102 protein-coding genes and 3 pseudogenes (2 of these 105 running past the window's edge) are annotated in these 114,130 nt (G+C 59.0%); 63 read left to right on the top strand and 42 right to left on the bottom strand.

Annotated features, from left to right (window positions below):
- The 6 genes from ptsP to ACM6IN_RS19995 form a co-directional block, all read right to left on the bottom strand.
- Positions 1–1,999, bottom strand: partial view of a phosphoenolpyruvate--protein phosphotransferase gene (gene ptsP, locus ACM6IN_RS20020; protein ID WP_414916585.1) — the 5' portion only. The gene continues 515 nt to the left of window position 1, outside the view; only the first 1,999 of its 2,514 coding nucleotides appear in the window; it begins with the start codon at positions 1,997–1,999; its stop codon lies off the left edge, out of view.
- 135 nt (positions 2,000–2,134) lie between these two features.
- On the bottom strand, positions 2,135–3,157 hold the full coding sequence (locus tag ACM6IN_RS20015) for an SIS domain-containing protein (RefSeq protein WP_414916584.1): 1,023 nt from the start codon (positions 3,155–3,157) through the stop codon (positions 2,135–2,137).
- Positions 3,138–4,244, bottom strand: coding sequence for an N-acetylglucosamine-6-phosphate deacetylase (gene nagA, locus ACM6IN_RS20010; RefSeq protein WP_007909012.1), 1,107 nt, complete (start codon positions 4,242–4,244; stop codon positions 3,138–3,140). The genes ACM6IN_RS20015 and nagA overlap by 20 nt, the downstream gene beginning before the upstream one ends.
- A gap of 40 nt (positions 4,245–4,284) precedes the next feature.
- Positions 4,285–5,016, bottom strand: coding sequence for a GntR family transcriptional regulator (locus tag ACM6IN_RS20005; protein WP_093436861.1), 732 nt, complete (start codon positions 5,014–5,016; stop codon positions 4,285–4,287).
- A gap of 283 nt (positions 5,017–5,299) precedes the next feature.
- Complete coding sequence (locus ACM6IN_RS20000) at positions 5,300–5,815, bottom strand: L,D-transpeptidase family protein (RefSeq protein ID WP_414916583.1); 516 nt, start codon at positions 5,813–5,815, stop codon at positions 5,300–5,302.
- Between the two features lie 113 nt (positions 5,816–5,928).
- Positions 5,929–6,480 (bottom strand): NUDIX hydrolase, encoded by a 552-nt coding sequence (locus ACM6IN_RS19995; protein ID WP_007909002.1) that lies wholly within the window; start codon positions 6,478–6,480, stop codon positions 5,929–5,931.
- A 147-nt stretch (positions 6,481–6,627) separates the two neighbouring features.
- On the opposite strand from ACM6IN_RS19995, the gene ACM6IN_RS19990 reads away from it, so the two are divergent.
- The 5 genes from ACM6IN_RS19990 (at position 6,628) to purT (ending at position 10,120) form a co-directional block, all read left to right on the top strand.
- The gene (locus ACM6IN_RS19990; RefSeq protein ID WP_007909000.1) at positions 6,628–7,227 is read left to right on the top strand and encodes a CoA pyrophosphatase; all 600 of its coding nucleotides are present in this window, start codon (positions 6,628–6,630) and stop codon (positions 7,225–7,227) included.
- 45 nt (positions 7,228–7,272) lie between these two features.
- Entirely contained in the window at positions 7,273–7,797 is a 525-nt protein-coding gene (locus ACM6IN_RS19985; RefSeq protein ID WP_007954617.1) for a gamma carbonic anhydrase family protein, read from the top strand.
- Complete coding sequence (locus ACM6IN_RS19980) at positions 7,794–8,003, top strand: DUF1289 domain-containing protein (protein WP_007908996.1); 210 nt, start codon at positions 7,794–7,796, stop codon at positions 8,001–8,003. The genes ACM6IN_RS19985 and ACM6IN_RS19980 overlap by 4 nt, the downstream gene beginning before the upstream one ends.
- Before the next feature lie 367 nt (positions 8,004–8,370).
- Positions 8,371–8,838 (top strand): VUT family protein, encoded by a 468-nt coding sequence (locus ACM6IN_RS19975; RefSeq protein WP_007908993.1) that lies wholly within the window; start codon positions 8,371–8,373, stop codon positions 8,836–8,838.
- Positions 8,839–8,938: 100 nt separating this feature from the next.
- Positions 8,939–10,120 carry a formate-dependent phosphoribosylglycinamide formyltransferase gene (gene purT, locus ACM6IN_RS19970; RefSeq protein ID WP_007908992.1) on the top strand — a complete coding sequence of 394 codons (1,182 nt, stop codon included), beginning with the start codon at positions 8,939–8,941 and terminating at the stop codon, positions 10,118–10,120.
- A gap of 88 nt (positions 10,121–10,208) precedes the next feature.
- On the opposite strand, the gene ACM6IN_RS19965 is transcribed toward purT, so the two are convergent.
- From ACM6IN_RS19965 to ACM6IN_RS19955, 3 genes are all read right to left on the bottom strand, one after another.
- On the bottom strand, positions 10,209–11,525 hold the full coding sequence (locus ACM6IN_RS19965; protein ID WP_007908991.1) for an MFS transporter: 1,317 nt from the start codon (positions 11,523–11,525) through the stop codon (positions 10,209–10,211).
- Positions 11,526–11,793: 268 nt separating this feature from the next.
- On the bottom strand, positions 11,794–13,035 hold the full coding sequence (locus ACM6IN_RS19960; protein WP_414916582.1) for a transporter associated domain-containing protein: 1,242 nt from the start codon (positions 13,033–13,035) through the stop codon (positions 11,794–11,796).
- A gap of 12 nt (positions 13,036–13,047) precedes the next feature.
- On the bottom strand, positions 13,048–13,860 hold the full coding sequence (locus ACM6IN_RS19955; protein WP_007908989.1) for an inner membrane protein YpjD: 813 nt from the start codon (positions 13,858–13,860) through the stop codon (positions 13,048–13,050).
- A gap of 210 nt (positions 13,861–14,070) precedes the next feature.
- Here ACM6IN_RS19955 and ffh point away from each other — a divergent pair, with 210 nt between their 5' ends.
- The 6 genes from ffh (at position 14,071) to ACM6IN_RS19925 (ending at position 18,262) form a co-directional block, all read left to right on the top strand.
- Positions 14,071–15,447, top strand: a complete 1,377-nt coding sequence (gene ffh, locus ACM6IN_RS19950; protein WP_007908988.1) for a signal recognition particle protein — start codon at positions 14,071–14,073, stop codon at positions 15,445–15,447.
- A gap of 311 nt (positions 15,448–15,758) precedes the next feature.
- Positions 15,759–16,010 (top strand): 30S ribosomal protein S16, encoded by a 252-nt coding sequence (gene rpsP / locus ACM6IN_RS19945; RefSeq protein ID WP_003185073.1) that lies wholly within the window; start codon positions 15,759–15,761, stop codon positions 16,008–16,010.
- A gap of 5 nt (positions 16,011–16,015) precedes the next feature.
- On the top strand, positions 16,016–16,552 hold the full coding sequence (rimM, locus tag ACM6IN_RS19940; protein ID WP_007908985.1) for a ribosome maturation factor RimM: 537 nt from the start codon (positions 16,016–16,018) through the stop codon (positions 16,550–16,552).
- Between the two features lie 2 nt (positions 16,553–16,554).
- On the top strand, positions 16,555–17,307 hold the full coding sequence (gene trmD, locus ACM6IN_RS19935; protein ID WP_007908983.1) for a tRNA (guanosine(37)-N1)-methyltransferase TrmD: 753 nt from the start codon (positions 16,555–16,557) through the stop codon (positions 17,305–17,307).
- Between the two features lie 45 nt (positions 17,308–17,352).
- Positions 17,353–17,703, top strand: coding sequence for a 50S ribosomal protein L19 (rplS, locus tag ACM6IN_RS19930; RefSeq protein ID WP_003175895.1), 351 nt, complete (start codon positions 17,353–17,355; stop codon positions 17,701–17,703).
- A 145-nt stretch (positions 17,704–17,848) separates the two neighbouring features.
- Positions 17,849–18,262, top strand: a complete 414-nt coding sequence (locus tag ACM6IN_RS19925) for an acyl-CoA thioesterase (RefSeq protein WP_007908981.1) — start codon at positions 17,849–17,851, stop codon at positions 18,260–18,262.
- 118 nt (positions 18,263–18,380) lie between these two features.
- Here the strand turns inward: ACM6IN_RS19925 and ACM6IN_RS19920 are convergent, their stop codons facing one another.
- Positions 18,381–20,189: a cation:proton antiporter gene (locus ACM6IN_RS19920; RefSeq protein WP_095112567.1), complete on the bottom strand. Its 1,809-nt coding sequence runs from the start codon at positions 20,187–20,189 to the stop codon at positions 18,381–18,383.
- Between the two features lie 108 nt (positions 20,190–20,297).
- On the opposite strand from ACM6IN_RS19920, the gene xerD reads away from it, so the two are divergent.
- The 7 genes from xerD to ACM6IN_RS19885 all read left to right on the top strand — a co-directional run bounded on the left by xerD (position 20,298) and on the right by ACM6IN_RS19885 (position 27,544).
- Positions 20,298–21,194 carry a site-specific tyrosine recombinase XerD gene (xerD, locus tag ACM6IN_RS19915; RefSeq protein WP_007908976.1) on the top strand — a complete coding sequence of 299 codons (897 nt, stop codon included), beginning with the start codon at positions 20,298–20,300 and terminating at the stop codon, positions 21,192–21,194.
- A gap of 241 nt (positions 21,195–21,435) precedes the next feature.
- A complete protein-coding gene (dsbC, locus tag ACM6IN_RS19910; protein WP_007908974.1) occupies positions 21,436–22,167 on the top strand; it encodes a bifunctional protein-disulfide isomerase/oxidoreductase DsbC in 732 nt (243 codons plus the stop codon).
- Between the two features lie 130 nt (positions 22,168–22,297).
- Positions 22,298–23,602 (top strand): homoserine dehydrogenase, encoded by a 1,305-nt coding sequence (locus ACM6IN_RS19905; RefSeq protein WP_007908972.1) that lies wholly within the window; start codon positions 22,298–22,300, stop codon positions 23,600–23,602.
- A 66-nt stretch (positions 23,603–23,668) separates the two neighbouring features.
- Positions 23,669–25,078 carry a threonine synthase gene (gene thrC, locus ACM6IN_RS19900; RefSeq protein ID WP_007908970.1) on the top strand — a complete coding sequence of 470 codons (1,410 nt, stop codon included), beginning with the start codon at positions 23,669–23,671 and terminating at the stop codon, positions 25,076–25,078.
- Between the two features lie 120 nt (positions 25,079–25,198).
- On the top strand, positions 25,199–26,572 hold the full coding sequence (locus ACM6IN_RS19895) for a transporter substrate-binding domain-containing protein (protein WP_095112563.1): 1,374 nt from the start codon (positions 25,199–25,201) through the stop codon (positions 26,570–26,572).
- Between the two features lie 116 nt (positions 26,573–26,688).
- A complete protein-coding gene (locus ACM6IN_RS19890) occupies positions 26,689–27,096 on the top strand; it encodes a response regulator (RefSeq protein WP_414916581.1) in 408 nt (135 codons plus the stop codon).
- Between the two features lie 166 nt (positions 27,097–27,262).
- Positions 27,263–27,544: a DUF3509 domain-containing protein gene (locus tag ACM6IN_RS19885; RefSeq protein WP_414916580.1), complete on the top strand. Its 282-nt coding sequence runs from the start codon at positions 27,263–27,265 to the stop codon at positions 27,542–27,544.
- A gap of 176 nt (positions 27,545–27,720) precedes the next feature.
- On the opposite strand, the gene ACM6IN_RS19880 is transcribed toward ACM6IN_RS19885, so the two are convergent.
- Positions 27,721–28,545, bottom strand: coding sequence for a TIGR02285 family protein (locus ACM6IN_RS19880; protein WP_414916579.1), 825 nt, complete (start codon positions 28,543–28,545; stop codon positions 27,721–27,723).
- 82 nt (positions 28,546–28,627) lie between these two features.
- On the bottom strand, positions 28,628–29,827 hold the full coding sequence (locus ACM6IN_RS19875) for a CaiB/BaiF CoA transferase family protein (RefSeq protein WP_007908962.1): 1,200 nt from the start codon (positions 29,825–29,827) through the stop codon (positions 28,628–28,630).
- 147 nt (positions 29,828–29,974) lie between these two features.
- Here ACM6IN_RS19875 and ACM6IN_RS19870 point away from each other — a divergent pair, with 147 nt between their 5' ends.
- The 3 genes from ACM6IN_RS19870 (at position 29,975) to ACM6IN_RS19860 (ending at position 33,659) form a co-directional block, all read left to right on the top strand.
- Positions 29,975–30,517, top strand: coding sequence for a YaeQ family protein (locus tag ACM6IN_RS19870; protein WP_007908961.1), 543 nt, complete (start codon positions 29,975–29,977; stop codon positions 30,515–30,517).
- A gap of 55 nt (positions 30,518–30,572) precedes the next feature.
- A complete protein-coding gene (gene recJ / locus ACM6IN_RS19865; RefSeq protein ID WP_007908960.1) occupies positions 30,573–32,282 on the top strand; it encodes a single-stranded-DNA-specific exonuclease RecJ in 1,710 nt (569 codons plus the stop codon).
- Between the two features lie 270 nt (positions 32,283–32,552).
- Complete coding sequence (locus ACM6IN_RS19860; protein WP_414916578.1) at positions 32,553–33,659, top strand: NADH:flavin oxidoreductase/NADH oxidase; 1,107 nt, start codon at positions 32,553–32,555, stop codon at positions 33,657–33,659.
- A gap of 202 nt (positions 33,660–33,861) precedes the next feature.
- Here ACM6IN_RS19860 and ACM6IN_RS19855 read toward each other — a convergent pair whose 3' ends face one another.
- Positions 33,862–35,490, bottom strand: coding sequence for a glucan biosynthesis protein D (locus ACM6IN_RS19855; protein ID WP_414916577.1), 1,629 nt, complete (start codon positions 35,488–35,490; stop codon positions 33,862–33,864).
- A 392-nt stretch (positions 35,491–35,882) separates the two neighbouring features.
- On the opposite strand from ACM6IN_RS19855, the gene ACM6IN_RS19850 reads away from it, so the two are divergent.
- Complete coding sequence (locus ACM6IN_RS19850; protein ID WP_007908956.1) at positions 35,883–36,068, top strand: hypothetical protein; 186 nt, start codon at positions 35,883–35,885, stop codon at positions 36,066–36,068.
- Here ACM6IN_RS19850 and ACM6IN_RS19845 read toward each other — a convergent pair.
- Both ACM6IN_RS19845 and ACM6IN_RS19840 read right to left on the bottom strand, forming a co-directional pair.
- Positions 36,065–36,271, bottom strand: a complete 207-nt coding sequence (locus tag ACM6IN_RS19845; protein ID WP_414916576.1) for a hypothetical protein — start codon at positions 36,269–36,271, stop codon at positions 36,065–36,067. The genes ACM6IN_RS19850 and ACM6IN_RS19845 overlap by 4 nt on opposite strands.
- An 84-nt stretch (positions 36,272–36,355) precedes the next feature.
- A pseudogene (locus tag ACM6IN_RS19840) lies at positions 36,356–36,867 on the bottom strand (Bro-N domain-containing protein).
- A gap of 347 nt (positions 36,868–37,214) precedes the next feature.
- Here ACM6IN_RS19840 and ACM6IN_RS19835 point away from each other — a divergent pair.
- Together ACM6IN_RS19835 and ACM6IN_RS19830 are read left to right on the top strand one after the other, a co-directional pair.
- Positions 37,215–37,796: a ComF family protein gene (locus ACM6IN_RS19835; RefSeq protein ID WP_007908952.1), complete on the top strand. Its 582-nt coding sequence runs from the start codon at positions 37,215–37,217 to the stop codon at positions 37,794–37,796.
- A gap of 5 nt (positions 37,797–37,801) precedes the next feature.
- Positions 37,802–38,359, top strand: a complete 558-nt coding sequence (locus ACM6IN_RS19830) for a hypothetical protein (protein WP_007908951.1) — start codon at positions 37,802–37,804, stop codon at positions 38,357–38,359.
- Between the two features lie 58 nt (positions 38,360–38,417).
- Here the strand turns inward: ACM6IN_RS19830 and ACM6IN_RS19825 are convergent, their stop codons facing one another.
- The 8 genes from ACM6IN_RS19825 to ACM6IN_RS19790 all read right to left on the bottom strand — a co-directional run bounded on the left by ACM6IN_RS19825 (position 38,418) and on the right by ACM6IN_RS19790 (position 48,398).
- Complete coding sequence (locus ACM6IN_RS19825) at positions 38,418–39,902, bottom strand: APC family permease (RefSeq protein WP_077571272.1); 1,485 nt, start codon at positions 39,900–39,902, stop codon at positions 38,418–38,420.
- Between the two features lie 226 nt (positions 39,903–40,128).
- Positions 40,129–41,553: a gamma-aminobutyraldehyde dehydrogenase gene (locus ACM6IN_RS19820; RefSeq protein WP_150706043.1), complete on the bottom strand. Its 1,425-nt coding sequence runs from the start codon at positions 41,551–41,553 to the stop codon at positions 40,129–40,131.
- Positions 41,554–41,604: 51 nt separating this feature from the next.
- Positions 41,605–42,414 carry an ABC transporter permease gene (locus tag ACM6IN_RS19815; protein WP_007908948.1) on the bottom strand — a complete coding sequence of 270 codons (810 nt, stop codon included), beginning with the start codon at positions 42,412–42,414 and terminating at the stop codon, positions 41,605–41,607.
- Positions 42,404–43,324: an ABC transporter permease gene (locus ACM6IN_RS19810; protein WP_007908947.1), complete on the bottom strand. Its 921-nt coding sequence runs from the start codon at positions 43,322–43,324 to the stop codon at positions 42,404–42,406. Before ACM6IN_RS19810 ends, ACM6IN_RS19815 begins: the two co-directional genes overlap by 11 nt.
- 16 nt (positions 43,325–43,340) lie before the next feature.
- Positions 43,341–44,378, bottom strand: a complete 1,038-nt coding sequence (locus ACM6IN_RS19805) for an ABC transporter ATP-binding protein (protein ID WP_414916575.1) — start codon at positions 44,376–44,378, stop codon at positions 43,341–43,343.
- 281 nt (positions 44,379–44,659) lie between these two features.
- A complete protein-coding gene (ydcS, locus tag ACM6IN_RS19800) occupies positions 44,660–45,811 on the bottom strand; it encodes a putative ABC transporter substrate-binding protein YdcS (RefSeq protein ID WP_414916574.1) in 1,152 nt (383 codons plus the stop codon).
- A gap of 83 nt (positions 45,812–45,894) precedes the next feature.
- Positions 45,895–47,352, bottom strand: a complete 1,458-nt coding sequence (locus ACM6IN_RS19795) for a gamma-aminobutyraldehyde dehydrogenase (protein ID WP_414916573.1) — start codon at positions 47,350–47,352, stop codon at positions 45,895–45,897.
- Positions 47,353–47,483: 131 nt separating this feature from the next.
- Positions 47,484–48,398, bottom strand: a complete 915-nt coding sequence (locus ACM6IN_RS19790) for a LysR family transcriptional regulator (RefSeq protein ID WP_007949637.1) — start codon at positions 48,396–48,398, stop codon at positions 47,484–47,486.
- Between the two features lie 176 nt (positions 48,399–48,574).
- On the opposite strand from ACM6IN_RS19790, the gene ACM6IN_RS19785 reads away from it, so the two are divergent.
- The 15 genes from ACM6IN_RS19785 (at position 48,575) to ACM6IN_RS19715 (ending at position 65,485) form a co-directional block, all read left to right on the top strand.
- Entirely contained in the window at positions 48,575–49,297 is a 723-nt protein-coding gene (locus tag ACM6IN_RS19785) for a tellurite resistance TerB family protein (protein WP_414916572.1), read from the top strand.
- Positions 49,298–49,664: 367 nt separating this feature from the next.
- Positions 49,665–51,287 carry a methyl-accepting chemotaxis protein gene (locus ACM6IN_RS19780; RefSeq protein ID WP_007908936.1) on the top strand — a complete coding sequence of 541 codons (1,623 nt, stop codon included), beginning with the start codon at positions 49,665–49,667 and terminating at the stop codon, positions 51,285–51,287.
- Positions 51,287–51,823, top strand: a complete 537-nt coding sequence (locus tag ACM6IN_RS19775) for a chemotaxis protein CheW (RefSeq protein WP_414916571.1) — start codon at positions 51,287–51,289, stop codon at positions 51,821–51,823. Before ACM6IN_RS19780 ends, ACM6IN_RS19775 begins: the two co-directional genes overlap by 1 nt.
- Positions 51,820–53,091, top strand: coding sequence for a CheR family methyltransferase (locus ACM6IN_RS19770; protein ID WP_414916570.1), 1,272 nt, complete (start codon positions 51,820–51,822; stop codon positions 53,089–53,091). The genes ACM6IN_RS19775 and ACM6IN_RS19770 overlap by 4 nt, the downstream gene beginning before the upstream one ends.
- Positions 53,088–53,771 (top strand): chemotaxis protein CheW, encoded by a 684-nt coding sequence (locus ACM6IN_RS19765; protein WP_007908926.1) that lies wholly within the window; start codon positions 53,088–53,090, stop codon positions 53,769–53,771. Before ACM6IN_RS19770 ends, ACM6IN_RS19765 begins: the two co-directional genes overlap by 4 nt.
- Entirely contained in the window at positions 53,768–56,053 is a 2,286-nt protein-coding gene (locus ACM6IN_RS19760) for a hybrid sensor histidine kinase/response regulator (protein ID WP_414916569.1), read from the top strand. Before ACM6IN_RS19765 ends, ACM6IN_RS19760 begins: the two co-directional genes overlap by 4 nt.
- Positions 56,050–57,060 carry a chemotaxis response regulator protein-glutamate methylesterase gene (locus tag ACM6IN_RS19755; protein ID WP_414916568.1) on the top strand — a complete coding sequence of 337 codons (1,011 nt, stop codon included), beginning with the start codon at positions 56,050–56,052 and terminating at the stop codon, positions 57,058–57,060. The genes ACM6IN_RS19760 and ACM6IN_RS19755 overlap by 4 nt, the downstream gene beginning before the upstream one ends.
- 48 nt (positions 57,061–57,108) lie before the next feature.
- A complete protein-coding gene (locus tag ACM6IN_RS19750; protein ID WP_007908918.1) occupies positions 57,109–58,110 on the top strand; it encodes a response regulator in 1,002 nt (333 codons plus the stop codon).
- Positions 58,111–58,548: 438 nt separating this feature from the next.
- Positions 58,549–59,644, top strand: a protein-coding gene (prfB, locus tag ACM6IN_RS19745; protein ID WP_102358477.1) for a peptide chain release factor 2 whose coding sequence is annotated in 2 segments (ribosomal slippage) — positions 58,549–58,620 and positions 58,622–59,644 — 1,095 coding nt in all. Because the reading frame shifts where the segments join, the coding sequence is not laid out codon by codon here.
- Between the two features lie 114 nt (positions 59,645–59,758).
- A complete protein-coding gene (lysS, locus tag ACM6IN_RS19740) occupies positions 59,759–61,261 on the top strand; it encodes a lysine--tRNA ligase (RefSeq protein ID WP_007908910.1) in 1,503 nt (500 codons plus the stop codon).
- Between the two features lie 105 nt (positions 61,262–61,366).
- The gene (locus ACM6IN_RS19735; RefSeq protein ID WP_007908909.1) at positions 61,367–62,080 is read left to right on the top strand and encodes a TetR/AcrR family transcriptional regulator; all 714 of its coding nucleotides are present in this window, start codon (positions 61,367–61,369) and stop codon (positions 62,078–62,080) included.
- 151 nt (positions 62,081–62,231) lie between these two features.
- Complete coding sequence (locus ACM6IN_RS19730) at positions 62,232–62,786, top strand: hypothetical protein (RefSeq protein ID WP_414916567.1); 555 nt, start codon at positions 62,232–62,234, stop codon at positions 62,784–62,786.
- 51 nt (positions 62,787–62,837) lie between these two features.
- Positions 62,838–64,088: a flavohemoglobin expression-modulating QEGLA motif protein gene (locus tag ACM6IN_RS19725; RefSeq protein ID WP_176091693.1), complete on the top strand. Its 1,251-nt coding sequence runs from the start codon at positions 62,838–62,840 to the stop codon at positions 64,086–64,088.
- Between the two features lie 165 nt (positions 64,089–64,253).
- Complete coding sequence (locus ACM6IN_RS19720; RefSeq protein ID WP_414916566.1) at positions 64,254–65,159, top strand: alpha/beta hydrolase; 906 nt, start codon at positions 64,254–64,256, stop codon at positions 65,157–65,159.
- On the top strand, positions 65,156–65,485 hold the full coding sequence (locus ACM6IN_RS19715) for a hypothetical protein (protein WP_007908903.1): 330 nt from the start codon (positions 65,156–65,158) through the stop codon (positions 65,483–65,485). The genes ACM6IN_RS19720 and ACM6IN_RS19715 overlap by 4 nt, the downstream gene beginning before the upstream one ends.
- A gap of 459 nt (positions 65,486–65,944) precedes the next feature.
- Here the strand turns inward: ACM6IN_RS19715 and ACM6IN_RS19710 are convergent, their stop codons facing one another.
- From ACM6IN_RS19710 to ACM6IN_RS19700, 3 genes are all read right to left on the bottom strand, one after another.
- Positions 65,945–66,733 (bottom strand): OmpA family protein, encoded by a 789-nt coding sequence (locus tag ACM6IN_RS19710; RefSeq protein ID WP_007908901.1) that lies wholly within the window; start codon positions 66,731–66,733, stop codon positions 65,945–65,947.
- A 54-nt stretch (positions 66,734–66,787) separates the two neighbouring features.
- Positions 66,788–67,192 (bottom strand): DUF4398 domain-containing protein, encoded by a 405-nt coding sequence (locus tag ACM6IN_RS19705; RefSeq protein WP_007908899.1) that lies wholly within the window; start codon positions 67,190–67,192, stop codon positions 66,788–66,790.
- 306 nt (positions 67,193–67,498) lie between these two features.
- Positions 67,499–67,843, bottom strand: coding sequence for a pilin assembly protein (locus ACM6IN_RS19700; protein ID WP_095112540.1), 345 nt, complete (start codon positions 67,841–67,843; stop codon positions 67,499–67,501).
- A gap of 213 nt (positions 67,844–68,056) precedes the next feature.
- Between ACM6IN_RS19700 and ppc the strand changes: the two genes are divergently transcribed.
- From ppc to ACM6IN_RS19665, 7 genes are all read left to right on the top strand, one after another.
- A complete protein-coding gene (gene ppc, locus ACM6IN_RS19695; protein ID WP_414916565.1) occupies positions 68,057–70,687 on the top strand; it encodes a phosphoenolpyruvate carboxylase in 2,631 nt (876 codons plus the stop codon).
- A gap of 300 nt (positions 70,688–70,987) precedes the next feature.
- The gene (adk, locus tag ACM6IN_RS19690; RefSeq protein WP_007908894.1) at positions 70,988–71,638 is read left to right on the top strand and encodes an adenylate kinase; all 651 of its coding nucleotides are present in this window, start codon (positions 70,988–70,990) and stop codon (positions 71,636–71,638) included.
- Positions 71,639–71,731: 93 nt separating this feature from the next.
- The gene (tsaB, locus tag ACM6IN_RS19685) at positions 71,732–72,406 is read left to right on the top strand and encodes a tRNA (adenosine(37)-N6)-threonylcarbamoyltransferase complex dimerization subunit type 1 TsaB (protein ID WP_095112537.1); all 675 of its coding nucleotides are present in this window, start codon (positions 71,732–71,734) and stop codon (positions 72,404–72,406) included.
- 222 nt (positions 72,407–72,628) lie between these two features.
- The gene (locus ACM6IN_RS19680) at positions 72,629–72,937 is read left to right on the top strand and encodes a hypothetical protein (protein WP_007908889.1); all 309 of its coding nucleotides are present in this window, start codon (positions 72,629–72,631) and stop codon (positions 72,935–72,937) included.
- Positions 72,937–73,797 (top strand): DUF72 domain-containing protein, encoded by an 861-nt coding sequence (locus tag ACM6IN_RS19675; protein ID WP_007908887.1) that lies wholly within the window; start codon positions 72,937–72,939, stop codon positions 73,795–73,797. The genes ACM6IN_RS19680 and ACM6IN_RS19675 overlap by 1 nt, the downstream gene beginning before the upstream one ends.
- 32 nt (positions 73,798–73,829) lie before the next feature.
- Entirely contained in the window at positions 73,830–74,651 is an 822-nt protein-coding gene (locus ACM6IN_RS19670; RefSeq protein ID WP_414916564.1) for an isocitrate lyase/PEP mutase family protein, read from the top strand.
- A 2-nt stretch (positions 74,652–74,653) separates the two neighbouring features.
- Positions 74,654–75,346: an extensin family protein gene (locus tag ACM6IN_RS19665; protein ID WP_414916563.1), complete on the top strand. Its 693-nt coding sequence runs from the start codon at positions 74,654–74,656 to the stop codon at positions 75,344–75,346.
- A 3-nt stretch (positions 75,347–75,349) separates the two neighbouring features.
- On the opposite strand, the gene ACM6IN_RS19660 is transcribed toward ACM6IN_RS19665, so the two are convergent.
- Complete coding sequence (locus tag ACM6IN_RS19660) at positions 75,350–75,970, bottom strand: hypothetical protein (protein ID WP_007908883.1); 621 nt, start codon at positions 75,968–75,970, stop codon at positions 75,350–75,352.
- Positions 75,971–76,062: 92 nt separating this feature from the next.
- Here ACM6IN_RS19660 and ACM6IN_RS19655 point away from each other — a divergent pair, with 92 nt between their 5' ends.
- Positions 76,063–76,845: a class I SAM-dependent methyltransferase gene (locus tag ACM6IN_RS19655; protein WP_414916562.1), complete on the top strand. Its 783-nt coding sequence runs from the start codon at positions 76,063–76,065 to the stop codon at positions 76,843–76,845.
- Between the two features lie 132 nt (positions 76,846–76,977).
- On the opposite strand, the gene ACM6IN_RS19650 is transcribed toward ACM6IN_RS19655, so the two are convergent.
- Positions 76,978–77,613 carry a TetR/AcrR family transcriptional regulator gene (locus ACM6IN_RS19650; protein WP_414916561.1) on the bottom strand — a complete coding sequence of 212 codons (636 nt, stop codon included), beginning with the start codon at positions 77,611–77,613 and terminating at the stop codon, positions 76,978–76,980.
- 94 nt (positions 77,614–77,707) lie between these two features.
- Between ACM6IN_RS19650 and ACM6IN_RS19645 the strand changes: the two genes are divergently transcribed.
- The 3 genes from ACM6IN_RS19645 to ACM6IN_RS19635 all read left to right on the top strand — a co-directional run bounded on the left by ACM6IN_RS19645 (position 77,708) and on the right by ACM6IN_RS19635 (position 84,007).
- Positions 77,708–78,808 carry an efflux RND transporter periplasmic adaptor subunit gene (locus ACM6IN_RS19645; RefSeq protein ID WP_414916560.1) on the top strand — a complete coding sequence of 367 codons (1,101 nt, stop codon included), beginning with the start codon at positions 77,708–77,710 and terminating at the stop codon, positions 78,806–78,808.
- A gap of 6 nt (positions 78,809–78,814) precedes the next feature.
- Entirely contained in the window at positions 78,815–81,886 is a 3,072-nt protein-coding gene (locus ACM6IN_RS19640; protein WP_414916559.1) for an efflux RND transporter permease subunit, read from the top strand.
- Positions 81,887–82,615: 729 nt separating this feature from the next.
- Positions 82,616–84,007 (top strand): Fic family protein, encoded by a 1,392-nt coding sequence (locus ACM6IN_RS19635; protein WP_414916558.1) that lies wholly within the window; start codon positions 82,616–82,618, stop codon positions 84,005–84,007.
- Here the strand turns inward: ACM6IN_RS19635 and ACM6IN_RS19630 are convergent.
- The 3 genes from ACM6IN_RS19630 to plsB form a co-directional block, all read right to left on the bottom strand.
- The gene (locus tag ACM6IN_RS19630; RefSeq protein WP_007908873.1) at positions 84,004–84,693 is read right to left on the bottom strand and encodes a DUF4197 domain-containing protein; all 690 of its coding nucleotides are present in this window, start codon (positions 84,691–84,693) and stop codon (positions 84,004–84,006) included. The genes ACM6IN_RS19635 and ACM6IN_RS19630 overlap by 4 nt on opposite strands.
- Positions 84,694–84,733: 40 nt before the next feature.
- Positions 84,734–85,132, bottom strand: a complete 399-nt coding sequence (locus ACM6IN_RS19625) for a YbaY family lipoprotein (protein ID WP_095112527.1) — start codon at positions 85,130–85,132, stop codon at positions 84,734–84,736.
- A gap of 133 nt (positions 85,133–85,265) precedes the next feature.
- Positions 85,266–87,767 carry a glycerol-3-phosphate 1-O-acyltransferase PlsB gene (plsB, locus tag ACM6IN_RS19620; protein ID WP_007908871.1) on the bottom strand — a complete coding sequence of 834 codons (2,502 nt, stop codon included), beginning with the start codon at positions 87,765–87,767 and terminating at the stop codon, positions 85,266–85,268.
- Between the two features lie 237 nt (positions 87,768–88,004).
- On the opposite strand from plsB, the gene ACM6IN_RS19615 reads away from it, so the two are divergent.
- Positions 88,005–88,214, top strand: coding sequence for a cold-shock protein (locus ACM6IN_RS19615; RefSeq protein ID WP_007908870.1), 210 nt, complete (start codon positions 88,005–88,007; stop codon positions 88,212–88,214).
- Positions 88,215–88,325: 111 nt separating this feature from the next.
- Here the strand turns inward: ACM6IN_RS19615 and ACM6IN_RS19610 are convergent, their stop codons facing one another.
- The 4 genes from ACM6IN_RS19610 to ACM6IN_RS19595 form a co-directional block, all read right to left on the bottom strand.
- On the bottom strand, positions 88,326–88,703 hold the full coding sequence (locus tag ACM6IN_RS19610; RefSeq protein WP_007908869.1) for a hypothetical protein: 378 nt from the start codon (positions 88,701–88,703) through the stop codon (positions 88,326–88,328).
- A gap of 75 nt (positions 88,704–88,778) precedes the next feature.
- Positions 88,779–89,588 carry a putative RNA methyltransferase gene (locus ACM6IN_RS19605; protein WP_095119303.1) on the bottom strand — a complete coding sequence of 270 codons (810 nt, stop codon included), beginning with the start codon at positions 89,586–89,588 and terminating at the stop codon, positions 88,779–88,781.
- Positions 89,588–90,739, bottom strand: a complete 1,152-nt coding sequence (gene dapE / locus ACM6IN_RS19600; RefSeq protein ID WP_414916557.1) for a succinyl-diaminopimelate desuccinylase — start codon at positions 90,737–90,739, stop codon at positions 89,588–89,590. Before dapE ends, ACM6IN_RS19605 begins: the two co-directional genes overlap by 1 nt.
- Before the next feature lie 237 nt (positions 90,740–90,976).
- Positions 90,977–93,568: a glycosyltransferase gene (locus tag ACM6IN_RS19595; RefSeq protein WP_414916556.1), complete on the bottom strand. Its 2,592-nt coding sequence runs from the start codon at positions 93,566–93,568 to the stop codon at positions 90,977–90,979.
- A 214-nt stretch (positions 93,569–93,782) separates the two neighbouring features.
- Between ACM6IN_RS19595 and tcdA the strand changes: the two genes are divergently transcribed.
- Positions 93,783–94,601, top strand: a complete 819-nt coding sequence (gene tcdA / locus ACM6IN_RS19590) for a tRNA cyclic N6-threonylcarbamoyladenosine(37) synthase TcdA (protein WP_414916555.1) — start codon at positions 93,783–93,785, stop codon at positions 94,599–94,601.
- A 115-nt stretch (positions 94,602–94,716) separates the two neighbouring features.
- Here the strand turns inward: tcdA and ACM6IN_RS19585 are convergent, their stop codons facing one another.
- From ACM6IN_RS19585 to ACM6IN_RS19570, 4 genes are all read right to left on the bottom strand, one after another.
- Positions 94,717–95,121 carry a SufE family protein gene (locus tag ACM6IN_RS19585; RefSeq protein WP_123374592.1) on the bottom strand — a complete coding sequence of 135 codons (405 nt, stop codon included), beginning with the start codon at positions 95,119–95,121 and terminating at the stop codon, positions 94,717–94,719.
- Positions 95,118–96,323: an aminotransferase class V-fold PLP-dependent enzyme gene (locus ACM6IN_RS19580; RefSeq protein ID WP_042704889.1), complete on the bottom strand. Its 1,206-nt coding sequence runs from the start codon at positions 96,321–96,323 to the stop codon at positions 95,118–95,120. Before ACM6IN_RS19580 ends, ACM6IN_RS19585 begins: the two co-directional genes overlap by 4 nt.
- Before the next feature lie 133 nt (positions 96,324–96,456).
- Complete coding sequence (gene dapD, locus ACM6IN_RS19575; RefSeq protein ID WP_414916554.1) at positions 96,457–97,491, bottom strand: 2,3,4,5-tetrahydropyridine-2,6-dicarboxylate N-succinyltransferase; 1,035 nt, start codon at positions 97,489–97,491, stop codon at positions 96,457–96,459.
- A gap of 33 nt (positions 97,492–97,524) precedes the next feature.
- Positions 97,525–97,887: an ArsC family reductase gene (locus ACM6IN_RS19570; RefSeq protein WP_003222107.1), complete on the bottom strand. Its 363-nt coding sequence runs from the start codon at positions 97,885–97,887 to the stop codon at positions 97,525–97,527.
- Between the two features lie 291 nt (positions 97,888–98,178).
- Between ACM6IN_RS19570 and ACM6IN_RS19565 the strand changes: the two are divergent.
- The 11 genes and pseudogenes from ACM6IN_RS19565 to ACM6IN_RS19515 all read left to right on the top strand — a co-directional run.
- Positions 98,179–98,958, top strand: a pseudogene (locus ACM6IN_RS19565) (cation:proton antiporter); the annotation flags it as partial.
- Positions 98,959–99,473: 515 nt separating this feature from the next.
- A complete protein-coding gene (locus tag ACM6IN_RS19560) occupies positions 99,474–99,767 on the top strand; it encodes a hypothetical protein (protein ID WP_414916553.1) in 294 nt (97 codons plus the stop codon).
- Positions 99,768–99,821: 54 nt separating this feature from the next.
- Positions 99,822–100,853 carry an ABC-three component system protein gene (locus ACM6IN_RS19555; protein ID WP_414916552.1) on the top strand — a complete coding sequence of 344 codons (1,032 nt, stop codon included), beginning with the start codon at positions 99,822–99,824 and terminating at the stop codon, positions 100,851–100,853.
- A gap of 42 nt (positions 100,854–100,895) precedes the next feature.
- Positions 100,896–101,327, top strand: coding sequence for an ABC-three component system middle component 2 (locus ACM6IN_RS19550; RefSeq protein WP_414916551.1), 432 nt, complete (start codon positions 100,896–100,898; stop codon positions 101,325–101,327).
- The gene (locus ACM6IN_RS19545) at positions 101,327–103,144 is read left to right on the top strand and encodes an AAA family ATPase (protein ID WP_414916550.1); all 1,818 of its coding nucleotides are present in this window, start codon (positions 101,327–101,329) and stop codon (positions 103,142–103,144) included. The genes ACM6IN_RS19550 and ACM6IN_RS19545 overlap by 1 nt, the downstream gene beginning before the upstream one ends.
- A 128-nt stretch (positions 103,145–103,272) precedes the next feature.
- Positions 103,273–104,142 (top strand): hypothetical protein, encoded by an 870-nt coding sequence (locus ACM6IN_RS19540; RefSeq protein WP_414916549.1) that lies wholly within the window; start codon positions 103,273–103,275, stop codon positions 104,140–104,142.
- A gap of 301 nt (positions 104,143–104,443) precedes the next feature.
- The gene (locus ACM6IN_RS19535) at positions 104,444–106,792 is read left to right on the top strand and encodes a hypothetical protein (RefSeq protein WP_414916548.1); all 2,349 of its coding nucleotides are present in this window, start codon (positions 104,444–104,446) and stop codon (positions 106,790–106,792) included.
- Between the two features lie 235 nt (positions 106,793–107,027).
- Entirely contained in the window at positions 107,028–107,633 is a 606-nt protein-coding gene (locus tag ACM6IN_RS19530; protein ID WP_186691122.1) for a GIY-YIG nuclease family protein, read from the top strand.
- Positions 107,634–107,685: 52 nt separating this feature from the next.
- Positions 107,686–108,156: a hypothetical protein gene (locus tag ACM6IN_RS19525; protein ID WP_348751344.1), complete on the top strand. Its 471-nt coding sequence runs from the start codon at positions 107,686–107,688 to the stop codon at positions 108,154–108,156.
- Between the two features lie 138 nt (positions 108,157–108,294).
- Positions 108,295–108,618, top strand: coding sequence for a nucleotide-binding domain-containing protein (locus ACM6IN_RS19520; protein ID WP_414916613.1), 324 nt, complete (start codon positions 108,295–108,297; stop codon positions 108,616–108,618).
- Positions 108,619–108,810: 192 nt separating this feature from the next.
- Positions 108,811–109,996: pseudogene (locus ACM6IN_RS19515) on the top strand (cation:proton antiporter); the annotation flags it as partial.
- Here ACM6IN_RS19515 and ACM6IN_RS19510 read toward each other — a convergent pair.
- The 3 genes from ACM6IN_RS19510 to ACM6IN_RS19500 form a co-directional block, all read right to left on the bottom strand.
- Complete coding sequence (locus ACM6IN_RS19510) at positions 109,989–110,681, bottom strand: M12 family metallopeptidase (protein WP_414916547.1); 693 nt, start codon at positions 110,679–110,681, stop codon at positions 109,989–109,991. The pseudogene ACM6IN_RS19515 and the gene ACM6IN_RS19510 sit on opposite strands and share 8 nt — an antisense overlap.
- A gap of 203 nt (positions 110,682–110,884) precedes the next feature.
- A complete protein-coding gene (dapC, locus tag ACM6IN_RS19505) occupies positions 110,885–112,084 on the bottom strand; it encodes a succinyldiaminopimelate transaminase (protein WP_007908859.1) in 1,200 nt (399 codons plus the stop codon).
- Positions 112,085–112,127: 43 nt separating this feature from the next.
- A protein-coding gene (locus tag ACM6IN_RS19500) for a [protein-PII] uridylyltransferase (protein WP_007908858.1) crosses the window boundary here: on the bottom strand, positions 112,128–114,130 show its 3' portion. It continues 700 nt past the right edge of the window; 2,003 of the gene's 2,703 nt are visible here — the last part of the coding sequence; its start codon lies beyond the right edge, outside the window; the stop codon is at positions 112,128–112,130.

Genomic DNA, 114,130 nt, shown 5'->3' with positions numbered 1-114,130 from the left:
CCACTTCGGTGACCATCGGCAACAGGATCCGGCAGCGGCGCAGCGGGCTGACTTGCAGCAGCGCGCGCAGTTGCTGATCGAGGATCTCCGGGCGGGCCTGAGCCAGACGAATGCCGCGCAGACCGAGCACCGGGTTGGCTTCGATGGGCAGCGGCAGGTAGTCGAGTTGTTTGTCGCCGCCGACGTCGATGGTGCGGATGATCACCGAGTGTTCGCCCATCGCGTCCAGTACGCCTTGATAGGCCGCACGCTGTTCTTCGACATCCGGAGCGGTCTGACGATCAACGAAGAGGAACTCGGTGCGCAGCAAACCGACGCCATCGGCACCATTGGCAAAGGCGTCTGCGGCTTCAGCGCTGGAGGCGACGTTGGCGACGACTTCGATAGTCACGCCATTGCGGGTTTCTGCAGGCAGGTGAGCCTTGGCTTGCTGTGCGTCGCGGCGTTGCTGACGATCAATTTGCGCCTGCTGAACTTCAGCCAGACGTTCGGCATTCGGCGTCAGTTCGAGGCGTCCACCGTCGGCATCGAGCACCACCGCTTGGCCTTGCGGCTGATCAAGCAAGGCCGAACCCAACGCCACCATGCACGGCAGACCTTTGCCACGCGCGAGAATCGCCACGTGCGAGGTCGCACCACCCTCGGCCATGCATAACCCGGCAACGCCTTGCGCGCTGAGTTGCAGCAGATCCGAGGGTGTCAGTTCGTGAGCGGCAACAATGGCGCCGGCCGGCACGTCGTAATGCCATGCTTCGCCGAGCAATGCCCGCAACACGCGTTGCTTGAGGTCGCGCAGATCGTTGGCGCGCTCAGCCAGCAGCGCGCTGCCGGTGTGTTGCAGGACTTCGCACTGCACATCGATCGACTGGCTCCACGCGTGAGTCGCCGCAGTGCCTTGTTCGATGGCTTGCTGCGCGGCGTCGAGCAGCGCTGGATCTTCCAGCAGTGCGAGATGCGCGGCGAAGATCGCTTCTTCATCGGCGTTCTTGTGTGTTTTCGCTTGGGCGAGGGTGCCGTCGATTTCTCTCCTTACTTGAGTCAGCGCCGTCTCAAGAATCTGCAGTTGTTGCAGCGGATCATGATGACCGGCATCCGCCGGCAAACTGATCGCGTTCAAGCGAAAGAGCGGCCCGCCGACCAGTCCGGGCGCGGCGCACACACCGTGCAGCACACCTGCTTCGGCGGGGCGTTTAAGAGGCGCAATACTGACCGGCGCGGCAGCGTGATGTTCATCCGGCAGGGCTGTCGCCAACGCGGTGAGCAACGCTTGCAACGCCGCTTCAGCGTCCGGACCCTGACAGCTGACCTGCACTTCGTCCTGCTCGCCAACCGCCAGCCCCATCAAACCGATCAGGCTGTTGCACGGCGCCGATTTACCGGCGAAGTGCAGTTGCGACTGGCTTTTGAAAGCTTGCGCAGTTTGCCGAATCAACGCCGCCGGGCGGGCATGCAAACCACCGCGATGAGCCACCAGCACATGACCATGAATCTCAGGTCCGCCGACCTCCGCGACATTCGCCGCCACGCTGTTACGCGCAACAATGTGCAATAGCGGCTCGCCAACCTTCACCGCTTTCAGCGTAATCGGCCGCACTTGAAAATCCTGGTTGTTGGTCAGGATCAACAGGCTGACCAGGCTTTTGCATTGCTGGCCAACCTTGTCCAGGTCATAGCGCAACAACGGCTGACCCTTGCTGACGCGGGTGCCATCCTTGACCAGCATCGAGAAGCCTTCGCCGTTCAACTCAACGGTGTCGAGCCCAAGGTGCAGGAGGATTTCCGCACCGTTGTCGGCGCGCACGGTGAGCGCGTGACCGGTGCGAGCGACGTGAATGATCACCCCGGCGCACGGCGAATACAGCGTGTCGTTGATCGGGTCGATGGCAATGCCGTCGCCCATCGCGCCGCTGGCGAACACCGCGTCCGGGACTTTGGCGAGCGTGAGCACCGGGCCGCTGAGCGGGGCGCTGAGGGTCAGCTCTTTATTGTTGTTGTGCATGGCTCGGTCTCATCGGTTAAATCTCGGTTCGATGTCCCTGTAGGAGCTGCCGAAGGCTGCGATCTTTTGATCTTGTTTTTTTGGATCAAAATCAAAAGATCGCAGCCTTCGGCAGCTCCTACAGGCTTGCTTCAATTAGTGCGTGCGGGTCACTTTGCTCAGGTGGCGCGGCTGATCCGGGTCCATGCCACGGGCCACGGCCAGACCTGCGGCCATCACGTAGAAACTCTGGATCGCCAGAATCGGATCAAGGGCCGGGTGTTCGGCGCGGGTCAGGGTCAGATCGCGTTCGCTCACATCGTCCGGCGCGGCCAGCAACACGCGGGCGCCGCGTTGGCGCATCTCTGCGGCGAGGCTCAGCAGGCCGGCCTGTTCGGCGCCGCGTGGAGCGAAAACCAGCAATGGATAGTGTTCGTCGATCAGCGCCATCGGGCCGTGACGGACTTCGGCGCTGCTGAACGCTTCGGCTTGAATTGCCGAGGTTTCCTTGAATTTCAGCGCTGCCTCTTGAGCGATGGCGAAACCGGCACCACGGCCGATGACCATCAAGCGCTCGCAATCGCGCAGGGCTTCGATAGCCACACTCCAGTCCTGTTTCGCCGCTTCGCGCAGACCTTCAGGCAGGGCGTTGCCGGCCTCCAGCAATTCGCTGTCCTCTTTCCAGTGCGCGATCAAGCGGGCGCTGGCGCTGAGGGTGGCGATAAAACTCTTGGTCGCGGCGACGCTGCTTTCAGTCCCGGCGAGCAGCGGCAGGCTGAATTCACACGCCGCTTCCAGTGGCGAATCGGCGGCGTTGACCATCGACACGCTCAGCGCGCCACGCTTGCGCAACAGACGCAGACTGTTGACCAGGTCCGGGCTCTGTCCCGATTGCGAAAAGGCGAACGCGACCTGACCGCTGACCTTCAACGGCGCCTGCTGCATGGTCACCACCGACATCGGCAACGACGCCACCGGCACACCCAGTTGCTGCATGGTCAGGTAGGCGAAGTAGCTCGCCGCGTGGTCGGAACTGCCGCGAGCGACAGTCATTGCCACTTGCGGCGGCTGCCGGCGCAGGCGCCCGGCGATCTCGATCATCTGCGGGTCGAGCTGTTGCAGTTGGGCTTGCACGGCCTCGAACGAGGACAGCGCCTCCTCAAGCATTTTTGAAGTCAATGTCTTCTCCTTCGACCATGACGGCGGTCAGTGTGAGTGAGCGATCGAGCCGCACGCAGTCGGCCCAGGCACCTGGTGCAAGGCGCCCGCGTTCAGTAATGCCGAGGTAGTCGGCGGGGAATTGCGAAAGACGTTGTGAGGCTTCGGCGATCGGCAAACCGATCTTCACCAGATTGCGCAGGGCCTGATCCATGGTCAGGGTGCTGCCAGCCAAAGTGCCGTCCGGCAGGCGCACGCCGCCCAGGCATTTGGTCACGGTGTGGCTGCCGAGTTTGTATTCACCGTCGGGCATGCCGGCGGCAGCGGTCGAATCGGTGACGCAATACAGGCACGGGATCGAACGCAGGGCCACGCGAATGGCACCGGGATGCACGTGCAGCAGATCCGGAATCAACTCGGCGAATTTGGCGTGGGCCAATGCGGCGCCGACGATGCCCGGCTCGCGGTGATGCAGCGGGCTCATGGCGTTATAGAGATGGGTGAAACTGGTCGCGCCGGCATCCAGAGCGGCGACGCCTTCCTCGTAACTGCCGAGGGTGTGGCCGATCTGCATGCGCACGCCACGGCTGCTCAGCTCACGGATCAAACCGTCATGACCGGCGATTTCCGGGGCGATGGTGATCACCCGGATCGGCGCCAGTGCCAGGTACTCTTCGACTTCGGCCATCAACGCGGTGTGGGCGAAGTTCGGTTGCGCACCGAGTTTTCCCGGGTTGATGTACGGGCCTTCGAGGTGGACGCCGAGGACGCGGGCGGCACCTTTCGGACGCTGTTCGCAGAACTCTCCGACTTCTTTTAGAACGCTGGAAATCTCGGCACTCGGCGCCGTCATGGTGGTGGCCAGCAGCGAAGTGGTGCCAAACCGCACGTGGGTTCTGGTGATGGTTTCGAAAGCGCTGGCGCCTTCCATGATGTCTTTGCCGCCGCCGCCATGGACGTGCAGGTCGATGAAACCGGGCAGCAGATACGGCAGGTCATTAGTTGCCGGATCGCAAGGCACGCCTTCGATCGACACGACTTTGCCGTGTTCGTGGATCAGCCGGCCGCGAACCCAGCCGCTGGCGGTGAGGATATTGTCTTCGGACATTTTGGTTCTCGCTTTGGGCCGCTCTCAGCGGCGCAGCTCTTTATCTACGAAGCTCTGCAACAAAGTCGTAGTAGTCGTTGCGGCAATAGGTGTCGGTGACTTCGATCGGCGTGTTGTCTTCCAGATAACCGACCCGGGTCATCAGCAGCATCGCGGTGCCGGGAGCGATGCCGACCAGCGCGGCGAATTCGTCCGAGGCGTTGATCGCCTGAATGTGCTGCAAGGCGCGGACGATCGGTTTGCCGATGCCGTCGAGGTATTCATAGAGCGAATCGCCGACCAGTTGCGGCTTGGGCATGATCGAGGCGGGCAGGGTGCTCATTTCGATCGCCATGACCGTGTCATCGGCTTTGCGCAGACGCTTCATGCGCGCAACCTTGTCGTTCGGCGACAGGCTGAGGCGGATCAATTCTTCATGAGTCGGCAGGGTGATTTCGCGTTCCAGCCATTGCGAGCTGGGCACGAAGCCCTTGAGGCGCAGCATCTCGCTGAAACCGGAGAGGCGCGATAGCGGTTGTTCGAGGCGTGGGGTGATGAACGTGCCGGAACCTTGCAGGCGACGGATCAGGCCTTGATCGAGGAGGACTTCCAATGCCTTGCGTGCAGTCACCCGGGAAATGCCCAGTTGCTCGCTGAGGTTGCGTTCCGAGGGCATCGCCTGCTCGGACTTCCACTGCCCGGCATGAATCGCTGCTTCCAGATTGCGTGCCAGTTGCAGGTACAGCGGCGTCGGCTGGGAGTCGTCCGGGCGTAAGGTATGGAGGTCGTTCATGTAGGGCATTTCCGTCGCGAGTATAGGATTGTTGTGGCTCGCTTGTGGGGCGGAAATTAATACCACTTGAATACCATGTCAACGCAGTGAAATGGCATCTGGCCCAATGGATTGGCAGCTTTCAGGGGTTATGGTTTGAAGTGGTATTAGTGGTGGCCTGTAAAAAACAAAAGATCGCAGCCTGCGGCAGCTCCTACAGTTGAGAGTGGTATCACCTCTGTAGGCGCTGCCGCAGGCTGCGATCTTTTGATTTATTTTTTTGCAGGTGACCAGTGGTCAGGGATCAAGGGCGGATTTCGACCATCGTGCCATCCGGCACCAGGTTCCACACTTCGCGCATATCAACGTTGCGCATGGCGACGCAGCCGTCAGTCCAGTCGAGGGTGTGGAACAGGTCTTCCGGGGTTTCTTCCGAATCCGGCGTGCCGTGGATCATGATCATCCCGCCGGGCTCGACACCTTCGCGACGGGCGCGGGCCGAATCGCTGATGTTCGGGTAGGAAATGTGCATCGACAGGTTGAATTTGTCGCTGGTCTTGCGCCAGTCGATCCAATAGAAACCTTCTGGCGTGCGCTTGTCACCCTCTATCAGTTTCGGGCCTTTCTTCGCGCCTTTGCCCAGCGAAATGCGATAGGTCTTCAGCGGCTTGCCGTCAGCGATCAACTGCAGTTGATGAGCCGCTTTGAGCACCAGGACTTTCTCGATGAGCGGGGTATTCGAAGGCGTCACGGTGGTCACGAATGACGCTTGGGAGACGGTAACGAACGACAGGCAATACAGGGCAAGCAACCAGCGCATTGAAACGATTCCCCAGGGAGTGACGCAGATAACCAACATTTTATATGTATGTGTACATGTAGGAGCTGCCGAAGGCTGCGATCTTTTTGTCGGCCATCACGCCAATGTCTTGATTAAATAATGACCGGCTGCGCCAACGGAGGAATCGATTCCGACCGAACCGGATACGCCTCGATACGCCGATCAGCGAAGAAGCATTCTAAGGTACGCCCCACTGTGCGGAAAGCCAGCTCGTCCCAGGGAATGTCGGCTTCGTCGAATAGTTGCACTTCGAGGCTCTCGGGGCCGGCGGCGAAGTCCAGATCGACCAGCTCGGCGCGGAAGAACACATGCACCTGACTGATGTGCGGCACATCGATCAATGTGTAGATGCTCAGGTTGCGCACGCGGGCGCAGGCTTCCTCGGCAGTTTCGCGTACGGCGGCCTGTTCGATGGTCTCGCCGTTCTCCATGAAACCGGCGGGCAAGGTCCAGTAACCGAGGCGCGGCTCGATGGCGCGGCGGCAGAGCAACACTTTTGTACCCCAGGTCGGTACGCAACCGGCGACGATATTGGGGTTCTGATAGTGAATGGTCTGACAGCTGTCACAGACAAATCGCAGCCGCGAATCGCCTTCGGGAATGCGTTGGGTGACCGGGTTACCGCAGTGGCTGCAAAATTTCATGCTGGGCTTCCTGAATGCTGCGCCTATCTTGGCGTGCAGCGGTGTCGGTCGGCAAGTTGTCGTTTCGCGACACGACGGGTTTCGGGGGCTTGGGCGCTCGCAACGATTGGTGCATGATGCAAAGTAAGGCACAGATCGAGAACACTCATGCTGGACGAGCTACTGCATAGGGTAAGCAACCACACACCGCGCACGCTGGAGACTGACACACGTTTCCCCGAGGCCGCCGTTCTGGTGCCGATCACCCGCAGTGACCAACCGGAACTGGTACTGACCCTGCGCGCCAGCGGGCTTTCGACCCACGGTGGCGAAGTCGCCTTCCCGGGTGGTCGCCGCGATCCGGAGGACCCGGATCTGATCTTCACCGCGCTGCGTGAAGCTGAAGAGGAGATCGGTCTGCCGCCCGGCCTGGTCGAAATCATCGGCCCGCTCAGCCCGCTGATCTCCTTGCACGGCATCAAGGTCACGCCTTATGTCGGCGTCATCCCCGATTTTGTCGAGTATCTGGCCAACGATGCCGAGATTGCTGCGGTGTTCACTGTGCCGCTGGAATTCTTCCGCGAAGACCCCCGTGAACACACGCACCGCATCGACTATCAGGGCCGCAGTTGGTACGTGCCGAGTTATCGATTTGGTGAATACAAGATCTGGGGGCTGACGGCGATCATGATCGTCGAGTTGATCAATCTGCTCTATGACGCCAAGATCAGTCTGCACCAACCCCCTAAAAGCTTTATTAACACCTGAGCCATCGTTCGAATGGCCATCACCGTGGGCGCTGAGGAAGACAAGATGAAATACCGTTTGGGCGACGCCCGTGTCGAGACCCACCCACAGAGCTGGGTCGCGCCCAATGCCGTGCTGGTGGGCAAGGTCAAACTGGAAGAGGGCGCCAACGTCTGGTTCAACGCCGTGCTGCGCGGCGACAACGAACTGATCCTGATCGGCAAGAACAGCAATGTGCAGGACGGCACGGTGATGCATACCGATATGGGCTATCCGCTGACCATTGGCACCGGCGTGACCATCGGCCACAACGCCATGCTCCACGGCTGCACGGTGGGCGATTACAGCCTGATCGGCATCAACGCGGTGATTCTCAACGGCGCGAAGATCGGCAAGAACTGCATCATTGGCGCCAACTCGCTGATTGGCGAAGGCAAAGAGATTCCCGACGGTTCGCTGGTGATGGGCTCGCCGGGCAAGGTTGTGCGCGAGCTGACCGAGCCGCAGAAGAAAATGCTCGAAGCCAGTGCCGCCCACTATGTGCATAACTCGCAGCGTTATGCCCGCGATCTGGTTGAGCAGGAAGAATGAACACGCCAGAAAGACCAGTAGCCTCGCCATGCGTGAATATTTGTGCGCTGGATGAGGCTGACATCTGCACTGGCTGCCAGCGTACGGTCGAGGAGATCACCCGCTGGGGCCGCATGACCAATGACGAACGCCGGGTGGTGCTGGGGTTGTGTCATGAGCGGGCGAAGGCGAGTGGGTTGGTGTGGATGATCCCTTCGAAGTCGTGATCGGCTTGGGACGGCCCTCACCCTAGCCCTCCCGAAACGTCGGACCGCCCAGAGGGAGAGGGGACTGACCGAGTTGATGGTTCGAGTTACATCGACCTGAGCTACCGAGTCGAACTCAGGTTTTGAAAAGCCTCCGATCGGCTCCCTTTCCCTTCGTCTGAAGGGGGAGGGAATGACCGGGTTGATTGTTCGGTCCATACCGGCCTGCGTTCTTGAGTCGAACTCGGGATTCGATTCAACGAAGATCTGCTCCCTTTCCCCCTCGCCCCCTTGGGGGCGGTCCGACGTTTCGGGAGGGCTGGGGTGAGGGGGTAGCTCTTGATTTGCCGGTCAAGTAACCTGTGCGCCAATCTGACAGGTCGCCTCCATGATTTTCCTCATCGCCTACATCAGCAGCGTTGTGCTGATCAACTTCGCCTTCTCCACCGCGCCGCACCTGGACATCATCTGGTCGGCCTGGGGCGGTCTGGTCTTCATACTGCGCGACATGGTGCAAACCCGCTTCGGCCACGGCGCAGTCGTGGCGATGCTGGCGGCGTTGGTGCTCTCCTACGTCACCTCCGATCCCTCCATCGCCTTGGCCAGCGCCACGGCGTTCGCGGTATCGGAAATCATCGACTGGCTGGTGTTCAGCATCACCAAACGCCCATTGCGCGACCGCTTGTGGATCAGTTCGGCACTGAGCATTCCTCTCGATACCTTCATCTTCTTCGGCATGATCGACCTGCTGACGCCGCCGGTGATCATCACTGCTCTGCTGTCGAAATTCGCCGGCGTTACTGCCGTCTGGCTGATCATGGCCTGGCGTGAGCGCAAACAGGCTGTCGCCGGCTGAAGCCAAACCCTCAGGTTCATGTAAAATGCCGCGCTTTCTCCCCATGGAAAGCGCGTCTGGCGCTGCTTTCCTCGATGATCCGCTTCTTTGAGGACCTGAGATGACCCGTATCGGAACTCCGTTGTCGCCAACCGCGACCCGCGTATTGCTGTGTGGCTGTGGTGAGTTGGGCAAGGAAGTGGTGATCGAGCTGCAACGCCTGGGCGTTGAAGTAATCGCCGTTGACCGCTACGCCAACGCGCCGGCCATGCAAGTTGCGCATCGCAGCCACGTGATCAACATGCTCGACGGCGCCGCCCTGCGTGCCGTGATCGAAGCCGAGAAGCCGCACTTCATCGTGCCGGAAATCGAGGCCATCGCCACCGCCACCCTGGTCGAGCTGGAAGCCGAAGGCTTCACCGTGATCCCGACTGCGCGCGCTGCGCAATTAACCATGAACCGCGAAGGCATCCGTCGTCTGGCCGCTGAAGAGCTGGATCTGCCGACCTCGCCGTACCACTTTGCCGACACCTTCGAGGACTACAGCAAAGCCGTTGAGGACCTCGGTTTCCCATGCGTCGTCAAACCGGTGATGAGCTCGTCGGGCAAAGGCCAGAGCCTGTTGCGCAGCACTGATGATGTGCAGAAAGCCTGGGATTATGCGCAAGAAGGCGGTCGCGCTGGCAAAGGTCGGGTGATCATCGAAGGTTTCATCGATTTCGATTACGAAATCACCTTGCTGACTGTGCGCCACATTGGCGGCACCACGTTCTGCGCGCCAGTCGGTCACCGTCAGGAGAAGGGCGATTATCAGGAATCCTGGCAGCCTCAGGCCATGAGCCCGATTGCTCTGGCTGAATCCGAGCGCGTTGCCAAAGCGGTGACTGAAGCGCTGGGCGGTCGTGGTCTGTTCGGCGTTGAGCTGTTCATCAAAGGTGATCAGGTGTGGTTCAGCGAAGTCTCGCCGCGTCCGCATGACACCGGTCTGGTGACATTGATTTCGCAGGATCTGTCGCAGTTCGCCCTGCACGCTCGCGCGATTCTGGGCTTGCCGGTACCGCTGATTCGTCAGTTCGGGCCTTCGGCTTCGGCGGTGATTCTGGTGGAAGGGCAGTCGACGCAGACCGCATTCGCCAACCTCGGCGCGGCGTTGAGCGAGCCGGACACGGCATTGCGTCTGTTTGGTAAGCCAGAAGTGAATGGCCAGCGCCGCATGGGCGTGGCGCTGGCGCGGGATGAGTCGATCGAGGCTGCTCGTGCCAAGGCGACCCGTGCTGCTCAGGCTGTTGTTGTAGAGCTGTAAACCGGGTCGCGTCCATCGCGAGCAGGCTCACTCCTACAGTTGGAATGCGTTCCCCTGTAGGAGTGAGCCTGCTCGCGATAGCGATCTGTCAGGCAACCTGATTCAGATCGTTATTGCGCGTTTCCTTCAGGCACAGCACCGCAATCAAACTCAGCACCGCCGCTGCCGACACATACCCGCCGACATAACTCAAACCACCCATCGCTACCAGCTTCTGTGCGAAGAACGGTGCCGCCGAGGCCCCGACAATGCCGCCCAGGTTATACGCTGCCGAAGCGCCGGTATAACGCACATGAGTCGGGAACAACTCAGGCAATAGCGCACCCATCGGTGCAAATGTCACGCCCATCAAAAACAGCTCGATGCACAGAAACAGCGCCACACCCCAGGTCGAACCCTGAGTCAGTAACGGCTCCATCAGAAATCCAGACAGAATCGCCAGCACGCCACCAATGATCAGCACCGGTTTGCGCCCGTAACGGTCGCTGGCCCAAGCCGACAACGGCGTCGCGGCCGCCATGAACAACACGGCAAAGCATAGCAGTCCCAAGAATGTCTCGCGGCTATAACCCAGTGTGGAAACCCCATAGCTAAGGGAGAACACCGTCGAGATATAGAACAGGGCATAACAGACCACCATCGCCGCCGCGCCCAGCAGTGTCGGCGCCCAGTACTGGCTGAACAGCTCGACCAGCGGCACCTTCACCCGTTCCTGACGGGCGATGGCGTTGGCGAACACCGGTGTTTCATGCAGTTTCAATCGCACATAAAGACCGACCATCACCAGCGCTGCGCTGAGCAGAAACGGAATCCGCCAGCCCCAACTGCGGAACTGCTCGTCATCGAGAGTCATGGCCAGGGTTAGAAACAAGCCGTTGGCCGCGAGAAAACCAATCGAAGGGCCAAGCTGCGGAAACATACCGAACCACGCGCGTTTGCCTTTCGGCGCGTTTTCCGTGGCGAGCAGGGCGGCACCGCCCCATTCGCCACCCAATCCCAGCCCCTGCCCGAAGCGCAGCACGCACAGCAGAATCGGTGCCCACGCGCCAATCGTGGCGTAACCCGGCAGCACGCCGATCAGCGTCGTACACACGCCCATCAACAGCAAGGATGCGACCAGTGTCGACTTGCGCCCGATACGGTCGCCGAAGTGGCCGAACAGCGCGGAGCCCAGCGGTCGGGCCAGAAATGCGATGCCGAAAGTAAGAAACGCCGAGAGCATCTGCGCCGTGCCGGACGTCTGCGGAAAGAATACCGGCCCGATCACCAGCGCGGCGGCGGTGGCGTAAACGTAGAAATCGTAGAACTCGATCGCGGTGCCGATAAAACTCGCCGTCGCCACGCGGGTGGCGGAGTTGGTCGGTTGGGCAGGCGCGGTGTCGCTGAAAGCGGTACTGGTCGTCATGCGGTGATCCCTGACAGTCATGAGCTCCGTTGGAGCGAATTATTATGGTCGAGCACCCAGGGATGTGGGATGAGGCGCGGTCGCTGTTTCAGGTAGGAACAGTCGCCGGATTGCATATGAAATGGCCGAAACCTGTCGGGTGCGGGGTAAGCACGCGGTTTGGCGGGGCTTGGGTAAGCTGATTTGATTATAGGAAGGGGGCTAACGATCAAACAAGAGCAAAAGATCGCAGGGTAGGAGCTGCCGAAGGCTGTGATCTTTTGATCTCTTACCTGGCCGGCACCAAAGCAGGCACAGACGAGGTATGCCAGATCAGCACTTTGCTCACCCGGTTCTCCTCAGTCTCAAGAATCTCCAGTCGATAACGCCCGATCTTCAAACAAACCGCACTCGCCGGAATCGTTTCCAGCGCCTCAGTCACCAACCCGTTCAGCGTCTTCGGCCCATCACTCGGCAAATGCCAACCCAGACATTTGTTCAATTCGCGAATCGAAGCTGTGCCATCAATCACCATCCGCCCGTCAGCCTGCGGATGGATGTGCGGGTTATCCAGGCTGTGCTCGCTCTCAAATTCGCCGACGATTTCTTCGAGAATGTCTTCCAGTGTCACGATGCCGAGCACTTCACCGTACTCATCCACCACCATGCCCAAGCGCCGTTGCTGCTTGTGGAAGTTCAGCAACTGCAGTTGCAACGGTGTGCTTTCCGGCACGAAGTACGGTTCGTAACTGGCGGCCAGCAGCGCTTCGCGGGTCAGATCAGCGTTGTTCAGCAGATGGCGGATCTGCCGGGTGTTGAGCACCGCTTCAACCTGATTGATGTCGCTGTGAAACACCGGCAGGCGGGTGCGCTTGTTGTGGCGCAGTTGTTCGATGATTTCTTCGATCGAATCGTCGAGGTTGATGCCGTCGACGTCACTGCGTGGCACCAGAATGTCGTTGACCGTGATGTTGTCCAACGCATGAATACCGGAAACCGGGTGAGCGTGAACGGGATGCTCGGGATCATCGTGACGATCAGAAGGCAGATCGTCTTCGCTCTGCTGCACCACTTGGGTTTTGCGCGCAAACGGGCGCATGAGCAATCCGCTGACGCGGCTGAACAGCCAGGCAACCGGATAAATAATCTTCAGCGGCACCGCCAACAAGGTATTGCCAAATGCCAGCACCGCATCCGGATACCGTTGGGCGACGCTGCGCGGGAAATAATCGGCGAACACCAGCAGTATTGCGCCAACACCCAGGCAGGCTGCCCATGGGCCGTTTTCTTCGCAGAGGAAAATTGCCAGCAACGTCGCAATCACCACGGCAAGTGCGCGGCACAGGGTGTTGCAGAGAATCAGGCTGTCGAGCGGGAAGCTCAGCTTCGCCAGCGGTTTATCGCTGGCGCGCGAGGCGGTGCGTTGCGCGAGCAGTTGCTGTTGCGCGATTTCGACGGCAGTAAACAGCCCTGACCATAAAATCAGCAGGACAAATACCGCGAGCATCGGCCCTATGGGCAAACCGTCCATTTATGCCGCCCGTCAGATGTGCAGGATGTATTCACGAACCAGTTTGCTGCCGAAATACGCCAACATCAGCAGGCAGAAACCGGCGAGGGTCCAGCGAATCGCCTTGTGACCGCGCCAGCCGAGACGGTTGCGGCCCCACAGCAGCACGCTGAACACGATCCAGGCCAGGCACGCCAGCAGGGTCTTGTGCACCAGATGCTGGGCGAACAGGTTCTCGACGAACAGCCAGCCGGAGATCAGCGACAGCGACAGCAGCGTCCAGCCGGCCCAGAGGAAACCGAACAACAGGCTTTCCATGGTTTGCAGCGGCGGGAAGTTCTTGATCAGTCCGGACGGGTGCTTGTGCTTGAGCTGGTGATCTTGCACCAGTAGCAGCAAGGCCTGGAACACCGCGATGGTGAACATGCCGTACGCAAGGATCGACAACAGAATGTGCGCGAGGATGCCCGGCTCTTCATCGATGATCTGCACCGTACCGGTCGGCGCGAATTGCGCCAGCAGTACGGTGATGGCGCCGAGCGGGAACAGCAGCACCAGCAGGTTTTCCACGGGGATCCGCGAGCAGGCGATCAGCGTCAGCGCGATGACCGCCGCGGCAATCAGGCTGGAGGCGCTGAAAAAATCCAGGCCCAGACCAATCGGGGTCAGCAAATGCGTGAGCAGGCTGGCGGCGTGGGCCACCACGGCGAAGGCGCCGAGGCTAACCAACAGGCGCTTGTTCGCCTTGGCGCCAGTGGCCAAGCGGGTGCTCTGATAAAGGGTCGCAGCGGCATATAGAAGGGCGGCGGCGAGGGTGGTCAGCAAACTGGGTGACAAGGGGAGCATAAATCCTGTTAGGCAAGCCCGAAAGGGGCTGAGTTTGGCATAGAACCGCCATCGCACGAAAGACTCAGGAAGCTGACAGCGAGGTGTCCGCCAGCCGCAGTCTTCGCTATAATCCGCGACCTGCCCACGCCGCAGGCTCGCCGAGCACATGTTGATTCCGGTCTGGGCCGCCATTATCCCGGTCTACAAAGGGCCTGAAAGGATCGCGCAATGTTTGAAAACTTAACCGACCGTCTCTCGCAGACGCTGCGCCATGTCACCGGCAAGGCGAAGCTGACCGAGGACAATATCAAAGACACCCTGCGTGAAGTGCGCATGGCGTTGCTCGAAGCCGACGTCGCCCTGCCGGTGGTCAAGGACTTCGTCAATTCGGTCAAGGAGCGCGCTGTCGGCACCGAGGTGTCGCGCAGCCTGACGCCGGGCCAGGCGTTCGTGAAGATCGTCCAGGCCGAACTCGAAAGCCTGATGGGCGCGGCCAACGAAGATTTGAACCTGAGCGCTGTGCCGCCAGCCGTCATTCTGATGGCCGGTCTGCAAGGTGCGGGTAAAACCACCACCGCTGGCAAACTGGCGCGCTTCCTTAAAGAGCGCAAGAAGAAGTCGGTCATGGTCGTGTCGGCGGACGTTTACCGTCCTGCGGCTATTAAACAGCTGGAAACCCTGGCCAACGACATCGGCGTGACGTTCTTCCCGTCCGACCTGAGCCAGAAGCCGGTCGACATCGCCACCGCCGCTATTAAAGAAGCAAAACTGAAATTCATCGACGTGGTCATCGTCGATACCGCCGGTCGTCTGCACATCGACGAAGAGATGATGGGCGAGATCAAGGCGCTGCACGCCGCGATCAACCCGGTCGAAACCCTGTTCGTGGTCGACGCCATGACCGGTCAGGACGCGGCCAACACGGCCAAGGCCTTCGGTGATGCCCTGCCGCTGACCGGTGTGATTCTGACCAAGGTCGACGGCGACGCCCGTGGCGGTGCCGCACTATCGGTGCGCGCCATCACCGGCAAGCCGATCAAGTTCATCGGTATGGGCGAGAAGAGCGAAGCGCTCGATCCGTTCCACCCTGAGCGTATCGCTTCGCGGATTCTCGGCATGGGCGACGTGCTCAGCCTGATCGAACAGGCTGAAGCGACCCTCGATAAAGACAAGGCCGACAAACTGGCCAAGAAGCTGAAGAAGGGCAAGGGCTTCGACCTCGAAGACTTCCGCGATCAGCTGCAACAGATGAAGAACATGGGCGGCCTCGGCGGGCTCATGGACAAACTGCCGAGCATCGGCGGCGTCAACCTGTCGCAAATGGGCAATGCCCAGAACGCCGCAGAGAAGCAATTCAAACAGATGGAAGCCATCATCAACTCCATGACCCCGGCCGAGCGCCGTGACCCTGAGCTGATCAGCGGTTCGCGCAAGCGCCGGATCGCCATGGGTTCCGGCACTCAGGTGCAGGACATCGGTCGCTTGATCAAGCAGCACAAGCAGATGCAGAAGATGATGAAGAAATTCTCCGCCAAGGGCGGAATGGCGAAAATGATGCGCGGCATGGGCGGAATGTTGCCCGGCGGCGGCATGCCGAAAATGTAAGGTGTCCCGTCTCACCCATTCTGCTCGCCAAAAATGAGCGAAACGGGTGAGACAGGACACCAAGACTTCGCCGGTCGTCGCACCGGCGCAGACCCTGCAAGGACGCAGGATCAACAGCAAACCCGCACTCGGCGGGAGCTGACTGGCCGTTTTCATCGACGGCTCTATATGCAGATCTGCACGGCATGCCATAGGCGCCGGAAAAAGTCATTTGCAAAAGTCCGGATATTCCTTAGAATATGCGGCCTTTCGGGCACCCATGCCCGCTGTGCATTTAGATTTGCAGCACCGACTACAGGAACGATGTTCACATGCTAACAATCCGTCTTGCCCTTGGCGGCTCCAAAAAGCGCCCGTTTTACCACCTGACCGTAACCGACTCGCGTAACCCGCGTGACGGCTCCCACAAAGAACAGGTTGGCTTCTTCAACCCTGTTGCCCGTGGTCAGGAAATCCGTCTGTCCGTGAACCAAGAGCGCGTAGCCTACTGGCTGAGCGTTGGTGCACAGCCTTCTGAGCGTGTTGCTCAGTTGCTGAAGGAATCTGCAAAGGCTGCGGCCTGAGCAATATGAACGCGACGCCTGCTGTTGCCGATGATTTGATCGTTATTGGCAAAATTTATTCTGTTCATGGCGTTCGCGGCGAAGTGAAGGTTTATTCCTTTACTGATCCGACTGAAAACCTGTTGCAGTACAAAACCTGGACGCTCAAGCGTGAAGGCAATGTCAAACAGGTCGAGCTGGTCAGTGGACGCGGGAGCGATAAGTTCCTGGTCGCAAAGCTCAAGGGTCTTGATGATCGTGAAGAAGCTCGTCTTCTGGCCGGTTATGAGATCTGCGTGCCGCGCAACCTGTTCCCTGAATTGACCGACGGCGAGTACTACTGGTACCAGCTGGAAGGTCTGAAGGTTATCGATCAACTGGGGCAAATGCTCGGGAAAGTCGATCATCTTCTGGAAACCGGCGCCAATGATGTAATGGTAGTCAAGCCTTGCGCTGGCAGCCTGGATGATCGCGAACGCTTGTTGCCCTATACGGCGCAATGTGTGTTGGCCGTTGACCTGGCCGCGGGCGAGATGAAGGTGGATTGGGACGCGGACTTCTAAGCGTGGCTAACTTGCGCGTAGAAGTGATCAGTTTGTTTCCCGAGATGTTTTCCGCCATCGGCGACTACGGCATCACCAGTCGAGCGGTCAAACAGGGGCTCTTGCAGCTGACCTGTTGGAACCCGCGGGATTACACGACGGATCGGCATCACACTGTGGACGATCGCCCGTTTGGCGGTGGTCCGGGCATGGTGATGAAGATCAAGCCCCTGGAAGATGCTCTGGTTCAGGCCAAGGCAGCAGCCGGGGAGGCGGCGAAGGTGATTTACCTGTCCCCCCAAGGCCGTCAACTGAATCAGTCGGCGGTACGCGAGCTGGCACAATCGGATGCATTGATCCTGATTGCCGGCCGTTATGAAGGCATTGACGAGCGCTTTATTGAGGCTCATGTCGATGAAGAGTGGTCGATTGGCGACTATGTACTGTCTGGCGGCGAGCTGCCGGCGATGGTCCTGATCGATGCGGTTACACGACTGCTGCCTGGAGCTTTAGGGCATGCGGATTCCGCTGAGGAAGATTCCTTTACGGATGGTCTGCTGGATTGCCCGCACTACACCCGACCTGAGGTGTATGCGGATCAGCGTGTTCCCGACGTGTTGCTGAGTGGCAATCACGCGCATATCCGGCGTTGGCGTTTACAGCAGTCCCTTGGTAGGACCTTTGAACGACGCGCCGATCTTCTGGAAAGCCGCTCGCTTTCTGGAGAAGAGAAGAAGCTGCTCGAGGAATACATCCGCGAGCGGGACGATAGTTAACAACGTATCGATGGTAGATCGAACGATTTACCTTAGGAGCACAGCATGACCAACAAAATCATCCTTGCACTCGAAGCAGAGCAGATGACCAAAGAAATCCCTACCTTCGCCCCAGGCGACACTATTGTCGTTCAGGTGAAAGTGAAGGAAGGCGATCGTTCCCGTCTGCAAGCGTTCGAAGGCGTTGTAATCGCCAAGCGTAACCGCGGCGTGAACAGTGCGTTCACCGTTCGTAAAATCTCCAACGGTGTTGGCGTAGAACGTACTTTCCAGACCTACTCCCCGCAGATCGACAGCATGGCTGTTAAACGTCGCGGTGACGTACGTAAAGCCAAGCTGTACTACCTGCGCGACCTGTCGGGTAAAGCAGCTCGCATCAAGGAAAAACTGGCTTAAGTCCAGCTTCCGATGCAGAAAAAAGCAGCCTACGGGCTGCTTTTTTGTTGCCTGCAATAAAACTGCCCCCATCCTGTAGGAGCTGCCGAAGGCTGCGATCTTTTGATCTTGCTTGTATTCGGAAGCCAGATATCGAGTCTATTTCATGACCACCCGCGACCAGGAAATCCAGCGCCGCACCGAACTCTCGGTGACTCGCGTAACCAAGGCTGTCTTCCCGCCGACCACCAACCACCACAACACCCTGTTCGGCGGCACTGCGCTGGCGTGGATGGATGAGGTGTCGTTCATTACCGCCACACGCTTTTGCAGATTGCCACTGGTGACCGTGTCCACCGACCGTATCGACTTCAACCACGCGATCCCGGCCGGCTCCATCGTTGAACTGGTCGGGAAGGTAATCAAGGTCGGCAATACCAGCCTCAAGGTCGAGGTAGAAGTCTTTGTTGAGAGCATGAGCTGTGATGGCCGCGAGAAGGCGATTCATGGGCAGTTCAGCTTTGTTGCCATTGATGATGACAAGCGGCCGGTGCCGGTGCTGCCGGGTTTTGCGGCCTGATCTGATATCGAGTCGCGCCATTCGCGAGCAGGCTCGCTCCCACAGGTTCTTTGCCGGACACAAATGTTATGTTCACCCCGATCACTGTGGGAGCGAGCCTGCTCGCGAAGGCGTCAGCTCAGGCGCCGCTGGCCTCAGGCTGAATCAACGCCAGAAGCGTCCATCCCGCCCCAGGCTTTACCGCCGTCTCCGGCGTCACCACATGCACCCAGCCGCTGTCATCACGCATGAACAACAACGTGGCGCGATTGCCATGCAGTGCGCGGTAATCCTCCCATCCGAAACCATCTGTCAGCGTCGTGCTGTACAGCTCAGCCCCCTGACCCATCTGACTGGCCAGCTTCGCGTAAGTAAACGCCTCGCTGCCCAACTGATTGCCTCGATGTTCCAGACTCGCCCGATGTTTATCGCTGCGCCGACTCTCATGACCGCTGGCCAGACCGAACAAACGCTGATGCCCAAAGTCATGACGGAACCGCATCGCCGCCAGAGTATTGAGTTCGCCTGACGGCGACAGCGCCAGCAGATGCCCCAGCCCGACCAGATCCAGATGCGCATCGGCATGTTGCGAGGCCGGATTGCCAAAGTACGTCGGCAACCCTTCCATGCGCGCCGCACGAATATTCTCCCAGCTCGAATCGGTCAGCAGCACGCGGCTGCCCAGTTGCTGCAGCGATTTGCCCAACTCCCGCGCCGGGCCGTTCGCGCCGACAATCAGGAAGCCGCTCGGCGCGGGTTCCGCGACTTTCAGCAAGCGTGCCAGCGGTCGTGCAGTCGCGCTCTGCAGCACAACGGTGCCGATAATCACCGCAAACGTCAGCGGCACCAGCAGTAACGCGCCCTCGTGACCGGCCTCATGCAGACGAATCGCAAAAATCGCCGAAACCGCCGCCGCAACGATCCCGCGTGGCGCAATCCAGCACAATAGCGCTCGCTCTCGCCAGCTCAGGCTGGACCCGGCAGTGCTCAGCAGCACGTTCAGCGGCCGGGCGATTAACTGAATCACCAACAGCAGAATCAGCACCAGCGGCCCCAGTCCGATCAGGGCATACAGATCCAGGCGCGCCGCCAACAGAATGAACAACCCGGAAATCAGCAGCACGCTGAGGTTTTCCTTGAAGTGCAGGATGTGCCGTACATCCACGCCCTTCATGTTCGCCAGCCACATGCCCATCAATGTCACCGCCAACAGTCCCGACTCGTGCATCACGGTGTTCGAAGCAATGAAAATCCCCAGCACCGCTGCCAGCGAAGCGAGGTTATGCAGATACTCCGGCAGCCATTGCCGGCGAATCACCGTACCGAGCAGCCAGCCACCGACAACGCCGAACACCGCGCCGCAGAGAATCACGCCGCCAAAGGTGAACAGACTCTGCTTGAGGCCATGCCCTTCAGCGCTGGCAATGATGAAGCTGTAGACCACCACAGCGAGGAGGGCGCCGATCGGGTCGATGACGATGCCTTCCCAGCGCAGAATGTTGGCGATCGAGGCTTTCGGTCGCACCACGCGCAGCATCGGCACAATCACGGTCGGGCCGGTGACCAGCGTCAGGCTGCCGAACAGGATGGCCAGCATCCAGTCGAAGCCGAGCAGGAAGTGTGTAGCGACGGCGATGACGATCCAGGTCGAAATCGCACCGATGGTCACCAGGCGATGAACCACACTGCCGATCTCTTTCCACTCCGACAGGTGCAGGGTCAGGCTACCTTCGAACAGAATCAGCGCCACCGCCAGCGACACCAACGGCATCAGCAGCGGCCCGAACATTTCCTGCGGATCGAGCCAGCCGAGCACCGGGCCGACCAGAATGCCGGTCAGCAACAGAAACAGAATCGCCGGCAGCTTCAGGCGCCAAGCCAGCCATTGGCAACCCAGCGCCGCTGCGCCGATCCCGCCAAACGCCAAGAGAATTTGCTGCTCGTTCATTGATGCTCCCTGTTCCTTGAATTAGCCGGCTATGAAAGACTAGCGCCCATTCCTACAGTTCACTCTACATTTGCGCACAGTCCATGAGGCTGTGTGTCTTGAGCGCCCATGCCTGCCATCGACCATCCGCTGATTGACCAATTCCTCGACGCTCTATGGCTGGAGAAAGGCCTGTCCGATAATACCCGCGGCGCTTATCGCAGCGACCTGGCGCTGTTCAATGGCTGGTTGCAGGAGAAAAATCTGCAGCTGATCAACGCCGGTCGCGAGCTGATCCTCGATCATTTGGCCTGGCGATTGGAGCAGAACTACAAGCCGCGCTCCACAGCCAGATTCCTCTCCGGGGTGCGTGGCTTTTATCGCTATCTGCTGCGGGAAAAGCTGATCAGCGTCGACCCGACGTTGCGCGTCGACATGCCGCAACTCGGTAGGCCGTTGCCTAAGTCGCTGTCGGAAGCCGACGTCGAAGCCCTGCTCAAAGCACCGGATCTGAGCGAAGCGATCGGCCAGCGTGACCGCGCCATGCTTGAAGTGCTGTACGCATGCGGTTTGCGGGTGACGGAACTGGTCAGTCTGACGCTGGAGCAGGTCAATTTGCGCCAGGGCGTGTTGCGAGTGATGGGCAAGGGCAGCAAGGAGCGGCTGGTGCCGATGGGCGAGGAGGCGATTGTCTGGATCGAGCGTTATATGCGTGATGGCCGTGGCGAACTGCTTGGCGGCCGGCCAAGTGATGTGCTGTTCCCCAGTCAGCGCGGCGAGCAGATGACCCGCCAGACCTTCTGGCACAGGATCAAGCATCAGGCCAAGGTCGCGGGCATCGGCAAGTCGTTGTCGCCGCACACCTTGCGTCACGCGTTTGCCACGCACCTGCTCAACCACGGCGCGGATTTGCGCGTGGTGCAGATGCTGCTCGGCCACAGCGACCTGTCCACCACGCAGATCTACACCCACGTCGCCCGCGCTCGATTGCAGGATCTGCACGCCAAACACCATCCAAGAGGTTAACTCCATACCTTCCCCTGTAGGAGTTGCCGAAGGCTGCGATCTTTTGATCTTAAAAACAAAATCAAAAGATCGCAGCCTTCGGCAGCTCCTACATAAAGCGGTGTGATCTATGGCGACAGGCGCATTCGGCCACCGTGGCCTTATGTGTTAGGCTTTGCCGGTTTGCACGATGGACGGTTATGACCCGGTGTTCCGGCACGGGCGTTCTGATCGTTCCATTTGTCCGCCTTCAGGAGTTCTCATGCGTCTGACCCAGATTTTCGCCGCCGCAGCCATTGCGTTGGTCAGCACCTTTGCCGTCGCCGATGACGCGGCCGACAAAGCCATTCGTCAAAGCCTGGAAAAACTCGAACTCGAGGTTCCGGTAGAAAGCATCAGCGCCAGCCCGTTGCCGGGCATGTACGAAGTCAAGCTCAAGGGCAGCCGCGTGCTCTACGCCAGCGCCGACGGCCAGTACATCGTTCAGGGTTACCTGTTCCAGCTCAAGGACGGCAAACCGGTCAACCTGACCGAGAAGACCGAACGCCTGGGCATCTCCAAACTGATCAATGCCATCCCAGTGGCCGAAACCGTGGTTTATCCGGCCGTGGGCGAAACCAAATCGCACATCACCGTGTTCACCGACACCACCTGCCCGTACTGCCACAAACTGCACGCCGAAGTGCCTGAGCTGAACAAGCGCGGCATTGAAGTGCGCTACGTCGCGTTCCCGCGCCAGGGTCTGAACTCGCCGGGCGATGAGCAGCTGCAAGCCGTGTGGTGCTCGAAAGACAAGAAAGCCGCGATGGACAAAATGGTCGATGGCAAGGAAATCAAGGCCGCCAAGTGCGATAACCCGGTTTCCAAACAGTTCGCCCTCGGTCAGTCGATCGGCGTGAACGGCACACCGGCCATCGTTTTGGCTGACGGACAAGTGATTCCGGGCTACCAGCCTGCGCCACAAGTCGCCAAACTGGCGCTGGGCGCGAAGTAATTCGTATCGTCACGGTCAGCCGTGACGATCATGGTCCGGCAGCAGCATCGCCGGGCCATTAATAGAGAGCCGCGAGCACGCGGTTGTTTTCCGGCCGACCCCGCGTCGGCCGTTTTATGGGGAGTTCACAGTGAATCCGGTCAAAGTAGGCATCTGTGGGTTAGGGACCGTCGGTGGCGGTACCTTCAACGTACTTCAGCGCAACGCCGAGGAAATCGCTCGTCGTGCCGGGCGTGGAATCGAAGTGGCACAAATTGCCATGCGCACGCCAAAGCCTCAGTTCCAGACGACCGGTATTGCGATTACCAACGATGTCTTCGAAGTGGCCACGAACCCTGAGATCGACATCGTCATAGAGCTGATGGGCGGCTACACCGTTGCCCGCGAGCTGGTACTCAAGGCCATCGAGAATGGCAAGCATGTGGTCACCGCGAACAAGGCTCTGATTGCCGTTCACGGTAATGAAATTTTCGCCAAGGCACGCGAGAAAGGCGTGATCGTGGCGTTCGAAGCGGCCGTGGCCGGTGGCATTCCGGTGATCAAGGCGATCCGTGAAGGCCTGTCCGCCAACCGCATCAACTGGGTCGCCGGGATCATCAACGGCACCGGTAACTTTATCCTCACCGAAATGCGCGAGAAGGGCCGTACCTTCGAAGACGTGTTGGCCGAAGCTCAGGCACTGGGTTACGCCGAAGCCGATCCGACTTTCGACGTTGAGGGCATCGACGCCGCGCACAAGCTGACGATCCTGGCCTCCATCGCGTTCGGCATTCCGCTGCAGTTCGACAAGGCTTACACCGAAGGCATCACCAAGTTGACCACCGCTGACGTGAATTACGCCGAAGCGCTGGGCTATCGGATCAAGCACCTCGGTGTGGCGCGCAGCACCGCCGCCGGTATCGAGTTGCGCGTACACCCGACGCTGATCCCGGCCGATCGTCTGATCGCCAACGTCAACGGCGTGATGAACGCGGTGATGGTCAACGGTGACGCCGCCGGTTCGACGCTGTTCTACGGTGCTGGCGCCGGCATGGAGCCAACCGCTTCGTCGGTGATCGCCGACCTGGTCGATGTGGTTCGCGCCATGACCTCCGACCCGGAAAACCGTGTACCGCACCTGGCCTTCCAGCCGGATTCGCTGTCGGCCCATCCGATCCTGCCGATCGAAGCCTGCGAAAGCGCTTACTACCTGCGCATTCAGGCCAAGGACCATCCGGGCGTTCTCGCTCAGGTGGCGAGCATCCTCTCGGAGCGCGGCATCAACATCGAGTCGATCATGCAGAAGGAAGTCGAGGAACACGACGGTCTGGTACCGATGATCCTGCTGACCCACCGTGTGGTCGAGCAGCGCATCAACGACGCCATCGCCGCCCTCGAAGCGCTGGCCGGCGTCAACGGTCCGGTTGTGCGGATCCGCGTCGAGCACCTGAACTAAGTTGTTGTCCTGCACCGGCCCCGTGAACGGGGCCGTTGTTGTGAACACTCTCCATTGGAGTCAGTCATGCGTTACATCAGTACCCGCGGCCAGGCACCGGCCCTGAATTTCGAAGACGTCCTGCTGGCCGGTCTCGCCACCGATGGCGGTCTGTACGTTCCGGAAAACCTGCCACGTTTCACCCAGGAAGAGATCGCTTCCTGGGCTGGCCTGCCGTATCACGAACTGGCCTTCCGGGTGATGCGCCCGTTCGTCACCGGCAGCATTCCGGACGCCGATTTCAAAAAGATTCTCGAAGAAACCTACGGCGTGTTCTCGCACAACGCCGTGGCGCCGCTGCGTCAGCTGAATGGCAATGAATGGGTGCTGGAGCTGTTCCATGGCCCAACCCTGGCGTTCAAGGACTTCGCTCTGCAACTGCTCGGTCGCTTGCTCGACTACGTGCTGGAAAAACGCGGCGAGCGCGTCGTCATCGTTGGCGCCACCTCCGGTGATACCGGTTCGGCCGCCATCGAAGGCTGCAAGCACTGCGAAAACGTCGACATCTTCATCCTGCACCCGCACAACCGCGTGTCCGAAGTGCAGCGTCGTCAGATGACCACGATCTTCGGCGAGAACATCCACAACATCGCCATCGAAGGCAACTTCGATGACTGCCAGGAAATGGTCAAGGCGAGCTTCGCCGACCAGAGCTTCCTCAAAGGCACGCGTCTGGTGGCGGTGAACTCGATCAACTGGGCGCGGATCATGGCCCAGATCGTCTACTACTTCCACGCCGCCCTGCAGTTGGGCGGTCCGGCGCGTTCGGTGTCGTTCTCGGTGCCGACCGGCAACTTCGGCGATATCTTCGCCGGTTACCTGGCACGCAACATGGGCCTGCCGATCAACCAGTTGATCGTCGCCACCAATCGCAACGACATTCTGCACCGCTTCATGAGCGGCAATCAGTACGTCAAGGACACCCTGCACGCCACGCTGTCGCCGTCGATGGACATCATGGTTTCGTCGAACTTCGAACGCCTGCTGTTCGACCTGCACGGTCGCAACGGCGCAGCAATCGCCGGTCTGATGGATTCGTTCAAGCAGGGCGGCGGTTTCAGCGTCGAGCAAGAGCGCTGGACTGAAGCGCGCAAACTGTTCGACTCGCTGGCCGTAGACGATGCGCAGACTTGCGAGACCATCGCCGAAGTCTACGAGCAGACCGGCGAAGTGCTGGATCCGCACACCGCCATTGGCGTCAAAGCTGCGCGCGAATGTCGTCGCAGCCTGGACATTCCAATGGTCATCCTCGGTACCGCGCACCCGGTAAAATTCCCGGATGCGGTGGAGAAAGCCGGTGTAGGAAAAGCGCTCGAGCTACCTGCACATCTTTCTGATTTGTTTGAGCGAAACGAGCGCTGCACCGTTTTGCCAAACGAGCTGAAAGCCGTGCAAGCCTTTGTCAGCCAGCATGGCAACCGCGGCAAGCCGCTTTGAGCCATTAAAAGCTGTCACATTTTGAAGCCCGTCTCCTGACGGGCTTTTTTGTTTCTGCTGCCACACTGCTCGGGTTTTCACCCATGAAGGACGGGTGAGTCGATCACGAAGGAAGTGGCAATGCTGTTTTATAGAGGTTTGAAACCGGCACTGGGTGTATTGTTTTTGTTCGGATTGTTGGCGTTGATGCGCTGCAGCATGGCGGCGCAATTGGCGCTGCACGCTGATGCCGTGACGTCCAGAGTCCAGCCCATCGAACTGGCTCCACACGAGCGTCAATGGATTCGCGACAACCCCAAGGTGACGGTGACGTCGGTGCAGTACCCGTTGTATCTGTTTCAGGATGAGCACGGGCAGTGGAGCGGCTTGAACAACGACGTGCTCAAGCGCATAACGGCGATGACCGGGCTGCAGTTTGAGCATCAGGAGTCGTTCTCAACGGATCACATGCTCGAGCGCCTGGAGAGCGCAGCGGCCGATATCAGTACAACCTTGGCCATGAGCGAGGAGCGCAAGGCATTCCTCGATTACAGCCACGCGTTCGGTGGCGCTGGCTGGGTGTTTGTCGGCCGCGCCGACGCACCTCGGCTGGATGCTTTCGAGCAGTTGAGTAAACGGGTGCTGGTGCTGCCGGCCCGGCATGCGCTGGAGGACATGATCAGGCGTGACTTTCCTTCGATCGAGATTCGCTCGGTCAAGACCTACGCCGAAGCACGGGCACTGGTCGAAAGTGGCGATGCCTACGCCACTATCGAAAACGAAATCGGCGCACAGCTTTACCCGCTGGGTTTGCTCAAGGTCGGCGGTCTGGTCGAAGGCAAATGGGAAGCGGATAACCTGGCCGTACGCAAAGGCATGCCAGTGCTTCTGAGTATTCTCAACAAGGCCCTTGAAGCGTTTCCCGCAGCGGAACTGCGGGCGATCCGCCTGAAATGGCTGGAAGGTATTGCACCGGCGCCCGTGCCTTCAGTCTGGCAGCAAATGCTTGAATGGGGTTGCTGGGGCATGGTCGGGCTTGGCGTGTTCGGCCTGCTGTCGCTGATATGGAATCGGCGTCTGGCCGCCGTGATCAAACTGCGGCGCGCGGCGGAAAAGGATCTCGGCGATCAACTGGCATTTCAGCATGCGTTGATCGACTCCATGCCGGATCCGGTGTTTGTCCGTGATCTTCAAGGGCGACTGATCATGTGCAATCGTAGCTATGAGGAGGCCCTGTCGGTTCGATTGGATCAGGTGCTGGGGCGCTTGCTGATCGAGGTCAACGCGCTGCCCGAAGCGACGGCGCTGATGTTGCACGATGAATTCATGGTGCAGTTGCGCACGCGCAAATCGCGTTTCAGCAAACGGCGATTGCAGTTCAAGAGTGGCCCCCGTGAGGTCTATCAGTGGACGGTGCCGTTTTACAGCGCCGACGGCAAACTGCGGGGGCTTTTGGGCGGTTGGACAGACATCACTCAGCGCCGTACAGAGAGCGGGTGTCGATGTCTGCAATGAAGATGGGAAATGTCCTATAAGACGCGACTACTTTTCCGATGGGAGGCTTAGGACGGCTGCCCTAGAGTGACAACAACTGCGGTGAGAGTCCGCGATTGTCGCTCCAGAGGTCGCTTATGCGCTCGCTTAAAGTCCTGATACTTGAACCCAATCCGTTCCAGCTGATGGCATTGCATCAAATGCTCAATGCCATTGGCATCTACGACGTACTGACGGCGCCGTCGCTGGCTTCGGCGCTGTCTTCGCTGGACCATCGCGGTGCGGTCGACATCGCTATTTGCGATCCGCAACTCAAGGGCGGCGATGGCCTGGCACTGATCCATCATCTGGCGGTTCAGCATGAGGCGCGTGCGCTGATCCTGCTGGGAACGGTGGCTTCGAGCTTGCTGAACGATCTCGAACCCTTGCTGTGCGAACACCGCTTGCGGCTGTTGGGGCGCCTGCAAACGCCGGTGTCGGCGGTGTTGATGCGCGGTTTGCTCGACAGTTACCTGATCGCTGCTTCGCCACCCGTGCGGGGTTGACCGGGACGGTTATTTTTCTGTCATCTTCGCCGTGCATGCTCTGACAGACCGGTGACACTCCAGAAACGGGGTAGTCGGTATGCAGAACTTTCTTCTCGGGCCGGTGGTCATTTATTGTGAACACGCCCCAGGCACACAGTTTTCGGACTATTGAGTGGAGATCGAGATGGAAAGTATCAGTCTATTGCTCGGTGAGGCTCTGAGCCCGTATCAGGTTTCGTTGTCTCCAAACGGTTCCCATGGCGAATGCCTGGTGACCTTGAAGAACAGCAGCGGCGCCATTGTGGTGGAACGCGAATTCAATCAGGCACAACTGAGCGACAAGCGCCAACTGACCGATGTCGTTGACGGTTTGCACCGCGACGTTCTGATTGCTGAAGGACGGCTGGAACCGTGTGTGATCGCGGCATTGCGCAACGCAGCACTGGACAAATGTGCGGCGTTGTAAAGATGAAATATTTTTTGTGGGAACCTTCCTGCATCCCTGTCAGTCAGACCCCATAACAGCAGGATCAAGCATTGTGCTCCGGTGCTTGTCGCTTGCTGCTACGGGTCTTTATGTAGGCCACGTTTAACCCCGAGTCGTCTCCCCACTTCTCGGGGTTTCTTTTGTCCGGCGTTTGCCTATTGCGCTGCCTGGTGCTCGAAAAATGTGCGGGCTTCTTCGAGATAATCCTCACGTCGGTCGGTGTCCAGCCAGGCGGCATAGAGCTGATTGAGATGGTCATGGGGCAGGGTGCGCAGCAGTTGGTTGATCTCGCTGATGGCCTGGCGTCCCTGGGTGGTGTCGGAACACGCCACGTAGCCTGAGAGATATTTTCCCGTGCCGCGAATCGGATAAAACTCCAGCTCATCCTCGGCGATCTGCGCCTGCCTGGCCTGATAGCGGATTTCCGGCCAGTAACCCAGCACCACCTGCAACCGGCCCAGACGCTGCATCGACAGCAGATTGGTCAGCGCATCGTTACCGTAATGGGGCGTCAGTGCGCCGCTGGGGGCCTGATGCAGAATGTTGTCGATAAATTCGCCATAACTGCGCTCAGCGACCACGCCGACTTTTCTGTCGGTGGCGGTCAGCAACGCCGACAGGTCGACTTCGCCGTTCACCAGATAAGGTTCAAGGACCGAGCGATCTTGCTGGCGCACCACCAGGCCGTTGCTCACGGCGCGAATCGCCGGGATCGAATACGCCACCCACTGTGCGCGCTCTTTGTTCCACAGCAGCGCGGGGTCACAGGCAAACGGGTTTTCATGAAGCATCTGCAGACCACGGGCGCGATTGACCCGCATCAGCGTGTGTTCGTACTGCGGCATGCCGGCGATCAGCAACGGCATCAGTTGATCGATCACACCCTGGCCCTTTTTCGGGCCTTCGAAAATGGTCAGTGGCGGCAGGTCACGCAGCAACCAGATCAGCGTCGGTTTCGCCTGCGCGCCAGTCGACAGCATGAGCAAAAACAACAGGCCGAACAGCCGCCACGTCCACCAGTGATGGGCGCGGTTGGTGTGCGATGTATGCCGGTGTTTCAGCTTAAATGGCTCCGTCTTCGCGCAACTTGGCGATCTGTCTCTCGTCGTAGCCAAGGTCGTGAAGTACCTGCGCATTGTGTTCACCCAGTTGCGGTCCGACCCATTCTGAACTACCCGGTGTCTCAGAGAGTTTCGGCACAATGCCCGGCATCTTGAAGTCTTTGCCGTCAGGCAGCTTGGCGTGCAGGAACATCTCTCGGGCCAGGTACTGTGGATCGTTGAACATGTCCTCGGCACTGAAGATCCGGCTGGCCGGCACCTCGGCCTGATTGAGCAGGTCGAGCACGCTTTGCAGCGGCAGCGAATTGACCCAGCGATCAATCACGCCATACAGCTCGTCGCGGCGATTATCGCGGCCGTCATTGCTGGCCAGTGTCGGATCGTTGGCCAGATCTTCGCGGCCGATGATCAGCATGAAGCGTTTGAAGATTGCATCGCCATTGGCGCCGATTTGCACGTGTTTGCCGTCGGCGCTGGTGTGAATAGAAGAGGGTGTAATGCCCGGCATGATGTTGCCGGTGCGCTCGCGGATAAAGCCGAACACGTCGAACTCCGGCACCATGCTTTCCATCATCGCAAAAATGGCTTCATACAACGCCACATCGACAACCTGACCGGTGCCACCGTTGACTTCGCGATGACGCAGCGCCATCAGTGCGCCGATCACACCCCACAGTGCGGCAATCGAATCGCCGATGGAAATCCCGGTACGCACCGGTGGCCGGTCCTCGAAACCGGTGATGTAACGCAAACCGCCCATGGACTCGCCGACCGCGCCGAAGCCCGGTTGATCTTTCATCGGCCCGGTCTGACCGAAACCGGACAGCCGGACCATCACCAGTTTCGGGTTCAAGGCATGCAGGGTTTCCCAGCTCAGGCCAAGCTTTTCCAGTACGCCGGGGCGGAAGTTCTCGATGAGAATGTCGGCTTCACTGAGGAGTTTTTTCAGGATCGCCAGACCTTCAGGGTGTTTGAGGTTCAGCGTCAGTGATTTCTTGTTGCGCGCCTGGACGAACCACCACAGCGACGTGCCTTCGTACAGTTTTCGCCATTTGCGCAAGGGATCACCGCCGTCGGGCGATTCGATCTTGATCACTTCGGCACCGAACTCGCCGCAAATGCGCGAGGCAAAAGGCCCGGCAATCAATGTACCCAATTCAATGACTTTCAGACCCGAGAGCGGTTTGCTGGTGAACGGCATGCGAAATCCTGTAGGACAAAGGCTGAGCAGATACAGCGTTTTAACATAGCCGGCTGTCAGACGCCGCAGCTTGATCGCCATCAATTCGATGATTGCCTACCGCATCGGTTAGACTTGCCGACTTTCCTCGTATCAAGAAGCCCGTTCATGGCCCAGCCGTCCACTACCTATAAATTTGAACTGAACCTCACCGACCTCGACCGCAGTGTCTACGAGAGCGTCAAGCAGACCATCGCCCGTCACCCTTCGGAAACCGAAGAGCGCATGACCGTGCGACTGCTGGCCTACGCTCTCTGGTACAACGAGCAGTTGTCGTTCGGCCGTGGTCTGTCAGACGTGGATGAACCTGCGCTGTGGGAAAAGAGCCTGGATGATCGTGTTCTGCACTGGATCGAAGTCGGCCAGCCAGACGCCGACCGTCTGACCTGGTGCTCGCGTCGCACCGAGCGCACCAGCCTGCTGGCCTACGGCAGCCTGCGTGTCTGGGAAACCAAGGTGATCCCGGCGATCAAGAACCTGAAAAACGTCAACATCGCTGCTGTCCCGCAAGAAGTGCTGGAAACCCTGGCCAAGGACATGCCCCGCGTTATCAAGTGGGACGTGATGATCAGCGAAGGGACGATCTTCGTCACCGACGACCGTGGTCAGCACGAAGTCCAGTTGCAATGGCTGCAAGGTGAGCGCGGCTGATCCCGCGTCACCACCGGAATAATCCCACGTAATCAAGAGAAGTCTCCGTCACCCCATGCGTATCGAACCTCGTCAACTGCCTGCCACTCTGCCTTTTCTCGGTGATCTGCCGCCGCTGTTGACCCGCTTGTACGCGGCGCGGGGCGTGCAGTCCGAGGCAGAGCTGGACAAGAGCCTGGCGCGGTTGATCCCGTTCCAGCAACTCAAAGGCATAGACGCAGCGGTAGACCTGCTGGTGACGGCGCTGGAACAACGTCAGCGCATCCTCATCGTCGGCGACTTCGATGCGGACGGCGCGACGGCCAGCACTGTCGGCATGCTCGGTTTGCGCTTGCTCGGTGCGGCGCACGTCGATTATCTGGTGCCGAACCGTTTCGAGTATGGCTACGGCCTGACCCCGGAAATCGTCGAAGTTGCGCTGACCCGCGAGCCGCAATTGCTGATCACCGTCGACAACGGCATCTCCAGCGTCGAAGGCGTGGCAGCAGCCAAGCGTGCGGGTCTGAAGGTCTTGATCACCGACCACCACTTGCCCGGTGATGAGCTGCCGCAGGCCGATGCGCTGGTCAATCCGAACCAGCCCGGTTGCGAATTTCCGAGCAAGGCACTGGCCGGCGTCGGGGTGATTTTTTACGTGTTGATGGCGTTGCGCGCGCGTTTGCGCAGCCTCGGCTGGTACGAGAACAAGCCGCAGCCGAACATCGGTGAACTGCTTGATCTGGTAGCGCTGGGCAGCGTTGCCGACGTGGTGCCGCTGGATGCCAACAACCGGATTCTGGTGCATCAAGGGTTGGAACGAATTCGCGCCGGACGCGCACGGCCGGGGATCAAAGCGATCCTTGAAGTGGCCAAGCGTGACGCTGCACGCATTACTTCCACGGATCTCGGCTTCATCGTCGGCCCGCGCCTCAACGCCGCCGGGCGTCTGGATGATATGAGTCTGGGCATCGAATGCCTGCTCACCGCCGACGCCAACCTGGCCCGGGAAATGGCCGCACAACTGGACGGCATGAATCAGGATCGCAAATCTATCGAGCAGGGCATGCAGCGTGAAGCGCTGGCGCAGCTCAAGGACTTGCCGGTGGAGTCGATGCCGTTTGGCCTGTGCCTGTTCGATCCGGAATGGCACCAGGGCGTGATCGGGATTCTCGCGTCGCGGATGAAAGAGCGTTACTTCCGTCCGACCATTGCTTTTGCTGATGCCGGTGATGGTTTGCTAAAAGGTTCGGGCCGTTCGGTGCAGGGCTTCCACATTCGTGATGCCTTGAGTGTGGTGGCGGCGCAGCATCCGAACCTGATCGCCAAGTACGGCGGCCACGCAATGGCCGCCGGTCTGACCTTGCCGCAGGAGAATTTTCCGCTTTTTGCCGAGGCCTTTGACGCTGAAGTGCGTAGGCAACTTCGCGAGGAAGACCTGACCGGGCGCATGCTGTCGGACGGCACACTGGCGGTGGAAGAATTCCACCTCGAACTGGCTCGCGCCTTGCGCCATGCCGGGCCTTGGGGGCAGCACTTCCCGGAGCCGTTGTTTCATGGCGTGTTCCAGTTGGTCGAGCAGCGCGTGGTCGGTGAACGTCATCTGAAAGTGGTGCTGAAGAGTGAATGTGGCTCGGTGAAGCTGGATGGCATCGCGTTTGGTATCGACCGGGATATCTGGCCGAATCCGACGATTCAGTGGGTTGAGCTGGCTTACAAGCTTGACGTTAATGAGTTTCGGGGTAATGAGACTGTTCAGTTGATGATTGCCCACATCGAACCGCGCTGAGAATCAAAAGATCGCAGCCTGCGGCAGCTCCTACATGGGAATGCGGTTTCCTGTAGGAGCTGCCGAAGGTTCGGGCCGCGATCGGACGATCTTTTCTTGAATTTCCCGCGATCCCCCGTTGTCGACTAGGCTCTAAGCACTGCTTGATTGGCCTTGTGACGTCTTGTCGAATTTTTTGCCCGCGGGGGCGGGTGCTGTGCCTTTTTCCTGTCACTCGTCGACTATTCAAACAGAACCCTGGAGCCTGCCCACTGATTTGAGAGGTGCCCCATGAGTCTGCTGCTTGAACCCTTCACCCTGCGCCAACTGACCCTGCCCAACCGCATCGCGGTGTCACCGATGTGCCAATACTCAAGTGTCGACGGCCTCGCTAACGACTGGCATCTGGTACACCTCGGCAGTCGCGCGGTAGGTGGCGCGGGTCTGGTATTTACCGAAGCCACGGCGGTCACGGCCGACGGGCGGATCACCGCCGAAGACCTTGGCCTGTGGAACGACGAACAGGTCGAGCCGCTGCAACGCATCACCCGCTTCATCACTGCCCAAGGTGCGGTCGCCGGGATTCAACTGGCCCACGCCGGGCGCAAGGCGAGCACCCATCGGCCGTGGATCGGCAAGCATGGCAGCGTCAAACCGGAAGATGGCGGCTGGACGCCAGTCGGGCCGTCGCCGATTGCTTTCGATCCGCAGCACACGCAACCGAAACAGCTGGATGAGGGGCAGATTGCCGACGTCATTCAGGCGTTTGTCGATGCTGCCAAACGTGCTTTGACGGCTGGTTTCAGTGTGGTTGAGGTGCATGCGGCGCATGGTTATCTGCTGCATCAGTTTCTCTCGCCGCTGAGCAATCAGCGTCGTGATCAATACGGTGGTTCGTTTGAGAACCGTATTCGTCTGGTGCTGCAAGTCACTGAAGCGGTGAGAGCGGTCTGGCCTGAGGAATTGCCGGTGTTTGTCCGCGTGTCGGCGACTGACTGGGTGGAAGACGGCTGGAATCCGGACGAAACCGTGGAGCTGGCGCGACGCCTGCACACCCTTGGCGCGGATCTGATCGACGTGTCGTCGGGCGGGACAGCAGCCAACGCTGAAATTCCGGTGGGGCCGGGTTATCAGACGCGTTTCGCCGAGCGTGTGCGCAAGGAGTCAGGCATCGCCACCGGCACTGTGGGAATGATTACCGAGCCGGCGCAGGCTGAGCACATTCTGCGCACCTGTCAGGCCGACATCATCTTCCTCGCCCGCGAGCTGCTGCGTGATCCGTACTGGCCGCTGCACGCGGACGATGATCTGGGTGGGCGCAAAGCGGTGTGGCCGGCGCAGTACCAGCGTGCGACTCATCGGGATCAGCCGATTCATGAGTCTGATCTGCGCGATTGAGTTGGTAGCGGTAAAGCAAAAAGCCCCGGTCAGTGATGGCCGGGGCTTTGTTTTGTCTGATGATCTTTTGTTGAAATACTGCCGTCATCGCTGGCAAGCCAGCTCCCACAGGTCTGGCGTCGTACACAAAAATTGTGATCAACACCAAACACTGTGGGAGCTGGCTTGCCAGCGATGAGGCCCGTGCAGGCGCCTCAAATCATCAAGGGTACTTACGCTTGTCCGGCGCCGGCGGGAAGTACTGGTACAGCCAGGTCTCGCTCAACGTGCGGTCATTGGTGCGAATGAACAAGCGCAGCTCCACCGGCTCCACGCTGTCATTGGTCGGGTACCAGTCGAACAGAATCCGGTAACCCTTAATGTCATCCAGCACCAGCACGCTGAAGTCCTGCACCTTGCCGTTCGAGCAGGTCACCACCGGCTCGATCCCGGTGCCCTGCGGCAGACGATCCAGACCACCACCGGTGAAGTCCACGGCAAAGCGACGGGCCCAAACCGGCGGATAATGCTCGCCCGGTGCCCAGCCCTCAACGAAACCGCCCATGCCGGAACGGGTCGCGTGCACCCGTGCCAACGGCGTACCCACTGGCGGTAGCGCGCTCCAGTACAGCTTGTAGCCGTAGTTCAACGAATCCCCGGCAGCCACCGGTTTTTTCGGTGTCCAGAACGCCACGATGTTATCGAGGGTCTCGCCGGTGGTAGGGATTTCCAGCAGATCGATCGAGCCTTCGCCCCACGCGGTGGTCGGTTCTACCCACAGGCTCGGGCGCTTGCTGTACCAGTCGACGGTGTCCTGATAGTTGGCGAACTCATGGTCAGTCTGCACCAGCCCGAAACCCTTCGGATCCTTGTCCGCAAACGCGTTGAACTGCAGGGTCGCCGGGTTGTTCAGCGGACGGCAGATCCACTCGCCGTTGCCGCGCCACATCGCCAGACGATCCGAGTCGTGGATCTGCGGGTGGATGGTGTCGCACATGCGGCGCTCGTGGGTGCCGCAACTGAACATACTGGTCATCGGCGAGATGCCCAATTGCTCGATCGCCGTGCGCGCATTGATGTGCGCATCGACTTCCATTACCACGCGCTCGGCCTGGCAATCGATGTCGAAACGATAAGCGCCAGTGGCACTTGGCGAGTCGAGCAGGGCATACACCACAAATCGGGTGGCGTTCTTGTCCGGGGTCTCGAACCAGAACTTGGTGAAGTCAGGGAATTCTTCGCGTTTTTTCGCGTACGTGTCGATCGCCAGGCCGCGCGCCGAGAGGCCATATTGGCCAGTGGCGTCTACCGCACGGAAATAGCTGGCACCGAGGAACGACAACACATCGTGACGATCCAGCTCTGGCGCTTTGAACAGCTTGAAGCCGGCAAAACCGAGGTCACCCTTGAGCTGCTGGGTGTCGACTGACGTGTTTTCATAGTTGAACAGTGCCGGGCGGAAATGCACCTCGCGGGCAGTGCGCGTCTTGGCGTCGACGCTGTACATGCGCACCGGCTGACGGAACCCCATGCCGACATGGAAGAACTGCACGTCCAGTTGGCCCTTGTTTTCCTTCCACAGCGAATGCTCGCCGTCGTAGCGGATCGCGTTGAAGTTCTGCGGGGTCATGGTCGCCAGGGTTGGCGGCAGCACCTGTTTGGTGTCCTGATAGGCGCTGCCAGCCAGTTGCTTGGCCTGGCGCTTCAGCGCTTCGAAGTCGAAGGCCTGCGCCTCGCCATCGGCGGCGCCGCCATTGGCCGCCCACGCACGGCTGGCCAGCAGGCCAGTGGCCGAAAGACCGGTGTAAGCCGCAATGGCCATGGACGCTTTGAGCAAATTCCTGCGATGCATAAATACAACCTGTCGTGTGCAATCCCGCGCCGTTCCTGGCACGTGCTGGATCAGAAATAACGGTTCGGACAAGCCTTCGGCCAAACGCAACGGACTATTAACAGATGCCCGCTAGCTTAAACGGTTCGCTCGCAATGCAAAATTCGTTGATTCACCGCGCCAGTGTGTCAATGAAACAAGACATGTCGGTTAAAAATCTGACAGGGCGTTCTGATTTACACGGCATATCTGCTTTTTTCGACTAATTACTCTAAAAACCGCTTTTCAGCGCCGATTTAATTTCTATTCTATGGGCATGACCGGTGCTGACCGGTAGGGCACACGGCGCTGCTGTAAGGGGCAGGGCGATGTGGTGGTTTAGCAATTCTTTGAAGTATTGAAGGACATCGTCCATGGCAAAAATACAAGGTATCACCGACATGCTGGGCATCTTTCCCTGCCTCGGCAGCGGCCGCAAAAGGCGTCGGCTCAGCTCTGACGAAGTGAAGCTGGTTGAGCGATATCGGGAGCTTTCGGAGAACGACCGGATTGCGATGCGGTACTTGGTGGATGCGATGCGGAGTGTTTCGCGGTTTTAACGCTGGGGTGGGCACCGGGAAAGCCATTCGGCTTTTACGCTGGCCAGGTCAATCAAATTGCCTGCGTCGGCATCGTCGATGCCGACGGCAATGGCTTTCTGAAGCTCGGCACTGTCGTTTAGTTTCAGGTAAGAGATCGCAAAGCTTTCATCGCAGGGAATGACTTCCTCAATCTGAGGAAATTTGAGAACAGTTCTACTCATCTGAATTCAACTCGCTAGAGGGGACACGCTAAACCTGTGGCGAGGGAGCTAGCTTCCTCGCCACAGGTTTTTTGTTTATGAGCCTTAGCTGCAAGTGCCCAGAACCGGATACGGCGTTGGCCGTGCATTAACTCCGGCACATCCCGCCATTTGACCCACGCCTGCTGTTGCCAGTGCAGCAACGGCACGGTAACGCCTGCCCAATGCATCGAACTCACGCTGGGGTGGTTTTTCACAGAGCTTGAATGGGTTTCGCGCAGCATCGGGATGACTTCATGGCTCAGCCATTGGCGCAGGTGTCGGTTTTCCGGGACGAAGTGATGGACGAGCAGGGCGAACAGGCCGGATTCGCTGACCATCGCGCAATCGATGATTTCGCCGTCCCGACGCAGAAGGACATGGCGACGCTGGTCGGGATCGAGTTTCAGAGTAAGGCGTTCGTTCAGCGGATAGCCCATCAAGCGACCGAGATCCTGAACACAGAACCAGGTTTCGTGATCTTGCATGAAGGCGTGGAGGAAACGGTTGTGGCGGGTGAAGACGACGGGGGTGAAGAAAGCGGAGCTTTCAGAAAGAATTTGTACGTGGTTAGGCATTTTTCGACTCCAATATTGAGAATAGAGCCGCCACTCAAATGAGTGCGGTCACGCCGTTTTGATATTTACTCCGGCTCCGACACCGGGCCGCTGATTTCTCTGCCGAGAGAAAGCCTATCGGCTAGCCACCTACTACGCCAAGTCGGCTCTATCGATACCTTCTGTAGGAAAGAGGATTTATCTCTGAGGGTCGTATCTGTAGGAAATGCCTGTTTTTGCATAGGTGCCAGCGAGCCCGCCCCTAACCAGTGTTTTTTCCGTTATTTGTTTGAATCTTGCGCATCGCTGCAGATGCTCGGCCCTTGGTTTCAGGGCTCAAAGGATTGTAAGGAATAACGGAGAATTCAATGAAGGTGTCTCTCAAGCAGATCAACGGCCCTTGGGATCAGGGCTGGGTGCTGGACAAACACATGGTAAGTAGTACCTTTCTTGGCAACGATGATCGCGGACACCCATGCTTCGATAATCAGCGCACTGAGATTGGCGAGGCGACCTACCGGCTCAAATACCAGAAGGACTGGACTCAGGTCAGCCCACTTGCTCAGGCAGTAGCGACAAATGTCTTCCCAAAACTGGATCAGGTCGGGTTTGTAGTGCCTATGCCTGCTTCAAATATTCGTCAGCGACAACCGGTAACTGAGGTTGCCCAGGCGTTGGGACGAATTATCGGTCGGCCGGTTTTCTCGGATTTGCTTCGAAAAGCGACCACGGGAAAGTCGCTCAAGGATTTGCATTCGAAAGCAGACAAGGTTGCTGCGATTGGAGACAGTTTCAGCGTCAATGATGAAATCACCACTGATGGGCGCTGGAATGTTTTGGTTGTAGATGATTTGTTTGATAGCGGGGCGTCCATGGACGCGGCCTGCGCTGTTTTGCGTAAATATCCGAAGGTAGGGAAAATTTACGTCGCAGCGCTAACTTGGAAGTGAATTCAATGACGACTGTATTTATTGCCGGCTCTATCAACATCAAGAACCTTGATCCGAAGGTTAAAGAGCGCATCAATAATATCGTAGCGTCAGATTTTGAGGTGGTGGTGGGTGATGCTGGGGGCGCCGATACCTCCATTCAGGAGTACCTGCTGAGTCTCGAACGATCCAGAACCACGGTGTTCTGCAGCGGTTCGGCGCCGAGGAACAACCTAGGGCACTGGCCCGCCAGAACAGTCGACTCCAAGCATTCCAAAGGGTCGAGAGCTTTCTTCACCGAGAAAGACGTCGTCATGGCCGAAGCGGCTGACTACGGCTTGATGATCTGGGATGCAAAGAGCACCGGTACGCTCAGCAACGTCATTGAATTGTTGTCGAGAAAGAAGAAGTCGCTTGTTTTCGTCAACAAGGAAAAGCAATTCAAAGTAGTCGGAGACGTTAGTCAGCTCGAAGAGTTGATTGCATTCATGTCCGATCACGCCAAGCAAAAAGCCAATGAAAAAATCAAACTGTTCGACCGTATTTCCCTGTTGAAGCACGATCAGGCAGAGCTTTCTTTTTGATGATGTTTCACGGCTTGCCTGAACCCCGGCACCTTGTCGGTGCCGGGATCACAGGCTCTTAGCGACTCACCTTCCAAGCATCCCCTGCCGGCGCCTTGCCATGGTCATACGGCTTGCCAATCCACATGTAAACCAAGCCCAACCCAATCACGATCGCGGTGCTCAACACCATCGCATAGTTCACATACCACGCTGCATCCGGCGTACGTGGCCAGGCCATGTTGATGATTGCGCCAACGCCGTACACCAGCGCGCCGATGTTCACCGGCCAGCCCCACGCGCCGAGGGTGAATTTGCCGCTCGGTTTCCAGCCTTTGCTGCGGGCGTACAGTGCGGCCAGCACGATCATCTGGAATGCGAGGTAGATGCCGATCGCGGCGAAGCTGACGATGGTGGCCACGGCGTCTTGCAGGAAGAAGCCGAGGGCGATGATCAGCGCGGGCAGGACGCCGGACACGAACAGTGCGGCAACCGGTACTTGGGTGGTAGGAGAAATCTTTTTCAGCAGTCGGCTGCCGATGACCATTTCATCGCGAGCGTAGGAGTACAGCAGACGGCTTGCCGCTGCTTGTAGGCTGATGACGCAGGAGATGAAGGAAATCATTACCACGCCCATCACCACTTTCGAACCGACCGGGCCGAAGGCGTTGTTGAGGATGGTGGTGACCGGGTCTTTGTCGGTGCCGTTGATCACCGCTTGCATGTCCGGCACAGCGAGGATCAGCGCCAGGCAGGCGAACATCGCCGCGATGCCGCCGATGTAGATGGTCATGCGCATGGCCACCGGGATTTTTGCGCTCGGGTTCGGGGTTTCTTCGGCGACGTCGCCGCAGGCCTCGAAGCCGTAGTAGAGGAACATCCCCGCCAACGACGCGGTGAGGAACGCCGGCAGGTATGAGCCGTCGACGCTGATGTCGAAGGTGTTGAACAGCACGCTCAGCGGTTGATGGCGTTCGAATACCAGCAAGTAAACACCGACGATCACTGCGCCAACCAGTTCGCAGAGGAAGCCGAACATAGCGATACGCGCCAGCACTTTGGTGCCGCTGAGGTTGACCAGTGTGGCGAACAGGGTCAGCACCAGGGCTATGACGATGTTGGTGTTGTTGCTTGGCTCGAAACCGAGCATGGCGGCCAGGTATGGGCCAGCGCCGACGGCAACTGCAGCAATGGTGACGCAGAGGGCGATGGAGTAGATCCAGCCGACCATCCATGCCCATTTTTTACCGACCAACCGGCGTGCCCAAGGGTAAACACCTCCGGAAATCGGGAACTGCGAAACCACTTCGCCGAAGATCAGGCACACCAGCAATTGGCCGCAACCGACCAGCAAGTAGGCCCAGAACATCGGTGGGCCGCCAGCGGCGAGGCACAGGCCGAAGAGGGTATAAACCCCTACGACCGGTGACAGATAAGTGAAGCCCAACGCGAAGTTTTCCCACAGGCTCATGCTGCGGTTGAAGTTCGAGGTGTAGCCCAGTTTGCGCAGTTGTTCGGCATCGCTGTCGGCAACGGCTGCGGCGAGATCGGGTGAGGAACTCATGTGTGTTTTGCTCCGTGAAATCGGCAGATTTCGGATGGCCAAGGCCGTGGCGGGGCTTTGTGGGCGCCGCCCGGTTCGGTAGTTATTGTTTTGGTTTCGGTGAAGCCTGGTGGTGGATCGCCGACATCGTCCGTGTGTCGCGGAAAAGATCGCAGCCTGCGGCAGCTCCTACAGAAGAGCGGCGTCCATCATGTAGGAGCTGCCGCAGGCTGCGATCTTTTCGCTGTTAATGCTTGAACATCACATGCCGAACCGTGGTGTAGTCCTCCAGCCCATACATGGACATGTCTTTCCCGTAGCCGGACAATTTCTGACCGCCATGGGGCATTTCGCTGACGAGCATGAAGTGCGTGTTCACCCACGTGCAGCCGTACTGCAAACGCGCCGACATGCGATGCGCGCGTCCGACATCTGCCGTCCACACGGAGGAGGCGAGGCCGTAATCCGAGTCGTTGGCCCATTCCAGCGCCTGCGCTTCATCGGTGAACTTGGTCACCGAAACCACCGGCCCAAACACTTCGCGACGGACAATCTCGTCGTCCTGCTGCGCATCGGCCAAAACGGTTGGTTCAAAGAAGAACCCGTTACCGTCGACAGCCTTGCCACCAGTGATCAAACGAATGTGCGACTGCGCCACGGCACGCTCGACAAACCCGGCAACACGGTCGCGATGTTGTGCAGTGATCAACGGCCCCAGTTCGGTCGACGGATCATCCTGCAAGCCGTACTTGATGCTGCTGACCGCCGCGCCAAGCTTCTCGACGAACTTGTCGTAGATGCCCTGCTGCGCGTAGATCCGGCACGCGGCGGTGCAGTCCTGCCCGGCGTTGTAAAAACCAAAGGTACGAATGCCTTCCACCGCCGCATCGATATCGGCGTCATCGAAGATGATTACCGGCGCCTTACCGCCCAGTTCCATATGCATGCGTTTGACGCTGTCGGCAGTGCTGGAAATGATGTTGGCGCCCGTGGCGATCGAACCGGTCAGGGAAACCATGCGCACTTTCGGATGGGTAACCAGCGGGCTGCCCACGGTAGGACCGCGACCAAACACCAGATTGAGTACACCAGCCGGGAAGATTTCTGACGCCAGTTCGGCCAGACGCAACGCGGTCAGCGGGGTTTGTTCCGACGGTTTGAGCACTACGGTATTACCCGCGGCCAGCGCCGGGGCGATTTTCCAGGCGACCATCATCAGCGGATAGTTCCACGGCGCGATGGAGGCAATCACGCCGACCGGATCGCGGCGGATCATTGAGGTGTGGCCGGGCAGGTATTCGCCAGCGGCCGAACCGCTCATGCAACGGCTGGCGCCGGCGAAGAAACGGAACACGTCGGCAATCGCCGGAATCTCGTCGTTGAGCGCGGCGCTGTAGGGTTTGCCGCAATTATCGGATTCCAGTTTGGCCAGTTCTTCGCCGTGGGCTTCGATGGCGTCGGCGAGTTTGAGCAGCAGCAGCGAACGGTCTTTCGGCGCGGTTTGCGACCAGTCGGCGAAAGCGTTGTCGGCGGCGCGCACGGCGGCATCGACCTGGGCTTCGCTGGCTTCGTTGATTTCTACCAGGACTTCGCCGAGCGAGGGATTGAGCACCGGTTGCGCCGGGCCTTCGCCGTTGACCAGTTGGCCGTTGATCAAGAGTTTGGTTTGCATGTCTGTTGTCCTCACTAATACTTTTATTGTTCTGCCGAAACCGTTATTCGGTTATTTGCCGCCGCTGCCGGCGACGCTCTCGCCACCACGCGTCAGGTAATACGCGCCGAGGATTGGCAGCATCGTCACCATCATCACCAGCATGGCGACGACGTTGGTCACCGGCACATCTCGTGGCCGGCTCAGTTGGTTAAGTAGCCACAGCGGCAACGTGCGTTCATGCCCGGCGGTGAACGTGGTAACGATGATTTCGTCGAACGACAGCGCAAACGCCAACATGCCGCCGGCCAGCAACGCCGAGCCGAGGTTGGGCAGGATGATGTAGCGAAAGGTCTGCCAGCCATCGGCGCCGAGATCCATCGAGGCCTCGATCAAACTGTGCGAAGTACGGCGCAGGCGGGCGATAACATTGTTGTAGACGATCACCACACAGAAGGTCGCGTGGCCAACGATGATGGTGAACATCCCCGGCTCGATCCCCAGCGTCTTGAACGTCGCCAACAGTGCGATCCCGGTGATGATCCCCGGCAGCGCAATCGGCAAAATCAGCATCAGCGAGATGCCTTGTTTGCCGAAGAAATCCCGGCGGTACAACGCTGCTGAAGCCAAGGTGCCGAGGACCATCGCAATCAACGTGGCGATGGCTGCGATCTGCAACGAAAGCTTGATCGCCTCCAGAACATCCGGCCGCGAAAACGCCACGCTGAACCAGTGCAGCGTGAAGCCCTTCGGCGGAAAGCTGAACGCGGCTTCTTCAGTGTTGAAGGCGTAAAGGAAGATGATCAGGATCGGGAAGTGCAGAAACACCAGCCCGCCCCAGGCTGCGATTCGTAGCCCGATTGAAGCCCTTTCAGAGCGCATCGAAGGCCCCCAGTCGTTTGACGATGGACAGGTAAACCGCGATCAACACAATCGGCACCAACGTAAACGCGGCGGCCATCGGCATATTGCCGATCGCACCTTGCTGCGCGTACACCATGCTGCCGACGAAGTAACCTGGCGGCCCGACCAGTTGCGGCACGATGAAGTCGCCCAAGGTCAGCGAAAACGTGAAGATCGAACCGGCGGCGATGCCCGGAATCGACAGCGGCAAGATCACCTGCATAAAGGTCTGACGCGGCTTGGCCCCAAGGTCAGCGGAGGCCTGCAACAGCGACGGCGGCAGACGTTCCAGCGACGCCTGAATCGGTAGAATCATGAACGGCAGCCAGATATAAACGAACACCATGAACCGCCCCAGGTGCGAGGTCGACAAGGTGCTGCCGCCCACTCCGGGAATCCCCAGAATGAACTGCAACACCGGCTCCAATCCAAGGTGCTGCACGAACCACTGCGCCACGCCGCCCTTGGCCAGCAGCAACGTCCACGCATACGCCTTGACGATGTAACTGGCCCACATCGGCATCATCACTGCGATGTAGAAAAACGCCTTGGTTTTGCCCGTGGTGTAGCGCGCCATGTAGTAGGCAATCGGGAACGCAACGATGGCGCTGGCGATCGACACGACGATGGCCATGCTCAGCGTGCGCAGGATGATGTCGAAGTTCGACGGCTGAAACAGCGCGGCAAAATTCGCCAGGGTCAGGTCCGGCGTGACCGCCATGGTGAAGTCGTCGAAGGTGTAGAAACCCTGCCACAACAGCACCAGCAGCGAGCCGAGGTAGATCGCGCCAAACCACAGCAGCGGCGGCACCAGCAGCATCGACAGATACAGGTTCGGCTTGCGGTAGAGCAGGTTGGAAAACCGGCGCAACGGCGGCGATGCAGTCATCGCGAGCATGCTCATGTCACACCCCGCTCGCCACGTTATCGTGCAGCGGGATCATCGCTTCCCGCGCCCAACGCGCGCTCAGACGCTGGCCGGTCTGGTGCTGTGCGCTGCTGTCGATCCATTGATTGTTGGCGTGGCTGATGCTCAGGGTCTGACCGTTTTCCAGCTTCAATTCATAACGCGTGGCGCTGCCCTGATACTGGATGTCGTGGAGCAGACCGCTGACTTCGATTTCGTGACTGGCCAGCGGGCCTTCGGCAAAACGCACATGTTCCGGACGGATCGAAAACGGCTGCGGATGGCCGCTGATTTCACGCGCCAGATCGCCGCGAATCACGTTCGAGGTGCCGACGAATTCGGCGACAAACGTGGTGGTCGGTTTCATGTACAGATTGCGCGGCGTGTCGACCTGCTCGATGCGGCCTTTGTTGAACACGGCGACGCGATCGGACATCGACAGCGCTTCGGTTTGATCGTGAGTGACGAAGATGAAGGTGATGCCGAGCTGGCGTTGCAGCTTCTTCAATTCACTTTGCATTTGTTCGCGCAGTTTCAGATCGAGTGCACCCAACGGCTCATCGAGCAGCAGCACACGCGGACGATTGACCAGAGCGCGGGCGAGGGCCACGCGCTGGCGCTGACCGCCGGACAATTGCACCGGTTTGCGTGCGCCATAACCGCCGAGGGCGACCATGTCCAAGGCTTCTTCGGCGCGTTTGTGGCGCTCGGTTTTACCGACGCCTTTGACCTTCAAACCGTAGGCGACGTTGTCGAGGACGTTCATGTGCGGGAACAGCGCGTAGTCCTGAAACACCGTGTTGACGTCACGTTGATACGGCGGCAAACCGGCCGCTTCGGCGCCGTGGATGCGGATCGAGCCGGCGCTCGGTTGCTCGAACCCAGCGATCAGGCGCAGGCAGGTGGTTTTGCCCGAGCCGGAAGGGCCGAGCATGGAAAAGAACTCGCCGTCCTCGATATCGATGGAAACCCGGTCAACGGCCTTCACTTCGCCGAACTGCCGGGAAACGTTGGTGAACTGGACTGCAAGCGTCATGGTGCGGTGCTCCGGTAAAACGGGCTTTCAAAAAAGTCGTGTGTGCGTCGAAAAGATCGCAGCCTGCGGCAGCTCCTACAGTAGGTGTGCAGGGCGCTGAAATTGCTTTTAGCTCCCTCTCCCTCCGGGAGAGGGCGGGGGGTGAGGGTGGCTTTATTGGCCGTTGCCCTTCAATCAAGAGCAAAGGCAAAAGCTACCCCCTCACCCCAGCCCTCCCGAAACGTCGGACCGCCCCCAGGGGGGCGAGGGGGAAAGGGAGCTAGACCGAGGTGCTCCCGGGCTTAGCGGCCACCCATGATCGCGATGTAGTCCTGGGTCCAGCGGCTATACGGCACAAACTTGCCACCCTCAGCCTGCGGGGTTTTCCAGAAGGCGATCTTGTCGAACTGGTCGAAACCGTTGGTCTTGCAACCTTCAGCGCCGAGCAATTCGCTCTCCTTGCATGCCGCTGGCACCGCCGGCAACGAACCAAACCACGCCGCCACATCGCCCTGGATTTTCGGTTTCAGCGACCAGTCCATCCATTTGTACGCGCAGTTCGGGTGCTTGGCCTCGGCGTGCAGCATCGTGGTATCAGCCCAACCCGTGGCGCCTTCTTTCGGAATGGTCGAAGCGATCGGCTGCTTCTCGTTCATCAAACCGTTGACCTGATACGGCCAGGCACTCGACGCCACCACGCCTTCGTTTTTGAAGTCGCTCATCTGCACTGTGGTGTCATGCCAGTAGCGGTGGATCAGCGGCTGCTGCGCGCGTAACAGATCGAGCACGGCTTTGTATTGATCTTCGGTGAGCTGGTACGGATCCTTGATGCCCAATTCAGGCTTGGTCGATTTCAGATACAACGCCGCATCGGCGATGTAGATCGGCCCGTCATAGGCCTGCACGCGGCCCTTGTTCGGCTTGCCGTCGGGCAGATCCTGCGCGGCAAACACCACGTTCCAACTGGTCGGCGCGGTCTTGAATACGTTGGTGTTGTACATCAGCACGTTCGGGCCCCACTGGTACGGGGTGCCGTAAGTCTGCTGGTTGACCACGTACCACGGCGCGTCTTTCAGGCGCGGGTCGAGGGTGTTCCAGTTCGCGATCAACGCAGTGTTGATCGGTTGCACACGCTTGCCGACGATCAACCGCAGCGACGCATCGCCCGACGCGGTGACCAGGTCATAACCGCCCTTGGCCATCAGGCTGACCATTTCGTCGGAGGTTGCAGCGGTCTTCACATTGACCTTGCAGCCGGTTTCTTTTTCGAAACCGGTGACCCAGTCGTAAGCCTTGTCGCTCTCGCCACGTTCGATGTAACCCGGCCACGCAACGATATCCAGCTGACCTTCGCCAGCACCGACAGCCTTTAACGGCTCGGCCGCTTGCAGGCTGGCGCTGGCCAGCAGGGCCGTGGTGATTGCACTGAGCAGTGCGGTCTTGTGCACGAACATGGTTGAACCCTCTTCTTCAAATTATGGTCGGGGCAGTTGTGAACGCGGTGAAGCATGCCGTTAACGGCTTGTTATTAGCGTAGTCAGAGATGCTGGCCGTGGCGGGCCATGATGTGCCGCACCACGCTGTAGTCCTGCAGCGAATCACTGGATAAGTCTTTGCCGTAACCGGAGCGTTTCAGCCCGCCGTGGGGCATTTCGCTGACCAGCATGAAATGGCTGTTGATCCACGTGCAGCCGTACTGCAGGCGCGCGGCGACTTGCATCGCCTTGTCCAGGTTCTGTGTCCAGACCGACGAGGCGAGACCGTATTCGGAGTCGTTGGCCCAGTCGACGGCCTGAGCGAGTTCGTCGAAACGGGTCACGGTGACGACCGGGCCGAACACTTCGCGCTGAACGATTTCGTCGCTTTGTTTGCAACCGGCGAGCAACGTCGGTTGATAGTAGAAACCGGCGCCGGAATGCACCGCCGCACCGGTCACGCGTTCGATGTGCGGCTGACCGAGGGCGCGCTCGACGAAACTGGCGACGCGGTCGCGTTGGCGGGTGCTGATCAGCGGCCCGATTTCGTTGTCGGCGTCACGTTTGCCGGCGAAGCGCAGGCTGCTGACGGCGGCGCCGAGTTCGGCGACCAATTTGTCGTGAATCCCGGCCTGCGCGTAGATCCGGCAGGCGGCGGTGCAGTCCTGGCCAGCGTTGTAGTAACCGTAGGTGCGCACGCCTTCGACCACGGCCTGAATGTCAGCGTCGTTGCAGACGATCACCGGGGCTTTGCCACCGAGTTCGAGGTGCGTGCGTTTCAGGGTTTTCGCGGCGGCCTGGAGGATTTTCTGCCCGGTGACGATATCGCCGGTCAGCGAGACCATGCGCACTTTGGCGTGACCGACCAAATGGCTGCCGACGCCTTCGCCACCCCCGCAGATAATGTTGATTACCCCGCGCGGGAGGATTTCGGCCAGCGCTGGCGCCAGCGCGAGGATCGACAGCGGCGTGTGCTCGGAGGGTTTGAACACCAGCGTGTTGCCGGCGGCGAGGGCCGGGGCGATTTTCCACGCGGCCATCATGATCGGGTAATTCCACGGCGCAATCGAGGCGACCACGCCAATCGGATCGCGACGAACCATGCTGGTGTAACCCGGCAGGTATTCACCGCTGAGCTGACCGGTCTGGCAGCGCACGGCACCGGCGAAGAAGCGGAATACATCGACGGTCGCGGTCAGATCGTCCTGACGCGCCAGGTGCAGCGGCTTGCCGCAGTTCAGCGATTCGAGGCGGGCGAGGTGATCGGCGTGTTTTTCCACGGCGTTGGCAATCTCGAGCAACAGGTTGGAACGTTGCTGCGGTGTGGTGCGCGACCATTCGGCAAAGGCGCGGTGGGCGGCGAGGATGGCGGCTTCGACTTGCTCGGTGCTGGCCTCGGCGATGTGCGTGAGGATCTCACCGGTGGCCGGGTTAAGAATCGGCTCGACAAAACCTTCCCCAGCGACCAATTCGCCGTCGATCAACAACGCGGTACACATCGGGGTCTGCGCGCCAGCCATCTTCCGCGATCTCTTTTCTTGTGTGGCCATTGTTGCTCCCTGATATCGGGAGCCGACCGTCTTATAGATGCAGCAAGACTAGTGCGCGGCTCCGAGGTCGACAAATTCTAAATACTGAAGGCTGCGTTCGATTAAATAGATGGCTTGCGTCCGCCGTGGGGTTGTTCACGGGCTACGGTCAGGAATGGGTCGACCAATGCCGGGCGCGCGGTGCCACGACGCCAGGCCAGACCAACGTCGAGGGTCTGGTTGAGGTCGGCGATCGGACGCGCTTCGATGATGTCGCCCTCCAGTGACCACGGGCGATAAGTCATGTCCGGTTGAATCGACACGCCCAAACCGGCGGCGACCAAACTTCGTACAGCCTCGGTGGACGCGGTTCGCAGAGTGATCTTCGGTTGCAGCCCGGAACCGCGCCAGAAACGCTGGGCATTGCGATCCATCTCATCGACGTTCAGTTGAATCAGAGGTTCGCGGGCAACGTCGGCGAGGTTGATGCTGTCGTGCTCCAGCAGTGGATGCTGGGCCGGGAGCCACAAACGGTGCGGTGAGTGGGTCAGTACTTCAGTTTGCAAAGCGTGACGATCTTCGAGGTTGGAGAGGATCAGCACGCCGACATCAATCTCGCCGCTGACCAGCAAATGCTCGATGTAAGGGCGTTCGTCTTCCATCACACGGATCTCGACATTGGGATACGCGCGCTGAAAACGGGTGAGCAGATCCGCGAGGTAGTAACCGGCCACCAGACTGGTCACGCCGACGATCAGCTGCCCGGCGACCTGATCGGTACTCTGTTGCAGGCTGCGCTTGGCATTGTCGACGGTCGCGAGAATCAGGTGCGCCTGACGCAGGAATTGATGCCCTTGGTGTGTCAGGGTCATGCCCTTGGCGTGGCGGCTGAACAGGCTGACGCCGATTTCCTCTTCCAGTTGCTGGATCGCCAGGGTCAGGGTCGACTGGGAAATGAACGCGGTTTGCGCGGCGGCGGAGATCGAGCCGGTCTCGGCCACAGCGATGAAATGACGAATCTGACGCAAGGTCATCATGACGGGAATACCCGGTGGGCGGTTTTTATAGATGGATCTGAGTGTATATCTATTTTCAAGAAGGCCTGCGGGCGGTGAGCAACATCTGGAAGCACACTCGAAGGCCGGTCACGGGCACTTTCGAACTAGGCTGGAGGCCTTATAGATCCGGATAACCCCTGTTTTGGAGGCGGAACATGAACACCCGTGGATTGCTCGATCAACTACTCAAATCTGGCCAGGATCTGTTGCAAAACAAGGCCGGTGGCGCTCAGAACAAACCGGCGGCCGGTGGCTTGGGCGGTTTGCTCGGCGGTTCTTCAGGCACTGGCGGCCTCGGCAGTCTTTTGTCCGGCGCAGGTGGTGGCGCGTTAGCTGCTGGCGCGATGGGCTTGTTGCTCGGTAACAAGAAAGTGCGCAAGGTCGGCGGTAAAGTCGCGATCTACGGCGGGCTGGCCGCGCTGGGCGTACTGGCCTACAAGGCCTACAGCAACTACAACGCGCAAAAAGGCACGGCCCCACAAAGTGAACCGCAAACCCTTGATCGCCTCCCACCCGCGCAAGCCGAGCAACACAGCCAAGCCATTCTCAAGGCGCTGGTCGCTGCCGCGAAGGCCGACGGCCACATCGATGACCGCGAGCGTCAACTGATCGAAGGCGAATTCACCAAACTCGACAACGATCAGGAGCTACAGAACTGGCTCCACGCCGAACTCAACAAACCCCTCGACCCCACCGACGTCGCACGGGCCGCGAGCACGCCGGAGATGGCGGCAGAAATGTACATCGCCAGTGTAATGCTGGTGGATGAGGAGAACTTCATGGAGAAGTCATATCTGGATGAACTGGCGCGCCAGTTGAAGCTGGAGCCAGGTTTGAAGGTGGAGCTGGAGAAGCAGGTGCGGCTGGCCTCTGTGTAGAGACGGCGTGCTTTAACAATCGCAACCCCCTGTGGGAGCGAGCCTGCTCGCGAAAGCGCCGGGTCAGACGACATCGATGTTGACCGTTCCGGCCTCTTCGCGAGCAAGCTCGCTCCCACAGGTTATTCCGGCGTGCACGGAGCCTGCTCGCGATGATGTTTCAGCCTCACTGCATACGCCATGGCCGATCTATCGCCTCCTTTTGCCATTACCCCACTGGCACGCCCACCCGCAATTGTCGGACAGTCCCAGCCCAGAGCCCTCCCGCGACCAAGGCGGACAGGCCCGAGGGTTACAAAGCGTCTTATAAATGAAACACCGCCCTCGGCTATACTCCCCGCATTTCGACTAGGCACGAGGAATCACTGTGAAGAACTGGACGTTGCGCCAACGCATTTTGGCGAGCTTTGCGGTGATTATCGCCATCATGTTGCTGATGGTCGTCGTTTCGTATTCACGGCTGTTGAAGATCGAGGTCAGTGAAAACAGCGTGCGTGATGACGCGATTCCCGGCGTTTATTACAGCTCGATGATTCGAGGTGCGTGGGTCGATAGTTATCTGCAGACTCAGGAACTGCTCGGGCTCAAGGAAGGTCAGGGGATTTCCAGCGAGGACGCGGCTGACTACAAGGCGTTCGAGGCGCGTCTGCAGGAGCAGATGGCCAACTATCGCAAAACCATGGCGACCGACGAGGATCGTCTCGAGTTCGCCGCGTTCGAGAAGTATCACGACGCCTACATCCAGATTCAGGATGCCGTGCTGGATCTGCACAAACGCAACCTAGAAGCGGACGCGGTCAGGATGTTCCACGACAAGCTCACGCCTGCCTGGTATTCCGGGCGCATGAAGCTCAACGACATCATCGGCGAAAACAAGACAGTCGCCGATCAGGCCATGAACAATATCGACGATGCCGTGGCCGCAGCCAAAGTCAGCATGTTCATTTCCCTGTTGGTCGCTGTCCTCGCCGCTGGCCTATGCGGTCTGTTGCTGATGCGCGCAATCATGGCGCCGATGAACCGCATTGTGCAGATCCTCGAAACCATGCGCACCGGTGACCTCAGTTCGCGTCTGAACCTCGATCGCAAGGACGAATTCGGCGCCGTCGAAACCGGCTTCAACGACATGATGACCGAGCTGACCGCGCTGGTGTCGCAAGCCCAGCGCTCGTCGGTGCAGGTGACCACCTCGGTGACCGAGATCGCCGCCACCTCGAAGCAACAACAAGCCACCGCCACCGAAACCGCCGCGACCACCACCGAGATTGGCGCGACGTCCCGTGAAATTGCGGCAACTTCGCGCGATCTGGTGCGCACCATGACCGAAGTCTCCACTGCCGCCGATCAGGCCTCAGTGCTGGCCGGCTCCGGCCAGCAAGGTCTGGCGCGCATGGAAGACACCATGCACTCGGTGATGGGCGCGGCCGATCTGGTCAACGCCAAACTGGCGATCCTCAACGAGAAGGCCGGCAACATCAATCAGGTGGTGGTGACCATCGTCAAAGTCGCCGATCAGACTAACCTTTTGTCGCTCAACGCAGCGATTGAAGCCGAGAAGGCCGGCGAGTACGGACGCGGTTTTGCCGTGGTCGCCACGGAAGTGCGGCGTCTGGCGGATCAGACCGCCGTGGCCACTTACGACATCGAGCAAATGGTTCGCGAGATCCAGTCGGCGGTGTCGGCGGGTGTGATGGGCATGGACAAGTTCTCCGAAGAAGTACGCCGTGGCATGTCCGAAGTGCAGCAGGTTGGCGAGCAGCTGTCGCAGATCATCCATCAGGTGCAGGCGCTGGCGCCGCGGGTGTTGATGGTCAACGAGGGCATGCAGGCGCAGGCCACCGGTGCCGAGCAGATCAACCACGCGCTGGTGCAACTGGGTGATGCCAGCAGCCAGACCGTCGAGTCGTTGCGTCAGGCCAGTTTCGCCATCGACGAACTGAGCCAGGTGGCCGTCGGGCTGCGCAGCGGCGTTTCGCGATTCAAAGTCTGATGAGTGAAATCATCGCCAAACGCAGCGCCGCGCAGGTGGCGAAGCCGGCGTTGTTCCTGCTGTTTCGCATCGGTAGCGAACGTTACGCCCTGCGCGCTACTGAAGTCGCCGAAGTGTTGCCGCGCCTGCCGTTGAAGCCGATCGCGCGGGCGCCGCAATGGGTTGCCGGTGTTTTCGCTTATCGCGGTGCGGTAGTCCCGGTAATCGACCTCAGCGCATTGACCTTTGGCCATCCCGCTCAGGCGCGTACCAGCACGCGTCTGGTGCTGGTCAATTACCAGCCTGATCAGTCGCAACCGGCGCAATGGCTTGGGCTGATTCTGGAACAGGCCACCGACACCCTGCGTTGCCATCCGCAAGAGTTTCAGCCTTACGGCCTCGACAACCGCGGGGCGCCTTACCTCGGCCCGGTGCGTGAAGATGCGCAGGGATTGGTGCAATGGGTACGGGTCAATGATTTGCTCGATGACGCCGTGCGTACTTTGCTGTTCCCCGATCCGCCGCTGAGTCCGGCGCAGCTTGAGGCGCAGGCATGAGCAGTGATCAGCGTTTTTTCGACTTTCTCAAGGAACGCATCGGCCTCGATGTGACGTCGGTCGGCCCGGCGATCATTGAGCGCGCTGTGCGTCAGCGCACCACGCTCTCGCAAGCGGCGCATGCCAATGAGTATTGGCAGTTGCTGCAAGGCTCGCGGGATGAACAACAAGCGTTGATCGAAGCGGTGATCGTTCCCGAGACATGGTTTTTCCGCTACCCGGAATCTTTCGCGACGCTGGGCAAACTCGCCCGCAAACGCCTTGGCGAACTGAACAATATGCGTGCCTTGCGCATCCTCAGCCTGCCGTGTTCCACCGGCGAAGAACCGTATTCGATTGCCATGGCCTTGCTCGATGCCGGGCTCAAGCCTCATCAGTTCAAGGTCGACGGCATGGACGTCAGTCCGCTGTCGGTGGAGAAGGCGCGGCGTGCGCTGTATGGCAAAAACTCGTTTCGCGGCCAGGATCTGGACTTTCGCGAACGGCATTTCACCCCTGAGCAGGACGGCCATCGGGTCAACGAGAACGTGCGTGAGCAAGTGCGCTTGCAGGTCGGCAATGTGCTCGATCCGACGCTGCTGGCCAGTGAGCCGGCGTTCGATTTCGTGTTCTGCCGCAACCTGCTGATCTATTTCGATCAGCCGACGCAAAAACTGGTGTTCGAGGTGCTCAAGCGCCTGACGCACTTCGATGGCGTGCTGTTTATCGGCCCGGCCGAGGGCAGTCTGCTCGGGCGGTTGGGCATGCGTTCGATCGGCATCCCGCAATCCTTTGCCTTCAGTCGCCACAGTGAGCCGCATCCCGAACCGCTGCCGACAGCCAAACCGATCGCGGTGCCGATCAGCCAACCGCAGCGCAGCACGCCGCCAGCGCCGGTGCGCAATCGACCGTTTGCCGCCGTAACACCACTGCCAATCGCCAGCAAAAGCGCGAACCCGGACGCGGCGACGTTGCTGGCCAACATCGCTGCACTGGCTAACGAAGGCAAAAGCGCCGAAGCCCGGGCGGCGTGCGAACAGTATTTGCGCAGCCACGAACCACTGGCCCAAGTGTTTTACTGGCTCGGTCTGCTCAGCGATGTCGCCGGTCTGACCCTCGAAGCCCAGGGCTTCTATCGCAAGGCGTTGTACCTCGAACCGCAACACCCCGAAGCGTTGATGCACCTGGCTGCGCTGCTACAGGCCCAAGGCGACACGGCGGGTGCCAGACGATTGCAGGAGCGCGCCGCCCGCAGCGGGCGCACCGCCGACAGTGAGCGTAAACGATGATCCCGTCCGACACCTTGAACGTCACCCACGAAGACGCCCGGGCCATCGACGATTGCTGGAACCGCATCGGCATTCATGGCGACAAGTCCTGTCCGCTGCTTGAAGACCACATTCATTGCCGCAATTGCTCGGTGTATTCCGCCGCTGCCACGCGCTTGCTCGACCGTTATGCGTTGCAGCAGGACGAGCGCGACCCGGTGGCGACTGCCGTAGAAAGCGATGTGAAAACCCGCTCGTTGCTGATGTTCCGTCTCGGCGAAGAATGGCTGGGACTGGCGACGCGCAGCCTTGTTGAAGTGGCGCCGTTGCAGGCGATTCACTCGTTGCCGCACCAGCGCTCGCGCGCCTTGCTCGGTGTGGCCAATGTACGCGGCGCGCTGGTGGCGTGCCTGTCGCTGGTTGAGTTGCTTGATCTGGATGGCAACTCGGCGCCAGCCACAGGCGCGAGAATCATGCCGCGCATGTTGATCATTGCCGCCCATGGCGGACCGGTGGTGGTGCCGGTGGATGAGGTCGACGGCATTCATGCCATCGATGAACGCATTCTCGATGCGGCTTCGCAATCCGGCGCGCAAGCCAGTGCCAAATACACCCGTGGTGTTCTGCAATATCGGGGTCGCAGCCTGCGTTGGCTGGATGAAGAACAGCTGTTGTCCGCCGTGACCCGGAGCCTGACATGACCCCCGAGCAAATGCGCGACGCCTCGCTGCTGGAGTTGTTCAGCCTCGAAGCCGAAGCCCAGACCCAAGTGCTCAGTGCCGGATTGCTGGCGCTGGAACGTAACCCGAGCCAGGCCGATCAACTGGAATCGTGCATGCGCGCGGCGCACTCGCTCAAAGGTGCGGCGCGGATTGTCGGCATCGACAGCGGTGTCAGCGTTGCGCATGTCATGGAGGATTGCCTGGTCAGTGCGCAGGAAGGTCGGTTATTGCTGCGCCCCGAGCACATTGATGCGCTGTTGCAGGGCACCGATTTGCTGATGCGCATTGCCACGCCAGCGAATGCTCCGCAACCGGCTGACATCGAAGCGTATGTGGCGTTGATGGCGCAGTTGCCGGATCCATCGTCCGCGACTGCTGTCGCAGCGCCAGTCATGGCCGAATTGCAACTGCAAGCTCCGCGAGTTGAGCCGACGCCGCCAGCGCCCGTCATCGACGTTGCGAGTGAGACGCCAGAGCCAGCGCCACGCAAAAACAAACGCACTACCGAAGGTGGCGAACGCGTCTTGCGCGTTACCGCCGAGCGCCTGAACAGCCTGCTCGATCTGTCGAGCAAATCGCTGGTGGAAACCCAACGCCTGAAACCGCACCTGGCGACCATGCAACGCCTCAAGCGCATGCAGAACAACGGCCTGCGCGCGTTGGAAAACCTCAACGTGCACCTCAAGGAACACGCGCTGAGCCTTGAAGCGCTGGAAGCCCTGGAAGACGCGCGCCGTTTGCTCGCCGAATCCCAGCAACTGCTGAGCGAGAAAAACGCCGAACTCGACGAATTCGCCTGGCAGGCCAGCCAACGCGCGCAAGTGCTTTACGACACCGCGTTGGCCTGCCGCATGCGGCCATTTGCCGATGTGCTTACCGGCCAGGTGCGCATGGTCCGCGATCTGGGCCGCAGCCTCGGCAAACAGGTACGCCTGGAGATCGAAGGCGAGAAAACCCAGGTCGACCGCGACGTGCTGGAGAAACTCGAAGCACCGCTGACTCATTTGTTGCGCAACGCCGTCGATCACGGCATCGAAACCCCGGAGCAACGGCTGCTCAAGGGCAAGCCTGAAGAGGGCCTGATCCGCCTGCGCGCCTCGCATCAGGCCGGTCTGCTAGTGCTGGAATTGAGCGATGACGGCAACGGCGTCGACCTGGAAAAAGTCCGCCGCAGCATTGTCGAGCGGCAGTTATCCCCAGCGGAAACGGCGGCGCAGTTGAGCGAGGAAGAACTGCTGACCTTCCTCTTTCTGCCCGGTTTCAGCCTGCGCGACACAGTCACCGAAGTGTCCGGGCGGGGCGTCGGCCTCGATGCCGTTCAACATATGGTTCGCCAGTTGCGCGGCGCCGTAGAGTTGGAGCAGACCGCAGGCGAGGGCAGTCGCTTTCACCTCGAAGTGCCGTTGACCTTGTCGGTGGTGCGCAGTCTGGTGGTGGAGGTCGGTGAAGAGGCGTACGCCTTCCCACTGGCGCATATCGAACGCATGTGCGACCTGGCCCCGGAAGACATCGTGCAGGTCGAGGGCCGTCAGCATTTCTGGCACGAGGGCCAGCACGTCGGCCTGGTCGCGGCCAGCCAGTTGCTCAACCGCCCGGCCAGCCAGAGCAGTGGCGAAACCCTCAAAGTCGTGGTGATCCGCGAGCGCGATGCAATTTATGGCGTTGCCGTAGAGCGTTTCATTGGCGAGCGCACGCTGGTGGTCTTGCCACTCGACGAGCGGCTGGGCAAAGTGCAGGACATCTCCGCCGGCGCCCTGCTCGACGATGGCTCGGTAGTGCTGATCGTCGACGTCGAAGACATGTTGCGTTCGGTGGACAAACTGCTCAATACCGGGCGCCTTGAGCGCATCGCCCGTCATGGCAATCAGGCCGCCGAGGCGGCGCGCAAGCGCGTGCTGGTGGTCGACGATTCGCTGACCGTGCGCGAGCTGCAACGCAAACTGCTGCTCAATCGCGGCTACGACGTTGCGGTGGCGGTGGACGGCATGGACGGTTGGAACGCACTGCGTTCGGAGGACTTCGATTTGCTGATCACCGACATCGACATGCCGCGCATGGACGGCATCGAACTGGTAACTCTGCTGCGCCGCGACAATCGCCTGCAATCGCTGCCGGTGATGGTCGTGTCGTACAAGGATCGCGAAGAGGATCGCCGCCGTGGCCTCGATGCCGGCGCTGACTATTATTTAGCCAAAGCCAGTTTTCATGACGACGCCCTGCTCGACGCAGTGGTCGAGCTTATTGGAGGAGCGCGGGCATGAAGATCGCAATCGTCAACGACATGCCCATGGCGGTGGAGGCCCTGCGCCGGGCGCTGGCCTTCGAGCCGGCGCATCAAGTGGTCTGGGTCGCCCGCAACGGCGCCGAGGCGGTGCAACTGTGCGCCGAAAACACCCCGGATCTGATCCTTATGGACCTGATCATGCCGGTGATGGACGGCGTCGAAGCCACCCGCCGGATCATGGCCGAAACCCCGTGTGCCATTGTCATCGTGACCGTTGACCGCCAGCAGAACGTGCATCGGGTCTTTGAAGCCATGGGCCACGGCGCGCTGGATGTGGTCGATACTCCGGCACTCGGCGCCGGCGACGCTCGGGAAGCCGCCGCGCCGTTGCTGCGCAAGATCCTCAATATTGGCTGGCTGATCGGCAAGAAGCCCACGCGTTCGCGGCCGGCGCCACCGGCCCAGCGCAGTTCCGCTTCGTGCCAGCGGCTGGTGGCGATTGGCTCGTCGGCTGGTGGGCCGGCGGCGCTGGAAGTCCTGCTCAAAGGCTTGCCGAAGGATTTTTCGGCAGCCATTGTGCTGGTGCAGCACGTCGATCAGGTGTTCGCCGCCGGCATGGCCGAATGGCTGGCCAGCGCCAGCGGCCTCGATGTGCGTCTGGCCCGCGAGGGCGAACCGCCGCAAGCCGGCGCGGTGCTGCTGGCCGGCACCAATCACCATATTCGCTTACTGAAAAACGGCACGCTGGCCTACACCGCCGAGCCGGTCAACGAAATCTATCGGCCCTCGATCGATGTGTTTTTCGAGAGTGTCGCCAGCTATTGGAATGGCGACGCCGTCGGGGTTTTATTGACCGGGATGGGGCGCGACGGGGCGCAAGGGCTTAAGCTCATGCGTCAGCAGGGTTACCTGACCATCGCGCAGGATCAGCAAAGCAGTGCGGTGTACGGCATGCCCAAAGCCGCTGCGGCGATTGATGCCGCGGTTGAAATCCGTGCACTGGAAAAGATAGCGCCACGATTGCTGGAGGTTTTCCCCAAATGAACAGGTTTATCGGCAATCCTGGCCCCCGCAGTACACAGGTGACCGCCCATGAATGACTTACAGATCGACGACATTAAAACCGACGAAAACGCCGCCATGGTGTTGTTGGTGGACGATCAGGCGATGATCGGCGAAGCGGTGCGCCGTGGGCTGTCGAATCAAGAAAACATCGACTTTCACTTCTGCTCCGACCCGCAGCAGGCCATCGCGCAGGCCGTGCGGATCAAGCCGACGGTGATTCTGCAGGATCTGGTGATGCCCGGCCTCGATGGCCTGAGCCTGGTGCGTGAATACCGCAATCACCCGGCGACCAAGGACATTCCGATCATCGTCCTGTCGACCAAGGAAGACCCGCTGATCAAGAGCGCGGCGTTCTCCGCCGGCGCCAACGATTATCTGGTGAAACTGCCGGACACCATCGAACTGGTGGCGCGCATCCGCTATCACTCGCGCTCGTACATGACGTTGTTGCAGCGCGACGCGGCGTATCGCGCGCTGCGGGTCAGCCAGCAGCAATTGCTCGACACCAATCTGGTGCTGCAACGGCTGATGAACTCCGATGGCCTGACCGGGCTGTCCAACCGTCGGCACTTCGACGAATACCTGGAACTGGAATGGCGCCGCTCGTTGCGCGATCAGAGCCAGCTGTCGTTGTTGATGATCGATGTCGATTACTTCAAGTCCTACAACGACAGCTTTGGCCATGTTGAAGGCGACGAAGCGCTGCGCAAGGTCGCCACGGCGATCCGTGACGCCAGCGCGCGACCGTCGGATCTGCCGGCGCGTTATGGCGGTGAGGAGTTTGTGCTGGTGTTGCCGAACACCTCGCCGGGCGGTGCGCGGCTGGTGGCGGAGAAACTGCGGCAGACCGTGGCATCCTTGAAAATTCCGCACAACACCCCGGCGGAAGGGGCGAGCCTGACCATCAGTATTGGTCTGGCGACGATGGTGCCGCAGGCGGGTAGTGATTGTCGCTTGCTGATTTCGGCGGCGGATCGTGGGTTGTACCTGGCCAAGAACAATGGGCGTAATCAGGTCGGGATCGAATAAACGCTTACCCTCACCCCAGCCCTCTCCCAAAGGGGGGGCCGACCGAGGTGTCTGGCGCTGTACATCGACCTGATCGACCGATTTGATTATGGATCTTCAAGCTCAACATTTCCGGATTCAGCTAAGCCCTTTCACGTCGGCGTACCTCCCGAACATCCCCCAATCGGTCCCCTCTCCCTCCGGGAGAGGGCTAGGGTGAGGGCAGGCCCATACGCCAATTTCTGCTTGAAATCCTTGGCGATCATGGAATCGGCAAAGCCCTTTCAGTTCGGCGTATCTCTCAAATATCCCCCAATCGGTCCCCTCTACCTCTGGGAGAGGGTTAGGGTGAGGGCAAAGGTTTTAATGATCCCCACACCCGCCAGACGGGCTGCCGTGACAGCCTGATTACGTTATACTCGCCGGCTTTCAAAAGTTCGCCAACGAGTGCTGCCCGTCATGGAAATCAATCCGATCCTGAACACCATCAAGGACCTGTCCGAGCGCTCCGAAACTATTCGGGGGTATCTTTGACTACGATCAAAAGCATGAGCGTCTGACTGAAGTCAATCGCGAGCTTGAAGATCCGAGTGTCTGGAACAAACCTGAATACGCCCAGGAGCTGGGCCGCGAGCGTTCGGCGCTGGCGCAGATCGTCGATACCCTCGATGAACTGAACGCCGGCCTGGCCGATTGCCGCGATCTGCTGGACATGGCCGTCGAAGAAAACGACGAAGGCGCAGTGGGCGATGTCGTCGCCGAGCTGGCCCGTCTCGAGGAAAATCTGGCCAAGCTGGAATTCCGCCGCATGTTCAGCCATGAAATGGACCCGAACAACGCCTACCTGGATATCCAGGCCGGTTCCGGCGGCACCGAAGCCCAGGACTGGGCCAACATCCTCCTGCGCATGTACCTGCGCTGGGCGGATAAACGCGGTTTCGACGCGACCATCATGGAACTGTCGGCCGGTGAAGTCGCCGGTATCAAAGGTGCGACCGTGCACATCAAGGGCGAATACGCCTTTGGCTGGCTGCGTACCGAAATCGGCGTGCACCGTCTGGTGCGCAAGAGCCCGTTCGACTCCGGCAACCGTCGCCACACCTCGTTCTCCGCGGTGTTCGTCTCGCCAGAGATCGACGACAAGGTCGAAATCGAAATCAACCCGGCAGACCTGCGAATCGACACCTATCGTTCTTCGGGTGCCGGTGGTCAGCACGTAAACACCACCGACTCGGCCGTACGTATCACTCACGTACCGACCAACACCGTGGTCAGCTGCCAGAACGAACGTTCCCAGCACGCCAACAAGGACACCGCCATGAAAATGCTGCGGGCCAAGTTGTACGAGCAGGAAATGCAGAAACGCAACGCCGCATCGCAAGCGCTGGAAGACACCAAATCCGACATCGGCTGGGGTCACCAGATTCGCTCGTACGTGCTCGATGCGTCGCGGATCAAGGATCTGCGCACCAACATCGAACGCAGCGACTGCGACAAGGTACTCGACGGCGACATCGACGAATACCTGTATGCCAGCCTGAAATCGGGCCTGTAAAAGACGCAATACAGCATCGGCTGCTTCAACCCGATCCCTGTAGGAGCCAGCCCAGCTGGCGATCTCCGGGCCGCCAGGCCCGGGGGCAACGAACCTGATGGAATATCTAAAGACATGAGCGACCAACAACTCGACCCGCAAGCCCTGCAACAGGAAGAAAACTCCCTGATCGCCCTGCGCAAGGAAAAGCTGGCTGCCGAGCGCGCCAAGGGCAATGCCTTCCCGAACGACTTCCGCCGCGAAAACTACTGCGAAGATCTGCAGAAGAAATACGCGGACAAGACCAAGGAAGAGCTGGCAGAGGCTGCAATCCCGGTCAAGGTTGCCGGTCGCATCATGCTCAACCGTGGTTCGTTTATGGTGATCCAGGACATGACCGGTCGCATCCAGGTCTACGTCAACCGTAAAACCCTGTCGGAAGACACCCTGGCCGCGGTGAAAACCTGGGACATGGGCGACATCATTGCTGCCGAAGGTACCTTGGCGCGTTCCGGCAAGGGCGACCTGTACGTCGAAATGACCAGCGTGCGTCTGCTGACCAAATCGCTGCGTCCGCTGCCGGACAAGCACCACGGCCTGACCGATACCGAACAGCGCTACCGTCAGCGTTACGTTGACCTGATCGTCAACGAAGACGTGCGTCAGACCTTCCGCGTCCGTTCGCAAGTGATCGCGCACATCCGCAGCTTCCTGATGAAGCGCGACTTCCTCGAAGTCGAAACGCCGATGCTGCAGACCATTCCGGGCGGCGCCGCAGCCAAGCCGTTCGAAACCCACCACAACGCGCTGGACATGGAAATGTTCCTGCGTATCGCCCCTGAGCTGTATCTGAAGCGTCTGGTGGTCGGTGGTTTTGAAAAGGTTTTCGAGATCAATCGCAACTTCCGTAACGAAGGCGTCTCGACTCGGCACAACCCTGAATTCACCATGTTGGAGTTCTACCAGGCTTACGCCGACTACGAAGACAACATGGACCTGACCGAAGAACTGTTCCGTGAGCTGGCGCAGCTGGTGCTGGGCAGCACCGACGTGCCGTACGGCGACAAGGTGTTCCACTTCGGCGAGCCGTTCGTGCGTCTGTCGGTGTTCGACTCGATCCTCAAGTACAACCCTGAGCTGACTGCCGATGATCTGAACGACATCGACAAGGCCCGCGCCATCGCCAAGAAGGCCGGTGCCAAGGTGCTGGGCTTCGAAGGTCTGGGCAAGCTGCAGGTGATGATTTTCGAAGAGCTGGTCGAGCACAAACTGGAACAGCCGCACTTCATCACTCAGTACCCGTTCGAAGTCTCGCCGCTGGCTCGTCGCAACGATGACAACCCGAACGTCACCGACCGTTTCGAGCTGTTCATCGGTGGCCGTGAAATCGCCAACGCCTACTCCGAGTTGAACGACGCGGAAGACCAGGCCGAGCGCTTCATGGCGCAGGTGGCCGACAAGGACGCCGGCGACGACGAAGCCATGCACTACGACGCCGATTTCGTTCGCGCGCTGGAGTACGGCATGCCGCCAACGGCCGGTGAAGGCATCGGCATCGATCGTCTGGTGATGTTGCTGACCAACTCGCCGTCGATCCGCGATGTGATCCTGTTCCCGCACATGCGACCGCAAGCGTAAACGTTTCAGTTAAAAAGCCGCCTAAAACAGGCGGCTTTTTATTGCCTGTCTGGTACAAATGTATCAATTGGTTAATTTTGCAATAGCAGAGGAAGTTCTGTCGTGATGGGTGCAATAGCTCAAGAGGGTGCAGCGGGTATCGCCACTGCGGTCGCTGAAAGTGTTCAGTACCAGGGTCGCAAGGCCAGCCGACAGGGCAGTGAGCAGCGTCGCCAGGACATTCTCGACGCCGCGATGCGCATTGTCGTGCGCGACGGCGTGCGCGCCGTGCGCCATCGTGCAGTGGCCGCCGAGGCCGGTGTGCCGCTGTCGGCGACCACGTATTACTTCAAGGACATCGATGACCTGCTCACCGATACCTTCGCCCAATACGTTGAACGCAGCGCGGCGTACATGGCCAAGTTGTGGGTCAACAATGAAGGTCTGTTGCGTGACATGGTCGTCAGTGGCGACGGCAGCCCGGAGTCGCGCTCGCAACTGGCGGACGATATTGCGCGGCTGATGGCCGACTATGTGCACCGGCAGTTGATTAACCGGCGTGAGCATTTGATGGCCGAACAGGCATTCCGTCAGGAGGCGTTGCTTAACCCGCGCCTGGCGATTCTGGTGCGTTCACATCAGCAGATTCTGTTGCAGGGTACCTGCCAGTTGTTCCAGGTGTTGGGCTCGCGTGAACCGCAGCAAGATGCCAAGGTGTTGACGGCGATTATCGGACGGATGGAATATCAGGGCCTGCTCAACGACGCCGAGCCTTTGGCCGAAGAGGACATGCTCGGCATTCTGACGCGGTATATGCACCTGGTGCTCGCGTCGGTGTAACGCAATCGTTGCCGCCTGACGCCGATCCCAATGTAGGAGCTGCCGAAGGCTGCGATCTTTTGATCTTGCTTTTAGAGACCAAGATCAAAAGATCGCAGCCTTCGGCAGCTCCTACAGGGGAAAGGTGTTTCAGATTCATAGGGAGTATTGAATGAAAGCCTGGCGTGGCGTGCTGATCGCCTTGTCGTTCCTGCTGCTCAGTGGCTGTCTGGTGACCTTCAAGGAGCCGCTGACCGCCAGTGACCCGGCGCCCACAGGCCTGCTCGGCAAATGGTCGAGCACCAATGCCTGGGGCGAGCCGATGAACCTTGAGCTGACGCGCCTGGGCAACGATCGCTATCAGGCCGTCACGTACTTCAAGGCCAAACCCCACGAGCGTGAAGCCTATCCCTTCACCGTGTCGCGCCACGGCAGCCGCTGGTATCTGTCGGCGAAAGTGCCGGCGCGCTTCGGCGGCCACTTCACCATCGCCGGCTTCGAGCTCACCGACAAACACGAACTGGTGGTCTACAACCTCGATCTCGACCAGATCAATCAAGCGATCAACCAGAAAGCCCTCGACGGTCAGGTTTTCCAGACTGACGATGGCGACGGCGTACAGGTCGACAGCAACCTCGACAAGGTTTTTGCATACCTCGATGATCCGGCCAATTCCGATGTTTTCGTGGAAGCCGTGCGCTACCAGCGTCAGGCCCGCGCCAAATAATTCAGTTTTCTACAGGAGTTTCGGGTGGACGATTACCAGCAGACGATACGCATGTTGTCCGACCGCATTGTGCTGGCGCAGACGCCGATCCGTGTGCTCGACGCGGTCAAGTGGGACGAGAACATCCGCAAGGGTTTCCTCAAGGCCAAAGGCAAGGAAATGCCCGCCGTCGATCGCGACTACTACCTCAATCGGCCGCTGAGTTTCGATTCGAGCAAGGTCAAGCTGGAGTTCCAGAACATTGAGCGCGACATCACCCGCCAGCTCGGCCAGTTCAACCCGGTCGGGCAGATCATGCGCCGTATGTGCAAGGAATACCGCATGGTGGTGCGCATGCTTGAAGCGCGTGGCACCGAGGATTTCGGCCTGATTTCGCAGGAACTGTACGGCGCCGCCTCCGATGCATTCCACGCCGGTGACCCAACGCTGGCCGACCTCGGCCTGATGATGTCCGACTACCTGAACAACATTGATGGCCGTGGCGACCTCAAGGACGAGCCGAAAATTCTCACCGCCAAAGACGCGGTGCACTTGCTGCAGACCCGTCTGAACAAAGTGTTCGGCGAGGCCGAGGAAACCATCCGCGTGTTCGAGTCCGACGGCATCGTTGCCGACGCGGCGGCCGGCGCCGACTACATCAAGATCCGCACCGACGCGATGTTCAACGATCGCGACGTACGCGCGCTGGAAGTCCACGAAGGCCTGGTGCACGTCGGCACCACGCTTAACGGGCTGAACCAGCCGATCTGCACCTTCCTGTCCAAAGGCCCACCGTCGTCGACGGTGACCCAGGAAGGCCTGGCGATCCTGATGGAAATCATCACGTTCGCCTCCTACCCGAGTCGCCTGCGCAAACTGACCAACCGCACCCGCGCCATTCACATGGTCGAGGAGGGCGCCGACTTCCTGCAGATCTTCGAGTTCTTCCGCGAGCAGGGCTTTGAGATGGCGGAAAGTTACGGCAACGCCAGTCGGGTTTTCCGTGGCTCGACGCCGACGGGGCTGCCATTCACCAAAGACTTGTCCTACCTCAAGGGCTTTATCATGGTTTACAACTACATTCAGTTGGCCGTGCGTAAGGGCAAGCTTGAGCAGATTCCGTTGTTGTTCTGCGGCAAGACCACACTGGAAGACATGCGGACCTTGCGCCAGCTGGTGGATGAAGGATTGGTGGTGCCGCCGAAATACCTGCCGGATCAGTTCCGCGATTTGAATGCGTTGTCGGCGTGGATGTGTTTCTCCAACTTCCTCAATCACTTGAGCCTGGACCGGATCGAAGCGGATTACTCCAATATCCTTTGAACAACCAATATCCCCTGTGGGAGCTGGCTTGCCAGCGATTGCATTCTCTCAGTCAATATTGATGTTGGCTGACCCACCGCCATCGCTGGCAAGCCAGCTCCCACAGGGTTATTTGTTTTTCTCTGAATCGTTTGTTTGCCAATTTCTTTTGCGAGGTTTCACCGGATGAGAATCCTCGGCATCTTCTGCCTGCTCCTGACCCTCGGCGGTTGCAGTTCGCTGTTGTTCTACCCCGAGCCGGGCCAGATCTTTACACCGGAAAAAGCCAAGCTCGAATACCGGACGGTAACTTTGGTTACCGCTGATGGCTTGAAGCTCAACGCCTGGTGGCTACCGGCGAAACCCGGTGTCGAAGTCAAAGGCACCGTTCTGCACCTGCACGGCAACGGCGGTAACCTGCCGATGCACCTCGGTGGCAGCTGGTGGCTGCCGAAAAACGGCTATCAAGTGCTGTTGGTCGACTATCGCGGTTATGGCCTGTCCGAGGGCGAGCCGAGTTTGCCGGCGATCTATCAGGACATCGACGCCGCGTTCGCCTGGCTCGACAAGGCGCCCGAGGTCAAAGGCAAGCCGCTGATTCTGCTCGGTCAGAGCCTCGGCGGTTCGATGGCCGTGCATTGGCTGGTGCAGCATCCCGAACGGCAGAAACAACTCAAGGCTTTGGTGCTCGACGGCGTGCCCGCGAGCTATCGCAGTGTCGGCCAATATGCTCTCAGCACTTCGTGGCTGACCTGGCCATTTCAGGTACCACTGTCGTGGCTGGTGCCGGATGGCGACAGCGCGATCAACTCGATGCCGCTACTCAACGGCGTGCCGAAGCTGATCTTCCACAGCATCGACGATCCGCTGGTCCCGCTTTCCAACGGCATCCGTCTGTATCAAGCTGCGCCGCCACCGCGTGTGCTGCAACTGACCCGTGGCGGTCATGTGCAGACCTTCGGCGACCCGGTGTGGCGTCAGGTCATGCTGCGCTACCTCGACGATCCCGAGCATTTCAACGGCCTGCGCCGTCTCGGCGAAATCCCCAATTACCCGACACCCCCGAATTCTGAAGATGAGAGTCCGCAATGACTGAAGAACGCAACGCCATCCCGCTGATCATCACCGGTATCTGCAGCATCCTCGGCACCGTCGGGGCGCTGTGGTACTACGGCTACCTGCACTTCGCCAAACCCGAGGATGCGTTGCTGCTCAATGAATTCACCATGCTCAAGACCGTGCCGGGCGAAGACTACAAGGTCTCGCTCGACCCGGCGGCGCAAGTGGCGCAGTGCATTGATGGCGTGTTGGTGTTGTTCGATACCGAGCAGAAAGGTTTGACCGGTGTGCTGATTAACGCCCAGAAGAAAGCCGTGCGTTGCATGGGTGAGGAGACTCCGCAGAAGCTGGAACAGTGATTCTGCAGGTTCAGCCCTCACCCTAACCCTCTCCCAGAGGGAGAGGGGACTGACCGAGGTGTTCTTTCGCTATACGCCGACCTGATCCACCGAGTCGAACGCAAATGTGGAAAACACCACAAATCGGCCCCCTCTCCTTCGGGAGAGGGCTGGGGTGAGGGGCTGCGATATCAGCCAGCACAAAAAGCCCCGCCTGATCCATCGTGTCGAACACAAATTCTGAAAGCACCACAAATCGGCTCCCTCTCCCTCGGGAGAAGGCTGGGGTGAGGGGGTGCGATTTCAGCCCGCACAAAAAAGCCCCGCCTGATCCATCGTGTCGAACACAAATTCTGAAAGCACCACAAATCGGCTCCCTCTCCCTCGGGAGAGGGCTGGGGTGAGGGGGCGCGATTTCAGCCCGCACAAAAAAGCCCCGCCTGATCACTCAGGCGGGGCTTTTGCGTTACAGCAGGGCGCTTAGTTCGAGCTGACCGCCGAACGTGGCATCACTGGCTGGTTGTCGTTGGAAATGGTCACTTCCACGCGACGGTTCATTGCACGACCGGAAGCGCTGCCGTTTTCGGCAACCGGGTATTCCTTGCCGTAGCCTTGGGTGACGATACGCGCTGGATCAACGCCCATTTTCACCAGTGCGGTGCGCACGGAGTTGGCGCGACGCTCGGACAGCGACTGGTTGTGGCTGGCTGTACCGGTGCTGTCGGTGTAACCCTCGACGATCACTTTGCGATCCGGGTTTTCCTGGAGGAATTGCGCCAGTTTGTTGATGTTCACCAGGCCGCTGGATTTAAGGTCGGCACGGTCGGTGGCGAACAGCACGTCACCGAAAGTCACCAGCGTACCGCGATCGGTCTGCTTGGCGTTCAGGCTGTCCTGCAGCTGTTTGATCTGCTGATCGCGAGCATCCAGACGCGCTTGAGCACGTTGGGCAGCTGCGTTCTTCAGATTGTTTTCAGCGGTGCGCAGGGCGATGGTCTGCTTGGCCACTTCCACACGCTGGTTGGTCAGGTAAGCCAGTTGGTCAACTTTGGCCGCGTCTTGTTTGTCCAGGTAAGCCTTGTCGGCCTTGTCCAGGTAATCGCTGGCGTCTTTGGTTTCCAGCGCCGCGACTTTGCTTGCCTGCGGGTTGGCTTGCAGGCCGGCGTAGTTGGTGCGCGCGTTTTCCAGATTCGGGTTAGGCGGAGTGGAGCAGGCAGCCAGAGCAACGCTTGCGGCCAGAAGAGCGGGGATCATCAGTTGCTTACGCATAATTTTCGTCCTTTCTATCGATAAGAGATTCAGCTTTGCGGTCGGGATGCGCGCTTACTGCACGGTGCGCTGACTTTCCTGACGCAGTTCCTGAACACCTTTCTGGGAATCCTTCACAGCCTGTTCGGCTTTTGCGGCCTGAGCCTTGCGTTCGGCGACGCGAGCGTCCCACTCGGCTTGCTCGGACAGGGTGCGAGCCTCGTCATACTTCTTGTCGTGCATGGCGATTTCGGCTTGTTTCAGTTTGTCCTGCGCCTGCTTCATCTCAACCGCAGCGAACTCGGTACCGCCGGCGCTGACAGCGCTGTTCACGGCCGATTGGGTCACGGCGTATTGCTCGCTCGGTGGGTTACCGGCGCAACCGGCCAGCACGAAGCTGGTGCCGATGGCCAGAGCCGCCAGTTTCAGACCGCGCAGGTGGGTAAACGAGGTTTGGTTTTTCATGGTCTTCAACTCCATTAGGCATCTCCTGAATACATCTGAATCCATCCTGGTCGAGGAGCCGCAAGCGACGTGTGAAAGCGCGTTTTTGAAACGCTCGTTCCAGGCGTGGTTACAGGTTCCGACCGGCGGGATTTTTCAAAAGTTCAGAAAAGATGGCCTATCGCCAAAATAATTTTTGACTGAATGGACAAGGCTCTAAAGCGGGAACTTTGGCAGGATGAAGCGGTACGCGCGGGGAAAGAAAGACGTAGTGCTGGAGGAAAAATACATTCCCTGTGGGAGCTGGCAAGCCAGCTCCCACAGGGTTAACGCAATGCCGGATCAGTGTTTTTGCTTGCCTGCTGCGGCCGAGAGGTCATGCAAATGCCGGCGCGAAAGCGCCAGAAACCGCGGCGTAGGCCCGACATCCTCATACAACGGATCACCTTCCTCATCCGTCGCCACCACCGTCGAACCCTTCACATACGGCAGGCTCGCCTCAAACTCTTCAAGCGCCGCGCCGATCAGTTCGCCGAGCAATTCTTCGACATGCCGTTTGGGGTACATCTCGGTAATCGCTGCCAGACGCGCAGCGGCTTCGACGTCCAGATGAATCGAGTAGCCAGTGTCGGTCAGGCGACCCTTGGCGTTTTCTTCCCAATGCTGGGCGAGTTCACGAATTTTCATGATGACCTCATTTCGCACCTGCTCATGGCAGGTCTGGGTGAGTGTCCGCCGGGGCCGGCGGCAAGCCGTTGTACGGCTTACTGTTGAGACTAGCTTTCGCCCGCAAGGTTTAACGTCCCTTGGTCGGATGCTTGTAAGAAGCGTCGTAGAGCGGCACTCTCTAGGTCATGCACTCGTTTCTAAGCCGTCCGGATTACTGCTGGGGAATTGCTGATGACCGATATTGATGCACGCTTGCGCGAAGACGTTCACCTGCTCGGAGAGCTGTTGGGCAACACCATTCGAGACCAGTACGGCGAGGCCTTTCTCGACAAGATCGAGCAGATTCGCAAAGGCGCCAAGGCCGATCGGCGTGGCTCGATGGACGCTGAACTGAGCGCCAGCCTCAATCAATTGAGCGAAGACGAGTTGCTCCCGGTAGCCCGGGCGTTCAACCAGTTTCTCAATCTGGCGAACATCGCCGAGCAGTATCAGTTGATCCATCGGCGCGAAGAGTCGCAGCCGGCGCCGTTCGAATCCCGCGTATTGCCGGAATTGCTCGCGCGTTTGCGCAGCGAAGGCCACAGCGCCGAGTCGCTGGCCCGGCAATTGGCGCGCCTGGAAATTGAATTGGTCTTGACCGCGCACCCGACCGAAGTGGCACGCCGCACGCTGATCCAGAAGTACGACGCGATCGCCGGGCAACTCGCCGCGCAGGATCATCGCGACCTGACCACAGCCGAACGCGAACAGATTCAAAATACCCTGCAACGGCTGATCGCCGAAGCCTGGCACACCGAAGAAATCCGCCGCACACGACCGACACCGGTTGATGAAGCCAAATGGGGTTTCGCGGTGATCGAGCACTCGCTGTGGCAAGCGATCCCCAACCATATGCGCAAGGCCGACAAGGCGTTGTACGAAGCGACCGGCCTGCGTCTACCCTTGGAAGCGGCGCCGATTCGCTTCGCTTCCTGGATGGGCGGCGACCGAGACGGCAACCCCAACGTCACCGCTGCGGTGACCCGCGAAGTGTTGCTGCTGGCGCGCTGGATGGCCGCCGATTTGTACCTGCGCGATGTCGATCATCTGGCGGCCGAACTGTCGATGCAGCAGGCCAGCGATGCCCTCAAAGCCAAGGCCGGCGACAGTGCCGAACCGTATCGCGCGGTGCTCAAACAACTGCGCGAACGCCTGCGCGCCACGCGCAACTGGGCACACGCCGCGCTGACTGCGCCAACCCCGGCGCCGGCCGATGTGCTGCACAACAACCGCGATCTGCTTGATCCGCTGGAGCTGTGTTTCAACTCGCTGCACGAATGCGGTATGGGCGTGATTGCAGACGGCCCGTTGCTCGATTGCTTGCGTCGTGCGGTGACCTTCGGCTTGTTCCTCGTGCGCCTCGATGTGCGGCAGGATTCCTCGCGGCACAGTTCGGCGATGACTGAAATCACTGATTACCTCGGTCTCGGTCGCTATGAAGACTGGGACGAAGAGCAGCGCATCACCTTCCTGACCCGCGAATTGAGCAATCGTCGGCCATTGCTGCCGGCGCATTTCAAGCCTTCTGCTGATACCGCCGAAGTGCTCAACACCTGCAAGGAGATCGCCGCCGCGCCGGGTGCGTCGCTGGGTTCCTACGTGATTTCCATGGCCGGCGCCGCTTCCGATGTGCTCGCCGTGCAACTGCTGCTCAAAGAGTCCGGCGTGTTGCGGCCGATGCGCGTGGTGCCGCTGTTCGAAACCCTCGCCGACCTCGACAACGCCGGGCCGGTGATGGAGCGGCTGTTGCTGCTGCCGGGTTACCGCGCGCGGCTGCAAGGCCCGCAGGAAGTGATGATCGGTTACTCCGACTCGGCCAAGGACGCCGGCACCACGGCGGCGGCCTGGGCGCAATATCGCGCGCAGGAGCGCCTGGTGGAAATCTGCCGCGAGCAGCAAGTCGAGCTGCTGCTGTTTCACGGTCGCGGCGGCACTGTGGGCCGTGGCGGTGGCCCGGCCCACGCGGCGATTCTGTCGCAGCCACCGGGTTCGGTGGCGGGGCGGTTCCGCACCACCGAGCAGGGGGAAATGATTCGATTCAAATTCGGCCTGCCGGACATCGCCGAGCAAAACCTCAATCTGTATCTGGCGGCGGTGCTTGAAGCGACCTTGCTGCCACCGCCGCCACCGACGCCAGAGTGGCGTCATCTGATGGATGAATTGGCGGCTGACGGTGTCAGTGCTTATCGCCAGGTCGTGCGGGAAAATCCGCAGTTCGTCGAGTATTTCCGCCAGTCCACACCCGAGCAGGAACTGGGTCGTTTGCCGCTCGGCAGTCGCCCGGCCAAACGCCGGGCCGGCGGTATCGAAAGCCTGCGGGCAATCCCGTGGATCTTCGGCTGGACGCAAACGCGGTTGATGCTGCCAGCGTGGCTCGGTTGGGAATCGGCACTGAGCAAGGCGCTGGAGCGCGGCGAGGGCGAGTTGCTTGGGCAAATGCGCGAGCAGTGGCCGTTCTTCCGCACGCGCATCGACATGCTGGAGATGGTCCTGGCCAAGGCTGACGCGGATATCGCGCTGTCCTACGATGAACGTCTGGTCGAGCCGGATCTGTTGCCGTTGGGCGCGCAGTTACGCGACCTATTGTCGCAGGCGTGCGCGGTGGTGCTTGGCCTGACTGGCCAGTCGCAGCTGCTGGCACATAGCCCTGACACCCTCGAATTCATCCGGCTGCGCAACACCTACCTCGACCCGCTGCATCTATTGCAGGCCGAATTGCTGGCCCGTTCGCGACAGCAGGATGTCGAGCAGGGCAGCCCGGTGGAACAGGCGTTGCTGGTGTCTGTGGCGGGGATTGCCGCCGGTTTGCGAAATACCGGCTAACGTTTTTGTCGTGGCGCGCGGCACCGCACACAAATGCCGGGTGCCGCTTTGCCTGACGGATGAAAATGCCGCCAGGCGACAGTTATTGATGGGGTTGCGACTTGGGTTACCGCGTCGCAAGGTCGCGGGGGGCGTCGGTTTCTCCGACTTTTGGCGTCTTGTGTGGGCGCAGCCTGCTGTGTATCTTGATCAGCCTTTGGCCGTTTGTGCGGCCACGACCCGTATTTTCAGGATTCGTCCCAAGAGGCGAATCCTTTGTTTTGTAAAAGCTTTTTATAAAAAAATTGAGGAGCACATCTAATGCGCGTCATTCTGCTGGGAGCTCCCGGGGCCGGTAAAGGTACTCAGGCTAAGTTCATCACCGAAAAATTCGGCATTCCACAAATTTCCACCGGCGACATGCTGCGTGCAGCGGTCAAGGCCGGTACTCCGCTGGGCGTGCAAGCCAAGAGCATCATGGATGCCGGCGGCCTGGTGTCGGATGACCTGATCATCGCACTGGTTCAGGACCGTATCGCTCAGCCAGACTGCGCCAACGGTTTCCTGTTCGACGGCTTCCCGCGCACCATTCCGCAGGCTGAAGCCCTGGTGACTGCCGGCGTCGAGCTGGATGCCGTGGTTGAAATCGCTGTTGAAGACGAAGAAATCGTTCAACGCATCGCCGGCCGTCGTGTTCACGAAGCCAGCGGCCGCGTTTACCACATCGTCTACAACCCGCCGAAAATCGCGGGCAAAGACGACATCACCGGCGAAGAGCTGGTACAGCGCAAGGACGACACCGAAGAAACCGTGCGTCATCGCCTGTCGGTCTACCATTCGCAGACCAAGCCGCTGGTGGAGTTCTATCAGAACCTGTCCGAGAAAAACGCTGGCAAGCCGAAGTACAGCCACATCGAAGGCGTTGGTTCGGTTGATGCGATCACCACCAAGGTGCTGGCCGCGCTGAGCTGAAAAGTCTGATCGGCTGCATCATCCACGGCCCGCTTGCGGGCCGTAGTTGTTTATACTGACGCACTTTTTCCCACCCCTGTTTTGGATACATCGATGAGCACCTTGCTGGCCCTGGACACCGCGACTGAAGCTTGCTCCGTTGCCTTGCTGCATGACGGCAAGGTCACGAGTCATTACGAGGTGATCCCGCGCCTGCACGCGCAGAAACTGTTGCCGATGATCCAGCAACTGCTGGCCGATGCCGGCACCACGTTGCAGGCGGTCGATGCGATTGCTTTCGGTCGTGGCCCGGGTGCGTTTACCGGTGTGCGGATTGCCATTGGTGTGGTCCAGGGTTTGGCGTTCGCGCTGGATCGTCCGGTGTTGCCGGTGTCCAATCTGGCCGTGTTGGCGCAACGTGCGCTGCGTGAGCACGGCGTGAGCCAGGTCGCGGCGGCCATCGATGCGCGGATGGATGAAGTGTATTGGGGCTGCTACCGTGAGACGGCAGGGGAGATGCGTCTGGTCGGTGCCGAAGCTGTGTTGCCACCGGAAGTCGCCGCGCTGCCGGCCGATGCCAGTGGCGACTGGTTTGGTGCTGGCACCGGTTGGGGTTATGGCGAGCGGATCGCGGTCGATCTGACCGGCTCCGACGCCGGCATGTTGCCCCACGCCGAAGACTTGCTGACCTTGGCGCGTTTCGCCTGGGAGCGCGGCGAGTCGATCCCGGCGGATGATGCACAACCGGTTTACCTGCGCGACAAAGTCGCCACCCCCAAGGCTCGTTGAGCCTTTAAAAAGATCGCAGCCTGCGGCAGCTCCTACAAGGATCGCATTCCAAATGTAGGAGCTGCCGCAGGCTGCGATCTTTTGATCTTCTGAAGCCAATCGTCAGTTTCTAACCCCCCGCTTTAAACCTTTTGCGCTTTATGTGTTCTAGTTATCACTCGGCGGTTTGCTAAGTCGGTCAAGTGCCGCTAAATTGCCATCATCGATACCGAGCATGAAATTATGCGTATAGACGGCCTTTCCTCTCAGTCCTACCCCATCAAGCGCAAGCCTCGCAAAGGCAATGTGGCGCTGGATGAATCCGTCGACGATATCGACGGCGAGCTGGAATTCCCGACTGAAGAGCAATTGGCCGCCCGCGCTGCCAAAGCCTCGGCCCAACGCCTGAGCAATCTGCCTGCCCGTCAGCAAGACATGATCTATCACCGTGCGATGAAAAAGAGCGTAGCGATGGCCTTGGCCAGTTACCTGAGCACCGCCGGTTTTGTCGATTGGGATGCAGACGTGCTGGGCCTCGATCTGTACATCTGATGGATCTGCCTTACTACCTCGGTTGCCCGTCCTGGAGCGAAAACGCCTGGCGCGAATATCTGTACCCGGTAGATGCAAAAACCTCTGACTTCCTCGGTCTGTATTCCCAAGTGTTCAACGCCGTTGAAGGCAATACGACCTTCTATGCCAGTCCATCGCCCGCGACTGTGCAGCGTTGGGCTGAAGTTATGCCCGAGCACTTTCGCTTCACCGCCAAATTCCCCGGCGACATCAGCCACAGCGGAGACCTGCGCGAGCAACTGACCGCCGCCGAAACCTTCCTGCAATTACTCAAGCCGCTCGGTGAGCGTGTTTCGCCGCTGTGGCTGCAACTGTCGAAAAGCTTCACGCCGCATCGCCTGCCTGAACTGGCGGCGTTCATCGATGCGCTGGATTGTCCGTTGGCGGTGGAAGTACGGCATGAGCAGTTCTTCGCCAAGGGCGAGAGCGAACGTTTGCTCAATCGTCTGCTGCTGGATCGTGGTGTCGAGCGCATTTGCCTTGATCCGCGTGCGTTGTTCAGCTGCCTGTCGACCGAGTCGTCGGTGATCCACGCGCAATCGAAAAAGCCGCGAGTGCCGACGCGCCCGGCGGCGTTTACGCAGTTCCCGCAGGTGCGTTTCATTGGCCATCCGGAACTGGAAGCCAACGACTCGTTCCTGCTGCCGTGGGTGGCGAAAATCGCCGAATGGATCGAAGAGGGCCGCACGCCGTACATCTTCCTGCACACCGCCGACAACCTCCTCGCAGCGAAGCTGGCGCAACGTTTTCACGCACAACTGATGCAACGTTTGCCTGGCCTGCCGGCGCTGCCTGAGCTATACAGAGAACCCGCTGCGGAGCAACTTGGCCTGCTCTGAAGCGGATTTTTATCCTGCTCAGGAGCCTGCCGATGGATGCCCAAGCCGTTAAAGCACACGCCTTCAAAGCCCTGCATGAACGTCCGGGGATTTTCGTCATTCCCAATCCGTGGGATGCCGGTTCGGCGAAAATGCTCGCCAGCCTCGGCTATCAGGCGTTGGCAACGACCAGTGCCGGTTACGCGTTTTCCCAGGGCAAGGCCGATGGTGCGCTAGGTCTCGACGAGACCCTGGCCAATGTCCGCGCGATTGTCGCGGCCACCGATTTGCCGGTGGCAGTGGATCTGGAAAACGGTTTTTCCGATGACCCGGCCGAAGCCGCGAAAAGCCTGCTTCGCGCAGCAGAGGCGGGTGCGGTCGGTGGCTCGATCGAAGACGCCACGGGCCGCGCGGATGCGCCGATCTATTGCTTCGAACACGCTGTGGCACGTATCGAAGCGGCCGTCGCCGCTGTGCGCACGCTGCCATTCCCATTCATCCTGACGGCGCGCGCGGAAAACTACCTGCACGGCAATCCTGATATCAACGACACCATCCGCCGCTTGCAGGCCTTCGCCGAAGCGGGCGCCGACGTGTTGTACGCGCCAGGTTTGCGCAACGCCGAAGAGGTGCTGGCGGTGGTGCGCGCGGTGGCGCCGAAACCGGTCAATGTGTTGATGTCCGGCGGTTTGAAACTGACCGTGCAGGAGCTGCAAGAAATGGGTGTGCGGCGTATCAGCACCGGCTCGGCATTGGCGTTGGCGGCGTTCGGCGAGTTCTTCCGCGCCGCTGAAGAGATCCAGCAATCCGGCACGTTCGGGTTTACCGCGCAGTCGATGCCGTACGCCAAAGCCAACCAGTTTTTCAAAGGCTGAACATGGGGCGGTGGATATTCTGGCTGGTGCTGCTGATGATTGGCGGCGCTGCGGTCAGTGTCTGGCGCGGTTGGCTGGACGTACCGCCGCAATGGAATCCATGGGCGCCACTGGACGTCAAAGCCGCGCCCAATTGGCTGACCGGTTACAAGCTGATGCGCTTGCGCAGCGATCCTGAACTCTGCGCCCAGTCGTTGAGCAGCTCTGATCTGCGCGTCACGCGGCAATCCGACAGCCCCGACGCCAAGTGTCCACTGATCGGCGCCTTGCGCGTGCAGGGTGGTGAGGTGGCGCTGAGCAGCAGCTTCCTCGCCAGTTGTCCGCTGGCAGTGGCCTACGCGATGTTTGAACACCACACGCTGCAACCCGTCGCGCAATCCGTTTACGGGCAAAAGATCGCGCGTGTCGATCACCTCGGCAGCTTCGCCTGTCGCAATGTCTACAACCGCGAAAGCGGCGCGCTCAGCCGTCATGCCAGTGCTGATGCGCTGGACATCGCCGGTTTTCGTCTGGCCGATGGCCGCACGGTCAGCGTGCTCAAGGACTGGCCCAAGCAAAATCAGGACGCGCAGTTTCTGCGTCAGTTGCGCGACGGTGCCTGTGAGGCATTCAGTGTGGTGTTGAGCCCGGATTACAACGCCGCCCACCGCAATCACTTTCATGTCGATGTCGGGCGCTGGAGCGTGTGTCGCTGAGGTTTAGGCGGCGAGGCGCAGGTTCTGCAGAACGATCGGGCGGGCCCAGCCATTATCGAAGTCCAGCGCCTTCTGTTGCTCGACGATTTCTTCCGGCGGGAACGGCGGATAAGGCTTTTGCAGCAGATCCAGATCGAATTCGGCAATCGGCAGGTACAGCGGTTTCTTCTGCGGGGCCGGGCCAGGCTCTGGAACGGGCTGACCATTGTTGATCACCACCGGACGCACCCAACTGCTGTCGAAATCCTGTTGCTCTTGCTGAGCTTTCAGTTCTTCCGGCGGGAACGGCGGGAATGGTTTGTCCAGCAAGTCCATTTCGAATTCGGCGATCGGCAGGAACAGCGGCTCTGGCGGACGCACTTCGGTTTCCACCACATCGCACTCGCGCTGGCTGACGATGTGCGCGTGCAGCTCGCTGCCGATGGTCGGTTCTTCAGGGCTGCTCAGGTCAACCGGAGGGAACGTGCCACAGGCAGGCACCACTTCACTCGTCTGTTCGGCCATCGCCTGGGCAAAGAAATCCTGCCACAGGTGACTGACGCCGCTCAGTGCTTGAGTGTTGTGACGGCTAAAGTCGCCATGGGGCGAGATGTAGCCAATCGATGTGGGAAGAATGCCTGACATTTTTTTCGGTTGACGCTCAGCTCTGGCAAAATGCGCGTTGAATGAATTATCGGCGGTTTTTGCCGATCCTTGAATTTTTGAGCGTGTTTTCCATGATCGAGCAACCTGCGGCCTGCCGCATCCATGTTCAGGCCCTCGGCCCGACGTTTGAAGCGCAAGCCGGGCAGTGGGCCGAGCGCCTGGGCCTGCCGCTTGAAGTGGCGGACGGCGAGTTTGCCTTGCAGGTCGGCGAGCAGGGTTTGCAGCTGCAACAGCTCGGCCCGGATGCACCGGGGCCGGTGCGCGTCGACTTTGTTGAAGGTGGTGCGGCGCATCGGCGCTTATACGGTGGCGGCAGCGGGCAGATGATTGCCAAGGCGGTCGGCATCGCCCAAGGCGTGCGCCCGCGCGTGCTGGATGCCACGGCGGGGTTGGGCATGGATGCGTTCGTGCTGGCCAGTCTCGGTTGCGAGATGAGCCTGATCGAGCGTCAGCCGCTGATTGGCGCGTTGCTGGAAGATGGCCTGGCGCGCGCGGCGGAGGATTTCGACGTGGCGCCGATCGTGGCGCGGATGACCTTGCTCAAGGGCAACTCCATCGAAGTCATGCAGAACTGGGAAGGTGAGCCGCCGCAGGTGATTTATCTCGACCCGATGTTTCCCCACCGCGAGAAGACTGCGCTGGTGAAGAAGGAAATGCGCCTGTTCCGGCCGTTGGTGGGCGATGATCCGGATGCGCCGGCGCTGTTGCAGGCTGCGCTGGCGTTGGCGACGCACCGCGTGGTGGTCAAACGACCGCGCAAGGCACCGTGCATTGAGGGGCCGAAGCCGAGTCATGCGCTGGATGGCAAATCGAGCCGCTATGACATCTACCCGAAGAAAGCGCTCAAGGCTTGATACCGAGTCGCGCTCATCGCTGGCAAGCCAGCTCCCACAGGGTTTGGTGGTGTGTACACGATTTGTGATCACACCCAAATCCTTGTGGGAGCTGGCTTGCCACCGATGGCGTCAGTGCCGACACCGCAGAAATCAGGCTTTGTACGCCCGCATAAACAACCCCACCACTTCCTGCACATGGCTTTCCGCTGCCTCTTCAGTCAACGGCTCCCCACAGCCATACAACAGCCGAAAATTCCCCGCACCCTTGATCAGGCAAAAGAAATGCTCGGCGGCATTGCGCGGCAGATCGATGTTCAGCGCGCCTGTCTCGTGAATACGCGTCAACAACCGCTCCATGCCTTGCACCATGCGCTGAGGGCCGGCCTCGAAGAAGATCAGCGACAGCTTCGGATCCTGACTGCCCAGCGCCATGATCAAGCGGTGCAAGTTCACCGACTCATCACTGTTGATCAGGTGATGAAAGCCTCGCGCAATGTTCAGCAACACATTTTCCACGGCGATGCCTTCGGGCAATTCGAAGAACAATGGCGGCAATTGCTCCTCGCACTTGGCCACGACGGCGGCGGAGAACAGCGTCTCTTTGTCGTTGAAATGGCTGTAGACCGTCAGCTTCGACACGCCAGCCTCGCTGGCGACCGCGTCCATGCTGGTGTTGGCATAGCCATGACTCAGAAACAGAATTTTCGCCGCGTCGAGGATCGCCTGGCGCTTGGCCAGATCCTTGGGACGGCCCGGACCGTTTGGAGCTGAAAGATTGTTCGACATTCTTCGCTTTTAATACTGGACTGGTGAGTTTGCTATTAATAACATACCCGCCAGTATAATTATTCCAAGCACCATTAGCGAAAGGTCCGTCACCATGTTCCGCCATGCGTTGTCCCTCGCGTTGCCAGTGAGTCTGGCGTTCCTTTTGTCGGCGTGTGGTCAGGAAGAGGCGACGCAAGTCACCGTGCGACCGGCCATGGTGGTGCAGCCAGAGCCTTCGGCGCAGACGATGGAAAGTTATCCGGGCGAGGTTCGCGCTCGCTACGAACCCGATCTGGCGTTCCGCATTGGCGGCAAAGTCAGCCGACGACTGGTCGATGAAGGTCAGCGCGTGAAGGCTGATCAGCCACTCGCCGAACTCGATCCGCAGGACGTGCGCCTGCAGCTGGAAGCCACCCGCGCGCAAGTCGCCGCCGCTGAAGCCAATCTCAACCTGGTGCGTGCCGAGCGCGATCGCTACAAGACCCTGATGGATCGGCAGATGGTCAGCCGCTCGGCCTACGACAATGCGGAAAACCTTTACCGCTCCGGTGAAGCCCGCCTCAAACAAATCAAAGCTGAATTCAACGTTTCGACCAATCAGGCCAGTTACGCGGTGTTGCGTGCGCCGCAGGATGGTGTGGTGGCCAAGCGTTCGGTGGAAGTCGGTCAGGTGGTTGCCGCTGGGCAAACGGTGTTTACCCTCGCCACCGACGGCGAGCGCGAAGTGTTGATCAGCCTGCCCGAGCAGAGCTTCGGGCGCTTCAAGGTCGGTCAGCCAGTGACGGTCGAGCTGTGGACCCAACAGAACCAGCGTTTCGCCGGGCAGATCCGCGAACTGTCGCCCGCCGCCGATCCACGCTCACGCACCTTTGCTGCACGTATTTCCTTCACCAGCGGCAAAGTCCCGGCCGAACTGGGCCAGAGTGCCCGCGTGTTCGTGCAATCGGCCGATAGCGTTTCCCTGTCGGTGCCGCTCTCGGCGCTCACCGCCGAAAACGGCGCGACCTACGTCTGGGTCGTCAACGGCAACAACACCTTGAAGAAAACCCTGGTGCGCATCGGTCCGTTCGGCGAGAAAACGGTGCCGGTGCTCGAAGGCTTGAGCGCCAGTGACTGGGTGGTGGCTGCCGGCGTTCACGTGTTGCTCGAGGGTCAGCAGGTGCGTCCGGTGGATCGCTCCAACCGTGTGGTCAATCTGGCGGACAAGGAGTAAGTCCCAATGCGCTTCAACCTTTCCGAATGGGCGCTGCGTAATCGCCAGATCGTACTGTTCCTGATGCTTTTGCTGGCCATCGTCGGTGCGTTGTCCTACACCAAACTCGGCCAGAGCGAAGACCCGCCGTTCACTTTCAAAGCCATGGTGATTCAGACCCGTTGGCCGGGAGCGACCGCGCAGGAGGTCTCGCGGCAGGTTACCGAGCGCATCGAAAAGAAGCTGATGGAAACCGGCGAATACGAGCGCATCGTCTCGTTCTCGCGCCCCGGTGAATCCCAGGTCACCTTCATTGCTCGCGATTCGATGCATTCCAAGGAAATCCCCGACCTCTGGTATCAGGTGCGCAAGAAGGTCAGCGATATTCGTCAGACCTTGCCGCCGGATATTCAGGGGCCGTTCTTCAACGATGAATTCGGCACCACGTTCGGCAATATCTATGCGCTGACCGGCGACGGTTTCGATTACGCGGTGCTCAAGGATTACGCCGATCGCATCCAGATTCAGCTGCAACGGGTCAAGGATGTCGGCAAGGTCGACTTGCTCGGTTTGCAGGACGAGAAGATCTGGGTCGAGCTGTCCAACGTCAAACTGGCGACCCTCGGCTTGCCGCTGGCGGCGGTACAACAAGCGCTGCAAGAACAGAACGCGGTGTCGACCGCCGGTTTCTTTGAAACCGGTAGCGAGCGCTTGCAGCTGCGGGTCTCGGGAAATTTTCAGACGGTCGAGGAGATAAAAAACTTCCCGATCCGCGTCGGCGATCGTACGTTCCGCATCTCCGATGTCGCCGATGTGCGCCGCGGGTTCAACGATCCACCGGCGCCGCGCATGCGTTTCATGGGTGAAGACGCGATCGGTCTGGCGGTGGCGATGAAGGATGGCGGTGACATTCTGGTGCTCGGTAAAGCACTGGAAGGCGAGTTCTCGCGCATCCAGAAAAACCTCCCGGCCGGCATGCAATTGCGCAAGGTTTCCGATCAACCGGCGGCGGTGAAAACCGGGGTCGGCGAGTTTGTTCAGGTGCTGGTCGAGGCGCTGGCGATTGTCTTGCTGGTGAGCTTCTTCTCACTTGGCGTGCGCACTGGCATGGTTGTGGCGCTGACCATTCCACTGGTGCTGGCGATGACTTTCGCCTGCATGTATTACCTCGGCATCGGCCTGCACAAGATCTCTCTTGGCGCGTTGGTGTTGGCGCTGGGCTTGCTGGTGGACGACGCGATCATTGCCGTGGAAATGATGGCGATCAAAATGGAGCAGGGTTTCGACCGTATCCGTGCGGCGAGTTATGCCTGGACCAGCACCGCGTTTCCGATGCTTACGGGGACGTTGATCACTGCCGCCGGGTTCCTGCCGATTGCCACGGCGCAGTCCGGTACTGGCGAGTACACACGCTCGATCTTCCAGGTGGTGACCATCGCGCTGCTCGCGTCCTGGGTGGCGGCAGTGATGTTCGTGCCGTATCTGGGGGAAAAACTCCTGCCGGATCTGGCGAAAATTCATGCGGCCAAACATGGCACTGGCGATGGTCAGGCTGATCCGTATGGCACGCCGTTTTATCAGCGCGTTCGGCGTCTGGTCGAGTGGTGCGTAATGCATCGCAAGACCGTGATCGTGCTGACGGTGGGACTGTTTATCGCGTCGGTGATGTTGTTTCGTTTCGTCCCGCAGCAGTTTTTCCCGGCCTCGAATCGGCTGGAGTTGATGGTCGATCTGAAACTGGCTGAGGGTGCGTCGCTGGCCAATACCACCGGTGAAGTCAAACGCCTGGAAGCGATGCTCAAGGATCACGCCGGCATCGACAATTACGTCGCCTATGTTGGCACCGGCTCGCCGCGTTTCTATCTGCCGCTCGATCAGCAATTGCCGGCGGCGAGCTTCGCGCAGTTTGTGGTGTTGGCGAAGAACATCGAGGAGCGTGAGGCGCTGCGCAGCTGGTTGATCGAAACGCTTAACGAGCAATTTCCTGCATTGCGTTCGCGGGTCACGCGGTTGGAGAACGGTCCGCCGGTGGGTTATCCGGTGCAGTTCCGCGTGACCGGTGAACACATCGAAGAAGTTCGCGCGCTGGCGCGTAAGGTGGCAGCCAAGGTTCGCGAGAATCCGCATGTGGTCAATGTGCATCTGGATTGGGAGGAACCGAGCAAAGTCGTGTATCTGAATATCGATCAGGATCGTGCCCGGGCGCTGGGTGTAAGCACGGCGAATCTGGCGAAATTTCTGCAGAGTTCGTTGACCGGGTCGAGTGTCAGTCAGTATCGCGAAGACAATGAGTTGATCGAGATTCTGTTGCGCGGCACGGTGCATGAGCGCACTGAATTGTCGTTGCTGCCGAGTCTGGCCGTGCCGACGGATAACGGTCGCAGTGTGGCGTTGTCGCAGATTGCCACGCTGGAATACGGCTTTGAGGAGGGGATCATCTGGCATCGTAATCGTCTGCCAAACGTGACCGTGCGCGCGGATATTTATGGCAAGGAGCAGCCGGCGACGTTGGTGAAGCAGATCATGCCGACGCTGGATTCGATTCGTGCCGAGTTGCCCGATGGTTATCTGTTGGATGTCGGCGGCACGGTGGAGGATTCCGAGCGTGGGCAGAAGTCGGTGAATGCCGGGGTGCCGATGTTCATTGTCGTGGTGCTGACGTTGTTGATGGTGCAGTTGCGCAGTTTTTCGCGTACGGCGATGGTGTTTTTGACGGCGCCGTTGGGGTTGATCGGGGTGACGTTGTTTTTGATGGTGTTCCGTCAGCCGTTCGGGTTTGTGGCGATGTTGGGGACGATTGCGTTGTCCGGGATGATCATGCGCAATTCGGTGATTCTGGTGGATCAGATCGAGCAGGATATTGCCTCGGGACTTAAGCCTTGGCAGGCGATTATCGAGGCTACGGTTCGACGCTTCAGGCCGATTGTGTTGACGGCTTTGGCGGCGGTGCTGGCGATGATTCCGTTGTCGCGGAGTGTGTTTTTTGGGCCGATGGCGGTGGCGATCATGGGTGGGTTGATTGTTGCGACTGCGCTGACGCTGTTGTTTTTGCCGGCGTTGTATGCGGCTTGGTTCAGGGTTCGCAAAGACTCCGTTTGATTTGTGGGTTGCGTGGCGGCCTTCGGGCCGACCATGTTCTTGGGGTTTTGGGTGTATATCCGTTTTTGTGGGTGCTGCCGCTGGCGGTTTCGCCCTTACGGCGAGTCACCTTTTCCAAACGCCGAAAAGGTAACCCAAAAGGCTTTGCCCTGACGTTCGGCCCGCTCGCTGGGGCTCGGGGTTCCTTCGCTCCGGGATCGATCCGGGGGCATCGCCTACGGTTTGCTTCGCTGCACCTCCTCTCGATGTGTTCGACTTCGTCGAACGGTCGCTGCGCTCCCACCCCCGGATCAATCCCTCCACTCAGCCTGCCGACGGGCCTTCAGATCAAGATCAAAAGCTGCAGCCGAGCTAACGCTCATCCTGTTGAGTGGTGAGGAGCAGAAGCGGTCTGCACTTGCTCTTCTGTGGGAGTGAGCCTGCTCGCGAAGGCGGCCTGACAGCCGACCTGTTTTTTGCAGATGTACGCAATCCAACTGTAGGAGTGAGCCTGCTCGCGATGAGGTCCTGACAGCCGCCCAATCTCTACCTGCATACACCCAAGCCAATTGTGGGAGCTGGCTTGCCAGCGATGGCGGGCTGACTGCCGACCAGTTTCTAGCTGATTACCCGTAGTCCGCTCTACCTCAGCCACTTCCTACATCTTTTTCAGAAACCTCCGATATTGAGCCTTGGTGCCTCGGATGCTGTACTCCAGCCTCTGCTTCCAGCGTTCCTGAGTTTGTCTTGATGAAAAAGCCGCCAGCATTGAAAGGCAGAACCGACCCCGTTTTCGACTTGTTGGTGCGCCCGCCCCACAAGCATCGTCTGGAGGATTATCTTGCGCTGCTCAAGCCGCTCGATGATCAAGGTCGTTATCTGCCATTTGAAGCGTTGCGTTATCGCTGGGCGGCGGGGCTGGATGCCAGACTGTGCTGGGCTTTGGTCAAGAAGGCGCGGGCGGCCCAGCACATTAACCTTCTGCCACTGGGCGAGCCTGTGCAGTGGGGGAAGTATCTGTTGACGCCGCTGGCGCAGAAGACCATCTCCATCGTCGATCGACAGGCCAGTACGGCTGCGCTGGAGTACATGACCAGCCAGATTGGCGAACGGGCGCATTTCAGTTATCTGCTCAATGATCTTATCGAAGATGAAGCGATTGCCAGTAGCCAGTTGGAAGGCGCTGCGACGACTACGCGTGTGGCCAAGGACATGCTCAAGCAGCAGCGCCAGCCCCGCACTCCGGATGAACGCATGGTGATGGGTAATTACCGGATGATGAATTTTGCCTGGGAGAGACGTTACGAACCCATGAGCGTGGATTTGATCGCGGCGATTCATCGGGTGGGGGTCGAGGGTATCGATGACGAGCAGTATTCCCCTGGGGTGTTCAGGACCAATGACGAGGTGGTTGTCCAGGACGGGGCGGGCAATACGGTACACCGGCCGCCACCTGCAGCAGGATTGGTGTCGCGGCTTGAGCGACTGTCGCACTGGATCAACCTGCCCGAAGGCTCACCGCAAGAGACGAGCTACCTGCATCCACTGATCAAGGCGATCACACTGCATTTTGCCTTGGGCTACGAACATCCCTTTCGCGACGGCAACGGGCGGGTCGCCAGGGCGTTGTTTTACTGGTTCATGTTCAAGAACGAATTTGCGGCGTTTCGCTACATTGCGATCAGTTTGTTACTGCGTAATGCTCCGGTGAAATATGGACGTTCATACCTGCATACCGAGGCGGATGAGCTGGATCTGACTTATTTCATCGAGTTCCAGTGTTCGGTGATCCAGCGTGCGGTGCTCGGGTTTTCCGATGTTTACCGCAAGAGCGTGGCCTACACCGAAGAGTTCGAGCGCTGGCTGACGAATTCTGGCTACTTCGATCAGATGACGGAAATACAGCGCGCGGTGTATCAGGCGGCAAAAAGCGGGGAGGCGAAGGAGTTCACGGCAGGCAATTTGGCGGAAAATTTTGGTTGCTCGTATAACGAGGCGACTTCGGTTCTGGAGGGGCTGGACCAATTGCAGCTTTTGGAGAGAAGGAAGATGGGGCGGGAGTGGGTGTTCTTTTTACGTAGTCCTTTACGTGGAGGGAAGCACGGGAGCGAATTGATTCGCCCCCGTGTCGTGGCTGTTTAGAGTGTGCCGAACACCTTCTTCGCCAGACTGGTCGCCGCAGCGGCCGGGTTCTGGCGGATGGTTTCTTCCTGTTTGCCGATCATCTCGAACAGGCCATTCAGCGCTTGTTCGGTGACGTAGTTTTCAACGTTGGCGCTCTTCGCATCGACAACGCCAAACGCAGCAGCCTGACCAGCGAACGAGTTGTACTTCTGCGCTACGCCAACCTTGTCGGTCGCCTGTTTGACGATCGGCAGGAACTTGGCGCGGATCTGTTCGCGGCTGGATTTGTCGAGGTATTGCGTGGCCGAATCCTTGCCGCCGCTGAGGATGCCTTTGGCGTCTGCCACGCTCATTTTCTTCACGGCGTCGACGAGGATTGGCTGGGCCTGAGTCACAGCGGATTCGGCAGCCTTGTTCATCGCGGTTTCCAGTTCTTCAACCTGGGCGCCCATGCCGAAGGCTTTCATCTTGCTCGCGGCTTTGCCGAGTTTGCCCGGCAGTTCGATCTTCACGTCGGGGTTGTTGCTGAAACCGCCAGGTGTGCCCAGTTGTTTGACGGCGATTTGTGCGCCTTGGGTCAGAGCATCCTTGAGACCGCCGGTGGCGTCTTTTTGCGACAGGTCACTGAGCGACAGCGCCAGCGCGCTGGCGGAGATCATCAGGCCTGCGCACAGGCCGGCGAAGCGAAGGGTAGGGCGGAGCATGGCGGCTTCCTTGTTGCGGAAAAGGGCTGCGGAAAATGAATTAACGAACGGCGTCGACGCGGATTTTCAGCGGCTGCGGGTCGTTACCGTCGAGTTGCACGGCATGGTTTTCGGTGGTGATGAACATCAGCTCACCATTGACTTCGATGCGCGCGCTGACCGAATAGCGATGGCCGGGTTTGACCTGCGCCGGGTCGTAGCTCAGGTGGAAAGGCAGCGGCACCTGGCCTTTGACCTGGCCTTTTTGCTCGTCCAATACGACGGCTGGCGCGTCGGCCAATGAAACGTCTTGCAGGCTGACGCTAAGGGTCGCGCTCGGTGGCAGAGCGATGCGCTGCAGGTAGAACACTTCACCGTCGAGGCCGACTTTGCCAGCGGGGGTGGTCGATTGGCAGGCGCTCAGCAGTGTGGCAGCGGCGAGCAGGGTGAGTTTTTGCATCGGAAGTTCTCCTTTTCATTGTGGGAGCGAGCTTGCTCGCGAAGGCGGTTTAGCATTCAACATTTCAGTTGTCTGACACGCCGTCTTCGCGAGCAAGTCGAATCGTCGCACCGTCACTCCCACCAGGTTTACATCAGGTCTCGGGTTGGGCGACGACCTGATCTGCAGCGTCTTCACTGCGATGCAGCGCGACTTGACGGATCGACAAACGAATCTCCGCCGGCAACACGCGTTTGGCCGCACCTTCGGCGAGTTCGCCGAGCAGTTCGTGGTAACTCAGTTTGCCGGCCTCGTCGCGACGCAGTACGTCGAGGTCGAGCAGGGTCTGGATGAAGTGGCGGAACAGGCTCTTGTCGAAGAACTCCGGGGCGTTGAGGCCGTGGAGGATCGACAGGCGCTGGGCCATGACCGTGCAGAGGTCTTCCAGCTCTTCGGCGCTGATGCTGTTCTGGCCGCTGTTGAGCAGCAACGACACGGTCATGTAGAAGCGCTGCAAGGTCTGGGCGATGCTCTTCGACAGCAGCGTCAGCAGGACGAAATGTCGCGAACTTGGCGCCGGGCGCAGGTACACATCTTTCTCGAAACGCAGCAGGCCTTGCTCGACGAACGCTTCCAGCCACTGATCGACCACACCGTCCAGTTCGTCCAGCGTCCAGCGAATGAACAGTTCCGATTGCAGGTACGGATACAGCGCGCGGGTGTAGCGCAGGATCTGCTCGCGGCTCATGCGCGAGGTGCTCTGGAAGAAGCTCGCCAGCAGCGCCGGCAGCGCGAAGATGTGCAGCACGTTGTTGCGGTAGTAGGTCATCAGGACGGCGTTCTGCTCGTCCAGATAGAGAATCTTGCCCAGCGCATCGTTCTGCTCGGCGAGCAGGTCCATGTCCTTCACATGCTCGATCAGCGCCCGGCCATCACCTTCCGGCAAGGTGGTGTGCGGCGAGTATGGGACTTTGCGCAGCAGCGCCAGATACAGATCCAGCACTCGCGCCATGGCGCGATCATCCAGCGCCAGACGTGTAGTCGACAGCAGCGCCAGCGCCACCAGATTGACCGGGTTGATCGCGGCGGCTTCGTTGAGATGCTGCGCGACTTTCTCGCCAAGGCGATTGGTGGTTTCGTTGAGCCACGCCGGCTTGTACTGCGGGCCGAGTTCCTGCTGGCGCCAGTCCGGTTGCTCGGCGTCGAGGAATTCTGCGAGTTTGATCGGCTCACCGAAGTTCACCGCGACCTGACCGAAACGCTGCTTGAGCGCGCCGATGACTTTGAAAATGTCGAAGATCGATTCTTTTTTCTTGCTCGCGCCGCGCAGTTCGCCCAGATAGGTACGCCCCTCAAGCACGCGCTCATAACCGATGTACACCGGCACAAACACGATCGGCATCCGCGACGAACGCAGGAAGCTGCGCATCGTAATCGCGAGCATCCCGGTCTTCGGTTGCAACATGCGCCCGGTGCGCGAGCGGCCGCCCTCGACGAAGTACTCGACCGGGAAGCCTTTGGTGAACAGCGTGTGCAGGTATTCGTTGAACACCGAGGTGTACAGCGGATTGCCCTTGAACGTGCGACGCATGAAGAATGCACCGCCACGGCGCAGCAGGCTGCCGATCACCGGCATGTTCAGGTTGATCCCGGCGGCAATGTGCGGCGGGGTCAGGCCGTTGCGGAACAGCAGATACGACAGCAGCAAATAGTCGATGTGGCTGCGGTGGCAGGGCACATAGATCACTTCGTGACCCTGAGCGACTTTCTGCACGCCTTCGATGTGGTTGACCTTGATGCCGTCGTAGATCTTGTTCCAGAACCAGCTCAGCACCACTTCGAGGAAACGGATCGCGGTGTAGGTGTAGTCCGAGGCGATCTCGTTGCCGTAGCGCAAGGCCTGGGCCTTGGCTTTCTCCGGGGAGATGTTTTCGCGCTCGGCTTCGTCGAGGATCGCTTGCTTGACCAACGGCTGGTTGAGCAGACCTTTGACCAGGTTGCGGCGGTGGGAAATGTCCGGGCCGATGACCGCTGCTTTCAGATTGCGGAAGTGTACGCGCAGGATTCGCTGGGCCATGCGCACGGTGCGTTCGTGGCCCTTGTTGTGCTCGATCAATTCGCGCAGATGGATCGGCGCGGAGAACTGCACGCGTGTCTTGCGGCCGAGGACGATGATGCTCAGCAGCCGACGCAGGCGCCCAGTAACGGCCCAGCTATCAGCAAACAGCAGTTTCCACGGACTGTTTTCGCTGTCCGGCGACTGACCCCAGAACACGCTGACCGGAATGATCTGCGCGTCTTCGGCAGCATTCTGGGTGAGGGCGCTGACCAGACGCGTCAGGGTCGGCGGCGCACCGCGTTTGTCCTGGCGACCAAGCCAGTCTGGGTCCGGCGTCAGGTAGAAAAACGCCGCCGGTTCGATCAGCGAACCCACCGACACCGGCAGTACCGGACGCGGCAGGCCGGCCTTGGTGCACTCGGTGTCGAGCACGGCCAGATCGGTCAGCGAAGGGTTTTGCAGGACGTAGAACACCGGACGACTGCGGTCGAGGTTGAGGGTGAACGACGACTGGTTGATCGTCTCCGAGCGAACCCAGAGGTACAACAGTCGGCGCAAGGTGCCAAACACAAGACGGCGGAACGGGGAACGGGTCATACGGCTTCTGCATGAGTTGATAAACCGAGCGGTTGCTCGGGAGGTCGACAGTTTGCCGTATTCACCGAAAATCGGCAAAAAAGCGGCGAAGTAATCTCCTGTTGAGAGTTTTCGCGCCTGTCATATACTCGGCGGTCTGTCGCCGGGGCCCTCTTATGGACGTCGGTCGCAGGCTGACGTTCCGCAAAGGCTTTCCTGCGAAAAGCCTGTTCAATAATAAGAAAGGAGTATGAACAGATGGCAACCCGTGAAACCGGCAACGTGAAGTGGTTCAACGACGCCAAAGGCTACGGCTTTATCCAGCGCGAAGACGGGGTGGACGTGTTCGTGCACTACCGCGCGATTCGCGGCGAAGGGCATCGGTCGCTGACTGAAGGCCAGCAGGTCGAATACGCGGTGATTACTGGCGAGAAGGGTTTGCAGGCTGAGGATGTTGTAGGCCTGTAATGATCGTTCCCACGCTCTGCGTGGGAACGCCTCAACGGACGCTCCGCGTCCGCATTGGGACGCAGAGCGTCCCTGGCTGCATTCCCACGCGGAGCGTGGGAACGATCAGTATCAGGCAGTTTTCCAGGTGATTTCTTCTTCACCATCGGCGCTGATGCGCATCCAGCGATCCGCCGTTTCCTCGCCTTCTTCTTCAACCCACGTGCCCGGTGCGCAACGCACTTCCACGTTCAGCGCAGCGAATGCGGCGCGGGCGCAGGCGATGTCGTCGTCCCATGGCGTCTGGTCGCTTTCCAGGTACAGGCTGTTCCACTTGCCCACCGCTTTCGGTAGCCAGGTCACCGGCACGTTGCCGGCCTTGCATTTGTAGGTCTGGCCTTTCTGTACCCAGTCACTGCACGGGCCCAACGCGGCGCCCAGCCAGGCGGAAATGGCCTTGTGGTCGACGTCGGCGTCTTTCAGGTAAATCTCGATATCCGGTTGGCGCATGGATGTCCTCACTGCGGGTCTGAAAAATCCATTCGCGGATTTAGCCGGCCCCGGGCACTCGCCCGAGACCAAAAGTTATTGAAGAACGAAATAATCGTAGCGCATCGACACGGTGGTCTCGAACGGCTCGGCCTGTTCGATCACCGCCGCGCGACGCTCGGCACTGGCGCGCCAGCCGTGGGGTGTCATCGCCAACAGGTTGGCGCGATCCTCGGGCTTGTCCAGCGTCAGTTTGAATTCCAGTGTTTCACTGTGCGCCAGCGCCATTCCTTCCGGCACCAGGGCCAGGTGCTTGTCGTCGGTGTATTCGCGCACTTCGTCGTACAGGCGTTCGCGCAATTCCATCAGGTGGCCGCTGGTCGGGCCGACTTTCATCAGGCCGCCGCCGACGCTGAGCAGACGCTTGGCTTCTTCCCAGTCCAACGGACTGAAAACACTGGCGAGAAACTGGCAACTGCCCGACGCCAACGGCACGCGGGCCATGCTGGCGATCAACCAGCTAATCGCCGGATTACGTTTGCAGGCGCGTTTGACCGCTTCACGGGAAATATCCAGCGCGTAGCCATCCGCGTTCGGCAAGGCCTCGGCGATCTGCGCGGTGTAATAACCCTCGCCACAACCGATGTCGACCCAGCGATCTGGCGCATAACTCGCTGCCAGTTCGGCCAGACGCTTGGCCACCGGCGCGTAATGCCCGGCGTTCAGGAAGTCACGGCGCGCTTCGACCATGGCCTGGTTGTCGCCAGGATCGCGGCTGTTTTTGTGCTGCACCGGTAGCAGGTTCAGGTAACCCTGCCGCGCGCGGTCGAAGCGGTGGCCGGCGGGGCAGACCACGCCGTTATCCACCGCATTCAGCGGTTCACTGCAGATGGGGCAAGCGAGCATCAGGCGAGCAACTTGATCAGGGTCTGGTAGTAAATCTCGGTCAGTACGTCGAGATCGGCTGCCAGCACGCGTTCGTTGACCTGATGGATAGTCGCGTTGACCGGGCCCAGTTCAACCACTTGCGTGCCCATGGTCGCGATAAAGCGGCCATCGGAGGTGCCGCCGCTGGTCGACGCCTTGGTCTCGCGACCGGTGATGTCCTTGATGCTCGCCGACACCGCGTCGAGCAGCGCGCCCGGTTCGGTGAGGAACGGCAGGCCGGACAGCGCCCAGTCGATGTGCCAGTCCAGATCGTGCTTGTCGAGAATGTCGGCCACACGCTTCTGCAGGCCTTCGACGGTCGACTCGGTGGAGAAACGGAAGTTGAACACCGCCACCAGGTCGCCCGGAATCACGTTGGTCGCGCCGGTGCCGGAGTTGACGTTGGAGATCTGGAAACTGGTCGGCGGGAAGAAATCGTTGCCGTGATCCCAGTGCTCGGCGGCCAGTTCGGCCAGCGCCGGAGCAGCGAGGTGGATCGGATTCTTCGCCAGGTGCGGATAGGCGACGTGGCCCTGAATGCCTTTGACCGTGAGCTTGGCGCCCAGCGAGCCGCGACGGCCGTTTTTCACCACGTCACCAACCAAAGTGGTGCTCGACGGTTCGCCGACGATGCACCAGTCCAGACGCTCGTTACGCGCGGCCAAGCGCTCGACCACTGCTTTAGTGCCGTGGTGTGCCGGGCCTTCTTCGTCGCTGGTGATCAGGAACGCGACCTTGCCCTTGTGGTTCGGGTGGTCAGCGACAAAGCGCTCTGCGGCGACGGTCATCGACGCCAGGCTGCCTTTCATGTCAGCCGCACCACGGCCGCAGAGCATGCCGTGTTCATCGATCACTGCGTTGAACGGGTCAATCTGCCACGCCGTCACCGGGCCGGTCGGCACCACGTCAGTGTGGCCGGCGAAGCACAGCACCGGACCGTCATTGTTGCCGTGGGTCGCCCAGAAGTTATCCACATCTTCGATGCGCATCGGCTCAAGGCTGAAACCGGCATCGCCCAGGCGCTGCATCATCTGCTTCTGGCAATCGGCGTCGACCGGCGTCACGGACGGACGGCGGATCAGGTCGATGGCGAGTTGGAGGGTCGGCGAAAGGTCGGCGTGGGCCGTCATGGAAAACTCCGAAGATCATGAATGTGGGCGCGGACTAACTGTAGGAGTGAGCCTGCTCGCGATAGCGGTGTGTCAGTCAACGTAACTTTTGATTGTTACACCGCTATCGCGAGCAGGCTCACTCCTACAGGAATTGGGTTTGGCCAATGAACCGAACGCCGCCAAGCCCCGCAAAATGGCGGTTATCTTAAAGCAAAACGGCGACCATTGGCCGCCGTTTAGTGCATCGATGAGGATTTAGACTACCGGCGCCGGCTCAGGCTTGGCCGCCGGTTTCGGCAGCGACGACAGGAACGCCATGATCAGCGCCGCCAGATACGGCAACGACTGCACCAGCAACATCACCACCCAGAATCGCATGTCGTTGCTCGGCATGCCGTTGACCAAGAAGATCCCCAGCGCCGCGCCCCACAACAACAGCATGATGAACAGCTCTTCCCGCGCTTCGGAAATTGCCACCCAGAAGCCATGGTTGTCGGCGTTTTTCGGCGTGCGGAAGAACGGAATGCTGCTGGTGAAGAAACCGTACAGCACCGCTTTGGCGATGGTGTGCGACAACGCCAGCCCGGCCAGCGCCGCGCAGAAGGCATCTTTCAGGTTCACGCCGACGGCGCGACGGTAGAGGAAGATGATCTTGCCGACCTTGAACACAAACAGCGCCAACGGCGGGATTGCGAAGATCAGCAGCGGCGGATCGACCCGCTGCGGCACGATAATCATCGCCGCCGACCACAACAGCGCGCCGACGGTGAAGAAGATGTTCATGCCGTCCGCAACCCACGGCAACCAGCCCGCGAGGAAGTGGTAGCGCTGGCCACGGGTCAGTTCGGTGTCCTTGCCACGCAACAGGCTGCCGGTATGGCGTTTGATGATCTGAATCGCACCGTAAGCCCAACGGAAACGCTGCTTCTTGAAGTCGATAAACGTATCCGGCATCAGGCCCTTGCCGTAGCTGTCGTGGTAATACGCCGCCGACAGGCCTTTCTCGAATACGCGCAGACCGAGTTCGGCGTCTTCACAGATGCACCAGTCAGCCCAGCCCAATTCTTCCAGAACCGAGCGACGGGTCATGGTCATGGTGCCATGCTGAATGATCGCGTCACGGTCGTTACGGGTGACCATGCCGATGTGGAAGAAGCCTTTGTATTCGGCGTAGCAGAGCTTCTTGAAGGTGCTTTCGTTCTGGTCGCGATAATCCTGCGGTGACTGCACCACAGCGATTTTCGGGTCGGCGAAGTGCGGCACCATGTGCTTGAGCCAGTTCGGGTGCACGCAGTAATCGGAGTCGATCACGGCGATCACTTCGGCGTCCTTGGCGGTGTGCGGAATCAGGTAGTTCAGCGCGCCGCCCTTGAAACCGGCCAGGGGCGATACGTGGAAGAACTTGAAGCGCGGGCCGAGGGTTGCGCAGTAGTCGCGCACCGGTTCCCAGACGGCCGGGTCCTTGGTGTTGTTGTCGATGATCAGGACTTCGTAGTCCGGATAATCGAGGGCGGCGAGGGCGTCGAGGGTCTGTTTGACCATCTCTGGCGGCTCGTTGTAGCAGGGCACGTGGATCGAGACTTTCGGGCGATAGCTGGAGTCGCCCTCGACCGGCAGGAACTCGCGCCGACGCTTGTGAATCCACACCGCTTCGGCCAGTTCATGGGCCTCCGTCAGCAAGACGATAAACACCCCGAGCGCACCCAGCGCCAAGAGGAAGCCGACCGTCAAACTGAACCACGTGCTGTATTGCAGGCTGTAGTCGTAACCGATCCAAACCAATACCGAACCGCAAAGGAACGCGATAAAGGTCAGGAAGATCCGCCCACGTTGACGCAGGGCCGAGCCGTCGATCATCAGCAAGGTCAGCGACAATAGCGCCAGCACCACCGAGCCGATCGCCAGCACGCGCCATTGCGGAATCGCGACCACCGGGCCTTCGAAATTGAATTTTTGCTGACGCGCAGCGTTGAACACGCCCCAATACGCGCCGACCGAGCCTTCGTCGCTGGCCTTCCACGGCTGGTCAAAGGCTTCGATCACGAAGTAGTTGAAGCCTTGGCGGTTGAGCTTGTTGACCAGGGTGCGCAGGTAGATCGCCTGATCTGCCGGCGACGCATCGGCGCCACCGCGCATGCGACCGTTGCTCGGCCAGCCGACCTCGGAGAGCAGCAGCGGTTTTTTCGGGAACAGCTTTTTCAGGTCGCGGGCGCGGTCGAAAACGAACTGCCCGGCCTTGTCGACGGGGATGAATTCCCAGTACGGCAGAACGTGCGCGGCAATCAGGTCAACGTGCTTGGCCAGTTGTGGGTATTTCTCCCAGATGTGCCATTGCTCGGACGTGGTGACCGGTACTTTCACGGCTGCACGCACGCGATCGAGAAGAACGATCAATGCCTCTGGGGTGATTTCTTCACGAAATAGCGCTTCGTTACCCACGACAACGCGAACCACGCTGCGTGACGTATTGGCCAGTTCGATGGCTTTGGTGATTTCCCGTTCGTTGCGTTCCTGATCCGGACTGATCCAGATGCCGAGGGTGACCCGAAGGCCGAACTCTTCAGCCAGTTTCGGGATGTCTCCCAGCGAGCCGTCCACCGAGTAGATGCGGATGTTATCCGTCAGCTTGCTCATGATCTCCAGATCGCGGCGCATTTCGTCGTCAGTCGGATACTGATCCTTCTGCGGATATTGTCCCTGCTGGAACGGCGAGTAGGAGAAACCGGAGATCTGCTCCGGCCAGTTCGGCGCCGAAACCGGGCGATTGATCAGCGCCCAGAAACCTGTGAACAGGGCGGCGATTGCCAGAACCACCACCAGGTTGAGTCCAAATTTACGCGATGACATAGCTATTTCGGGTTCCAAAGGCTGTGGAACGGAGGATCGGTCGGCTAGACGCCCGAGGGGCGCGCATCCTACACCGGCAGTTCACAAGTCGTACATCAGACAGGGAAATGCCCGACATTGGGCAGCCGACTTTGACTTAAGTTCTTACACTTGTAGCGCGAAGCTTAAAACTTGTCGCTGTGTAGCCCTATAATGCGCGCCGGTTTTTGGGGTAATGGTCATGAGTACAGAAGATCCGCGGTTTGCAGGCATCGCCCGTTTGTATGGCATCGAAGGCCTGGCGCGTTTGCGCGCGGCCCATGTGGCGATCGTCGGCGTCGGTGGCGTCGGCTCCTGGGCGGCGGAAGCCATGGCCCGTTGTGGTGTCGGTGAGATTTCGCTGTTCGATCTCGATGACGTCTGCGTCAGCAACGCCAACCGTCAGTTGCACGCGCTGGACAACACCGTCGGCAAACCCAAGGTCGAGGTGATGGCCGAGCGCCTGCGCGGGATCAACCCGGATTGCACCGTGCACGCCGTGGCGGATTTCGTCACCCGCGAGACCATGGCTGAATACATCACGCCGAACATCGACTGCGTGATTGACTGCATCGACGCGGTCAACGCCAAGGCTGCGCTGATCGCCTGGTGCAAGCGCCGCAAGATCCAGATCATTACCACGGGCGGCGCGGGCGGGCAGATCGATCCGACGCTGATTCAGGTGTGTGATCTCAACCGTACGTTCAACGACCCGTTGGCCTCGAAAGTGCGCTCGACGTTGCGTCGCGATTATGGTTTTTCGCGCACCGTGACTCGGCATTACAGCGTGCCGTGTGTGTTTTCCACGGAGCAACTGCGTTATCCGAAGCCGGATGGCAGCATTTGTTTGCAGAAGAGCTTTGTCGGCGACGGTGTGAAGCTGGACTGCGCGGGTGGATTTGGCGCGGTGATGATGGTCACGGCGACGTTTGGCATGGTCGCGGCGACCAAGGCTGTGGACAAGATTGTTGCGGGGGTTCGGCGTCCGGCTGACCGAGTTAAACCTCAGGCTTGATGCTGGGGCTTATGCCCTCATCGCTGGCAAGCCAGCTCCCACAGGTATTGGGTAAGTTCACTGCATCTATGAACACCATAGAACACTGTGGGAGCTGGCTTGCCAGCGATGGCGATTAACCAGCCAACTCATTCATTCGCTGGAGCACTGCATTGAGGCCATTGCTGCGCGATGGCGATAGCTGCCGCGAAAGGCCGAGCTGATTGAACCAGTCCGGCAAATCAATTTGCTTCAGATCAGCGCCCGACAAGCCATTTACCCGCAACAAGAGCAACGCCACCAACCCGCGAATCATCCGCGCATCGCTACTCGCCGCAAATTGCCAGTGACCGTCACGCAACTCCCCAACCAGCCACACCTGACTCTCACAGCCATGCACCCGGTTAGCCTCGCACTTGTCCGCATCGCTGAGCGCTGTCAGACGATCACCAAACTGCATCAACAACCGCGCCCGCTGTTCCCAGCCGGCCGCGTTTTGAAAAGTCTGCAGCGCCTCGGCGGCTTCGAGCGGCAAGCTCATCGCAACAACTCCAGCGCCTGATCCAGCGCTTCAAAAAAGCGCTCCAGATCTTCCGAATCGTTGTACAGCGCCAGTGACACACGAATCGCCCCGGCCAGCTCAAAGCTTTTCAGCAGCGGCATCGCGCAATGATGCCCGGCGCGCACGGCAATGCCTTGCTCAGTCAGCAAGTGCGCCAAATCAGCGTTGTGCACACCTTCAACGACGAAACTCGCCAGCGCCAATTGCGGCTTGCCGAGCAGACGAATGCCGTTACGCGCCGCGAGTCCATGCAGCAAATAGTCATGCAACGCGGCTTCATGGGCAGACACAGCGTCCTGATCCAGACCCGCCAGATAATCCAGCGTCGCGCCAAGGCCGATGACACTGGCAATCGGCGGCGTACCGGCCTCGAAACCCAGCGGCGCAGGGCGAAAGCGCGAGTCGTGATAGTTGGCTTCCAGGACCATTTCGCCGCCGAACTGCCAGGGCTTCAACTGCTCAAGTGCTGCATTGCGCCCGAACAGCACGCCAAGGCCATCAGGCCCATAGAGCTTGTGGCTGGAAAATACATAAAAGTCGCAACCCAGCGCCTGCACGTCATGCCGACCATGCACCACGCCTTGCGCGCCATCGACCACGGTCAGCGCGTTCTGCGCCTTGGCCATGCCCAGCAACGCCGGCAATGGCTGCCACGCGCCGAGCACGTTGGACAACTGACTGACTGCCAGCAATCGCGTGCGCGGGCCTATCAAATGCACAGCGACAGCAAGGTCGATCAGGCCGTCGGCATCCAGCGGCAGGATCACCAGTTTGAGACTTCGCCGTTGGGCCAGTTGCTGCCACGGCAGCAGGTTGGCGTGATGCTCCAGGGCGCTAATGACAATTTCATCGCCCGGGTGGAAAAGATGTTCCAGGCCATACGCCAGGAGGTTCAGCGCACTGGTGGCGCCATGGGTAAAGATGATCTGCCCGCTGTCACCGGCATTCAGCCACTGGGCAACCTTCAGCCGACTGTCCTCGAACGCCTGCGTGGCATGGGCGCCGGGCAGGTGTTGCGCACGATGCACATTGGCCGCGCCGTTGGCGTAGTAATGCGTCAGTGCGTCGAGCAGGGCTTGGGGTTTTTGCGTGGTGGCGGCGTTGTCCAGATAGGTCTGGTCTTGCCGTTGCAGCGCGGCGATGGCCGGGAAATCGGCACGCCACGGGGAGGGAATCATCACAGTTTTTAGCCCTGGTGAAGAGGGGCGGGATGTACGCCAAATCCTGTAGGAGTGAGCCTGCTCGCGATGGCGTCCGTGAGGGCGCTAAAAGCATCGCGAGCAGGCTCACTCCTACAATGGATTATTCAAGCACTTAGTTGTGAGCGTGCAGCGCTTCGTTCAGTTCGATCGCCGATTTGTGGGTTTTGCACTCCACAGCACCGGTTTCCGAATTGCGACGGAACAGCAGGTCAGTCTGACCGGCCAGCTCACGCGCCTTCACAACCTTGACCAGATTGTTGTTTTCGTCGAGCAGCGCCACCTTGGTGCCGGCCGTCACGTACAGGCCCGACTCAACGGTGTTGCGGTCGCCCAACGGGATACCGATACCGGCGTTGGCGCCGATCAGGCAGCCTTCGCCGACCTTGATCACGATGTTGCCGCCGCCCGACAGGGTGCCCATGGTCGAGCAACCGCCGCCCAGGTCCGAACCCTTGCCGACGAATACGCCAGCGGAAACGCGGCCCTCGATCATGCCCGGGCCTTCGGTGCCGGCGTTGAAGTTGATGAAACCTTCGTGCATCACGGTGGTGCCTTCGCCCACGTAAGCGCCCAGACGCAGACGCGCCGCGTCAGCGATACGCACGCCGGCCGGTACCACGTAGTCGGTCATTTTCGGGAACTTGTCTACCGAGAACACTTCCAGCAGTTCGCCACGCAGACGCGCTTCCAGTTGCAGTTCAGCCAGTTCGCTCAGGTCGATTGCACCCTGGCTGGTCCAGGCTACGTTCGGCAGCAGCGGGAAGATCCCGGCCAGGCTCACGCCGTGCGGCTTGACCAGACGGTGCGACAGCAGATGCAGCTTGAGGTAAGCCTCAGGTGTCGAGGTCAGTTGCGAGTCTTCTGCCAGCAGGGTGGCGACCAGCGGCTTGTGGCTTTCGGCCAGACGGGTCAACAGCTTGCCTTGCACGGCGTCGATGCCTTTTACGGCTTCAGCCAGTTGCGCAGCCTGAGCGGTGGTGAAGGTAATGGCCTGGTTGCCTTCGGTATAACCGAGGATCGGCGCAACAGCGGCGACCAGTTCGGCCGATGGGTTGAGCAGTGGCTGTGCGTAGAACACTTCCAGCCACGCGCCTTGACGGTTCTGAGTGCCGACACCAAAGGCGATGCTGAACAGGGAATTGGACATGTAAATACACCTCTACAAAGAGTGACGGGCTGCTTACTTCAGAGCGGCCGCGTAGATATCTGGCTTGAAGCCAATCAGGGTTCGGTCACCGAGATCGAGCACCGGGCGCTTGATCATCGAGGGTTGAGCGAGCATCAGTTCGATGGCTTTCGACTGGTCGAGATCGGCTTTACGTTCGTCGTCGAGTTTGCGAAAGGTCGTGCCTGCACGGTTCAACACCGTTTGCCAGCCATGTTCGTCACACCATTGGGTCAGGTGCTCACGGTCGATGCCGGCGGTCTTGTAGTCGTGAAAGTCGTAGCTGACAGCGTGTTCATCGAGCCAGGTGCGCGCCTTCTTCATGGTGTCGCAGGCTTTGATGCCGAAAAGGTGCAACGTTTTACTTGAAACGGTCAAGGAATCGCCCCCTTTACAGGTGCTGGAGAAAAATGGTGTCGGATTATGCCATGACCAAACGGTTTCGTCGGCCACGGTTGTCGTAACGCTGCAAAACCTGTGGGAGCGAGCCTGCTCGCGAAGGGGCCGCTTCAGTCAATTGAGTGTTGATTGATCCACCGCATTCGCGAGCAAGCTCGCTCCCACAAGGGGACTGCGTTGCGGGCGTGCGACATAGGTGCAACGGTCAGACACAGCCTAAGCGGCTAATATGGCAGTTCAACGCTGTCGATTGTCTGAGATTTCCGCTTTATGCAAACTGCTTACACCGTCCTGATCCTGCTGATGTTGGTCAGCGTCTCGCGTCTGGTCGGGCGGGTCATTCCGCTGCCGCTGCCACTGGTCCAGATTGCCGCCGGCGCCTTGCTCGCCTGGCCGACGCTGGGTTTGCACGTGGCCCTCGATCCCGAGTTGTTCCTGTTTCTGTTCCTGCCACCCTTATTGTTTTCCGATGGCTGGCGCATGCCCAAGCGCGAGTTCTGGCACCTGCGCGGGCCGATCCTGACACTGGCGGTCGGGCTGGTGCTGTTCACCGTGGTCGGCGCTGGCTACTTCATTCATTGGTTATTGCCGTCAATTCCGTTGCCGGTAGCCTTTGCCCTCGCCGCTGTGCTGTCGCCGACCGACGCCGTAGCGGTGTCGGCTATTTCGCAAAACCGTTTGCCGACCCCGCTGATGCATATCTTGCAGGGCGAGGCGCTGATGAACGATGCCTCCGGTCTGGTGACCTTCAAGTTCGCCCTGGTGGCGGCCATCACGGGCGTGTTCTCGCTGACCAGCGCCAGCCTCACCTTCGTTGTGGTGGCGCTTGGTGGGTTGGCGGTCGGCGTGGCATTGAGCTGGCTGGTCGGGCGTTTGCGGGCGTGGATGATCGCCCGCGGCTGGGATGACCCGGCCACCCACGTGGTGTTCATGTTACTGCTGCCGTTCGCCGCTTATGTGCTGGCGGAACGTCTTGGTGTCTCGGGCATTCTTTCGGCCGTGGCGGCGGGGATGATGCAGACGCGTGTTATGCCCCCCCAAAAAGCTACTAGTCACCAACGAGTGAGTGAGTGCGTTGGTTCAGCAAGCGCGGCGAATAGTTGGAGATACTTTTAGATTCAGACTCTCATTGAAATGGTCACATCCTCACGAGCTTTCATGCCCCACCAGCACAGCCTCCTGCCGCCGTTACCAATGCCCTAAACGCTCGCAGCCCCACACCCCTCCGTCCAGCCATAGCCGTTCACTGGCTCTCTATTAGCCCTATGTGCCTCGCCGGGTTCCCCCACACGGCGCAATGGCGATAGTATTGTGCCATTACCCAGGGCACCCGGATGCCCAACAACCCTTACGTATTAGGCGAGGAGGGTGGGAGGAGCACGGCATGGATCAGCTATGGCACAGATACGCACACAGAAGACCACCACATCCCGTAGCGGTTATTTGGGAGGCTTCGTCGTGCCCGCGATTTGACAAGTAATCGCTTAAAAATAAGATTGCCCGGCAGTCCAAAATTCCAGACGAATCCCCATACGAACAACATTTCAGAACCAAGGTACTCAGGTATGAGTGAGCAGGAACAAGAACAGAAGCAGGAATACGCTTTTCACCCAGCTGATCTAATCGAGTATGCGATGGATAAACCCATTGGCGCAGCTCGTGCGGCGTTGAGGGTGGGGCTAGAAGACGCTGACGTTGACCATGACATCATCATTGCCGAACTGATGGGGAACATGGAGTTAAATCAGCGGTTCCTGAAGAAGCTCACGGGTGCTTTGCGGAAGAATCAAAATAAGATCATTGGTGAGATGCCAGATCGTATCCAGACTCTTCAGGTGGAGCGCGACCTCGGAATATGATGTGCTCTAATTTTACTTTAGTAAGCAATAAACCTTGTCGCCGAGGTGTAGCAAATGTCTTTGGTTGAAAATGCCATAGTGCTACCTCCAGCCCCTGAATTTGAACTCACGGCATTGGACGTAGAAAAAGGTGAACCAGTTCATCCCCTGGATCGCCTTCAAATCATGTCTGCGGATACTTGGGAAGTCTTTACGCTGGAATTCGTTTCCTACCTAGGTAAAGGCTACGATTCAGTCACCCGCTGTGCTGGTGCGGGTGACAAGGGGCGCGATGTCATCGCCCGGCACTCTAGGGGATGGGACAATTACCAATGCAAACACTACAAAGATAAGCTGAGCGTTGCAAGTGTAGTAGCAGAGCTGGGTAAGCTGGTCTATTACACTTGGAAAGAAGACTACACCCTTCCGCACGAGTATCGATTCGTGTCGCCGAAAGGCTGTAGTTCCGATTGCATTGATATGCTGGGCAAGAAGTCTCGCATAAAGGCTGAAATCATCAAGCGCTGGGATAAGGTCTGTAAGGACAAGATCACGAAGACAGAATCCATCCCTCTTGAGGGAGCTCTGTTAGACTATCTAAATACCCTCGACTTTTCTTTCGTTGATGAGATGTCGTCACAGGAATTAATCGAGAAGCATGCACTCACACCCTATCACACATCACGATTTGGGGTTTATCATCTAAAGCGACCGCAGGTTCGTAATCCCGAGCTTGGTGCTGTTGGTGATAATGAGAAAGTCTACATTGATGCACTCTTGGACGCGTTCTCTGATGCCGATGGGGCAGAGTATTCATTTGATAGTGTAATGGACAGTGAATACAAAGACGATCTTGAGCGAGCAAGGATCAACTTCTTCAGTGCGGAATCACTGGAGATGTTTTCGCGTGATGCGTTTCCTACAGGGTGCTATGAAAGCCTCAAAGGCGAGTGCCACGAAGGTGTTCACAGTGTAGTGCGTAAAAAGTTCGATGATGGGTATCAACGGTTTCTTGAAGTTAGCACTCACTGCGTAAAGATTCCATACGATGCCCATCCACTTCGTCATTTCTTGCAGACCTCGGATCGAAAGGGGCTATGCCACTAGTTGGTGAATGACATGAAGTTTAAATGGATCAAGAAATAGATGATGAATTCAAAGGACTTGTACAACAGCCCTGTCGAGATTGGGGCACGCATCGTTCTGTTGCTAGCAGGTTTGTCTCGGGAGCTTGACCTGGATGAGCTGATCTTTCTTGACTATGCGGCTATTTATAGTAGTGATTTTCAAGGTGAGCCAAGTCTGCACCCTATCCTATTGAACCGACTTTCCGAGCTGGTTCGTAGACGGGAAATATTCCCAGGTGCGATCAGGCTGTTTATCGCTAAGGGATTGATTACTTCACGGGTCGACGAGCAGGGCGTTCGATATTTAATTACCGACGCGGGCAGGGCATTTGCCATCAAGTTGACCACTGAGTATCACGCAGATTTCAAGCGGCATGTTGTGTGGGTTGAGGGGAATATTGACTACCTCGCAGCTCAGCGTCGCACTATATATAAAGTTGACAGGGTGGTCTGATGTATATTGAAAGTGTGGTTGTGAGCGGCCCTGAGCGTAGAGACGCGTCCGTATATTTTACGAAGGGTGCTAATGTTGTTCAGGGTGGCTCTAATACGGGTAAATCCTACATTGTTCAATGCATCAAATTTGCCCTGGGTTCTAATACTCCCCCAAAGTCAATTGATGAATCCCAAGGCTATACCACGGTCAAGGTTAAATTTGTAAATGAAGACCAGTCTTCCTTTACGATAGAGAGGGAGCTTTTTGCAAGTTCAAAGCCTACTTTTCACGACGAGGAGGGCAAGGTTCAAGTTTTGGGTGTGAAACATAACCCTACGAAAATGAACTCTATTTCGAACCAGATTTTGGATAGATTGGGGCTCAATGGGAAGCTGTTGCTGAAGGGTACAACTTCATTAAATAACGCTTCCTTCTCCCTTCGCGATTTCGAAAAAGTCTTTTTGATGGATGAGACGCGAATCGTGGCTGATTACTCTCCTTTGGGCACTGGCCAAAATGATGAGGCCACCAAAGAAAAATCCATTCTTAAGCTGTTGCTTACCGGGAAAGACGACGCCGGGGTCAAACAGGCTAAGAAAGAGCTGGCGTCAAAGGGTGCACTGCGCCATCGAGTTGCTGCTGTCGAGGACATCATCAGGCAATTCTATCCAGATGTTGACGCCACCGAGGCCCTAGAGCTCCAGAAGCTCAATTCGTTTACCGCCCAGGTCGCGCTCCGATTGGAGGTAGCTGAAACTGAGCTGGAAGGTGCGTTCCATTCGAGTGAAGACCTCTTCAGCCAAAAAGCCAATCAGCTCTCCGAGCTGGAGATTGTTGAAGGCAAGCTCGCAGAAGACAAGGCACTCCTTGGCCGATTTGACATGCTTGGTCAGAAATACGAATCAGACCGCCAGCGTCTTCAGGGCATTGAGCAGGCGGCAGTTTTGCTTGAAGGTTCAGACGCGGTGCTATGTCCAACCTGCGGCAATCATTTTGACTCCGAATCATGCACAACGGACGTTGATGACATTAAAAAAGGTGTTTCCTTCGAGCTGGATCGAATTTCGAAGAACATCCACGAGCTCGCGGAAGCCCAAGGATCCCTGACTGCAGCGATCGAACGTAACGCCTCCAACGCAGAGGCCACCAAGACATCCATCGCCGCACTGGAGAAGCTGATCACGTCTGAGATTCAAGATTCGGTACAGGCAGTGAGTGACCTTAGAGAACTCGCCTCTTCCCTCAAGCATGACCGGTCGGCACTAGAACGGCGTGTGGTTGATAAGGCTAGGCTGACGGGCGAGCTGAAACGACTCGGAGTTCTCCTGCTTGAAGAGCAAAACGCATATACGCCTGAAGGCTTTGAGGAAACAGCCCAACCGCTGGTGGAAGAGATCGAAGCGATTCTGAAGCGCTGGAGCTTCCCGAACTACTGCCCGGTATCTTTCGATTTCGCAAGACGAGACATCACTATTGGCGGGAGCGCGAGGGGCAATTTCGGCAAGGGGTATCGAGCCATCGCTTCAGCTGCGTTCGCGCTAGGGCTGATGAATTTGCTGAAGCGTTCCGGGCGTCACCCTGGTTTTGTGGTGCTCGATTCGCCGCTGACCACGTACAAGGAAGGGGATCCGGAACCTGGGGAAGAGGATAAAGAAGTAGCGGAGGACATGATATATGCGTTCTATCAGGATGTTGCAGATCACTTCAAAGGCTCTCAAGTTATTATTTTTGAGAACAAGGAACCTGATACGGCCCTCATCCCTCAATTGAACTACGAGCACTTTACGAAGAGCAGAGGGAATGGCCGGTATGGCTTCTTTCCGCTAAAAGACTGATGTGGTGGTGTAGTGTGGTCACTCAGCCTCGAAATATGAAGTCCTAAGTGGACAGCCTTAGGATTCATGCGATTTCAAATATTTTGCCAGGCTTAAAAAGTCATGGGTTTCTTGAAAGGAGTAGGTAGATGACTAATGCTGTTGTCTGGTATGACCATGGTTCTTTATCTGTCTGGGCGGCAGCCGATTCGCTGCTGACCGCTATATCGAAGAATGCCGATCACACCTCAATCAGTAGGGTCACGGATCAGGCAATGAAAGTATTGCGATTGAGAGTGGGCGCCTGGGGTGTCACTGAGTACACTGTTGCGGCTGGGCCTATGATTAGCTACGACGTCGGTATGGTGTACGCTGGAGCGGTAACACCCGCGCTCATGACGTACTCCGCAGCGTCAATGATGCTGGATAATTTGCATCCGCAGACAAAAGACAATACACAAATAAGGACTCCAGACCTTCGCGCTGTTGCAGATCTTATACGACATCTATCTGAACGTTATACTAAAGACGCAAGCGTTGGGTATGCAGCGGGCAGAGCACCATTCTGCGAGTTTGTCATTTTTGGTATTGCCCCAGACGATATGCTCAACTCTCGTCCACTTGAGTGTTACTGGATACACCCGGAGTTCAATGGGAATGGGGAGTTTTCTCAAGTCGCTCAATCTATCGATCTTTTAAAGGGGGAGGTCGCTGTAATAGGTGATGATGCAGATAACCTCCGCGCAGAGATAAAGTCCCTACAGGACACCCCCAAAATTGAGGAGAAAGGTAGAGAACCTCGTTTAGCGCTAGAAACTCGTATGCGGGCTAGAAAGCACGATACTGTTGGCGGCACATTGCAGTTCGGAGTCATGAGTTCGAGAAGTTGCCGCTTAGAGCTCTTCGGCGCGATGCATGACCAATACGGTGATCCTGTGCAGAACTGGCTAGGATTTGATTTTCAAGAAGAGATAAATTCGATTCTGGGTATGCCAGTGAAAATTCCATCCTTGGATTAACGCGCGCTGATTGCCTTCATGCTACCGCGTATAACTCGTATATGCGTGGAGGGTCATTGAGGGTGCTAGCGCTCCGTAGTCCAGTCCCCCTTCCGGTGTCTGAGCCAGGGCCAAACAGCGCTGCCGCACGGCGGATTTCTTGTCTCGGGAGCGTGGCCGATACGTCTTGTAGCAAGAATCTAAGATTGCTTGCTTTATCTAGTAGATCCATTCCATTTGAATCGAGAATGTCTTTGGAACAAGCCTCGCCGCTCGTGGTTAAATTGCTCTTTGACTAGCAGGCAGCAGACGCGAGGGGCTGATGGGCAAGGATCAAGATTTAGAGGTCGCCGAGAAGGGCACGGACGCCAGTGGCCGCGAGCCAGTTTTAAACGCACCGCCTGAGGACGCTGATGACCAGGCCCAGGCGATTGCAGAGCACTGGCGCGGTGCCTGGAGCGATCTGAGTCGCACGGACGCCGTTGTCGCGCAAGGCCCGAGTTTTGTCCTGTGGCGTTATGAAAAAAACGGCTTCGAGAGCCCCGGTACGTTTTTCCCTGCCGAAGCGATTGACCAGACGATCCCGCACGCAGGGATGCGCGAAGCGCTGCGTGAATACCTGGCTGAGACCGACCATGCAAGCCACCTGGTGGCCGTCATCGTTTTACAAGGGGACGTTGGAGCTGCGATGTCGGTGATTCCAAAAACGGCTATCTGCAAACCGCAGGCTTGGTTTGAAATGACCAAGATTCGGAAGGCTTCGATCTCTGACAAGGTGTGGATCCCACTGCGCGCTGACCATACTCTGACGTCAGAGGGGGAGTACGGCTATGAAGGCCATCTGGAAGAGTATTTCGGCGTAGGCTCGGTCATGTTCGACCTTCAGCATCGCGACGAAATTTCTAAACTGGGTTGGGGCGACATTGGTGGTAACACCTTTGCCGGTGGTGAAGAATCGCATCGTGTATGGCCGAAAGAGAATGCCCACGACGCGTCAACAAGTCCGAGTCCCACTCTCAGTCAGCAGACTGACTCGGTCGTTAGCTTCCGTTTGCCATTCACAGACTTGAACGTGTCCTTAAACACTCGCCCAGCCAAACCTGCAGCTCCTCCCGAGCCAGTGTCTCCGGCGGAGCCCATCTTCGTCAAAACCTACTATTGGGCGGGTAACTGGGCCAGTCATCACTCTGATGCGGTAGGCACTGGACTGGTTATTGAGCAGAGCTTCGATGGTGCGGTGCCGAATGAGTGGCACCTGCATCAGGATTTCGTGATTTCGCTAGGCCTGCAGCGAGAAGGCGACGTTTGGTTGCGGCCAGTCGAGGGTTTCATGGAGGTCGTGAGGCTTAAGCGTGACGAGCAGGGTAAGCCTGTATTCCTCGAAGCGCGCACTGAGCACCTACGTGATTACCTGAGAGCTCGGGGCACGTACCTGCTGCTGAGTAGTTACCGAAGCCGCTCCCAGACCGTGTCGGATGCGTCCCATATCGGCTGGCCGTCCAGCGTCGTGCAAGAAGAGAAGGACGGAATTGCCTGGGAGGGCGTCAATTACGAGATCCATGAGGGCGGCAAGGCCTACGGCTCATTGACAGGTGTTTTCCATGTCTCTCATACAGACGTCGACACCGACGATGACGTGCCAAGGCTTGGGCTACCCGACGATGATTCTGTCGTGTCCAAATCTTGGTCTATCCAACACGAGGGAAGAAAGCTCCATTCCCTGAGTGGGTCGCTTTGGATGACTGAGGCTGTTGAGCCCGGGCGTGTGAGCGAAAAGGTAAAGGGCGAAACGCCGCTGACCAAGGTGGACTTCGCCATTAATGGCTCTGGCGATCGTGTCAGCGGGGACGAGCTCGCATCCACTGGTGGTTGGCTATGGTTCCGCCCGAGCGTCACCGCTCTTTTAGGCAGCTACCGGGGCTCTTGCCTGCGGTGGTACACCCGGGACACCGGCGCCATTGGGATCTCAAGCGGGGATAGCGTCCATTTCGGTCTGAATGCCCTAGGCTTTATCAATGTTTATGCCAAGGACATCGGCCAGCTTCCACCTTGGCAGCAACGTGTATGGGCGGGGGCAAACGTCGTTCCTGAGGGTGGAGTTTCGGAGGAGCTCTTGGCATCGCAGGCTAAAGCTCTTCCTGCTGCAACGAAAGCGCCTGAGGCGCGGCTGCGTCCGGCATATGACGAGGTCAATGCCACGTTCGAGAAAATCAGTGGAAAGCCGCTCTTCTCCCCACATCATGCGACGGATAACATTTTTAAACGTGTTCATCGGTTCCGGGCCCTGGAGAAAACTGGGGTGCTTGAGCTCGCAAAAGATCTAGCCAGGCTTACGGTTGAATCTCTCGATGGAGATGCGTTGACCTCTATGGGCGCGCAATCTGGGAAAACGAAGTCCGGGTCTATGAAACATTTGGAAGCTGGCTTGATGAAGCGGGGAGCAACCTTGGAGGAAGCGAGGGCGCTGACCAAGGTGTTGGTGGGAATCAATCAGCTTAGGCAAGCGGACGCACATTTGCCGTCCTCAGGATTTTCCGAAGCGTTTGATCTTGTAGGCGTCGATCAGCAGTCCGATACGGTGGTACAAGGGCGCCAGATGCTTGAGTTGCTGGTTGACTCTCTGGTGGGAATGACGAGAGTCTTTTCCCAGCCAGCCGTCAAAGGCAACTGACTTGGTTGACGATGAGGTGGTAAACAAGGTGCTGAGTGAGCTCGACATGAGCGAGGCGAACCTTGGGCATGGGATGTAGATATTGCACCCCTGTAACGTATTGGCTCCCTGGACTTGCTCATATGCTTCGAGCATCCGCTCTTTGGATAGAAGCTAAGAGCCCCTGTAGATGGTGGCATTTCGCCTCTTGGGGCATACTGTCTGCCTATGCAGTGAACAACAAGAGCGATGCGTTATGGCCGTAGATAGGAAATGGGAAGAAAAATTCGACTCTGATGAATTCGATGATTACAAAATGGCGTGGGTTGAAAAAGAGAGGCTCAGGCAAGAGAACTCTGACGCGGGATGGATTTATATCGGGATGGACACAAGATCCCCGGATAGAGCTAAGATCGGCCTAACGACTGGAAGGTTAGCTACTAGAGCTAGCAGTAGCCACAATCCCTCTTACGTACCGTACTATGCCTTCAAGGTTAAAGAAGGTGTTTGCAGCAAGCAGATAAACGAAATCGAAGCGCTAGCCATTTCAATGCTTGAGACTAAGTATGAGCGCGTCCCTCATGAAGGGTCAGGCGTCGCGTCTGAATGGTTTAAGGTAAGTCCAGATGAACTCAAAGAAGAAATAAATGAGTTTTTGTGTGAGAGGCATATGGGATCTATGCTTGGCTATCGTTGTTCTGATCGAGATATGGATGTGATCCACTCCTGGGGGAATGATCGCATATTGAATGGCGGTCGGAATATGCCATATGAGGCAAGTGATCGTAGTAATCCTCCGGTAGCTTTTGAATGCTACATGCCTGGTGGATGTGGCGCTGCTGATTGTGATTGTTTTGAATAGTTTGAATTTTTAGTTTGTATCATAGATGAGCTGCGTCTATAAGGAGATTCACGTGCCAGAGACAAATGATAATGCATCGAATCACGGAATATATTCTGTACTCCATCGGCTGGTAGGGATTGTTGGGTGGATACTTTTTGTTCCGGTTTTTTCGATGCTCACTTTAATCGGTTTTTACATTTGGTCTGTTTTTGACCGTTCCAGCAATTCTTTGGCAGCCGCAGGAGATATTAAGGAGATGTTGGCCACGTTTTGGCAAAATGTGAAGCCAATAGCTGTAGATATCTTAACCTCTGTTGTGCCAATTTTGATTTTGTTGGTGGTGGTGGGGCTGTTGAAATGGGCTTCTCCAGAGAAGTGGTTTAATGCTGAAAATCTTAAAGATAACTTGCCTTCGGTAATTGCGCTGATTGTTATTGTGACTGTGTGTATTTTGGCCGTTTCTGGGAACACAATACCGCACACGTTGAATAGTATCGGACTGGTTGTAATTGGCTATTATTTTGGAAAGGTTAAAGCTTAGGCCTCTTTTGAAAAGAAATGTTTATCCTGGCCTTTTTTACAAAGCCCGAAGTCGATCCGGGCTTTCTTAAAAGGCATATTTTAGATGGCGTAACCTTTAAGGGCTGGGCAGGACTATTGCTGAGGCGTTAACGATCTTATAGATGGTAGCCGAAGCCATTTCCGAACGGATCATGTTTACAGTGGGGTGCCCGTTAGGAGAGGTTGCTCACTCAACTTCATGGCAACCACCGACGTTTCGCCAACTTTCAAGGTCTATTGGCAGATCGTGCATACCGGCATGGAAGCTGCCAAGAAGAAAGGTCTACGAGGTGGATTCGAGATGTCGACGTCTGAGCTCGGCACTCTCTGGAAGGATGAAACAGCCTTGTACATCGGCACCCACACCATTGAATGCTTCATCGTGAAAGACAACTACTGTGCTGCTCAAAGTGGCCAGTTTGTCGTGGACATCAAGGCTTGATGTCAGCTGAGACTCAGCCCTGCGCCTAACCCCTTCCTGCGACGCACCCATACCCTGTTCTATTGCCTGCCTTCTCCTCGTGTTGGTAGCGGGAGGGTCGGCTGCGCTTCCTGTCGGTCGCATGCATGCAAGATCTGTCTGTCCATCTGTGTGCATGGCGAGATGTGGATTTGTGTCCACATATAGTGAGTAGCGCTGATGAACGATGCCTCGGGTCTGGTGACCTTCAAGTTCGCCCTGGTGGCCGCCATCACGGGCGTGTTCTCGCTGACCAGCGCCAGCCTCACCTTCGTCGTGGTGGCGCTTGGTGGGTTGGCGGTCGGCGTGGCATTGAGCTGGCTGGTCGGGCGTTTGCGGGCGTGGATGATCGCTCGCGGTTGGGACGATCCCGCGACGCACGTTGTGTTCATGTTACTGCTGCCGTTCGCCGCTTACGTGTTGGCTGAGCGTCTTGGTGTCTCGGGCATTCTCGGCCGTGGCAGCGGGGATGATGCAGAGCTGGCTTGATCTGCTGCCGCGGCAGACCAGCACGCGCTTGCTCAATCGCAGCGTCTGGTCGCTGCTGGAGTTCGCTTTCAACGGTTTGATTTTCCTCCTGCTTGGCCTGCAATTGCCGGACATCATCAAAGCTGTAGTCAGCCATGAACCGACGCTGTGGCCGACGTTGTTCTATCGCTGCCTTGATGTGGTGGCGATTTTCCTCGCGCTGGTGTTGCTGCGGTTTATCTGGGTGCAGAGCATCTGGCGTTTGTCGGTGCTGCTGCGACGCTTGCGCGGCAAGGGCGAGCTGACGCAAGTACCGACCGCGCGCTCCTGTTGGTTGCTGACCGTCGGCGGTGTGCGTGGTGCAGTGACGCTGGCGGGTGTGATGTCGGTGCCAATGCTGATGGGGGCTGATGCTTTTCCCGAGCGTGATCTGCTGATCTTCATCGCCGCTGGGGTGATTCTGCTGTCGCTGATTTCAGCGTGCATCGCGCTGCCACTGTTGTTGCGCGGCATCGAGAAAAGTCCGGATGACAAGCGGCGCCAGGAAGTGCGCGACGCATGGCGTAAAACCGCAGAGGCGGCGATTCACGCGCTCGAAACCGAAGAAACTACCCCGCAAGACGCTGCTCAAGCCGCTCTTTCAGCCGAGCTGAAGGCGCGCATCATGTCCGAGTATCGCCATCAACTGGATGTTTTCAACGATTCCGCCGAAGCGCAGGCCTTGGCGTTCCAGATGGATCTGCTTGAGCGTCGCCTGCGCTTGAAGGCGCTGCGGGCGCAGCGCCTGGAGCTCTATAGTCTCAGTCGTCAGCATCAAATAGGTGATGACGTTCTCCGAGAAGTGTTGGCCGATCTGGATTTGAGTGAGGCCAACCTGGGGCAGGTCAAATAACCTGAGCTCGATAATCAATGGCGGGATAACTTTGCTTGGCCAAGCGTTTGTCCCGTTCACTGAGTTTCAGGTTGAAGGCAATCTCGAAGTTGCCGTGGGTCAGAAAATTTTGTGCCGGATAATGCATGATGGAAAGGCTGTCGTATTCTCCTCTGGAAGTAATGTCGCAACTGTCGAGGCGGAATAAATTAAGTTCAATTTCTTCATGGTTCCAGCCATGAGTTTCGCTGAAGTACTTGTACACCGCTTCTATATCCCAAGGAATATTGGCATCGGGATGCAGATGGGCATGATGAAACCCCAGTGCATGTCCGAACTCATGCAGCAGCGTGGCTTCAAATAGCGGGTTTTGCGGTTCAGTCTGAATGACCAGCGTAGGTTCTTCTTGATCGAGTTCCAACGCTTCGGTGCCGATTGCCGACCAGTTCGCTTCGCCGCTCAGGGCGATACGGATCTGCCCGTGGCCTTGTTCGACCTGGGCAAATGTCAGGCTGACAAAGGGTTCCCATTGGCGAATTATCCGTTCGACCCGGTAGGCGAGTTCATCGGACAAATCCTCCATGAACGAAAAAGTTACCGTGCTGGCGTTTTCCCATAACCGGTTGGAACAGACGATTGAACGCTTGTGACGTTCTCCCGAGGTGAAGTTGCGACTGCGCATTTTGACGAAAGGGTAATGGTGCATGATCAATATCCATATTGATTGACGAGGTGCTTATGGTGGTGCCCGGAAGTTTTTTTAATCGATAGGCTGTGATTGATAGTTTCAGTAACTGTTCATCTGAAGACTATCTTTGGAGAGGGCGGGTAGGAAGTCGGTAATTGCTTTGATATGTATCGCGGTGATAAAACCGCGCGCCAGATTGCCTGGCGCGGGCCAAATACTACTTATTGCTGACGGGTGATAAAGGCGCGAATCCGCTCGGCGGCTTCGACACATTCGGCCAGCGGCGCAACCAGCGCCATGCGCACACGCCCTGCGCCCGGGTTGACGCCATCGACATCACGGGACAGATACGAGCCCGGCACCACGGTCACGTGCTCCTGCTCAAACAGATCGCGGCAGAACGCGGCGTCATCACCTTGCACGTTCGGCCACAGGTAAAAGCTGCCATCCGGACGCTGCACGTCCATCACCGGGCTGAGGATCTCCAGCACCGCATCGAATTTCTCTCGATACAGCGCGCGGTTGGCGCGCACATGCACTTCGTCATTCCACGCCGCAACGCTGGCCAGTTGCGTTTGTACCGGCATCGCGCAGCCGTGGTAGGTGCGATACAGCAGGAAGCCTTTGAGGATGTCGGCGTCGCCGGCAACGAAACCGGAGCGCAGGCCTGGCAGGTTGGAGCGCTTGGACAGGCTATGGAACACCACGCAACGCTTGAAGTCCTTGCGGCCCAGTTCGACACAGGCTGTGAGCAGGCCCGGCGGTGGCGTTTGCTCATCGAAGTACAACTCGCTGTAGCACTCGTCGGCGGCGATCACGAAATCGTACTCGTCGGCCAGAGCGATCAGCTTTTTCAGGGTGTCGACCGGGATCAGCGCGCCCGTCGGGTTGCCCGGCGAGCAGAGGAAGAGGATCTGGCAGCGTTTCCAGATGTCTGGCGAAACGGCATCGAAATCCGGATTGAAGCCGTTTTCGTCGAGGCACGGCAGGTAGTGCGGCTTGGCCCCGGCGAGGAACGCGGCGCCTTCGTAGATCTGGTAGAACGGGTTAGGGCTGACCACCAACGCGTCGTCGCCACGGTTGACCACGGTCTGGGTGAACGCGAACAGCGCTTCACGGGTGCCGTTCACCGGCAGTACGTTGCGCGCCGGATCGATCCAGCCGCCAGGCACACCGAATCGCCGCTCGCACCAGCCGGCAATGGCTTCACGCAGCGCCGGAATGCCGAGGGTGGTCGGGTACACCGCCATCTGATCCAGGCTGTTAGCCAGCGCTTCAGCGACAAAGCTTGGCGAGCGGTGTTTCGGCTCGCCGATCGACAGGGCGATCGGGCGTTTTTCCGGGTTCGGCGTTACGGTGCCGAGCAGGGCGCGGAGCTTTTCGAACGGGTACGGCTGGAGCTGGTTCAGAGCGTTGTTCATTGGGGCTGGGTCTCTCGCAAAGCCATTTGAATCCGGGGCGCCATCAAATACTGATGCGCGACAATTTGATATCGGGTTCCTGATTGACGCTCAGTTGCTCAACGATCGCATCCTGCAAACGGCTGCACAGCAACGGGTCGGACAGCGGCTGGTTGTGAGCGTCGGTGATGAAGAACACGTCTTCGACCCGCTCGCCGAGGGTCGCAATCTTGGCGTTCTGCAGCGACAGGTCGAATTCGAGGAAAATCCCGCCGATCCGCGCCAGCAGTCCCGGGCGGTCGGGTGCGGTCAATTCCAGCACGGTCACCGGACGCTGGGCATCGTTGTGAATCGTCACCTGCGGCGCAAAGGCGAAATGCTTGAGCTGGCGCGGCACGCGACGCTGGATGATCGTCGGGTAGTCGTCCGGATTGCGCAGGGCTTCGGTCAGGCCTTCGCGGATCTGCTTGACCCGTGCCGGGTTGTCGCCGATGGATTCGCCTTCGTTGTCGAGCACGATGTAGGTGTCGAGGGTGAACTGGCTACTCGAGGTGATAACCCGGGCGTCGTGAATGTTCAGGTTGAGCTGATCCATTGCCGCCACGGTCACGGCGAAGAAGTCATGCTGGTCCGGCGCATAAATGAAGATCTGCGTGCCGCCCTCGAATTCGCGCTGGGTGGTTTCCTTGATCAGCACCAACGGCCCGCCATCGACCGGTTGCTGCAGGATTGCATCACTGTGCCAGGCCACGTCACCGGCGGTGTGGCGCAGGAAATAGTCATCGCCCAACTGCGCCCACAACTGCTCGACATCGTCCGGATCGGTGCCACCACGCACCAGAATATCCAGCGCGGCACTTTGGGTCTGGCGGATCTGTTCTTCGCGATCCACCGGGTTTTCCAGGCCGCGGCGCAAGGCACGCTTGGTCTCGGTATAGAGCTGGCGCAACAGGCTGGCGCGCCACGAATTCCACAGCGTCGGGTTGGTCGCGTTGATGTCGGCCACCGTCAGCACATAGAGATAGTCGAGGCGGGTTTCATCGCCGACAGCCAGGGCAAAGTCATGGATCACCTGCGGATCGGACAAGTCCTTGCGCTGCGCGGTGGTCGACATCACCAGATGGTTCTGCACCAGCCAGACAATCAGGCGGCTGTCCCACAGTGGCAACTGATGTCGCTGGCAGAACGCCTCGGCATCGACCGCGCCGATTTCCGAGTGATCGCCATGCCGGCCCTTGCCGATGTCGTGGTACAGACCGGCCATGTAGATCAGTTCGGGCTTGGGCAGTTTGGCCATGAGCTTGGCGGCCAGCGGGAATTTCTCCGAGACCTGGGTGTACTGCAATTTGCGCAGGTGTTTGATCAGGTTCAGCGTGTGCGCATCGACCGTATAGATGTGGAACAGGTCGTGCTGCATCTGCCCGACGATAAAGCCGAACTCCGGCAGGTAACGCCCGAGAATGCCGTAACGGTTCATCCGGCGCAGGTTGCGGTGGATGCCGATCTTGCACTTGAACAGCTCGATGAACAGGCTGGTGTTGCGAATATCGTTGCGGAAGTTGTCGTCGATCAGGTGACGGTGCTCGCGCAGCAGACGAATGGTGTCGGCGCGTACGCCTTTGATCTCCGGCTGCTGCGCCATCAGCACGAAAATCTCGAGCATGGCGAACGGCGTGCGGCGGAACACGTTGTCGTTGCGTGCCTCGATATAGCCGTCGTGGAGCTGGAAGCGCGAGTTGATCGGCTGCGGCGGCGCTTCGTCTTCCGGGGCGAGGATGACTTCCTCGAAGTGCTGGATGATCAGGTCGCTGAGCTGGGCGATGCTCATTACCACGCGGAAATACTGTTGCATGAAGTTTTCGACAGCCTGTTTGGCGTCGTCACCTTCAAACCCGAGCAGCCCGGCGATGGTGCGTTGATGATCGAACAGCAAGCGGTCTTCGGAGCGGCCCGCCAGCATGTGCAGGGCATAGCGCACTTTCCAGAGGAATTCCTGGGAGGAGGCGAGCAGGGCGTTTTCGCTTTCGACCAGGAAGCCTTCGCCGGCGAGGGCGCGCAGGTTCAGGG

It is taken from the genome of Pseudomonas sp. IT-P395 (genome assembly GCF_949767675.1).
Taxonomy (GTDB): Bacteria; Pseudomonadota; Gammaproteobacteria; order Pseudomonadales; family Pseudomonadaceae; genus Aquipseudomonas.
Note: the sequence above shows the minus strand (reverse complement) of the source record. Positions and strands in the feature narration are given on the sequence as shown.

Coding starts and splice junctions, on each gene's coding strand:
- nagA (WP_007909012.1), bottom strand. CDS start 4,244: ATGTCCGAAGACAATATCCTCACCGCCAGCGGCTGGGTTCGCGGCCGG.
- ACM6IN_RS19550 (WP_414916551.1), top strand. CDS start 100,896: ATGAATTCAAAGGACTTGTACAACAGCCCTGTCGAGATTGGGGCACGC.
- ACM6IN_RS19545 (WP_414916550.1), top strand. CDS start 101,327: ATGTATATTGAAAGTGTGGTTGTGAGCGGCCCTGAGCGTAGAGACGCG.
- lysS (WP_007908910.1), top strand. CDS start 59,759: ATGAGCGACCAACAACTCGACCCGCAAGCCCTGCAACAGGAAGAAAAC.
- ACM6IN_RS19540 (WP_414916549.1), top strand. CDS start 103,273: ATGACTAATGCTGTTGTCTGGTATGACCATGGTTCTTTATCTGTCTGG.
- ACM6IN_RS19630 (WP_007908873.1), bottom strand. CDS start 84,693: ATGCTCCGCCCTACCCTTCGCTTCGCCGGCCTGTGCGCAGGCCTGATG.
- tcdA (WP_414916555.1), top strand. CDS start 93,783: ATGGTCATGAGTACAGAAGATCCGCGGTTTGCAGGCATCGCCCGTTTG.
- ACM6IN_RS19785 (WP_414916572.1), top strand. CDS start 48,575: ATGAACACCCGTGGATTGCTCGATCAACTACTCAAATCTGGCCAGGAT.
- ACM6IN_RS20000 (WP_414916583.1), bottom strand. CDS start 5,815: ATGCGCTGGTTGCTTGCCCTGTATTGCCTGTCGTTCGTTACCGTCTCC.
- ACM6IN_RS19530 (WP_186691122.1), top strand. CDS start 107,028: ATGGCCGTAGATAGGAAATGGGAAGAAAAATTCGACTCTGATGAATTC.
- ACM6IN_RS19675 (WP_007908887.1), top strand. CDS start 72,937: ATGGATCTGCCTTACTACCTCGGTTGCCCGTCCTGGAGCGAAAACGCC.
- ACM6IN_RS19990 (WP_007909000.1), top strand. CDS start 6,628: ATGCTGGACGAGCTACTGCATAGGGTAAGCAACCACACACCGCGCACG.
- ACM6IN_RS19795 (WP_414916573.1), bottom strand. CDS start 47,352: ATGGCTGGCGCGCAGACCCCGATGTGTACCGCGTTGTTGATCGACGGC.
- ACM6IN_RS19635 (WP_414916558.1), top strand. CDS start 82,616: ATGAAAAAGCCGCCAGCATTGAAAGGCAGAACCGACCCCGTTTTCGAC.
- ACM6IN_RS19605 (WP_095119303.1), bottom strand. CDS start 89,588: ATGCTCGCTTGCCCCATCTGCAGTGAACCGCTGAATGCGGTGGATAAC.
- ACM6IN_RS19960 (WP_414916582.1), bottom strand. CDS start 13,035: ATGGACGGTTTGCCCATAGGGCCGATGCTCGCGGTATTTGTCCTGCTG.
- xerD (WP_007908976.1), top strand. CDS start 20,298: ATGCCTGCCATCGACCATCCGCTGATTGACCAATTCCTCGACGCTCTA.
- ACM6IN_RS19855 (WP_414916577.1), bottom strand. CDS start 35,490: ATGCATCGCAGGAATTTGCTCAAAGCGTCCATGGCCATTGCGGCTTAC.
- ACM6IN_RS19980 (WP_007908996.1), top strand. CDS start 7,794: ATGAACACGCCAGAAAGACCAGTAGCCTCGCCATGCGTGAATATTTGT.
- adk (WP_007908894.1), top strand. CDS start 70,988: ATGCGCGTCATTCTGCTGGGAGCTCCCGGGGCCGGTAAAGGTACTCAG.
- ACM6IN_RS19885 (WP_414916580.1), top strand. CDS start 27,263: ATGGAAAGTATCAGTCTATTGCTCGGTGAGGCTCTGAGCCCGTATCAG.
- ACM6IN_RS19615 (WP_007908870.1), top strand. CDS start 88,005: ATGGCAACCCGTGAAACCGGCAACGTGAAGTGGTTCAACGACGCCAAA.
- ACM6IN_RS19850 (WP_007908956.1), top strand. CDS start 35,883: ATGGCAAAAATACAAGGTATCACCGACATGCTGGGCATCTTTCCCTGC.
- ACM6IN_RS19760 (WP_414916569.1), top strand. CDS start 53,768: ATGACCCCCGAGCAAATGCGCGACGCCTCGCTGCTGGAGTTGTTCAGC.
- ACM6IN_RS19645 (WP_414916560.1), top strand. CDS start 77,708: ATGTTCCGCCATGCGTTGTCCCTCGCGTTGCCAGTGAGTCTGGCGTTC.
- ACM6IN_RS19680 (WP_007908889.1), top strand. CDS start 72,629: ATGCGTATAGACGGCCTTTCCTCTCAGTCCTACCCCATCAAGCGCAAG.
- ACM6IN_RS19650 (WP_414916561.1), bottom strand. CDS start 77,613: ATGTCGAACAATCTTTCAGCTCCAAACGGTCCGGGCCGTCCCAAGGAT.
- ACM6IN_RS19710 (WP_007908901.1), bottom strand. CDS start 66,733: ATGCGTAAGCAACTGATGATCCCCGCTCTTCTGGCCGCAAGCGTTGCT.
- ACM6IN_RS19805 (WP_414916575.1), bottom strand. CDS start 44,378: ATGACGCTTGCAGTCCAGTTCACCAACGTTTCCCGGCAGTTCGGCGAA.
- ACM6IN_RS19625 (WP_095112527.1), bottom strand. CDS start 85,132: ATGCAAAAACTCACCCTGCTCGCCGCTGCCACACTGCTGAGCGCCTGC.
- plsB (WP_007908871.1), bottom strand. CDS start 87,767: ATGACCCGTTCCCCGTTCCGCCGTCTTGTGTTTGGCACCTTGCGCCGA.
- ACM6IN_RS20005 (WP_093436861.1), bottom strand. CDS start 5,016: ATGAACGACCTCCATACCTTACGCCCGGACGACTCCCAGCCGACGCCG.
- ACM6IN_RS19585 (WP_123374592.1), bottom strand. CDS start 95,121: ATGAGCTTGCCGCTCGAAGCCGCCGAGGCGCTGCAGACTTTTCAAAAC.
- ACM6IN_RS19560 (WP_414916553.1), top strand. CDS start 99,474: ATGAGTGAGCAGGAACAAGAACAGAAGCAGGAATACGCTTTTCACCCA.
- ACM6IN_RS19720 (WP_414916566.1), top strand. CDS start 64,254: ATGAGAATCCTCGGCATCTTCTGCCTGCTCCTGACCCTCGGCGGTTGC.
- ACM6IN_RS19810 (WP_007908947.1), bottom strand. CDS start 43,324: ATGACTGCATCGCCGCCGTTGCGCCGGTTTTCCAACCTGCTCTACCGC.
- rpsP (WP_003185073.1), top strand. CDS start 15,759: ATGCTAACAATCCGTCTTGCCCTTGGCGGCTCCAAAAAGCGCCCGTTT.
- ACM6IN_RS19700 (WP_095112540.1), bottom strand. CDS start 67,843: ATGAAAATTCGTGAACTCGCCCAGCATTGGGAAGAAAACGCCAAGGGT.
- tsaB (WP_095112537.1), top strand. CDS start 71,732: ATGAGCACCTTGCTGGCCCTGGACACCGCGACTGAAGCTTGCTCCGTT.
- ACM6IN_RS19640 (WP_414916559.1), top strand. CDS start 78,815: ATGCGCTTCAACCTTTCCGAATGGGCGCTGCGTAATCGCCAGATCGTA.
- ydcS (WP_414916574.1), bottom strand. CDS start 45,811: ATGTTCGTGCACAAGACCGCACTGCTCAGTGCAATCACCACGGCCCTG.
- ACM6IN_RS19815 (WP_007908948.1), bottom strand. CDS start 42,414: ATGCGCTCTGAAAGGGCTTCAATCGGGCTACGAATCGCAGCCTGGGGC.
- ACM6IN_RS19715 (WP_007908903.1), top strand. CDS start 65,156: ATGACTGAAGAACGCAACGCCATCCCGCTGATCATCACCGGTATCTGC.
- ACM6IN_RS19555 (WP_414916552.1), top strand. CDS start 99,822: ATGTCTTTGGTTGAAAATGCCATAGTGCTACCTCCAGCCCCTGAATTT.
- ACM6IN_RS19830 (WP_007908951.1), top strand. CDS start 37,802: ATGACGACTGTATTTATTGCCGGCTCTATCAACATCAAGAACCTTGAT.
- ACM6IN_RS19735 (WP_007908909.1), top strand. CDS start 61,367: ATGGGTGCAATAGCTCAAGAGGGTGCAGCGGGTATCGCCACTGCGGTC.
- ACM6IN_RS19655 (WP_414916562.1), top strand. CDS start 76,063: ATGATCGAGCAACCTGCGGCCTGCCGCATCCATGTTCAGGCCCTCGGC.
- ACM6IN_RS19875 (WP_007908962.1), bottom strand. CDS start 29,827: ATGCCGTTCACCAGCAAACCGCTCTCGGGTCTGAAAGTCATTGAATTG.
- ACM6IN_RS19770 (WP_414916570.1), top strand. CDS start 51,820: ATGAGCAGTGATCAGCGTTTTTTCGACTTTCTCAAGGAACGCATCGGC.
- dapC (WP_007908859.1), bottom strand. CDS start 112,084: ATGAACAACGCTCTGAACCAGCTCCAGCCGTACCCGTTCGAAAAGCTC.
- ACM6IN_RS19510 (WP_414916547.1), bottom strand. CDS start 110,681: ATGCACCATTACCCTTTCGTCAAAATGCGCAGTCGCAACTTCACCTCG.
- dapD (WP_414916554.1), bottom strand. CDS start 97,491: ATGTCCAATTCCCTGTTCAGCATCGCCTTTGGTGTCGGCACTCAGAAC.
- ACM6IN_RS19665 (WP_414916563.1), top strand. CDS start 74,654: ATGGGGCGGTGGATATTCTGGCTGGTGCTGCTGATGATTGGCGGCGCT.
- recJ (WP_007908960.1), top strand. CDS start 30,573: ATGCGTATCGAACCTCGTCAACTGCCTGCCACTCTGCCTTTTCTCGGT.
- rplS (WP_003175895.1), top strand. CDS start 17,353: ATGACCAACAAAATCATCCTTGCACTCGAAGCAGAGCAGATGACCAAA.
- ACM6IN_RS19995 (WP_007909002.1), bottom strand. CDS start 6,480: ATGAAATTTTGCAGCCACTGCGGTAACCCGGTCACCCAACGCATTCCC.
- ACM6IN_RS19825 (WP_077571272.1), bottom strand. CDS start 39,902: ATGAGTTCCTCACCCGATCTCGCCGCAGCCGTTGCCGACAGCGATGCC.
- purT (WP_007908992.1), top strand. CDS start 8,939: ATGACCCGTATCGGAACTCCGTTGTCGCCAACCGCGACCCGCGTATTG.
- ACM6IN_RS19535 (WP_414916548.1), top strand. CDS start 104,444: ATGGGCAAGGATCAAGATTTAGAGGTCGCCGAGAAGGGCACGGACGCC.
- ACM6IN_RS19725 (WP_176091693.1), top strand. CDS start 62,838: ATGTTGTCCGACCGCATTGTGCTGGCGCAGACGCCGATCCGTGTGCTC.
- ACM6IN_RS19975 (WP_007908993.1), top strand. CDS start 8,371: ATGATTTTCCTCATCGCCTACATCAGCAGCGTTGTGCTGATCAACTTC.
- ppc (WP_414916565.1), top strand. CDS start 68,057: ATGACCGATATTGATGCACGCTTGCGCGAAGACGTTCACCTGCTCGGA.
- ACM6IN_RS19790 (WP_007949637.1), bottom strand. CDS start 48,398: ATGATGACCTTGCGTCAGATTCGTCATTTCATCGCTGTGGCCGAGACC.
- dsbC (WP_007908974.1), top strand. CDS start 21,436: ATGCGTCTGACCCAGATTTTCGCCGCCGCAGCCATTGCGTTGGTCAGC.
- ACM6IN_RS19920 (WP_095112567.1), bottom strand. CDS start 20,189: ATGAACGAGCAGCAAATTCTCTTGGCGTTTGGCGGGATCGGCGCAGCG.
- ACM6IN_RS19890 (WP_414916581.1), top strand. CDS start 26,689: ATGCGCTCGCTTAAAGTCCTGATACTTGAACCCAATCCGTTCCAGCTG.
- ACM6IN_RS19965 (WP_007908991.1), bottom strand. CDS start 11,525: ATGACGACCAGTACCGCTTTCAGCGACACCGCGCCTGCCCAACCGACC.
- ACM6IN_RS19595 (WP_414916556.1), bottom strand. CDS start 93,568: ATGTCATCGCGTAAATTTGGACTCAACCTGGTGGTGGTTCTGGCAATC.
- ACM6IN_RS19880 (WP_414916579.1), bottom strand. CDS start 28,545: ATGCTGTCGACTGGCGCGCAGGCGAAACCGACGCTGATCTGGTTGCTG.
- ACM6IN_RS19895 (WP_095112563.1), top strand. CDS start 25,199: ATGCTGTTTTATAGAGGTTTGAAACCGGCACTGGGTGTATTGTTTTTG.
- dapE (WP_414916557.1), bottom strand. CDS start 90,739: ATGACGGCCCACGCCGACCTTTCGCCGACCCTCCAACTCGCCATCGAC.
- ACM6IN_RS19660 (WP_007908883.1), bottom strand. CDS start 75,970: ATGTCAGGCATTCTTCCCACATCGATTGGCTACATCTCGCCCCATGGC.
- ffh (WP_007908988.1), top strand. CDS start 14,071: ATGTTTGAAAACTTAACCGACCGTCTCTCGCAGACGCTGCGCCATGTC.
- ACM6IN_RS19925 (WP_007908981.1), top strand. CDS start 17,849: ATGACCACCCGCGACCAGGAAATCCAGCGCCGCACCGAACTCTCGGTG.
- ACM6IN_RS19775 (WP_414916571.1), top strand. CDS start 51,287: ATGAGTGAAATCATCGCCAAACGCAGCGCCGCGCAGGTGGCGAAGCCG.
- ACM6IN_RS19985 (WP_007954617.1), top strand. CDS start 7,273: ATGAAATACCGTTTGGGCGACGCCCGTGTCGAGACCCACCCACAGAGC.
- thrC (WP_007908970.1), top strand. CDS start 23,669: ATGCGTTACATCAGTACCCGCGGCCAGGCACCGGCCCTGAATTTCGAA.
- ACM6IN_RS19870 (WP_007908961.1), top strand. CDS start 29,975: ATGGCCCAGCCGTCCACTACCTATAAATTTGAACTGAACCTCACCGAC.
- ACM6IN_RS19755 (WP_414916568.1), top strand. CDS start 56,050: ATGAAGATCGCAATCGTCAACGACATGCCCATGGCGGTGGAGGCCCTG.
- ACM6IN_RS19860 (WP_414916578.1), top strand. CDS start 32,553: ATGAGTCTGCTGCTTGAACCCTTCACCCTGCGCCAACTGACCCTGCCC.
- ACM6IN_RS19730 (WP_414916567.1), top strand. CDS start 62,232: ATGAAAGCCTGGCGTGGCGTGCTGATCGCCTTGTCGTTCCTGCTGCTC.
- ACM6IN_RS19835 (WP_007908952.1), top strand. CDS start 37,215: ATGAAGGTGTCTCTCAAGCAGATCAACGGCCCTTGGGATCAGGGCTGG.
- ACM6IN_RS19955 (WP_007908989.1), bottom strand. CDS start 13,860: ATGCTCCCCTTGTCACCCAGTTTGCTGACCACCCTCGCCGCCGCCCTT.
- rimM (WP_007908985.1), top strand. CDS start 16,016: ATGAACGCGACGCCTGCTGTTGCCGATGATTTGATCGTTATTGGCAAA.
- ACM6IN_RS19705 (WP_007908899.1), bottom strand. CDS start 67,192: ATGGAGTTGAAGACCATGAAAAACCAAACCTCGTTTACCCACCTGCGC.
- ACM6IN_RS19610 (WP_007908869.1), bottom strand. CDS start 88,703: ATGCGCCAACCGGATATCGAGATTTACCTGAAAGACGCCGACGTCGAC.
- ACM6IN_RS19765 (WP_007908926.1), top strand. CDS start 53,088: ATGATCCCGTCCGACACCTTGAACGTCACCCACGAAGACGCCCGGGCC.
- ACM6IN_RS19845 (WP_414916576.1), bottom strand. CDS start 36,271: ATGAGTAGAACTGTTCTCAAATTTCCTCAGATTGAGGAAGTCATTCCC.
- ACM6IN_RS19670 (WP_414916564.1), top strand. CDS start 73,830: ATGGATGCCCAAGCCGTTAAAGCACACGCCTTCAAAGCCCTGCATGAA.
- ACM6IN_RS19750 (WP_007908918.1), top strand. CDS start 57,109: ATGAATGACTTACAGATCGACGACATTAAAACCGACGAAAACGCCGCC.
- ACM6IN_RS19820 (WP_150706043.1), bottom strand. CDS start 41,553: ATGCAAACCAAACTCTTGATCAACGGCCAACTGGTCAACGGCGAAGGC.